Below are 115343 nucleotides of genomic sequence, written 5' to 3' on the forward strand. Positions count from 1 at the left end.
CGCTGAATGCGCCGAACATGTCGATGCTTCCCCGTTGAATGCAGACATCAGTGCAGGTCCTACTATGACCGGCACCGCGGGACTTGCAATGCGCGCAGCTATCGAGAATCAGCAAGAATCTACTATCCGGGAATCTACCGGATTCGGAATTGCGGAACGAGAGGCGGTAACATCGAACGGAAGTTGCTCGGAAATCAGCCGTCCTTCAACGCAGATATGCATTGAGAGCGGATCAGGAACCGGGGCTGAAGAGAGTGGGCCGCGGTCGCGCAAAAGTCTGCCGGCCGCTCTTGAAGCCCATCACGATATCCGGCAGCTCGGCGATGGCGAAGCGGCTGTCCTGGGTATCCAGCACGACGAGATCGGCGGGGTTTCCGACCTTGATGCCGTAATCCCCGAGGTTCATCAGCCGCGCCGGCAGCTCGGTCACGAGATCAAGGCAGGTATCGAAGTCGTTGACCGAGGCATGCGCCACGTTGGCGTAGAAATTCGCCATTCGCAGCAGTGAGGCATCGCCGAACGGCGTGAAGGGATTGAGCACGTTGTTGGTCGCGACCGAGCACAGCACGCCTTCGCCGGCGAGCTTGTGGGCCAGCGTCAGCCCGCGCGGCGCGTTGTGGGTCGCCTCGCGCCCCATCAGATAGAGATCGGTCGCCGGCAGCACGGTGACGGCTACGCCGGCCTTCGCCAGTTGCGCGGTGGCGGCCTTCAGCCGCTCCGGTGGCAGTGCGGAGAGTTTCGTCGCATGGCCGATTGCCACGCGTCCTCCGTAGTTGCGCCGGTCGGTCTGCCGGCAGACCTCGTCGAGGTGCCACCAGGAGGGATCGAGATCGAAATCGAGATGGAGATCGACGTCCACGTCGAACGCCTCGGCGAGGTCGAAGATGCGTGCCAGATGGGCGTTCGGGTCGGTGTCCATATAAGGACAGCCGCCGATAGCTTTGCCGCCGTCGCGCAGCGCCTGGATTAGCAGTTCCTCAGTTCCGGGATCGTTGGTGAGGCCTTCCTGCGGAAAGACGCAGAGCGAGAGGTCGATCGCCCAGGCGTAATCGTACTTCAGCGCTTTCACCGCCTCGAAGCCGCGCAAGCTGATCCGCGGATCTATTTCGACGTGGGTTCGCATGCGCGTGGTGCCGTGGACGATGGCACGTTCGAGCACCCGGGCGCCACGCGCGTAGACGTCCTCGACCGTGAAATCCTTCTTCATCCCGGCGACGGCGCGGATCGCGTCCGAGACGCTGCCGTGATCGTGCCCGCAGCGGCCGAGCAGGCAGGCCTTGTCGAGATGGATGTGGCTGTCGACGAAGCCGGGCAGGGCGAGGCGTCCGCCGACATCGACTTCGACAGCCTCGCAGGCGAGCTTTGGCTCGATCGCAGCAATACGGCCACCCTTCACGCCGATATCGACGGGTGCGGCGGATGATCGCAACAGTGCGTTACGGAAGATCAGGTCGAAGGCGGTTTGGCTGGTCATGGGGTCTGATTCAGGCGGGTAGCCTAGCGGAAGCAGAGGACGTGGGCAGCCCCAGATTGTGTGCAGTTCTGCGATCGAATTGTTCAAAAAATGTGCATGCAATTCGAGGAGTGAATTGTAGAATGTCACGGTCCCGGAGAACCCATCATGTCTGCTTCCGCAACAGCCGAACGTCGGATGACCGACGCCGAGATCGTTGAAGCTTATCTCACGGCCTCGATGATACCCGATCCGGATGCCGCCGCGGCCTATATGAAGCCGGGGACACTTATCACGTTTACAGGCGGGCGCGAGTTCGACCATCCGCGCGGACCGACCGGCTTCAACGCCAAACGCTATCGCTGGGTAAAGAAGAAGATGGACCGGTTCGACGTCTGTCCGGGCGCGGATGAGACCGTCGTCTACAGCGTCGGCACGCTCTATGGCGAGTGGATCGACGGCACGCCGTTCGAGGGCAACCGCTATGTCGATCGCTTCGTCGTCAGGGGCGGGCAGATCGTGAAGATGGACGTCTGGAATGACAGCGCCGAGCGCATTCTGGTCCAGCGCGGGATTGAAGCCTAACCGTGTCGGGCGACTTTGGGCAGCTTGACGACGCGATCACTCGTGACCTCGTCGGCATAGGGCGCGAGGATGTCGAGCAGATCGCGGCCGCGTTGCGGGGCAGGGGCCACCAGCGCGCGATTGGCCACGGAATCGAGGTGATGATGCATCAAGTCCATCACCTTGGCCTCGTCGCCCTTGGCGAGCGCTGCGATGATTGCACGATGCTCGTTGATAGCGCATTCGGTCGAATGGGGCCGGCTGTAGAGTGACAGCGTCAGGCAGCAGCGATAGGCGACCTCGCTGACATAGCGCACCAGGATAGGGCTGCTCGTCATCTGCGCGAGCAGGATGTGGAATTCGGTGGCGAGCCGGATCGAGACGGCATCCGTGCCGCCGCGCGCGCGGTCCTCGGCATCGACATGGGCGTTCAGCTCGGCGATCTGGTTCTTGGTCAGCTTGCCCGCCAGCTGGCGGACGACGAGGCCCTCGAGCTGGATGCGGATGTCGAAGGCATCGCGCGCCTCCTGCCAGCTCGGGGTCGCCACGACGGCGATCCGGTTTCGGCGAAGCTCGACCAGGCCTTCAGCGGCGAGCTGCCCGAGAGCGTGGCGGGCAATGGTGCGGCTGACGCCGAACCTTTCGCCGAGTGAATCCTCCGGCAGCTTGGCGCCGGGCTCCAGCGCCTGCTCGATGATCGCGCGCCGCAGCGCGCGGCAGATCACGCTGACCTTGTCGGACGATTCGGAAGTCTTGTGGGTGGCGCGAGCGGCCATCGGCGAATCCATGGAGCGGGTCGTCGCCTGTCTTTAGCACAGCATTCCGGCAACCCAGCGCTCCAATTGCATGCAGTTTGGCGCTCCGATTGCCTAAATCGAATCCCCGCTCTTTCGCGCATCGTTCGCTACGCCCTTGATTTTGCGGAAGTCGACGACTGGCATGCAGTGTGCATGCACTTTGGGTGTGATGCGCATGCAACCTAATGCCCAGTTTGACGGCCAGCCTGTTCCCGAAGGCTCCGGCCCCACCGCCATCGAGCTGTCCGAGGCGTCCGTGACCTTCGGGCGTGGCGATCGCGCCGTGCCGGCTCTGTCGAAGACCAGCTTGCGGATCGCCGACGGTGAGTTTGTCGCACTGGTCGGCCCATCCGGATGCGGCAAATCGACCATTCTGCGTCTCGTCAGCGGCCTGGTGCAGCCGACCAGCGGCGTCGTCATCGTCGGCGGCCGCGAGGTTACCGCGCGGGCGCTACGTGTGGGCATGGCGTTCCAGAACCCCACCATGCTGCCGTGGATGACGATCGAGCGGAATATCATGCTGCCGCTCAAGATCGTCGAGCCGTTCCGCTCCAATTTTCGCAGACTGCGCAAGACCGAATTCCGCGACAAAGCCAACACGTTGCTGGAGCAGGTCGGCCTCAAGGGCTTCGGCAGCCGTTATCCCTGGCAGCTTTCGGGCGGCATGCTCCAGCGTGCCAATCTCTGCCGCGCGCTGATCCACGAGCCGCGCCTGTTGCTGCTGGACGAGCCGTTCGGTGCGCTCGACCAATTCACCCGCGAGGAGCTGTGGGCGATTCTGCAGAATCTTTGGATGACGCACAAGCCGACGGTGCTGCTCGTCACCCATGACCTGCGCGAGGCCGGCTTCCTGGCCAGCCGCATCTGCGTGATGAGCGCGCGCCCGGGCCGCATTCTCGACGACAGCCGTGTGGAGTTCGTGCGGCCGCGCACCGTCGCCATGACGTTCGAGCCGAATTTCGTCGCGCTGAACCAGAAGCTGCGCGCCTTCATCGAGGATGCGCGCAGCGCTACTGAGCGGGGGACAGGCTGAGATGTCAGGAATTGATATCAGGCAGAAGGCGTGGTCGGCCGGACTGATCGTGCTGTTCTTCGTCGCCTGGGAGCTGTTTTGCCTCGCCACCGGCATGTCGGATCTGGTGCTGCCGCGGCCCTCGCAGGTGTTCGTGACCCTGTACCAGCGCTTTCCCGTGCTGTGGCCGCATATCGTGCAGACGCTCGCCACCACGATGTTCGGCTTCGTTCTGGGCGTCGCACTCGGCGTTGCGCTTGGCGCGATCATCGGCGTTTCCAAGACGGCCTATGACACCTGCTATCCGCTCCTGATCGGCTTCTCCTCGATCCCCAAGGTCGCCGTGGTGCCGATCTTCGTGCTGTGGTTCGGCTCCGGCACGGTGCCGGCGGTGCTGACCGCGCTGTCGATCTGCTTCTTCCCGATCGTCGTCAACATCGCCACGGGCCTTGCGACCACCGAGCCGGAGCTCGAGGACGTGCTCAAGGCGCTCGGCGCCAGCAAGTTCGACATTCTCTGGAATGTCGGTCTGCCCAGGACCATGCCGTTCTTCTTCGCCTCGCTGAAAGTCGCGGTCTCCTACGCCTTCGTCGGCGCGGTGCTCTCGGAGACGGTCGCCTCCAACCGCGGCCTCGGTAACGTCATGATGACCGCTTCGTCCAATTTCAACGTGCCGCTGGTGTTCGCCAGCCTGTTCGTGCTCGCGGCCCTCGGCGTCGTGCTCTACGTCGTGTTCTCGCTGATCGAGGGGCGGGTCACCGGCTGGGCCACGCGCAAGAACGACGTCATCGCCACCTGATCTGAATTTCTGAAACGTCACGCAACGAAGCTTGAGGAGGTCTCGATGTTGAGAAAAGTAACTGCCGCACTGTTGGGATTGGCCCTGTCCACGGGCATCGCCACGGCCGAGGACACCACGATCAAGTTCACGCTGGGCTGGAAGACGCAAGGCAGTGACGCCGCGTTCTTCTACGCCAAGGACAACGGCTTCTTCAAAGAGGAAGGCCTCAACGTCGTGATCGACCAGGGCGAAGGCTCCGGCGCGACCGTCACGCGCGTCATGTCGGGTGCCTATGATGCCGGCTTCGGCGACGTCAACGCCATCATCCAGAACGCCTCGACCAAGCCGCAGGACGCCCCCGTCATGGTCTACATGATGTGGAACCAGCCGCCGTTTGCGATCGTTGCCAAGAACAGCAGCGGCATCAAGACCATCAAGGACTTCGAGGGCCACACGCTCGGCGGCGCGCAGGGCACGCCGACGACGCGGCTGTTGCCGGTGTTCACGCGCAAGAACGGGCTCGACGGCGAGAAGATCAAGATCTCGAACATGGCGCCGAACCTCCAGGAACCGATGCTGATCAAGGGCGACATCGACGCAGCTTTGGTCTTCAACATCACCAGCTACTTCAATCTCGTGCTCAACCGCCAGGATCCGGACAAGGACTTCAAATGGTTTTCGTTCGGTGAGTACGGCCTCGATCTTTATTCCAACGGCGTGATGGTCTCGAAGAAGCTGCTCGCGTCCAACCCGAAGGCGGTTGCCGGCCTCGTGCGCGCAATCAACAAAGGTGCCATCGCGGTCGCCAAGGACCAGAATGCGGGCATGAAGGCCGCGCTGAACTATGACAATCTGATCGACGTCGCCGTGGAAAAGCGCCGGCTGCAATATTCCTTCGACAAGCTGATCGTCTCGCCGGAGATGAAGGAGATCGGCATCGGCGACATCAAGGACGACCGCATGACGCGCGCGATCGGGATTATCGTCGAGGGTTACCAGCTCGCCCGCGCCCCCACGCCTGCGGAAGTGTTTTCCCGCGAGTTCCTGCCGCCGCGCGCGGAGCGGGAGCTGGTATATACGGCCAACTAACTTGGAGTAACGGCGGTCATGGCCACGGAGATTTCGGCAACCAGCCTGTTCTGTGGTCCTGACCGCGCCATCGGCGACGACGTCACGCTGCGCCACGACGGCGGCGTCATCACTGACATCTCCGGAGGAGCGGGGCCCGTCAGCCCTCGCTCCTTCGTCATACCCGCCTTCATCAACGCGCATGATCATGCCCGCGCGACCGCGTCGTCCTTCGGCGCGGTCGGTATGCCCCTGGAAAGCTGGATCCTGCGGACCGCACTGGGCACGCCGGTCGATCCCTACCTGACCGCGACCTCCGCGCTGGCGCGGGCGGCGAAGGCCGGCTGCTCGGCGATGATGGTTCACTACACACGACCGAGCGGAACGATGCCCATCCTCGATGAAGCCAAGGCGATCGCGAGGGCTGCATCCGACGTCGGCATCCGCATCGCCTTCGCGCTGGCCGTGCGCGACCAGAATCCGATCGTCTATGGCGACGCTGAACCGGTTCTCGCCGGACTTTCCAGCGACGACCGTAAGACCATCGAGGATCTCTTTGTCCGCGCGCCGATGCCGCCAAAGGCCTATATCGAATTGACCGACGCCATTGCCGCGGCGATCGCTGGCCCGATGATCGATGTGCAGCTCGGGCCCGCCGGCGTGCAATGGTGCTCGAAGCCGCTGTTGCAAGCAGTGGCGGAAAATTCGGAGCGAACCGGCCGCCGCGTCCACATGCATCTGCTGGAGACCGTGTATCAGCGCGCCTGGGCCGATCAGCATTTTCCGGACATGGTGCGCTGGCTGCGCGACATCGGCTTCCTCTCGGAGCGGCTGACGCTGGCGCATTGCATCCACGCCCGTCCGGACGAGCTCGAGATGATCGCGGCCTCCGGCACGCGCATCGTCACCAATTTCAGCTCGAACATGCATTTGCGCTCGGGTCTGGCGCCCATCGCGGCCGCGCACAAATGCGGCTGTGCCATCGCTGTCGGTGTCGACGGGCTGGCGCTGGACGAGGACGACGACATCCTGCGCGAGATGCGGCTTGTGCAGATGGTCCATGGCGGCCTCGGCTTCAAGGCGACGTGGGCGCCCGCCGAGATGTTCGCGCTCGCGATCCGCAACGGCCGTCGGGCCACGGGTGCGCCCGGCACGGGCGACCTTGTGCCCGGCAATCCCGCGGACTTCGTTGCGATCGATCTCGACCGGCTCGATCGCGACCGGATCATGCCCGTCGATCCCATGGCGCTGCTGTTCGCGCGGGGCAATGCGTCCTTGGTGAAGGAGGTCGTGGTTGCGGGCAAGACGATCGTGAGGGACGGGGTCTGCGCAGGCGTCGACCTTCCGGCTATCGAGCAGGAACTGCGTGCGATCTACCGCGCCAACGTCGGCAGGCTGTCGAATTTCCAGCGGATGTGGCCACCATTGTCTGAGCGACTATCCGGTTGGTTCGAGCAGCAACTCACCTGCGAATAGGGGGGAGCCATGATGCCCCTTTCTTGGTTGATATAAAACCGCGATAGCTGATAGTCGGAACCTCGTCTGGTGATTGGTCCGGCCCTGGGCTACACCGTGCGCGGCCGCGCGCCGGCGCGGCCCATAATTCCCTTGAGGAGTCCCCGATGCGTCTTCCCACCGTTCTTTTGGCCCTCACATGCCTTGCAACGGCCGCCTCCGCCGAAGACCTGTCGGGCACGCTCCAGAAGGTCAAAGAGACCAAGAAGATCACGCTGGGCTATCAGGAGGCCTCGGTCCCATTCAGCTATCTCGACGGCAACCAGAAACCGGTCGGCTTTGCCATGGATATCTGCCTCAGAATCGTGGATGCCGTGAAGAAACAGCTCGGCATGCCCGACATCGCCGTCGACTATCTGGCTGTGACGTCGTCAAACCGGATTCCGTTGATGGTCAACGGGACGCTCGATCTGCATTGCTCTGCGACCACCAACAACGCCGACCGCCAGAAGCAGGTCGCCTTCACCAACACGCACTTCCTCAGCGCGACCCGGTTTGCGGCCAAGAAGGCCGCAAAGATCAACACCATCGACGATCTCAAAGGCAAAGCGGTGACGGCGGTGGCCGGCTCGGTCAACCTGACCCAGCTCGCCAAGGTCAACACGGAGCGCAACCTCGGCATCAACGTGATGCCGGCCAAGGACCAGGCCGAAGCCTTCCTGTTATTGGAAACCGACCGCGCGCAGGCCTACGCGCTCGACGACGTGCAGCTCGCGGTCGCGATCGCGCGCTCGAAGGAACCACAGCTCTTCATGATCAGCGAGGAGACGTTCTCGAAGCCTGAGCCCTACGGGATCATGCTGCGGCGGGAGGATGCGCCGTTCAAGGCGCTGGCCGATCGCGCCACGGCAGAGCTCTATGCGAGCCCGGAGATCGAGGTCCTCTACAAGAGGTGGCTGGAATCGCCGACGCCGCCGAACGGCCTCAATTACAACGTCCCGATGTCGGGCGCCTTGCGCAACGCCTTCAAGAAGCCGAGCTCCAGCTTCGATCCAGATGTCTACGCGGTGAACTGAGCGAGCCCTGACGCATTCGCGGCGCAAAGGGACACGCTCCGCATTGTTGCGCCCTCTCCCCTTGCGGGAGAGGGCAGCTCCGCTGGTGGATGCAGACTCGCTCGGGTGAGTGGTTTGTCTCCGCGGAAGCAGACCCCTCATCCGGCGCTTCGCGCCACCTTCTCCCGCAAGGGGATGGCACTGTCTTCGTCGGCGAGCGTGCGACGCTAGGCGTTCGAATATTTCTTCAGCTCGAACCGCGCGATCTGGTTCCTGTGGACCTCGTCCGGGCCGTCGGCGAGACGTAGCAAACGCGCGGTCGCATAGGCCTGCGTCAAGCCGAAATCGTTCGACGTGCCGCCGCCGCCGTGGGCCTGGATCGCCCAGTCGATGATCTGGCAGGCCATGTTGGGCACGGCGACCTTGATCATCGCGATCTCGGCTTTTGCCACCTTGTTGCCGACGGTGTCCATCGCGTAAGCGGCGTTGAGCGTCAGCAGCCGGGCCTGCTCGATCATGATGCGGGCTTCTGCGATGCGCTCCTGCGTCACCGTCTGCTCGGAAACCGGCTTGCCGAAGGCGACGCGGCTGCGCACCCGGCGGCACATCTTCTCCAGCGTGCGTTCGGAGAGCCCGATCAGCCGCATGCAATGGTGGATACGGCCGGGGCCAAGGCGTCCCTGCGCGATCTCGAAACCGCGTCCCTCGCCGAGCAGCATGTTCTCCTTGGGGACCCGCACGTTGGTGAAGACGACTTCGGAGGCGCGATCGGGCACGCCGTAGAAGCCGAATACTGGCAGGGCGCGCTTGACCTCGACGCCCGCTGTGTCCATCGGCACCAGGATCATGGATTGCTGCTTGTGGCGGTTCGCATTGTCAGGATCGGTCTTGCCCATGAAGATGCAGATCTTGCAGCGCGGGTCGGTCGCGTTGGTCGTGTACCATTTGCGACCGTTGATGACGTAATGGTCGCCGTCGCGGACGATCGAGCTTTCGATGTTAGTCGCGTCGGACGAGGCGACGGCAGGCTCGGTCATGGCGAAGCAGGAGCGGATTTCGCCTGCGAGCAGCGGCTTCAGCCAGCGCTCCTTGTCCTTCTCCGTGCCATAGCGCTCCAGCACCTCCATGTTGCCGGTATCGGGCGCCGAACAGTTGAACACTTCGGGCGCAAGATGCGAGCGGCCCATGACCTCGCAGAGCGGGGCATATTCGAGATTGGTCAGGCCTGCACCATGGCTGGATTCCGGCAGGAACAGGTTCCAGAGGCCTTCGCCGCGCGCCAGCGGCTTCAGCTCCTCGACGACCGGATAGACCTTCCAGGGCCCCAGCTCCTCCGCTTCGCGATAGAAGCGTTCTTCGTTCGGATAGATGTGCCGTTCCATGAAACTCTCGAGCCTGCGCTTGAGCTCGACGACTTTGGGTGACATCGGGTAGAGCATCTTTGTCTCCTTGATCGATGGACAGGCCGGGCGCGATCGGCTCACGCGACGCGATACTCTCTGAATTTCTCGCGCAACGCCGATTTGAGCACCTTGCCCGTGCCGGTCATCGGGAATTCGTCCAGAAATTCGACGGCGTCGGGCATCCACCAGCTCGCGATCTTCGGGCGCATGTGGTCGAGCAGCGTCTTGCCGTCGACGGTCGCGCCCTTCTTGCGGACGACGAGGAGCAGAGGCCGCTCCTGCCATTTCTCATGGTTGATCGCGACCACGGCCGCTTGCAGCACATCGGGGTGCGACAAGGCGACGTCCTCGAGCTGAATCGAGGATATCCATTCGCCGCCGGACTTGATCACGTCCTTGGAGCGGTCGGTCAGCGTGACGTGGCCGTGTGGGTCGATCACGGCCATGTCACCGGTGATCAGCCAGCCGTCGCGGTCGAGGCCTTCGTCGAGCTTCATGTAGCCGGACGCAACCCACGGTCCCCGCGCGCGCAGATGGCCGACGCTCTTGCCGTCGCGCGGCAGCTCGTTGCCGCCGTCGTCGACGATGCGCAAGGCGGTGCCGAAACAGGCGCGGCCGGACACCTGGCGGCGGTCGAACTTCTCCTTGTCGTCGAGATGCTCGGAGCCCGGCCGCAAGCCCGGCATCGAGCAGCCCAAGGCTTCGGTCATGCCCCAGGCCTGGATGTAGTCGATGTCATACTCGCGCTTGAGCTTCTCGACCATCGCGCGCGGCGGCGCGGAGCCTGACGACAGGGTTGCACGAAGCGTCGAGAACCTGTTGCCGGTGCGTCCGAGCCAGTCGAGCAGGATCAGCCAGAAGCTCGGCACGCCCGCCGACAGCGTCACCTGTTCGCCTTCGAGCAGCTCGTAGAGCTTGTCGGGCTCGTAATTGCGGCCGGGCAACACCAGCTTCGAGCCGGTATAGGGCGCGGTGAACGCCATGTTCCAGCCGTTGCCGTGGAACAGCGGCGCCATCGGCATCATCACTTCGCGCACGCCTTCCAGGTGCCCGGGCAGGAAGTCGAAATTGCAGGACACCATGGTCTGCAGGATCGCGGCGCGGTGCGAATAGATCACGCCCTTCGGATTGCCCGTGGTGCCCGAGGTGTAGCAGATGGTGGACGCCGATTTTTCGTCGAACTCCGGCCAGGCGAAGCCGGCGTCGTTCTCGTTCTCCAGCAGCTCCTCGTAGCAATGCACGTTGGCAAGCTTCGTTTCCGGCATCCGCTCGCGCGAGCACATCACGACATAGGCTTCGATCGATTTGAGCTGCGGCGCGATCGCCTCCACGATCGGCAGCGTGGCGCGGTCGATGAACAGCAGCCGGTCCTCGGCGTGATTGATGATGTAGCCGAGCTGCTCGGGGAACAGTCGCGGGTTGATGGTGTGCAGCACATAGCCCATGCCCGGCGCGGCGTAGAACATCTCGAAATGCCGATGCGTATTCCACGCCAGCGTACCGACGCGGTCGCCGGGCATCATGCCGAGCCTCTTGAGCGCCAATGCCATGCGCTTGATGCGCGGATGGGCGTCCGCATAGGTGTAGCGATGGATGTCGCCCTCGATCTCGCGGGCGACGATTTCGGCTTCGCCATGATAATCGGCGGCATACTGGATCAGGCCGCTGATCAGGAGCGGCATGTCCATCATCAATCCCTGCATCGTTTCCTCCGGAACGCCATGTCGTTGCATGACGTACGCCTTGATTTGCGCTTGAGGTTAGCGGAACGCCACACGACGTTCACGCAAAAAAGAGAGACTTGATTGCATGCGTCGGTTTTTCAGGGCTAAGTGATGCGAGCTGCCGGCGAAGCAGTGTCCGCCGGGGAGGAAACGGATGACAGCGCAAAGACACAAGACCGGTGCAGCCGGCGAATCTACAATCGACATTGCCGCACTCCGTGCGCGCTATCGCGACGAGCGCGATCGCCGCCTGCGCACCGAAGGCAAGGCGCAATATGTCGAGGTGACCGGCGAGTTCGGCCGCTATCTCGACGATCCCTGGGCCAATTCCGGATTTGCGCGCGAGGCTGTCAGCGAACAGACCGAGGTGCTCGTCGTCGGCGGCGGCTTCGGCGGCCTTCTGTGCGGCGCGCGACTGCGCGAAGCCGGCATCGATGATTTCCGCGTTGTGGAAAAGGCCGCCGATTTCGGCGGCACCTGGTACTGGAATCGTTACCCTGGTGCGGCCTGCGATACCGAGAGCTACATCTACCTGCCGTTGCTGGAAGAGACCGGCTACATGCCGGTGCGCAAATATGCGCGGGCACCCGAGATCTACGAACATTCGCGCCGCATCGGCCGTCACTTCGGTCTCTATGAGCGCGCGCTGTTTCAGACCGTCATCACGCGTATGGAGTGGCGGGAGCAGGAGGCACGTTGGCTGGTCGAGACCGATCGCGGTGATTGCATCCGTGCGCGCTTCGTCATCCCTGCTGGAGGCCCGCTGAGCCGTCCGAAGCTGCCGGGCATTCCCGGTATCGAAAGCTTCAAGGGACACAGCTTCCATACCAGCCGCTGGGATTACGCCTACACCGGAGGGACGGCCGAAGGTGGGCTGACTGGTCTTGCCGACAAACGCGTCGGCATCATCGGCACCGGCGCCACCGCCGTGCAATGCGTGCCGCATCTTGGCCGCTCGGCCAAGGAGCTCTACGTCTTCCAGCGTACGCCGTCGGCGATTGGCGTGCGCGACGACCGCCCGACGGATCAGAGCTGGGCGCAGGGGCTCAGGCCTGGCTGGCAGCGCGAGCGCATGGACAATTTCACCGCGGTGATCTCGGGCGAGCCATTCGAGCAGGATCTGGTGCAGGACGGCTGGACCGGCCTGCTCGGCGAGATCCTGCTGGCGCCGCGCCGCCAGAAGCAGCCGGTGACCTCGATCGAGGAGGCGCTCAAGGTCATCGAGCAGGCCGATTATCGCAAGATGGAAGAGATCCGGGCGCGCGTCGATGCCGTGGTGAAGGACGAGGCGGCCGCGGCCGCACTCAAACCCTGGTACAAGGCGTTCTGCAAGCGCCCGTGCTTTCACGACGAATATCTCGACACTTTTAATCGATCCAACGTGCATCTCGTCGACACCAAAGGGCAGGGCGTCGAGCGCATCACCGAGAACGCCGTCGTGGTCGACGGCAATGCCTATGAACTCGACTGTCTGATCTATGCCAGCGGCTTTGAGGTCGGCACCGATTATGCCCGTCGCATGGGCTTTGAGGTCTATGGCCGAGGCGGGGTAAGCCTGTCCGAGCGGTGGCGCGACGGCGTCAAGACGATGCACGGCTTCTACAGCCGCGGCTTCCCGAACTGCTTCCTGATCGTCACGGTGCAGGCCGGCCAGAGCGCCAACTTCCCGCATATCATCGACGAGCAGTCGCAGCATATCGCCTATGTGATCGCCGAGGCGCGCAAGCGCAAAGCCCGGACGCTGGAGCCGACGGTCGAGGCCGAGAACGTCTGGGTCGAGGAGGTCGTCAAAGCCGCGCTCGGCCGCCAGACTTATCTGGCCGAATGCACGCCAGGTTATTACAACAATGAAGGCGTGTTCGATCCGATCGCGGCGAGAAACAGCCAGTATTGGCGCGGGCCGGTGGCATTCCTGCGGCTGCTCGACAAGTGGCGCAGGGAGGGCAATTTGGATGGACTGGAACTGTCGTATGATCACGCCATGGAGTCGGCGCCTTCGTCCGGGTAAGCTCGGGCATTGGATCGCGCCAGAGAGAGGACATCGGACATGATCAGGGGCAGAGCTGTAGCTGGGGCGGTTTTTGGGACGATGACGCTGCTCGGCTGCCTGGCGTCCGCCGCCCACGCCGCGCAATGCGGCAGTTCGTCGGCCGGCTTCGAAACCTGGAAGCGCGAATTCAGCGCGGAGGCGCAGGGCAAGGGCGTCGGCCAGACCGCGCTCTCGGCGCTGATGCAGACCAATTACGCGAGTGCCACCATCGCGGCCGACCGCGGCCAGCGCAGCTTCTCGCTGACGCTCGACCAGTTCCTCGCCAAGCGCGGCGCCACCACCATCGTCGCCAAGGGTCGCCAGCTCAAGCAGTCGCAGGCCGCCTTGTTTGCCTCGATCCAGCAGCGCTATGGCGTCCCGCCGGGGCCGCTGATCGCGATCTGGGGCATGGAGACCGGCTTCGGCAGCCAGCGCGGCAACCAGAACATGCTCTCCTCGATTGCGACGCTCGCTTATGACTGCCGCCGTCCCGAATTCTTCACCGAGCAGCTCTATGCGGCCCTGAAGCTGGTCGATCGCGGCACGCTGTCAGGGGCAACCCGCGGCTCGATGCACGGCGAAGTCGGTCAAACCCAGTTCATGCCCAAGAACATTCTGGCCTACGGCACCGGTAATCTCGAAGTTGCCGCTAATGCGCTCAACTCGACGGCGAATTTCCTCAAGGCCCATGGCTGGCGCGCAGGAGCCGGTTACCAGCCTGGCGAGCCGAATTTCGTCGCCATCGAGGCCTGGAATGCCGCCGGCGTCTATCAGAAGGCGATCGCCCTGATGGGACGGCAGATCGACGAGGGAGGAGGGGCGGCCGCCTTGCGTTGAGCTGGTCAGCAAGGCGTGATGCGCCGACAAGAGAAAGTTGTTGCCATCAGGAACCGACGGCACGAGGTTTGCTTTGATCGGACAGGGCTGGGCATGAGGAGACTCAACATGGCAACCCAGATCGTGATGGACCAGACTGGCGACACGCGCCACGAGTTTGATCCTGGCAATGCCGAAGCGCTGGCACGGGCCGAACGGCGCTTTCGGGAGCTGACCGGAGCGGGCTTCACTGCCGCGCTGCGAACCGGACCCGGCGAAGTCACCCGGATCCGGTCGTTTGACCCGACCGTGCAGGAAACGCTGTTCTATCCCCGCCTGGTCGGCGGTTGATCTGAGCTGCTCATGATCGCGGCAGTCTGGCTCCGCGCGCCAGCGCGTGCGCGTCTGCATGCGCTACGCGAACTCTATCGGCGCTTCTTCGGCGAAAACACGCCGGATGCCCGCGGCCGCCGGCTTCTGGCCGAATGGCTATCACCGGCGCAGCGCGCGCAATTCGAGCAGCAACGGTATTTCGATGTCGTTGGCTGCGACACCGGCAAGACCTATCGCATCCATTATGGCACCGCCGCCAATGTCCATGAGGTCGACGCCGCCGGAAATGCGACGATGGGGTGGTGCTTCGTCCCGTCGGGCTTTCTCGTCCCCGGCGACGTCATGCTCGCGCAGAAGATCGCGCTGGAGACCGACGAAAGGGGAGCACTCGCGCTCGCCAACAGGTTTCCGCCGGCAACGCATTCGGAGCACTTTTACCGGCGGCCGTTCTAGGGCGGCTATCAGTAATGTGTGGTGCGATAGGCATCTACCGCGTGCGCTGCAAAAACGCCGACGCTGCAAAGCGCGAGCAAGGCCGAGATCAGCTCGATCATAGCTCGTCCTCCTGCGGCGGCAGGGCGACGAGGTGCTGACAGCAGGAATAATCCCAGATCAGGTCGAGGAAGAATTGCATGGTGGCCGTCCCTGTATGATTTTGACAACCAGATAACCAACCATCTGTTTCAGGCGTGTTTCGTCGCATCTGGAAACGGGTTTCTTGGGGGACCCCGGGCTGGTTTGTGCACTGCGGAGCCGCTACATCCCGCTCTTGCTTAATCCTGCTAGCCGCGAGGCGGCGCATCACATTGCGAGGCGAAATCATGGCGCAGGTCGAGTGGTTCGACGATCTCACCATTGGAATGCGGTTCAAATCCCCCGAAGTTCATGTCACCGAGGCCGACATCAAGCGGTTCGCGGCCGAGTTCGATCCGCAGCCGATGCATCTCGACCACGAAGCCGCCAAGCAGACCCTGTTCAGGGGTCTCGCTGCCTCGGGATGGCACACCGCCGCGATTGCCATGAGCCTCGCGATCCAGACCCGCCCCTTCGGCCCGCATCCTCTGATCGGCGCCGGCGTCGATGGGCTGCGCTGGACCATTCCGGTACGTCCCGATGACCGCCTGCATCTGGTCGGGGAGGTCATCAGCCTGACGCCGTCGAAGTCGAAGCCGCAGGGCATCGCTCTGGTGAAATGGACGATGTTCAACCAGAACGGCGAGGAGGTTTACACCTTCACCCCGATCGCGATCGTGCCTCGCCGGGAGTAGGGCAGGGTCGGAGCCCTACGCAGCCGACCCTGCCCTTGCGGGCCACCGGCAGAGGTGGTCATCTCAGTCCGGGGAACACGCTGGAGGCTGACATGAAACGATCTCTTTTCGCCGCCGGGTTACTGGCCGGCGCCTTGAGCGCAGTCGCTTTGACCGCAAGACCGGTGCAGGCGCAACAATCCAAGGTCGGCGACTGGACCATCGAGAAGCGCACGCAGGACGCACATTGCAATGCGAGCCGCGGCTACAAGGACAAGGAAGACGAGAACCGGGACTACGTCATCGTCATCACCTATTCCGAGAAGGCCATCGTCATCGTCATGATCTATGACGGCTGGGAGTGGGACAAGGTCGGCGAGATCCTCCGGGCCGATGTCGGCACCGATGACACCGATATCATGAAGAAGGCGAAGTGGGAGGTCATGGACAAGACCACCGTTCGCGGCATCTTCGAATACGATCAGTCCATGATGGACCGGCTGTCCAAGGCCAAGCGTCTCTCGCTCGATTTCGAGGACGATGACGACGACAGCATCGAGATGCAGGTGCCGCGTGCCGGTGAAGCGCTGGCGGCGCTGAAATTCTGCGAGGAGAATCGCAAGTAAGTTGCCGGAACCGGATGCGAAGCCGGCGGGATCGGTGGCGACTGGATGCTGCAGCGGGCGCGACGCCTGATTCACCGCACACGTGACTCATCGCACACAGTCCGCGCGCTGTTCGCATTTATCCTAGTCTTTGGCGAAAACGTCCAAGCCGCATCCTGCGGTTGACGTTACGCAAGGACGATGTTCGATATTCCAGCATTTCGTTGCAACGTTTTCTCCGCGTCGACGGCGGCGATTGACCGGCCCGTCTCCTTCGCCAGTCCCCGGATCGAGATCTCGCGCGCAGGCGCGGGCCACACGCAGATTGCGTCGTCCGGCCGATGACGATCCTCCACGCAAATCGATTCTCGTCCCTCTTGGGCGAGATCTACGACGCGGCGGTCGATCCTGCGCTGCGCAGCAGGGCGCTGGAACAGATTTCGTATTTCGTCGGCGGATGTGCCGCGACCATCCTGTCCAGGGACTCAGCCGGGCTCTCGATCGAGATCCATGAGCATTTCGGCACCGAATCCCGCTTCCGCCAGCTTTATCGCGACCGATATGTGGAGCTCGACCCTCTGCTCGATCGTCATCTCTCGCTCGCGGCGGAACAGACGATCGGCGTCGCCGATATCATGCCTCATGCGGATTTCCTGGCAACAAGCTTCTATCGCGAGTGGGTGGAACCGCAAGGAGCGATAGACCTTGTAACCGTTGCCCTCGAGAAGTCGGACACACGCACCACGATCCTGCAGGTGTTGCGCCACAGGTCGCGCGGAATCGTTGACGAGCCGATGCGTGAGCGCATGCGGCTGCTTGCTCCGCACCTCCAGCGCTCCAGGATCATGGGCCGGCAGATCAGGGCTCGGTCGCATACGGTGGACGACCTTGCCGACGTCCTGGATGGGCTGAGCACGGCGATCTGCCTGCTCGACGCAGATGGCCGCGTCGTGCATGCCAACGCAGCATCCCGCGAGCTGTTCGCCGATGCCAGCCTGCTCGCAATGGTCGGCGACCGGATCGTAGCCCGCAACACCCAGACCGACAAAATATTCCGCGGCCTGTGCGAAATCGATGCAGGCAGCGCAACGCGTTCCGCTGCGCGCCGTCAGATCGAGCTTGCGACATCAGTTGATGGGCAGCACTATCTGCTCCATGCTTTTCCCCTGAAGCGTGATCGTACTCCATCGCGAGATGCCGCAGCCACGGTGCTCTTCGTTCAGAAGGCATCGGCGGCGACATGGCTCGCAGCCGATGCGATCGCTGCGGCCTTCAGGCTGACACCGTCCGAACTGCGCGTATTGATGGCCATTATCGAGATCGGCGGCGTTCCCGATATTGCGGCAAAGCTCGGCATCGCCGAGACGACGGTGAAGACGCATCTCGGCCGCCTGTTCGAGAAGACCGGCGCCGGCAGGCAGGCCGACCTGGTCAAGATCGCCACCGGCTTTGCCGTTCCATTCGCGCGTCGAACGAACGGTGGTGACGACGCCATGTGATCCATTTCACATGGTTCGCCGCTATCTGCCGCAATCTCAATCCATTGTGATGAGCCGAGCTCCCGTGTCCTCCGAATGCACGACGCGAGCCATTTGATACTTTCGTATATCGCATTCCAGAAAAAGTGAAGAGCAGCAAGCGCCGCGAAGAGATGCCGCGACGGCATCGAACGCGAGTGTGAGGAAACGACAGCGCGTGGCCGGACCTGCTCGTCGGTTGGAGGATTGCAGTGAGCCAGTTTGATTTTTCCGTTATCAACGTTTCAACGAGCGAAATTCCCGAAAACGAGCGTATCCCGCTGCTTCGCGATTTCTATTGCCGCGGGGTGTTGAAGGCGGAGGTCGAGGCCAGGGAAGGAAAGCCGGCCGCGGCGAGCTTCACGTCCCACGTCTTGCCGGAAGCCCAATTGCTGATCGGAGGATTGTGCGGAGCGCGGGTCATTCGCACCAAGCACCTGGTTGCCGATGGTGACGACAGCCTGGCCCTGATCGTGAATCGGTCTGGCGTGCTTGGGATATCCGGGCGGGGACACGATCTGAGCCTTCGTGCGGGAGAGGCGGTCCTGACCAGCGCGGAAGACGTCACGACGTTCGAGCGATTTTCGCTGGGTAGCTCCTTCTCGCTGCGCGTGCCGAGACGCGTGCTGGCGCCGATGATCGTGGATGTCGATGACGCCGTGATGCGGGTCATGCCGGAGAGCTCGACGGGACTTCGATTGCTGGTCGATTACGCGGTGACGCTGGTGCGGGAGAAGGCATTCGCGATGCCCAATTTGCGGCAGCTCGGGGTCGGGCATCTGCACGATCTTCTGGCAATCGTCCTCGGTGCCACCAACGAGCCGCGGGAGCTGGCCGGGCGGCGCGGCGTCAAGGCGGCACGGCTGCAGAAGGCCAAAGTCTCCATCGCCAACAATTGCTGGCGGCAGGACCTGTCTGTGGCCACGGTCGCCCAGGAACTCGGCGTGACGCCGCGCTATCTCCAGCGCCTGTTCGAGGCCGACGGCAAGACGTTCTCGTCCTTCCTGATCGAACAACGCCTAAAGCGTGCGCATCGCATGTTGCGCGAACCCGGATACGCCGAGCGGACCGTCAGCTCGATCGCCTACGATGTCGGCTTCGGCGATCTCTCCTATTTCAACCGCTGCTTCCGTCGAACTTATGGCGCCACGCCCAGTGACGTCAGGAGTGGCGAGATTTCGTGACCGCGCGCGACTGAAATTCAACCATCTGCCGATTTCACCAGGAGGGGATTCGACATGATCCTTGATTGCGAAGCCATGACCAAGGCGTTGTGCCGCGGCTTCATCGTTGCGGGCCTGTATGGCTCTTCGGCCCTCGCGGGAATGCCCGACGAGATCAGGGTTCCCGGGGAGATCCCCGGCACTTCTCTCCATGCCGAGGGCGCCCAGATCTACGAATGCCAGGCCGCTGGCGCGAACCAGCTGGCTTGGCAGCCGCGAGAGCCGGCCGCGATCTTGATCGACGGAGGTAACTCGGTCGGCCGCCACTATGCGGCGTTGCATTGGGAGACCGTCGACGCCGGCACGCTCATATGGGAGCACAAGGACGGCAGCCTGGTGAAGGCCAGGATCGTCGCCCGCATCGCCGGTCGCACCACGGACGATCTTCCATGGTTGAAGTTCAAGGTGATCGCGCAGACCGGCAACGGCCTGCTCTACGGCGTCACTCATGTCCAGCGCATCAACACGCAAGGCGGCCTGGTCCGCGGTCCCTGCGAACAGGCCGGCGCCTATCGCAGCGCCCCGTATTCGGCCGACTACGTCTTCTGGCGCGCGGAGTAGAGCATGATGCAGCGTTGCGTGCGGTATCGAAAGTCGAGAGCGATGGATGCACCGGTTCTTCTTTGATCTCCTGGTCGGCAATGTCGTGAAGATCGACCCGGGCGGCATGGTCTTCGAACATACCAAGGCGACATTCGTAGTGGCCGACGAGATGGCGAAGCATCTGTTCGTCTGGCGCGATGATTTGCGCGATCGCGACGCCTGGATTCGCGTGAGGGATGCTGGCGGGCGCGAGATCTATCGTGCCGCGGTCTGGTCGGAGACTGCGGACAAGGAGGGCTGGGACCAGGCGTGAGCGTCCCCGCGACTGTGTCGCAACGCTGCATCAGTGCTGCACGAAACAGCGTCGGTTCGTTCTGAGCCGCGACCCGGTCGCTGCCGTCCAAGTCGGGCGTAACGCGCGGCTCTACTTTAGCGTTCAGCGATTCCGATTTTGCTGCCGGCCTCCTCCAACCGGAGGAGGTCGGTGCCAACGTGCCTGCGCTGATATCGAGCGAAGGGCTTTGACCGAGGACGTAGAGATGAATGTATCGGCCCTGAGCGACATCGCGCGACGACGCCTGGTGCGCCGATCGATACGTGTGCTCGCCCCAGCGCTGCTGGTCGCGCCGCTATTCACGGTCGAGCACGCCGAGGCCGCATGCGCGCCGACAGCGCCGGTCAGCAACGCGACGATTGTCTGCTCGGGCGACGTCGACACGCAGCAGGGCGGCCAAACCGGCTATGGCACGTTTGATGACGACAACAATACTTACAAGATCGAAGCTGGCGCCAACGTTCACGGGTTTTCGTTTGGCATCAAGTCCCGCGACGGCGGCGTGTTTATCAACGCCGGCACGATCGACGGAGCGACTTCGGCCGGGATCGCGTCGGGGAGCGGTGTGACCGTCTCCAATCTTGCCGGCGCCACGATCGTGGGTTTCCACGGCATCACGGGGTTCTCCGGGATCATCGACAATGCAGGTACGATCAAGAGCGAGGCGGGCGGGCGCGGGAGCGGGATCGATGTCAGGAACGCCACCGTGACCAATTCCGGAACGATCGCCGGCGTCGGCCCCGACACCATCGGAATCGAAGCAACCACGCTGAATCTGACCTCGAATACCGGCGTCATCACGGGAGAAGCGGCGGGGATCTCGGTGGAAAGCGAGGCGACCATCGTCAACAGCCGTGGCGGCAGAATATTCGCGACGAATGCGAGCGGCGTAGCCATCTCCTCCAATGCGTCGGGCAGGGTCCAGATCGACAACGCGGGTGAAATTTCAGCCGCGACGATCGGGATTGCTGCTGGCCAGGTCGTTCTGACGAACGTCGCTGGCGGCACTGTGATCGCACATACTAGCGCAGTCCTTGCCGGTACGTCCGCTGTCGTCGACAATGCCGGGATCATCGCCGGCGACGGAAGTACCGGCGTTGGCATCGATGCCGATTCCGGCAGCGCGACCGTTCGCAACAGCGGCACGATCTCCGGAACTGATGCTGGCATCCGCGCAAACCTCACCGCAAATGTGGTCAACAGCGGCAGGATCTCCAGCACGGGAGTCGCGATCTTTGCGGAGACGGTCCACGTAACCAATACGGGACTGATTTCGTCGCCGATCGGTTTCGCCCTGAGTGGCGCCACCGTCAACCTCGACAACGCCGGGACCGTTACCGGCGGCCGCGGGGTCAACGCGAGCCTTGGGAACGTCCATAATTCAGGCACGATCATCGGGATTAGCGCCGCAATCAACGCGAGCACAGCCAACGTGACCAATACGGGCCTTGTCCAAGCCACGGCGAGCAATGGCGCGGGTATTCTGGCATTCAATGCCAACGTCAACAATTCCGGAACAATCGCTGGCAACTTCGGCATTACGTCAGTGGGCGCGGCGGCGATCACGAATTCCGGCACGATCACCGGTACCGGCGGCACGGCGATCAAGCTGTCGAGCGCGGCCGACACGCTGACACTGCTGCCCGGCTCGAAGATCAGCGGTGTGGTCGATTTCGGGTTCGGCAATGACGTTGTGAATGTCAGCCTTTCGCCGATCAACGCCAGGGTCTCCTCGCTGACGACGGTCAATCTGCCGACCTTCATCAATTTCAACGGCACCATCAACACCAATGTCTCGGGCGGCAGCTTCAACGGTCCGTCGGTCGTCTCCGGCACCACGCTCGCAACGCTCGATCCCACCGCGTTGGCGCAGACGGATCGTACGCTGATGGACTTTACGAGCGGCGTGTCCTCGCTGGTGCAAGGCAGGCTGAGCGGCGGCGGGACGACCGGCAGCAACATGATGGCGATGGCCTATTCGCCGGAGATCGCGCAGGCCGGTCCCTTCGCCAAGGCACCACACAGCCTGTGGACCGATCCGGCGCCGATCACGGTCTGGGCCAACAGCTTTGGCGGCCAGCGCATCCAGGATGAGACCGCCTCGACCTTGCGTGCGACCTCGACGGCGTGGGGCGGGGCGATCGGCATCGACCGTAAGGTGCAGCCGAACTGGCTGGTCGGCGCTTTCCTCGGCGGCGGGCAGGGCGGCCTCTCGGTCGCTCTCAACTCGCAGTCGGTCGACACCAACTACGCGTTCGCCGGCGCCTACAGCCGGTTCGAATGGGCCGCACAGTTCTTCGACTTCACGATCCAGGGCGGCAACGCCGACAACAAATCGCGCCGCCTGGTGCTGAACAATGCTGCGGTGGGCGGCATGGAGACGGCGACCGCGAATTACAGCGGCTGGTACATCAGCCCGGAAGCCGCTTATGGCTACAAGCTCAACATCGGCAACGGCTATCTGCTGACGCCGACGGCGCGGCTGCGTTACGTCGCGGGCCGGTTCGACGGCTATAGCGAGACCGGTTCGGCGCAGGGATTGTCGGTCGTCGGTCGCACATTGCAGGACTTTGAGGAGCGCGGCGAGGTCGATCTCTCGCGGATCACCAGCCTCGCCGGCGGCGAACTCAAGGCCAACGTCCACGGCGGCGTGATCGCGCTCCAGCGCGTCGGCGACACCGGCATCAACCCGTGTTGCTCGGGCAGAACCTGTCGTTCGTGACGCCGGGCGGCCGCAGCACCGTCGGCGCCGTCGCCGGCTTCGGCTTCGACTACCGCACCAGCCGCAACGTGTCCGTGTTCGGCGCGGTCGAGGGCATGATGATGTCCGACCAGAGCCGCACCGGGACGGCGAAGGGTGGCGTTCGCGTCGCGTTCTGAGCCGGCATTAGCCCCGGCGGCTTGAGCACGACGCACGCCGGCCGGGCTCCATGTGCCCGGCCGGCGTCCTCCGATCGGAGGATGCCGCACGCTGTGGCTGTGGTATGCTTGGTGATACTGATCACCCAGGCCATTTATAGCCATGCACGGACCACGGAAGCTGCCCGACTTGGTCGAGGCCATCTACGATGCCGGCCTCGATCCCTCGCTGTGGAATAACGTCGTCACCGGCATCCGCGACTTCGTCGGGGGCCAGGCCTGCGGGCTGTTTTCCAAGGACTCGATCAGCAAATTCGGCGTCACGCACTATTATTGCGGGGCGGACCCGCACTACATCCGGCTCTATTCCGAGACGCATTCGAAGTTCGATCCGCTGACGGTCCTGCCGCCGCACGGCCAGATCGTCAGCATTCCGGATCTCGTCAATTTCGATGAATATCGGCGCGGACGCTTTTACCAGGAGTGGATGCGGCCGCAGGGTTGCAGCGATGCGGCCAACGTCGTGCTCGAGAATTCGAATGCGAGCTGCCCCGTGATGATGACGGTGCTGTCGGGCCGCCGGATGGTGGATCCGGTGATGAAGCACCGCCTCTCGCTGGTCGTCCCGCACGCCAGCCGCGCGTTGCTGATCAACCGCGCCATGACCTCGCAACTGACGCTGGCGACGGCGCTGGCGGAGGTTCTGGACAATCTGGTCTGCGGCATCTTCCTGCTCGACGGCTTCTGCCGGGTGGTGCACGCGAATTCCGCGGGGCACGCCTTGCTTGCGGCTGACGATCTGGTTCGGTCCGTTGCGGGGCAATTGGTGACCAGCAGCGCGGAGGCCAATCAGACGCTGCGGGAAGCGTTCGCGACCCGCATTGAAAGTGCCCTGCTTGCCACAAAGAGGCATGCGTTTTCGTTGCTTTCGCCCTCGGGCGAGCGCTACGTCGCCCACATCCTGCCGCTGTCGTCCGTCCTGCGGGGCGGCAGCGAGCGGGTGATCGATGCCGTCGGTGCGCTCCTGCTGCGCAAGGTATCGCCCGGCGGACAGTCCTACGGCGAATTGATCGCGCGGACCTTCGACCTTACGCCGGCCGAACTGCGCGTGTTCCTGTCGATCGTCGAGGTTGGCGGCGTCCCGGAGACGGCGGTCGCGCTCGGGATCGCGGAAACGACGGCGAAGACGCATCTGCATCGCGTGTTCGCCAAGACGGGCGTTTCGCGTCAGGCCGATCTCGTCAAGCTTGCGGCGGGATTCTCCAATCCGCTCGTCAACTAGACTGTTGATTGTGTCTTCACGATTGAACCTTTCGCTCCCGCGAAGGACTCACAAGAGCCGCTAGGCATGATGAACATTTCGCCATCTCCATGTGTCACCATTGGCTCTTCCGATGCCCCGACCTCCAAAACCGTCCGAGTTGATCGAGACAATCTATGACGCGGGTCTCCACCCGGAGTTGTGGAGCGAGGTTGTTATCAAGCTCAATGCCTTCATCGGCAGCCAGGCCTGTGGTCTGATTACGAAGGACCCGGTCAGCAAATCAGGCGCGACGCATTATTACTGCGGGGTCGATCCGCACTACATTCAGCTGTATGCGGAGACCTACTCTCGGTACGACCCACTTGCTCGGCTTCCGCGCTATGGCGAGGTGCGCAACATTCCCGATCTCGTGGATTTCGACGAATATCGCCGCGGCCGCTTTTACCAGGAGTGGCTGCGTCCCCAGGGTTGCGTCGACGTCGCCAACGTGGTGCTGGAGCAATCGAAGTCGCCCTGTCCGATGCTGATGACCGTGATCCCGGGCAGGGAGATGCTCGACGCCGAGCAACGGGCGCGGATGCAGTTCCTGGCTCCGCATGCGAGCCGGGCGTTGCTGATCAACCGGGCGATCGAACGGAAGCAGCAGCGCGCCATCGCGCTCGCCGACGTCGTGGACCGGTTGAATGCCGGCGTCATCCTGCTCGATTCGGCCTGTCATATCATCCACAGCAATCCGGCCGCGGAGACGATCCTGGCCGTCGATGATGTCCTGCGGTCTGTCTCGGGCCGGTTGGTGGCAAGCTCCTCTGCTGCAAATTCGGCGCTGCGCGATATTTTCCGCGACACAAGCGAAGTCGGTTTGGCGGCATCTTCGGGGCGGAAAATTCCGCTGATGTCGCGTGACGGTTCCTACTACGTCGCGCACGTCATCGCGCTGCCATCACTGCTGCGCGAGGGTACTGCCGAGCGCAGTTCGGCCGTCGGAGCCTTGTTCATCTGGAAAGCGGAACTCGACGGCCGCTCGAGTGCCGGTCTCATTGACCGCACCTTCGAACTCACGCCAGCGGAAATGAGAGTCTTGCAGTCGATCGTCGATGTCGGCGGCGTGCCGGAGACGGCGGTTGCGCTCGGTATCGCGGAGACGACGGTGAAGACGCATCTGCATCGCGTGTTCGCCAAGACCGGCGTTTCCCGTCAAGCCGATCTCGTCAAGCTCGCGGCCGGATTCTCCAATCCACTCGTGCACTGAGACGCGTTCAGAACGCAGGCGAGTCGCTGCAGCTCGCAACAGGTTCAATCAGAAGCATCATTAGAAAGTTATCGCGCGTCGTTCGATCGAATGACGCGATTTTCCGCGCTCTATTTTACTGAACATCACACGGTCTGTTGTTCGACGTGTCAGGCATTTGTGTGAAGCAACTCACTGCAGGCGGAAGTGGATCCCGTCAATCTCTCGGACAGGTTGAGAGGAGATTGTCATGCGAACGGTGTCACCGGTGCTGGCAGGCAGGTTCCGCGATATCGTCACCCGCATAAGCGCGGTACTCCGCGCGCAGCGGGAAATCGACGCGCAGCGCGTGTTGCGACGCTATCGCCATCTGCTGGAGCAGCCGTGCGAAACATTGCGTTTGAATGAAATCATTCCGGTCAGCAACGAAAAGGATATTGCAGAAAATGCCCACGGATCTGATGGGTGCGAGCGCGCCGCCGGACACCGCAAATTCGAACGTGCGTAACGTCAACGCCGTCGCGATCGCGCTGACCGCAGCGCTCGTCACGCTCCAACTGGTCGGCCTCACGATGCTGGAGCGATCTCACGCTTACGTAATGCATCCGTCGGTTCCATTCGAACCGGCCGTTTGCACGGAGAGCGCCGAGGTCCCTGTCTCGCAAATTCCCTACGACTGACCCGGAGGGCGGATTGTGCCTGATGTCACGACTCTGATGCTGCTCAGCGTTGCCGTGTTTGCCGGCGCCTTCGTCTCCGGGCTCTCGGGATTTGCCTTCTCGGCGGTGGCGGGGGCCATTCTGCTCCGGGTGTTTCAGCCGCTCGAAGCCGTGCCGCTGATGATGGCGTGCAGCATCGGCGTGCAGGCCACCAATCTGTGGGCGCTTCGGCGCAATATCCGCTGGGAGGGCAGTCTGCTGCTGATCGTCGGTGGCTTGATCGGCGTTCCCATCGCCGTGTCGCTGCTCCAGAGCACCGATACGCATCTGCTCCGGCGCGGCTTCGGCATCATCGTTGCGCTTTATGCGGCCTACATGCTGCTGCGGCCGACGCTGGTGACGGCCGGCGAGGCAGTCGGGCGGCACTGGGTCGCGTTGATCGGGTTCGGGGGAGGGCTGGTCGGCGGGCTGACGGCGATGCCCGGCGCGATCCCGACCATCTGGTGCGACATGCGCGGCATGCCCAAGAGCGAGCAGCGCGGCCTGGTGCAGCCGTTCATCGCCGCGATGCAGCTATTCGCGATCGCGCTGCTGGTCGGACATCAGGATCTGTCGTCAAAAGTCTTCGTCGATCTCGCGGTCAGCCTGCCGGCGCTGTTCGCCGGCTCCGCGCTCGGCGTGATTGCCTTCCACAGGGTCAACGAGACGGTCTTTCGCAAGACCGTGCTCGTTCTGTTGTTGCTGTCGGGGATTTCCCTGGTCTAGTGCCCGACGGTTTGCACCGGCGCCGCGCTGGTGTCGCTGCCGTGATGCGTCAGCGGCTTCATGCCGGTGACGGTCCGCAGCAGCACATAGAACACCGGCGTCAGGAATAGGCCGAATACGGTGACGCCGATCATGCCGGAGAACACGGCGACGCCCATGGCGCGCCGCATCTCCGAGCCGGCGCCGGTGGACAGCACCAGCGGCAAGACGCCCATGATGAACGCCATCGACGTCATCAGGATCGGGCGCAACCGCAGCCGGCTCGCCTCGATCGCGGCCCAGATCGGCGTGCGGCCTGCGAATTCGAGCTCGCGCGCGAATTCGACGATCAGGATCGCGTTCTTGGCCGAGAGTCCCACCAGCACGATCAAGCCAATCTGGGTGAAGACGTTGTTGTCGCCCTGGGAGATCCAGACGCCGAACATCGCGGCCAACAGACCCATCGGCACGATCATGAGGATCGAGAGCGGCAAGGTCAGGCTTTCATAGAGCGCGGCCAGCACCAGGAACACCAGCAGGATCGCCAGCGGGAACACCCAGAGGCCGGAATTGCCGGCGATGAACTCTTGATAGGTCAGGTCGGTCCATTCGAAGGCAAAGCCGGGCGGCAATGTCTCCGCCGCGATCCGCGTCGCCACCTCCTGTGCCTGGCCGGAGGAAAAGCCGGGCGCAGCCGCCGCGTTGATGTCGGAGGACAGGAAGCCGTTGTAGCGGATCGCGCGCTCGGGGCCCGCGCTCTGCCGGATCGTGAGCAACGCCGACAGCGGCACCATGTCTCCGGAGGACGAGCGCACCTTCAACTGTCTGATGTCGTCGGCACGCGCGCGGAACGGCGCATCGGCCTGGACATAGACCGAATAGGTTCGGCCAAATTTGTTGAAGTCGTTGACGTAGTAGGAACCGAGATAGATCTGGAGCGTGTTGAACACCTCGGTCACGGGCACGCCGAGCTGGAGCGCCTTGGTGCGGTCGATGTCGGCAAAGAGCTGGGGCACGTTGACCTGGAAGCTGGAGAACACGCCGGCGATCTCCGGTGCCTTCTGCATCGCCGCCATGAACGCATTCGTCGCCTGGTTCAGCGCCTCATAGCCGAGGCCGGCGCGATCCTCGATCTGCAGCTTGAAGCCGCCGATGGTGCCGAGACCGTTGACCGGCGGCGGCGGGAACATGGCGATGAAGGCCTCCTGAATCCCCGCGTATTTCTTGTTGAGGTCGGCCGCAATGGCATTCCCGCTCAGTGCGGGGCCCTTGCGCTCCTCGAACGGCTTCAGCGTCGAGAATACGATGCCGGCGTTGGAGGAGTTGGTGAAACCCGAGATCGACAGGCCCGGGAATGCAACCGAGCTCTCGACACCGGGCTGGGTCAGCGCGATGTCGCTCATCTTGCGGATCACGTCTTCGGTGCGGTCCAGCGTTGCCCCATCAGGCAGTCGCGAGAACCCGACCAGATATTGCTTGTCCTGACCTGGCACGAAGCCGCTCGGGACCTGCTGGAACAGGAAGGCGGTGAGGCCGACCAGGACCACATAGAGGCCCATGACGGCCGCCTTGCCCGAGATCACCTTGGTGACGGTGCCGCTGTAATTCTCCGACGAGCGTGTGAACACCTTGTTGAAGCCGCGGAAGAACCAGCCGAGGCTCTTTTCCATGATGATCGTCAGCCGGTCCTTCGGCTCGTTGTGTCCCTTGAGCAGCAGGGCCGACAGCGCCGGCGACAGCGTCAGCGAGTTGACGGCCGAGATCACGGTCGAGATCGCGATCGTCAGCGCGAACTGCTTGTAGAACTGCCCGGTGAGGCCGGAGATGAAGGCGAGCGGCACGAACACGGCTATCAGCACCATCGCAATCGCGATGATCGGCCCCGACACCTCCCGCATCGCCTGATAGGTGGCGTCGCGCGGCGACAGCCCGCCTTCGATGTTACGTTCGACGTTCTCGACCACGACGATGGCGTCGTCGACCACGATGCCGATCGCAAGCACCAGGCCGAACAGGCTGAGTGCGTTGATGGAGAAGCCGAAGACGTGCATCACCGCGAAGGTGCCGACGATCGACACCGGCACCGCCAGCAGCGGAATGATCGAGGCGCGCCAGGTCTGGAGGAACAGGATCACCACCAGCACCACCAGCGCGATCGCCTCCAGCAGCGTGTGGATTACAGCCTCGATCGACGAGCGGACGAATTGGGTCGGGTCGTAGACGATCTGGTAGGACACGCCTTCCGGCATGTTCTTCTTGATCTCGGCCATGGTGGCGCGAACGTGGTCGGAAATCTCCAGCGCATTGGAGCCCGGCGCCTGGAAAATCGGGATCGCCACCGCCTGCTTGTTGTCGAGCAGCGAGCGCAGGCCGTATTGGGAGGCGCCGAGCTCGATGCGTGCGACGTCGCGCAGCCGCACCACTTCGCCACGCGTGCCGGTCTTGACCACGATGTCGCCGAACTGCTCCTCGTTCGCAAGCCGTCCCTCGGCGTTGACGGAGAGTTGCAGGTCGATGCCCTTGACGTTCGGGGAGGAGCCGACCACGCCGGCGGCGGCTTCGACGTTCTGCGCCTGGATCGACTTGACGATATCGCTTGCGGTAAGGCCGTGCTCGGCGGCCTTCTGCGGATCGACCCACACCCGCATCGAATAGTCGCCGGCGCCATAGAGTTGGACGTCGCCGACGCCGTCGATCCGCGCCAGCCGGTCCTTGACGTTGAGGACGGCGTAGTTGCGCAAATACGTCATGTCGTAGCGGCTGTTCGGCGACAGCAGATGAACGACCATGGTGAGGTCGGGCGAGGACTTCTTGGTGATGATGCCGAGCTGGCGCACCACGGCGGGCAGGCGCGGCTCGGCCTGCTGCACGCGGTTCTGCACCAGCTGCGTCGCCTTGTCAGGATCGGTGCCGAGCCGGAACGTCACCGTCAGCGTCATCGCGCCGTCGGTGGTCGCCTGGCTCGACATGTACAGCATGTTTTCGACGCCGTTGATCTGCTCCTCGATCGGCGTTGCCACCGTCTCCGCGATCACCTTCGGATTGGCGCCGGGGTAAGTCGCGCGTACCACCACCGAGGGCGGAACGACGTCCGGATATTCCGAGATCGGCATCGCGAACAGCGAGATCAGGCCGGCGAGGAAGATCAGGACCGACAGCACGCCGGCGAAAATCGGACGATCGATGAAGAATTTCGAGAGATTCATGGCCTTGCCCCTGCGCAATATCCTGCGTGTCTCCGGCAACTCGCCCGTCATTCCGGGGCGCACGCCAAGCGCGCGAACCCGGAATCCAGAGGTGATGTGATCGGAGTTTCTAAAGCTCGAGGTTCCCAGGTGCGCAATTGCGCACCTTAGTTCGCGCTACGCTCGCCCCGGAATGACGGCGAACATCAACGCTGCACGACGTCCTGATTGCTGTGGTTGGATGCCTGCTGCGGCCCGCGCGCGCCCATTGCCGCGATCTCCGTCTTGAGCAGGGCACCCGGGCGCACGCGCTGGAGGCCGTTGACGATAATGCGGTCGCCGGTCTTCAGCCCGGCTGTCACGATACGCAACCCGTCCACGGAGCCACCGAGCGTGATCGGCCGGTAGACCGCACGGCTGTCGTCGCCGACCGCCATCACGAACTTCTTGTCCTGGTCGGTGCCGATCGCGCGTTCGTCGATCATGACCAGCGACTGCTGCTTGGGCTGGCCCATGCGCACGCGGGCGAACTGGCCGGGGATGAGACGCCCGTCCTCGTTGTCGAACACCGCGCGGACACGGATGGTGCCACTCTGGCCGTTGACCTGGTTGTCGATGAGCTGGATGTGGCCCTTCGCCGAGAGGCCGCCGGAGGTCGCCATCGCGACCGGGATCTGGTCAAGATTGCCGCGCTTGCCGGAGACCTCGGAAATCGAGTTCAACGCGCGCACCACCAGCTCTTCATCCGCGTCGAATGACGCATAGATCGGGTTGACCGAGACCAGCGAGGTCAGCACGGGGGAGGCGGTGCCGGCGGCGACGAGATTGCCGACCGTGATTTCGATCTTGCCGACGCGGCCATCCACGGGTGCACGCACCTCGGTGTAATCGAGATTGAGCTTTGCGGTCTGGAGCGTCGCCTCGGCCGCCTTCACGTTGGCGATGGCCTCGCGGTTGGCATTGTCGCGCTGGTCGTAGTCGCGCCGGGTGACCACGGCGTTGCCGACGAGCTGCGCGCCGCGCTCGAGCTCACTCTGCGTGAACACGACGCGCGCTTTCGCAGCTTCGAGCTGGGCCGCGGCCTTGTCGACCTCGGCCGCGTAGGGGGCCGGGTCGATCTTGAACAGGATGTCGCCGGCCTTCACCAGGGCGCCTTCGGTGAAGTTGGTCGCGAGGATCGCACCCGCGACGCGCGGACGAAGCTCGACGCGGTTGATGGCTTCCAGCCGGCCGGAGAAGTCGTCCCACAGCACGGTCTGCCGCGGCTCGATCATCGCGACGGTGACTGAGACGGCTTGTTCAGCCGCAGCGGCCGTTGCCGTCGCCTGGGCTGAACGAAAGTAATGGCCGGTCGCAATCGAGCCAGCTACGGCGAGGGCGCCCACGATGGCCACGCCGCCGAGAAGGCGGCGGAAACGGCCGGTGCGGCGAGCATTTTGGGCGGTGTTTTGCGAGGGATGCATTTGCGCGCTCCAGATATGTAGTGTTCACTACAGATGTGGAGCTGGATACCGCAGCGCAAGATACTTATGTAACATTCACTAAGAAAATTGTAGCCCCTTACCGCAAGAGTTAGCAAGCGGAAGAGAAAATAAAGCGAGAACAAATAGATAGGGTCAGGCGTTACGCTGAGGGACGGCGCCGATTTCGAGGAGAACAGGCACATGGGCATGGGACGCCCCCGCGAATTCGACGCCGAAACGGCGCTGGACCAGGCGATGGAAGTGTTTTGGCGCCATGGCTATGAGGGTGCCACAATCGCTCAGTTGACCGAGGCCATGGGCATCAATCCGCCCAGCCTCTATGCCTGTTTCGGCAACAAGGAAGGGCTGCTGAAGGCCGCGCTCGACCGCTATACCAAACTGCGCAACGTCTGGATGGACGAGGTGGTGGCGGCACCCACCGCCCGCGACGTCGCCGAGCGGATGCTGATGGGCATCGCCGACAAGCAGACCGATCCCGCCAACCCGCCCGGTTGCCTGCTCGTGCAGGGCGGCATTGCATGCGGCACAGGTTCAGAAAGCGTCCCCTTCGAGCTCGCCGCCCGCCGCAGCCAGAACGAGGACCAGCTTCGCGACCGTTTCATCCGCGCCAAGGCCGAAGGCGATCTCAAGCCGACCTCGGATCCCGCGGCACTCGCGCGCTACGTCTCGGCCGTCTCGGTCGGCATGGGCGTGATGGCATCTTCGGGCTCCGACCGCGAGGCATTGCAGCAGGTCGCGAGCGTGGCGGTGCAGGCAGTCGAGGCGCAGTCGACTGCAAGAACATGACGACCGTTGGCGTCTTCGCCTCTATCATCTCACCGATTGCGTGGCAGGCAGCGACGGCGGCGGGACGAAGCCGCCGAACTCGCGTTCAATCAGTCCGGCGAGCCCAATCGTAGTGCGGTCCTCGAGATAAGGACCGATGATCTGCACGCCGATCGGCAGGCCCGAAGCTGTGCGCTCGATCGGAACGGCGGTCGCAGGCAGTCCGCAGGTCGAAGCGGGGTCCGCCCAGATGAAGCACGCATCGGAGTAGTTGTGGAGCTGTCCATCGATGTCGAGTTGCCGCGCGTCGAACGGCTCGGACTGGTCTTGTGGAAAGGCTGGCACGGCGGCGGCCGGGAAGATCACTGAATCGAAATCGCGGAACAGCTCCTGCCATCGTTGTTGCAGCTGCAGTCGGGTCGCATCGGTCGCCAGCCATTCACGATGGACCATCGCCCAGCCGCGCGCGCGCTCGGCCTGCAGGCTGCGGTCGTCGGGCGAGAGTGCCGCGGCAACTCCTTGCGCCTCTGCGAGGGCGGCCGGTGTCAGGCGTGGACTTCGCGCCGCGTTCAGCAGCTTCATGTAGAGCCGCGCGGATTCGGCGAGGTCGGGCAGCGACGTGCTTGAGCGCGCAACCCGCGCGCCTGATCGTTCGAGCCGCTGAGCCAATCGTCCAATGGCTGAGCGCACCGCGTCACCTGTCGGCATCAACGGATGCGTATCGATCACGAGGATCCTGAAATCCCTGGGCTGGTCGTGGCGCGGGGCCGGCAATGCAAGACGATAGCCGATCCCGTCGCGCGCCTCGTCGGGGCCGGCGATCACGTCGAGCGCGAGCGCGAGATCCGAGGCAGTACGCGCCATCGGCCCGACGACAGCCAGATCGCCCTGGCCAGGCACGGGCGGCGCCGGCGGCAGGCTGTATCCGCGTAGCGGGACCAGGCCGAGGCTCGGCTTGTGTCCGAACACACCACAGAAATGCGCGGGCACCCGGATCGAGCCGCCGATATCCGAGCCGATCGAGAGCGGACCGAATCCCGCGGCCAGCGCCGCGCCCGATCCGCCTGAGGAGCCGCCGGGCGATCGGCCGAGATCCCACGGATTGTTCGTCGTCCCGTAGATCTCATTGTAGCTCTGAAAATCCCGCAGACCGATCGGGATGTTGGTCTTGCCGATGATGACAGCGCCCGCCGCCTTCAACCGCGAGACGACAAGGGCGTCCTCCGGCGGTTGGAAATCCCTGAAATGCGGAAAGCCCCATGTCGTCGGCAGGCCGGCGACGTTGAACGGTTCTTTCAACGTCACGGGAATGCCGAGCAATGGCTGCCGCTCGCCGCGGCCAAGCGCGGCATCGGCGGCGCGTGCGGTGTCTCTTGCGCGATCGAAATCGCGAACGACGACGGCATTGATCCGCCCGTCCAGCGCCTCGATGCGCGCGATCGTATGCTCGATCAACTCCGACGCAGAAACCTTGCGCGCGTGCAGGGCGCTCAGCAGTGTGCTGATCGAACCGTAGTCCCAGTCAGTGGCATCTGCGGCCAGTCCCGGTTGCATCACGATCTCCATTGTCTCGCCCCGCCGTGTCGATGTCGTTCGGCTGCAAATAGATCCTTGTATCGAACATGCAATTTGATGGATGGAATGAGGAGGCCGCGCAACGGGAACCAGATCTGCCCGCCGGTCAGGACGCCGAAGGCAGGGCTCGGCCGCCGGATCGCGGGATATACGCACGGCTTGACGCGCTCTATGCGGGATCGATGGGCCTGTACGCGCTGGTGCTTGCGTGGCATTTGGGAGCGGTGAAGCCTGGATACTGACGAGCATGTTCGCCCTGACATTCCTTGGGACCTCGGCCAGCGTTCCGTCGGCGGAGCGCAACCATCCGGCTCTCCTGGTAGAGGCGGCGGGCAAGCGTATCCTGGTTGATTGCGGCGAGGGTACGCAGCGCCAGTTGCTGCGCAGCGGTGCGGGGTTTCGGCGGCTTGACCGCATCCTGCTGACGCATGCCCATCTTGATCACGTGCTCGGCGTCCCCGGTCTCTTTTCAACATTGGGGTTGCGCCAGCAATCGGACGCGATGACCTTCCATGGAGGGCAGGGTACGCTCGATATCATCATCCGCATGCTTGCCGGCCTGTGGGGCGCGGGCAGGGCGCCGATCCCTGTGGAGTTCGCGCCGCTGACCGAAGGACGGGTTATCGACGCCGGCGACTTCACCATCGATTGCTTTCCGGTCCGCCACCGTGACACCGACAGCTTTGGTTTTTCCTTCCGGAGCCCCGCACGTCGCCATCTTGAGCGGGAGCGTCTCGCTGAACTCGGTGTTCCCGATGGGCCGCTACGCGGAGAACTGGCCGCGGGACGACCGGTCGTGATCGCAGGCCGCACGATCGATCCGGAAGACGTGCTGGGACCACCGAGCGGCGGCAGGAATCTCGTCGTAATCGGCGACACCGAAACCACCGACGGGCTGTCCAGACATGTCGCCGACGTCGATCTGCTGGTAATCGAGGCGACCTTCCTCGATCGCGACGCCGCGACTGCACGAGACTATGGCCACCTCACCGCACGCGAGGCGGCTTCATTTGCCGCCGCGAACAACGTCGGGCAACTCGTGCTGAATCACATGTCGGGGCGTTATCCGGACGAGGAGATTCTGGCCGAAGCGACAAGGATCTTTCCAAACACGCGGATCGCCGCCGACTTCGATCACATCGTGATTTAGCCGCAGCGACCGCTCTCAGCTCGTCAATCCCGACTTGATCGCGAGGTCCTGCACCTCTCGGGTCGCCTGCATCAGCCTCGGCAGCGCCTGGTCGCGGAAGGTCGGCATGTCCATGCGCATCGCATCGACAGTGACGCTCAATCCCCCGATCACGAGACCCCGGGCGTCGAAGATCGGCGTTGCCAGCGTACGCAGGCCATAGGCGTTCTCGCCGTCGGAGACGGCATGGCCCTTCTTCTTCACCTGATCGAGCCGGGCGAGCAGGGCATCGAGATCGGTCAGCGTTCGCTCCGACAGTTTGACGCGAGGGCGCGCTTCCAGTCGCGCGATCTGCTCGTCCCGCGCCAGATGCGCCAGCATGGCATGGCCGAGCGCGGCGCTGTAGGCGGGAATGCGCGCGCCCGGCCGGCGATCCATCTTGTGGCGGTCGAGGCCCGCGCCGATGCGCGCGAGATAGATCACGTCGCCGCCGTCGAGGATCCCGAGCGAGGCCGCATCGCCGATATCAGGCACGAGATCGCGCAGCAGCGGCTCGACGATCGGCCGCAACGATCCGTGCGACAGCACGGTGTAGCCAAGGTCGAGACAGGCCACCCCGAGGCGGAACCGGCGGCTTTGCGGAACCGCCTGGACATAGCCGAGCTCGACCAAGGTCTGGATCAGCCGGAACGCCGTCCCGCGATCGAGATCGGCGCGTGCGGCAATCTCACTCAGGGTCAACTCGAAGGCCTCGCTGGTGAAGCCCTTGAGCACAGCGAAGGCCTTGCCGACGGAAGCGACATAGTTCTTGGGATTCTTCGGGGGCGTTTCCGGTGCGCGCTTCGTGGCCTTCTTTTCGATCTTGGCCATGCTCTAATGTCTCGCCATGACATGTCGCCCTTGACGTGGCGGCAAGCTGATTTTACGACAGGTCAAGCCAATAACAAATGTTCGCATTCCGAACAATATCGATTTGGCGATCGGAGGAAGTTTGTCGACATCATCGCTGCACCCTCATGGCGTGTTCTCCGCCGCGCTGACGCCGCTCGACGCCGAGTTCGTCCCCGATCATGCGCGCTTCGTCGCGCATTGCCGCTACCTGTTGGACGAAGGTTGCGACGGCATCGCGTTGCTGGGCACGACCGGCGAGGCCAACTCCTTTTCGGCTGCCGAGCGCATCGCACTGCTCGAGGCGGTGGTCGCCGCCGGCATCGCGCCGCAGCGGCTGCTGCCCGGCACGGGCGTTGCCGCGCTCAGTGAGACCATTGCCCTGACGCGCCACGCGCTCTCGGTCGGCGTCGATACCGTCGTGATGTTGCCGCCGTTCTACTACAAGGGCGTCACCGATGACGGCATCTTCGCCTCATACAGCGAAGTCGTGCAGCGCATCGGCGATGCCAGCCTCAAGGTCGTGCTCTATCACATCCCGCAGATGTCGGCGCAGCCGATCTCGCATGCGCTGATCGAACGGCTGCGCGCGGCTTATCCGTCGACCTTCACCGGCATCAAGGATTCCTCCGGCGACTTCGTCAACATGACCGCGATGGTCGACCGCTTCCCGGGCTTTTCAGTCCTGGTCGGGGCTGATCCGCTGCTGTTGCCGCTGCTGCGCAAGGGCGGCGCCGGCTGCATCACGGCGACGTCCAATCTCGTCGCGCGCGATCTCGCCTATGTCTACAAGCATTTTCGCGACAGCGACGACGATGCGGCACTCAAGGCTGCGCAGGCGCGCATCGTGAAAGCGCGCGAATTGGTCTCGCGTTTCCCGCAAATGGCCTCGCTGAAGGCGCTGGTGGCCGAGCGCACCGGCCATGCCGGATGGCAGCGCCTGCGTCCGCCGCTGGAATCCTTGCCGCCGGAGCAGGTCAAACAGCTGCTCGTGAATGCGACGGCAATCGCCGCCTAGCGCGGCGCGCGACGAGGCGATCCGATGTCCGACCCTTTCCGTGATGCTTTGACCGGGCTTGCCGCCATCGTCGGCGACAAGCACGTCATCGCGTCCGGGGCCGATCAGGAGCCCTATGTGGTGGACTGGCGCGGGCGTTATCACGGTCGCGCCGCCGCCGTGGTGAAGCCCGGCTCGACCGCAGAGGTCGCCTCCGTCGTCGAGTTCTGTGCTGCAAGGCAGCTCGCGATCGTACCGCAAGGTGGCAACACCGGCATGTGCGGCGCCGCGACGCCGAACGAGCGTGCGGCCAACGTCGTGATCCGGCTCGACCGCATGCGGGCCGTGCGTGACGTCAGCCCGCTTGCCAACACCATCACGGTCGAGGCCGGATGCATTCTCGCCGAGGTGCAGAATGCGGCCCGGGACGTCGATCGCTATTTCCCCCTGAGCTTAGGTGCCGAGGGCTCCTGCCAGATCGGCGGCAACATCTCGACCAATGCCGGCGGCACGGCCGTGCTGCGCTATGGGCCGACGCGCGATCTCGTGCTCGGGCTAGAGGTCGTGCTGCCCGACGGGAGAATTTTCAACGGCCTGCGTGCGCTTCGCAAGGACAACACGGGTTACGCGCTCAAGCAGCTCTTCATCGGCGCCGAGGGGACGCTCGGCATTGTCACTGCTGCCGTGTTGAAATTGTTCTCGCCACCGCGCAGCTCGGCACTGGCACTGCTCAAATTGCAGGGCGTCGAGCAGGCGCTCGAGATCATGCAACGCCTGCGCGGTGCGGTCGGCGACCGGCTCGGCAGCCTCGAGATCATGTCGCGATCACAGATCGAGGCGATTGCGGAGACCGTGCCGCATGTCACGATCCCGTTCGAGCTGACGACGCCGTGGTATCTGATCGTCGAGCTGACCGACACGCTCGCGGGCGTTGACCTCGATGAGCCGCTCGGCACGGTGCTGGTGGATGCGATGGAGGCGGGGCTCGCCGAGGACGTCATCCTGGCGTCCAACCTGGCGCAGGCGAAGGCGATCTGGGCCGTCAGGCACAGCGTGTCCGAAGGCAACAAGCGCAGCGGCTATGTCGTGTCGCACGACAGCGTGGTGCCGTTGGAGCGTCAGGCTGCCTTCGTCACCAAGGTCGAGGCCCGGATCAACGCCGCCGTGCCGCATGCGCGCGTCGTGATGCACGGCCATATCGGCGACGGCAACATCCATGTGATCGCCCTGATCGATCGCGCGCGTTGTCAGGATCCAAACGCCACGGCCGCGCTTGTCGCGCAGATCAACGAGATCGTCGACGACGAGACGTCGGCGCAGGGCGGGGCGATCAGTGCCGAGCATGGCATCGGGATCACCAATCGCAGCCGGCTCGCCCGCGTCACCGATCCCATCGATATCGAGCTGATGCGCGATATCAAGCATCTGCTCGATCCCAAGGGCCTGATGAATCCGGGCAAGATCTTCAATGTCGGGGGCGAGCGACGATGACGAGCGTCCGGCTGCTTGCCGATGATCTCACCGGTGCGCTCGACACGGCCGCGGAGTTTGTCGGCCTGTGCGGACCGTTCAACGTCACATGGCCGGAAGCGTCTGCGTCGCAGGAATCCGGAAGCCTCGCGATCGACAGCGGCAGCCGCGAGCGGTCGAAGGCGGAGAGCATCGAGATCGTCGGACGGCTGGCGCCGCGGCTTCAGGGTGGGACGATCGCCTACAAGAAGGTCGACAGCCTGCTGCGTGGTGCATGGGCCGCCGAGCTCGGGGCCTGCCTGCGCGGCGGCCATTGGGCATCGTGCGTTGTCGCGCCTGCCTTCGACTATCAGGGGCGCCGCACCGTGGGTGGCCAGCAATTTGCGCGTACGGTGCAAGGCGAGTGGCATCGCGTCGGAGAAAATCTCCTGACCCAGTTGCAGGTGGAGGGCATCGAAGCGCGGCGGGGCCGGGCCGATACGCTCTCGCAAGGCGGCGTTCAGGTCTTCGATGCCGAGAGCGATATCGAGCTCGATCGTGTGGTCGAGATGGGACGGCGCATGCCGGGGCCCGTGCTCTGGTGCGGAAGCGGTGGGCTGGCCGGCGCACTCGCCCGCAGTCATCGCGCCGATGCGCCGGACCGGTTGAAACTGCCGGTGCTGGGGCTGTTCGGCTCCGACCAGGTTGCCACCGCCGCCCAGCTTGCAGCATGCGGTGAGGCGACCATCGCGCTTGCGGAAGCCGAGGGCGCGCCGCGCGTCCAACGCAAGCTGGCCGTCGACGGCGTGGCGCTGGTCAAGTTCTCCCTCGCCGACGGTCTGACCCGCGCCGAGGCGGCACGGCGGATCGCGCGCGAGATGACGACGCTGATCGCGGCACTTGAACCGCCGGGCACACTGATCGTTGCCGGCGGAGAGACTTTGAAGGCCGCATGCGTTGCCCTCGGCGCGCATGCGCTGCATGTGACAGGACGTATCGTGCCGGGATTGCCGCGCTCGATCTTGCAGGGCGGCCGCTGGGCCGGCGTCGATGTGATCTCGAAATCCGGCGCGTTCGGCCCCAGCGAGCTGTGGCGCGATCTGCTTCGGACCAATCATTTGCTCAACACGGAGAGTCCGCCATGACTTCTCGCCATCTTGCCATCACCATGGGCGATCCGGCCGGAATCGGGCCGGAGATCATCGTCAAGGCCTGCGTCGGCCTGAAGGACCGGATCGCGACGGGCGATCTGCGTCTGTTGATCATCGGCAGCGGCGCGGCACTTAATGGTGCGAAAGCCGCGCTCGGTGCGGGCATTACGATCCCTGAGGTTACACCCGACGATCGCGACTGGCCAAACTTGTGCTTCCTCCAGGCCGACGTCGAAGGCGACCCGATCAAGCCCGGCGTGCTCTCGGCCGATGGCGGCCGTTTTGCCTACAAGGCGATCGAGCAGGGCGTCCGCCTGACGCAGGCGGGACGGACCTCGGCCATTGTCACGGCACCGCTCAACAAGGAAGCGCTCAACAAGGCTGGCTATCATTTCCCCGGTCATACCGAGATGCTGGCGCATCTCACCGGTGTGCGCGGCTCGGTGATGCTGCTCGCCCACGGCAACATGCGCGTCAGCCATGTCTCGACCCACGTGGCGCTGGAGGACGTGCCGAAGCGTCTGACGCCGGAGCGCCTGCGCATGGTCATCGACCTCACCAACGATGCGCTGCTCAGGCTCGGCATCGCCAAGCCGAAGATCGCCGTCGCCGCGCTCAATCCGCACGCCGGCGAGGGCGGCCTGTTCGGCCGGCAGGATATCGACGTGTCCGCGCCGACGATTGCGAAAGCGGTCGCCGACGGCCTCGATATCGTCGGCCCCGTGCCCGGCGACACCGTCTTCGTCAAGCTGCGCGCCGGCCAGTACGATGCCGTGGTGGCGATGTATCACGATCAGGGGCACATCCCGGTCAAACTGCTCGGTTTCCAGGTCGATCCCGCGACCGGCCGCTGGCAGGAGCTCTCCGGCGTCAACATCACGCTGGGTCTGCCGATCATCCGCACCTCCGTCGATCACGGCACCGCTTTCGACATCGCCGGCAAGGGCATCGCCAACGAGCACAGCCTGATCGAGGCCATCGACTATGCCGAACGGCTGGCCGCTGGCGCCTCCGCATCCAAATCATGAGATCAAGCGCGACGATGACCAACGCTTTCACACCCATCGAAATCCTTCGTCCGACCGTCCTTGAGTTCGGCTGCGGCACGATCGCCGCAGCGGCGCGCTTCGCCGAGCGCATCGGCGCCAAACGACCGCTCGTGATTTCCGACCCGTTCAACGCGCGCCGTGTCGACACGCTGGCGCTGCCGGGTGCAGTGAAGGTGTTCGGCGAGGTAAAGCCCGAGCCGGACCTGCCAAATCTCGACAAGGCCGTGGCGATGGCGCGCGACGTCAAACCCGATCTCGTCATCGGCTTCGGTGGCGGCAGTGCGATGGATGTCGCCAAGCTGGTCGCGGTGCTGTGTATCTCCGAGGTGGCCTTTGCCGATATCGTCGGTCCCGAGAAGGTGGCCGGCCGCAGCGTGGCGCTGATGCAGATTCCGACCACGTCGGGCACCGGCAGCGAGGCCGGCACCCGCGCGCTCGTCACCGATCCCGTCAGCCAGAACAAGCAGGCGGTGCAGAGCCGTTTCATGCTGGCAGATATCGCCATCGTCGATCCGGACCTGACGATGACCGTGCCGAAGGAGGTCACTGCCGCCACCGGCGTCGATGCTCTGGCGCATTGCGTCGAGGCCTATACCAGCCGCAAGGCGCATCCGGCGATCGACCTCTACGCGCTTGAGGGCGCCCGGTTGGTCGGCCAATATCTCAAGCGCGCGGTTGCCGACGGCGGCGATCGCGAGGCGCGCGCGGGTCTGGCGCTGGCCTCGCTGTACGGCGGCTATTGCCTCGGGCCGGTGAACACGACCGCCGGCCATGCGGTGGCCTATCCGCTCGGCACGCGCCATCATGTGGCGCACGGGCTCGCCTGCGCTGTGATCTTCCCGCATACGCTGGCGTTCAACATGCCGGCGGCAGAGGCGAAGACGGTGGCGGTGCTGGCGGCACTCGGACTGCCGGCGCGGAGCGATGCGAAGCTTGCATTCGAGGCGACGTATGGGTTCTGCAGGAATCTCGGAATCGAGATGCGGCTGTCCGCGCTCGGCGTGCCCCGCGACGACCTCGGCGTGATGGCTGACGAGGCGCACGCCATTCGCCGCCTGCTCGACAACAATCCGCGCGACCTCGGCCGGGATGCGATCCTGAACATGTACGAGGTCGCGTTCTAGCCATCTCCGCGCACGCGCGCGGCAGCCAATCAACAACAGAAAATGCAGAGGGAACTTCGATGAGATCGATGCGGCTTGTTCTTGCCTCGCTCATGCTGCTGGCGACGTCGCCGGCGAACGCCCAGGACGGCTATCCGTCCAAGCAGGTGACGGTGATCGTTCCCTTCGCCGCCGGCGGCACCGCGGACATTTTCGCGCGTATGGTCTCGAACCATCTTCAGATGAAGTTCGGCAAGCCGTTCGTGGTCGAGAATGTCGGCGGCGCCGGTTCGATCCTCGGCGTGACGCGGCTGGCGAAGTCGGCGCCCGACGGCATCACGCTCGGGCTTGCCAGCACGTCCGCGCTCGCAATCAACCCCACTCTCTACGGACCGAAGCTCAGTTACCAACCGGACAAGGATCTGGCGCCGGTTGCCCAGATCAGCGTCGTGCCCAACGTTCTCGTCGTCAACCCCGACAAGATCAAGGCGCGCACCGTGCCGGAACTGATCGCCTATCTCAAGGCGAACCCGGACAAGGTCTCGTTCGGCTCGGCCGGCGTCGGCACTTCGCAGCATCTTGCCGGCGAGTTGTTTCAGCAGATGACCGGCACCAAGATGGTGCACGTGCCCTACAAGGGCTCGAGCCAAATGCTGACGGATCTGCTGAGTGGCCAGATCGATCTCGCCTTCGATAACGTCCCGCTGCTGCTGCCGCAGGTGAAGACCGGCCAGCTCGCGATGCTTGCGACCGCAACGCCCAAGCGCGCCGCCTTCGATCCGGAAATGCCTGCCGTTGCCGAATTCCTGCCCGGCTTCGAGGCCGTGGCCTGGCACGGCTTCTTCGTCCCCGCCGCGACGCCGAAGCCGATCGTCGAAAAGCTCTCGGCCGAGATTCGCGCCTTCATGCAGCAGCCGGAGACGGTGCAGAAGATGGCCGAGCTTGGTGCAGCCGCGGTTGCGGTGGATTCCGAACCGTTCGCGGCCTACATCGCCGCGGAAACGGCGCGCTGGAAGAACGTGATCGAAGCCGCGAACATCAAGCTGGAGTAGAGGCGTTGCGTCGCTGGTCTTTTGACACCCGTGATGGGCCGGATCACGACTTGGCCGCTTCCGCGCGATCCGGCCTGAAACGCGCTACATTCGCTCACATCATGGGATCCTGGAAAGTGCAGGTGACGCCGATCGGGCCGTCTGGAGTCTCCTGCCGCAGCTCCGGACGTGACACAATGACGGTACGCTCGGGATTGGCGAAAGTCTCGCGCATCTCGATCATGAGCGCGTTGTCTTCGAGCGTCATCATGCGGCCTGACCCGATCGCTCCATCCGCAGCCCGGGCCACGCAGTACCTGAACTTCACGGGATCATAGTCCGGAAGCGGGAACAGATCGCGGCTGTCGGGGTCCGTCGGCCGCTCCATCACCCATTCCACTGATGATCCGAGCGGTTCGATCTCGCCAGGCGGCGGTGGGGCGAGAAACGAACGGAACTCACCGGTGCTCTGGTTCTTGATGAAGTACAGAATGTCTCCGCTGACCTGAACCGCGAGACCGGCGAGGATTTTATCGCCTGTCTCGATTGCGAGGTTGTCGATCAACGTGATCGCCTGCGGCTTCGGGAGCGCTGGTGACTTCTTGGTCGCCTCATCCGACGGCGTGTTGTGCCACCAATCCCACCACGCAAAGTGTTTGGGCTTGCGATTGGGCCAGTGGCCGGTACCGATCTGAGGTAAGGAAATATTTGGTAGCGCACCGTTGCGGCCGTCAAGACCCACCCACAACAACGATTTTGGATCGTCAGCGTGCGTGTCCAGGGCCGACGCGGATGGCCGACGCACATCCGGCACGTTCCATCCGGCTGCTGCGAAGACGATCTGCTGAGGCCAGGGTGTGGAAATGAGCGCCCCCGACCAATTCAGCATCGATTGAAGCGCCCCTCCGAGGGACGGTGGATCGATGCTGCCGAACGTCGGCTGCCTTGCCGAAAACGGCCCCGAAACGAGTTCTGTCCAGAACCGGAATAATTCCGGCTCCGTGACGACATCCGGCTTTTGCGGAATGCCGTAGCGATCGAGATCGGCGGGGGACGCCTCGAGCAGGTTGATGTCGGCAGGCACGAGTTCGTAGAGGCCGCACCGATCAATCTCGAACATTTTTCTTTCCTCCGGTTTCCTTCCCCTCGTCGAAGACGCCGGTGTCCCTCCACTCGCCTTTGGCGTTTTCGACGAGCTTTGCGAACTTCGGCAGGTATGTCTTGTCCAGGAGAATTTTTTCGGTGATTGCCGCGCCGAGTTTCACTCCCGCCCTCGTATCGGACGGATAGTGAAGGCCAGCGATTTCGCGGTTCCGCGAAATCCTGTCGGCAAGGGCGACAAGCGTCTTTCCGATCGTTGTTCGACCGGCGGCGCCCGGGGCGGGAGCGGCAACACCGAGCGTTTGCGGCATGACCTCGGTAAGAAGCGCCGCGAAGACATGGGATTGAGTGGCGTGACCGCTCGGGAAAGACGCATGTCCGCCGTGCGGGATCGGCGACATGAATCCGGGAACCACCTGCGTCGGGCGGGGGCGATTGAAATGCGCCTTGTAGTGCATCGAAATCAACGCTGTCAGCGCGTCCGCGACGATCAGCATGCGCGATGTCGCCGGGTGTGTCGTCGCTGTCGCGGACACGAGATGCAGGAATTTGCTGATGAACTCGTCAGCCTCGGTGACGATTTCGTCCATGGCAGTCGCGCGTTCATTGACTGCCATGTTTCTCAATATGCCGATGTCGTTCTCGAGGTCCGCGTCCCATGGGGTCGGACCCTTGCCGAGCAGGGAAAATCCACCGAGCCTTTTGAGCCAATCCGCCTGACTGGCAAGATCGGACATCACGACCCATGCGTACCACCGGGTCGACCAGAGCCTCATGCCAAAGCCGGTGGCATCGAACCTGGCGCCCTTGATATCGCGTTCGCTTACGAACGGGCGATCGACCCGGTCGGCGAACATGGCGCCGCCGGATCCACCGGTGCCGCCGTATCCTCCATACCCGCCATACCCCCCGTATCCACCATACCCTCCGTAGCCGCCATACCCGCCATATCCTCCGTATCCGCCTGCCATATGTGCCTCCTCTGTTGCGATCTATCGGTGCTGCTCTAGGTGTTTCCTTGCCGAATTGCCGATGCCAGCCGCGCGAGCGCTGCTTCGATGCGCGCCAGGGTCGGCTTCGGCCATGGCGAGGTCGCGATCCATTTCAGATCGAGCTGGCCGGCCGTCATGAGTGGTCCCGCAAAAGTCTGCGCGTCGTCGAGACGTTCGCTCTCCACTAGTGCGGCGACGAGAATGCGCAGATTCACCTGGTTGCTGGGCAGCAGGGTCGCGACTCGTGTCGCGTGTTCGATGGCCGAGTTCAGGTCATTCTTTGAAAAGTGTGCCTGAGCTGCGATCATCTCCGCAAACCAGGCGTGCCTGTCTCGTGGCGACAGCCGCAGATTGATCGCCGCATCGGCGAGCGCGTCCTCATGCCGCTCGCAGCGGACATTCACGGCGGCACGATATGCGAATGCGAGCGCCAGGTTCGGCGTGAGCTCGATCGCACGATCGAGCTGCTTGAGGGCGCCGGCATGATCGTGCTTGCACTGCGACAGCGTGTAGCCGCCGACGGCATTGGCGAGCGGGTCGGCCGAGTTGCGCTCCAGCGCCCGTTCGGCGAGCGCCCGCGCGGTGTCGAGCTCGTTCGGCGCGTTCGCGGACCATCCGCGGGCCACGCGCTGCATGTGCCAGATGGCGCTGTACGACAGCGGCGGCGCCCAATCGGGGCTGAGGACATGCGCCCGTTCGAAATTGGTTCGTGCCGTCACGAATGTCGTGTAGTCCGGACTGAACATCTGGTCGTAGCCGACCAGAGCCAACTGATAGGAGTCGAGATCATCGGGTCTCTTTTGCATTGCGCGATGAAGCTCCCGATCACGGACTTGCGGCGCGAGCGAACGTATCACCTCGACAGCGATGCGATCCTGCAGGTCGAAGACGTCGGCTGCGGTTCCGCTTAGACGGTCGACGCGAACCACTTCGACCGTTTCGGCCGCAACGAGTTCGGTGGATATCCGGATCATGTCGCCGACGCGCTGAATGCTTCCATGAAGCAGATATTGCGCATTGAGATCGCGGCCGATCGCGCGCAGATCCGGCGTCTGCGACATCGAGATCATCGTCGATCCCCGGGAGATGACGAACAGCTCTTTCAAGCTCGACAGGGCCTGGACGACGCTGTCGACGATGCCGATCGTGAATTGTGGCTCCAGAGCTGGCGTCAGTGCGCGAAAGGGGAGAACGGCGACCGACGGACGGCTGACGGCGAGCCCGGCCAGACCGACCGCAGGGGCGGCCACAGGGGAGGGAGCTGGCCGTGCGAGGGTCTCGGGCTGCTGCTGTCGCAGGCCGGTGATCAGGTCCTGTGTGAGCTTATGCGGCTCGATATCGTAGGTATCTTCGAGCTGGCGCCAGAGCCGCGCGTAGACCGCGAGTGCCGCTCCGATACTGCCGGCCGTTGTGTGGCTCTTGATAAGGACACGAACGGCCCGCTCGTTCTCGGAATCCAGCCGGAAGATCGCCTTCGCCGCAGCCTCCGCCGTGGCCGTAACGATTGTCTCGGCCTCATCGGGCAACAGCCTCGTCAGCGCGTCGATCAGCCGTTCGTGAATCAGCGGTCGCGTCTCCGCAAGCCATTCCGAAAGTGCGGGATCTACGCCTTCCAGATCGTCGAGGATATCGTCGGTCAGGCGCTCGCGTGAGAGCAGGAGCGGGTGGACAATGCCACGCTCTGCATTCGCGACGATTTCCATCACATCGCACGCCACGTGTTCGATATCCAGCGCCACGTGCATCTGGTCTGCATGGAAATGCGTGCAGCCGCGCGCCTTGAGTTCGCGCTGGATCTGGCTGAGCGATTGACGCAGCGACCCCTTCGCGAGCGGGTCTTCCTTCTCGCTCCAGAGCAGCCCGACCAATTTGGTCCTGGGTAACTGCCGAGCCGAGGAGAGCATCATGTAGCCGAGAAGCGCTTGCGCCTTTCGGCTGAGGCCGATCTCTTGTTCGTCCACCGACGCTGAAAATGCTCCGATGATATTGAGTCTTAGCCGGCCGGTCTCGGCCTCGCCAACCGCCTTGTCGCCGTTGACTCCCGACATCTCGTCCCATCCCCCGTCGACATCGTCGACGACAGTGTAGGAGGGCAGGTCCAGGGAGCCGATGCTTGGTGGAATGCAGATGATCGGTTCGCGTTGGCCGTGAAGCCAATGACACGTGAGCTCAGGAATGCAGCCCGCCGGATCTGTTGCAATTGGTAAATGGTACATCTTGGGTTGCCAGATGGTCAAGGGTTGCGAACTGATCGAAATGCGACCGGACGTTCGAAATGAAAAATGCTCCTCACTTCGACCCGACGGGCGTGAAACGAGCGTGAATGGGCCGGTTTCAGCCGCCTTCGCCCGCACATGAGCCCGCTGCCACCTCGCCGGCAACTCTTGCGCGAGTAGGATTTGACCTGTTCGCGTCCTCCGACATGCCGCGCTCAGCGGCACAAGGTCGGGCACGGCCGGACGATGTCTCCGAGCCAGTATTGCGTGGGCATCACACCCCGGCCGTCGGCACGGCGTCTGGCACGCGCATCGCATTCACGGGCCATTCACGGTCGGCTTCGCTTCGTCGGCCTATGTTGGGTCCGGGACTTAAGATCGCGCCAACTTGGCAGAGGAGAGACGCGTCATGACTGTCCTGCTGAGAGACACCTTCAAGGCCTGGATCGACCGCGCCCCGGGCGCGCCGCCCAAGCTGATCATGACGGGCCACCTGCGGGTACCGACCAATGGCTGGCAGGCCCGGTTGACCAAGCGCTCGCCACAGGGCGTCAACCCGAAGATCCTGATCCTCGACGTGAACACGCAGCCGCAGGGCGGCGAAGCACAGGAAGCGATCACAACGATTCCGCTTCGCTATGAAGAAAGCCCGCCGCAGGACGATTATGGCCAGGTGATGATCGCAAACGGCAAGGGTGAAATCGTCGTCCGCGTCTGCGACTCCCACTGAATGAAGCGTTGACGGTCAATTCACGCTCAACTCACTCGCCAATGAAAATGTAGTCGGTAGTACCCGCTCTTGGGGATCATCTGAAAAGGCGTCGATACGCCAAGAGTCCTGGAAGCGATCGCAAACCTCCAGGAAGCCGATGATTACCGCTGGAGCGCCATTGACCCCGGAAATGACTCCGCCATCGCGGAGCCAAACAAGCATGGTCGGAAACAGGAGTACTCGCCATGATGTTCGATAGCGCTGAAAAATGGATCATCGCGTTCGCTTTCGGCGCTGTGATGGTCGGAATGTACTCCTGGTCTCGCTTCGACGAGCCGAGTTGCGACAGCCAGTCGGAATACTTCTTCCGCTACAAGCCTCGATTCTCCACCTCTTACGGTCGGTATGCCCGCGCCAAGTGGGCCTATGTCGGGGCGATGATGGTCGTGTACATAGCTTTTTCGCTCGTGCCGGGGCTCGTCAATGCGTTCGCCAGCATGCGTGCGAGTGACGATTCGTCAAAGACGATCGACGGGTTTCCGTTGGCGGTTGCCCTGGCGCTGGTCACGCTCCAGAACGTGCCGGGTCTCAAAGAGCTGGAGAAGCGCATTCGTGGATTCCTGCATACTGTCGCGCGCATCCCCGACTGCGTCCGTCGAACCGTGGCGCAGATGCGTAGTTCGCCGTTCAACTTCGAGCCGGGCGTTTATCAATGCCAGACCAAAAAGCTTTTGGCGCAGCCCGGGACGGCGAGCCCGCTGACCGGCGACCTCAGCAAGCTGAGGGACGACGACGAGATCCTCCACACCTGGTATTGCGTCGGGAACGTGCTCGCCGCTCTGTCGGAACGAAGGCGGGACGGCGTTGGGATTGACCCGATCTTCTTTGCCAATTACAGGGACGAACTCGACAGCATCGCCGCAAAACATATTGCGCTTGTCGAGCTCGTGCGCGAGCACGTCGGCGAGTGCTTGAAGGGCAGTAGCCCCACGGATCTCGGAACGCTCAGCGAAGTTCGCGATCTTCGCGATCGGCTGTACACATTTGTCGCTTGCGGCGTTCATTCCACCGTCAGGAACGAGGCTGACAGCCTGGATGTCGTGGCGAGGCTCGGTTTCGTTATCGCCGATGAGCCTGGCCGGGGGCAGGGGCACGCCATTGGTCCGCTCGCCGGCTTGTCATTCATCTCCCTTGCGGTGTTGTCGATCTTTACCGGCTATTCAACCCAGGCGTTCAGCGAGTTTGTCGTGGAGCGGGTCGGCCGTGACTGGCTTCCCGGGCTTGGCATCCCGACGGGTACGCTTGGACTTTTTGCGTGGACGTGGCTCACGGCCGCATTCTATTTCTCCACGATTTTTGGCGCGCTCGCGGTTCGAAACGCGAGAATTGCGCGACGCGAATGGTTCGATCTCAACGATTTGAATCGCGAAAGGCCGTTGCTCCGCTATGTCACGCCGATCATGGTGGGAACCGTGCTCGGCAACATCACGCTGTCGATCATTGCGGTCATCGGCGCCAAGATGTCATCGGCCGAGGCGGGAGCTGCGATCAGCGGGGCGCTTCCGTGGTTTCCGCTCGCAACCGTCATGGCGGCCATCGTCGTCGTGCTAAGCGACGGGCGCCTGATGGAAGACGGATTTTGGCGCAGCACGGCGGCCCGAGCGGCGCTGGGAGCGCTGATCATGGCCTTGATCGGCTTTCTGACGAGCCGACTGAGCATCCCCATGAGCCTCGCGGCGTTTGCGACAGGCAACAAGATAGACCTCACTGACGCGGTCCGTCTGACCGGTACCTACACGAGCGTTTTCATCGCAGCCCAGATCGGCTTGTTTGCATTTGTCTTGTGCTTCATTGCGCAGGTTGCGGAGCGCTACATCACACGTGGCCGGCTGCCTGCGGCTGCCGGAAAGCTCATTGAACTGATCACGCGGCAGGGGCCCGAGTTTTCCGTTGTCCTCGATGACGCGTGCGAAGCGTCGCTGTTTGCTGCGAACAGGACGGAAAAGAACATTACGGCCGCGGGTTGCCGGGGCCGATGGCAACTCTTCCCCGAAGGCATGGCAGTGAAATGGAACGCGGCCTCCGGCGAAGGCTATTGCAAGGTCGGAGAGTTCGGCTTGATCCGCCGGTACGGGGACGCCGTGATCTACGAAGGCTATGTCGGCCAGTTCTCCGCCAAGAAGAAGCCGGTCTTCGACGCCAGGGTCGATGAGCGCAGCAATGACAATCGCATGTCTTCAAAGCGGCGGCGCGAGGCACGGGCGCCCGCAGGTGTGCCGCCGGGTGTGAAGACCCCCGTTGCCGTAGGATCTGTAGTCGAGGAGATGCGGACATGATTCTGCAAGACCGATATTTCGTGCCGGTGTGCCTCTATCCTCACACCAGATATCGCACGGCGGCCGGCGTGACGGCGCTGTTCGACAAATACATCGTGCGGTCTCAAGAGTACCTGATCGTCGTTGCCGACCGACTCCTGGTCCTGGATCGCCTGATCACGGGGCGCTACTTCACCGTCAATTCGGCGACCAACAAGGCTCGAAAGGAGGCAGAGCAGGTCTCCAGTCTCATTGAGCGGATTGCCCGCAAGGCCGGCGCCGGCGCGACCGGTCGCGTTGTCCTTTGGGACGAAGTCGCCGAGACCGCCGAATTCAGAGAATTTGCGCCACGGCTGCGGGAGGCGGTATCGGCGGACGCATTTCTCGCCGAGGCCATCGAGGAGTTCATCGATCGTCGGGTCAAGCGGTTTGGCTCGGGCAGCGAACCCGATCGCGAGCGTGAACACGAGCGCGACTATCTTCTCTCGGAAGTCTGCATGAGTGTTTACAGCACGGAGGTGCTGGGGTTCTGCAACGAGGTGTGGGAGCGTCCTCCGGCACCGGAAATTCCCGATCCACTGAAACTGCTCTATGCGCACCGACCTGAACTGGTCACCCGGGTTACGGGTAGGCCGGTCGTTCGCAAGCTTCATTTCCTCTATCCGGAAGCCGATCGGTCCGCCGATCAGATCGACAACGTGAAGCTTGCGTAAAGCCGGGCACCTTCGATTTGCGCCGAAGATGCCAATCTCCTCCGTTTGGGAGGCCGGCCAAGTCATCGAACTGGAATGATGGATTTCGTGGCTGGGGAACTAGGATTCGAACCTAGACAAACAGAGTCAGAGTCTGTTGTGCTACCGTTACACCATTCCCCAACGGAATAGCCGAACAAATTCAATTACTTGTTGATTTGTCCGGCTGTGGCCGACAGCGCTTATCGCGCAAATCACGGCTCAGGCGTGGAGGGTTTCTACCCGCTCGGCTGTGGGCTGGCAAGCGCTGCGACACAGCGGTGTTTTTGCGGTCCACATGGGACGTGCGGGCCGTGGGATGGTCGGCTCCGGCGGATCGCTGCGGCTCCGCGCGACCGTTTGCCTCATCCGAAAATCACGCTTCCTGGTCGGATCGTCACGCGCCGGATCGTCCTTCGGACACACAACCCAAGGAGATCCGTGATGCCCTATGTCGACGGTTTCGTGCTGGCCGTGCCGAAGGACAACATCGAGGCCTACAAGGCGCTGGCGAAAACGGCCTGCGCGATCTGGATGGAGCACGGTGCGCTCGATTATGTCGAATGCATCGGCGACGACGTGCCCTATGGCAAGCTCACCTCGTTTCCGCGCGCGGTGATGGCGAAGGAGGACGAGATCGTGGTGTTCTCATGGATCGTCTATCGCGACCGGGAGACTCGCGACGCCGTCAACAAGAAGGTGATGGCGGACCCGCGGCTGAAGTTGGACGGCATGCCGTTCGACGGCAAGCGCATGATCTATGGCGGCTTCACGACGCTGCTGAGGGCGAGCGACCCCGTGGAGTGAGGGCGCCGACCCAGCCCACACATCGGTGCTTGCTCATGCAGCATCGTGGCTAGCCGTTTCACTTGCCGGCTACAGCCTTTACGTCAAGGACGGTCATCTCGTGCACGACCTCAACCTCGGCACCTGTCACCAGATCGTCCGCTCGGAGCGCAAGGTGCCGTCGGGCAAGGGTTCGCGCACCGGCGTTACCGACTACCGGCTGCTGATCGACGGCGAGCTGGCGGGGAGCGCTGCAGCCCCGTGTCGCATTACGAGGCGCCGTTCGAATTCACCGGACGGCTCTCGCGCGTCAGCGTGACCATGCACAACGACCAGAAGCCCGACGGCGCCGCCGTCGGCAACGCGTAGATGGCGCGGCAGTGAGAGGGAAGAGGCGTCGCTGCCTCCTCGCCGTCATTGCGAGCGCAGCGAAGCAATCCAGACTGCCCCCGCGGAAAGATTGCTGCATTGCTTCGCTGCGCCCGCAATGACGAGGTGAGAGGCGTGCACTCGAAGAGGAAGCGAGAGCAGCCTTTACTTGATCTTGTCGTAGGCCGCCGCGAAATCGCCCAGCGGCATCGGGATCGCGATCGTTTCCTTGGCCATGTTCTGGAAGGAGACCTTGAGCTGCTTGCCTGACCTTAAAGTGCCCAACAGGTCCGGTGCGATCGGCGTCGAGGCGTAGCAGCCGCGGTTCTCGCAGGTCTGGATTGGGAGATCGACCGTCTTGCCCTCGTCGACCTGGAGCTTGGCGCCGATGGGAAGGTTGAGGCCGAGCGGCAATTGCAGCAGCGCCACCGGTGTGCGGGTGTCGGGCGCGATGCGGATGTTGATCAGGACGATGGTCTGGCCGGTCTTGGTCAGTACCGCGTTCTGCTCCATCGCGCATTCGAGCGGTGCGTCGCGGCTGACGCTGGTGCAGCGCACGACCCAGCCGGGCTGCTGCGCCGCGGCGCCGTCAGCCTGCGGCTGCGTCGGAGCCGGTACGGGCTGTGCCGCCGGGGCAGAGGGAGCCGCGTTCTTCTTGGCGCCTTGCTGAGCATGCGCGGCACCCGCCGACAACAGGACAGCGGCGACAAAGGCGACAAGTCTGGATTGCATGGGCATGGCAAAACCGCGTTGACGTGAACCGAGGGCCTCGCTGTAACGTCGCGAGGCGCGCGGTGCAAGCAGCTACTCGGCAGCTTCCTTAACGGTGCCGTGCTCGACCCTCTCGTCGCCTTCGCCGTCACCCTTACGGCCCCAGCCGGAGAACCAGTTGTTGAGCTCGTCGAGATAGAGATAGACGACCGGGGTGGTGAACAGCGTCAGCGCCTGGCTGACGATCAGACCGCCGACCATGGCGTAGCCGAGCGGCTGGCGAATCTCGGCGCCGGTGCCGTGGCCGAGCATCAGGGGCACGCCGCCGAGCAGGGCAGCCATCGTCGTCATCATGATCGGACGGAAGCGCAACAGTGCTGCCTGCCGGATCGATTCCGCCGGCGTCTTGTGCTCGTCGCGCTCCGCGGCGATGGCGAAGTCCACCATCATGATGCCGTTCTTCTTCACGATGCCGATCAGCAGAATGACTCCGATCAAAGCAATGAGGCTGAACTCGAAGCCGGCCGCCATCAGGATCGCGAGCGCGCCGACGCCGGCCGAGGGCAGGGTCGATAGAATCGTGATCGGATGGATGTAGCTCTCGTAGAGGATGCCGAGGATCAGATAGACCACGACCAGCGCGGCGAGGATGAGGAGCGGCACGGTGCCGAGCGACTGCTGGAACGCCTGTGCCGTGCCTTGGAAGCTCGAATTGAGCGTCGGCGGCGCGCCGAGATCGGCCATCGCCTTCTGCACGGCCTCCGTGGCCTGGCCGAGCGCGACGCCCTGGGCGAGGTTGAAGCTGATTGTGATCGCCGGAAACTGGCCCTGGTGGCTGATCGAGAGCGGGCGAACCGGATCGGTGCTCCAGGTCGCAAATGTCGACAGCGGCACCTGGTCGCCGGTCAGCGGAGATTTCAGGTAGAGCTTGTTCAGGCTCTCGAGGCTGCCCTGCATCTCCGGCAGGATCTCGAGGATCACCTTGTAGGTATTGAGCTGGGTGAAATACTGCGTGACCTGGCGCTGTCCGAAGGCGTCGTACAGCGTGTCGTCGATCAGCTGCGGCTGGATTCCGTAACGCGCTGCGGTATCGCGATTGATCTTGAGCTGAACCGTGGTGCCCTGGGTCTGCTGGTCGGTCGCGACGTCGCGCAGTTGCGGCAACGTCTGCATCTTGGCGAGGATCTTCGGCGCCCAGTCGTTGAGCTCGGCGAGATCGGCGTCCTGCAGGGTGAACTCGAACTGCGTGCGCGTCGGCCGGCCGCCGAGCCGGACGTCCTGGGCCGCCTGCATGTAGAGGCGGGCGCCGGACACCTTCTCGAGCTTGGGACGCAGCCGCGCGATGATCTGCTGCGCCGAGGCATTGCGGACGCTGAGCGGCTTCAACGTGATGAACATGTTGCCGTTGTTGCCGGCGCGGCCGCTGCCGCCGATGTTCATCGCGATCGTTGCGACGTCGGGATCGTCCATCACGATCTTGCCGAGTTCGACCTGGCGGCGCTGCATCTCCGCGAACGAGATGTCCTGGGAGGCTTCCGAGGTCGCGGTGATCAGGCCGACATCCTGCTGCGGGAAGAACCCCTTCGGGATCAGGACGAACAGATAGATCGACAGCGCCAGGGTCGCGAAGAAGATCGTGAGCGTCGTGCGGCGCCAGGCCAGGGCATGGTCGAGCCCCCATTCATAGCCGCGCAGCATCGCATCGAAGCCGCGCTCGCTCCACTGGTAGAACCTGCCGTGGGTCACCTCGCCATGCGCGCGCAGGAAGCGCGAGGCCATCATCGGCGTCAGGGTCAGGGACACGAACATCGAGACGAAGATCGTCATCGCCAGCACGACGGCGAATTCGCGGAACAGGCGCCCGATGATGCCGCCCATCAGCAGCAGCGGAATCAGCACCGCGACCAGCGAGATGCTGATCGACACGATGGTGAAGCCGATTTCCTTCGAGCCCTTGAAGGCGGCCGCCATCGGCGATTCGCCTTCCTCGATGTAGCGGGTGATGTTCTCCAGCATTACGATGGCGTCGTCGACGACGAATCCGACCGCGATGGTGAGGGCCATCAGCGACAGATTGTCGAGCGAATAGCCGACGACCCACATCAAGGCGCACGCGCCCAGCAACGCCAGCGGCACCGTGATGGTGGGAATGACGGTCGCCCAGAAACTGCGCAGGAAGATGAAGATGACCATGACCACCAGCGCAATGGTCAGCAGCAGCGTGAACTGGACGTCCTCGACCGCGGCGCGGATCGTCGTGGTGCGGTCGCTGATGAGCTCGATCTTGATCGCGGGCGGGATCGCGGCGACGAGGCGAGGCAGGGTGGCCTTGATCCGGTCGACGGTCTCGATAACGTTGGCGCCGGGTTGCTTGAATATCACCAGGAACACGCCGCGCTTGCCGTTGGCCCAGGCCGCCTGCTTGGCGTCCTCTGCGCCGCTGACGGCCTGGCCGACATCGCGGATTCGCAAGGGACCGCCATTGCGGTAAGCGATGATGACGTCGTTCCAGTCCTTGGCCTGGGTCAGCTGGTCGTTGGCGTAGATCGTGTAGGCGCGCTTCGGGCCGTCGATGTTGCCCTTGGGGCTGTCGACCGTGGTGATCGCGATCTGGCTGCGCACGTCCTCCATCGACAGGCCCTTGGCGACGAGTTTCGCCGGGTCGATCTGGATGCGGATGGACGGTTTCTGCTGGCCGCCGATGAAGACCTGCGCCACGCCGGAGAGCTGGCTGATCTGCTGGGCGAGCTGGGCGTCGACCGCGTCGCTGACGCTGGTCAGCGGCAATGTCTCGGAGGTCGCCGACAGCAGCAGGATCGGCGCGTCGGCCGGGTTGACCTTGCGGTAAGTCGGCGGCGAGGGCAGGTTCTTCGGCAGCTGACCGCTCGCGGCGTTGATGGCGCCCTGCACGTCGTTGGCGGCGCCGTCGATGCTGCGGTTGAGGTCGAACTGGATGGTGATCGATGCGGTGCCCAGATAACTCGTCGAGGTCATCTGGGCGATGCCCGGGATCTGGGCGAATTGCCGTTCGAGCGGCTGGGCCACCGACGATGCCATCGTCTCGGGGCTGCCGCCCGGCAGATTGGCGGTGATCTGGATGGTCGGGAAGTCTACCTGCGGCAGTGGCGCGACCGGCAGCAGAGGATAGGCGACGAGACCGACGAAGAGAATGCCGGCCATCAGCAGCGAGGTGCCGATGGGATAACGGATGAAAGGTGCCGAAATCCCGCCCGCGTTCATTCCTGTCGAACCTTGTTCTGGGCCGGATCCGTACTCGCCACGGCCGTGGAGACGAGGCTTCCCGGCTGAACCTTGAATTGGCCGCCGGTTATCACCTGCTGCCCGGGCGTCAGCCCTTCGTCGATGACCGAACGCCCGTCGATGCCGTAGCTGACCTTGATCTTGTGCAGTTCGGCCTTGTTGTCCGGATTGACGGTATAGGCGTAGAGGCCGTTGGTGGAGTGCTGGACCGCGTCATCCGGGACAACGGTGGCATCCTTCAGGGTGCGCACCAGAAGGCGTGTCGACACCGACTGCCCGGGCCACAGCGCGTGATCCTTGTTGTCGAACACCGCCTTGAGCCGGATCGTGCCGCTGCTGGTGTCGACCTGGTTGTTGATGACCGCGAGCTTGCCCTCGGCCAGCGTCTTCTTGCCGTCGGTCGTGAAGGCGATCACCCTGAGCGCGCCGGCCCTCTGGCCCTCGCTGATATAGGGCAGCTGGTCTTCCGGCGCGGTGAAGATCACCGAGATCGGCTCGACCTGCGAGATCGTGACGATGCCGGTCTGCGTCGAGGCATTGACGATGTTGCCGATGTCGACCTGGCGCAGGCCCGCGACGCCGGTGATCGGCGCCTTGACCTGGGTGTAGTCGAGCTGGGTCTGCGCGTTAGAGATCGAAGCTTCGTCGGCGGCGATCTGGGCGTTGAGCTGGGCGACCGTCGAGCGCTGGGTATCGACCCGCTGGGCGGTCGCGAATTCGCCGAGCTTCATGGCGCGCTGGAGCTCGAGATTGGCGTTGGCCAGATTTGCCTCGTCCTGCGCCCTCTTGGCCTTGGCCTGGTCGAGCGTGGCCTGATAGGGGCGCGGATCGATCGAGGCGAGAAGCTCGCCTTCCTTGACGATCTGGCCTTCGGTGAAGGCGATCTTGTCGATCTGGCCGTCCACCCTGGTCCGGACTTGGACGGTGTTGAAGCCCGCAACGGTGCCGAGACCGGTCAGGTAAACCGGAAAGTCCACCTTCTGGACCGGCGAAACGCTCACGGGGACGGCGGGCGGGCGCTGCGGCCCCTTCTGTGCGGTCTGGGTTTTTCCGGCGTCGGGCGAGCCGAATTTCTGCCAACCATAGTAACCCGCGGAGGCCACGGCCGCGATGATCAGAATCCAGAGGATCGGCCGGGACTTTTTCATATCGTCTCGTGTCGGCTCTTATGCCCTAAGCTACGAATTGTGAGGCAATCATAGGGTTCCAGCGCGCTTGTATAATACACGCCAAGTTCCAGTGTAAACAGCACTATCGGCTGAGAATCCTAAACAATTGGAAAGCTTTGCACTGCTTAGGCAGCTCCGTGTCACTACGGTGTGCAGTGCTGAATTCTCCCGTCAGGAACGATCAGCGTGCAAAGTCCGTGCAATGCTCGAAAGCGGTGTGCTCTGGACCGAGCGACGCCGCGCATAGGCCGCAAGGCGACGGCTCGCAAGAACGGTTCTAAATCGTGGGGAGGCCGTTTCGGTTGTCAGGGAAACCGGCATCAGTCATATCGGCGCGCCACAACGGGAGCGCAGCATGGACGAACTGAACGGCAAGCTGATCGCGTGTCAGATTTTGATCACGGGACTGATCGCACGCGTCGCCAACGAGCAGCGTGATCCCTTGCGCTTTCTCACCGACTTCCGCGACGAGATCAGAGCCGTCGTCAACGGCGTCAACATCGCTGGCATGGACGACAGCGATCGCGTGCGCGCGGTGGCGCAGAAGACGGTCGATGAATTGTTCTCGCTGATGAAGCCGCCGAGCAGCGATTGAAGATGCGCGCGCGACCGCCGATCTCGCGGTATTTTCGCGCTCTCTTTAGAACGACTCCAATCCTGCTTTAGAACGATTTCAAACTGTAGTTTAGAATCGCTTTGATCTGGACTTATTCAAGCGTTCTCGCGGCTTGCTCGCATTGACCCGGTATTTTGCGGCCGATACCAACACTCCAATCGCTCATCGAAGTGAATGGGCGAACAGGAATATGGGGCGTGGTTGGTAATGGGGCAGGTGGTCGCACCGAAGTCGTTGCGTTCGGTCGCAGCATTCGATGAAAAGTTCACGAGCGTTTCCGGCAAGAAGGTCTCCGCTGTCGCTGGCCTGATCGCAGCAGCATCGGTGTCGAGCGGCGCGGAAGCGCAGCAATCGAACCTGCCGCCGGTGACGGTCGATGCTCCCGTCGCGCGTCCGCGCCCGGTGGCTTCGAAGCCGACGGCGGACCAGGTCCGCGCGCGCAATGCGCTTCGCCGCGCCGCGCAGCGGCAGCAGGCGGCGCAGCAGACCGCTCCAACCGTCCCCGCCGGCGAAGTCGATCGCAATCCGTATTCCGATCCGGCAGCTCCCTACAAGGTCGACCACGTCCAGGCCTCCGGCAAGTTTCCCGAGCCGATGCTGAACACGCCGAAAACCATCACCGTGCTCAGCAAGGAAGTGCTCGAGGACAAGAACGCCACGACGCTGAAGGAGATCGGGCGCTCGACCGCCGGCGTGACGCTGGGGTCGGGGGAGGGCGGCAACGCGTTCGGCGACCGCTTCTTCATCCGCGGCTTTGATGCGCGCAACGACGTCTTCATCGACGGCATCCGCGATCCCGCGGTCTCGATCCGCGAGAACTTCTTCACCGAGCAGATCGAGATTCTGCGCGGCCCGGCCTCGTCCTACGCCGGCCGCGGCACCGCTGGCGGCGCCATCAACATCGTCACCAAGCAGGCCGGCGACGTCAATTTCAAGCGGATGGATACCGAGTTCGGCACCGACAGGACCAAGCGAGTTACGCTCGACGTCAACCAGGTGATCGACCCGACCTTCTCGGTGCGCGTTGGCGGCCTGTTCCAGGACGCCAACGTCGCTGGTCGCAACTACATCACCGACGATCGGTGGGGTTCGTTCATCTCGACCAAGTACACTCCGACCAACGACATCAAGATCACAACGAACTACGTCCACACCGATCTCAGCGGCTACCCGGATTTCGGCGTGCCCTTTTACAGGCAGGGCAATGTCCCAGTGACATCGGCGGGCATTCCGCGCGGAAGCTGGTACGGCTTCCTCAACCGCGACTTCCAGACCGCGCGGCAGGATTTCGGCACCGGCACGATCGAGTACAAGGTCAACGATGCCATTACGCTGACCAGCAAGGTGCGCGGCGAGCACTCGCTGCTCAACTACATCGGTACGCTGCCGCAGAACCCGATCACGACCAGCCCCAATCCGCTGCTCTGGACCACGACGGCCAGTGCGCAGAGCCGCTACCAGAACGTTGACGTGTGGGCCAACCAGAACGAGGCCACGTTCAAGCTTAACACCGGCGGGGTCAAGCACACCGCAGTGTTCGGCGTGGAATATGCCAATGAGAACATCTCGATCGACCGTTACACCGGCCTCTCGTCGGAACTGTTCGGCGGTGGCTCGACCAGCAACGGAGCGGTCACGGGGGTGAATCTCTATTCGCCGCAGTACACCTACATTCCCTTCAGCAACACGCCGTCGCTGGTTGGAAATCCGACGCGCTACGGTGTCAACACCAGCAGCGTCTACGTCATGGATACTGCGAACTGGCAGGACACCATCATTGTAAACGGTGGCGTGCGCTACGACGGCTACAGCCAGAGCTCGTCGACCAACGCGGCCTATCTGAAGCAGAACGCCGATCTCGTGAATTACAACGTCGGCCTGGTTTACAAGCCGATGTCGATCGGCAGCCTCTATGCGGCCTATGCGACCTCGGCCAATCCGTTCGGGTCGGAGCTCGATGCGACCGCGACCGATTACGGTGGTGTTCCGCCCAACACGGCCGTTTTGCTCGGACCCGAGCGTAACAAGGCGATCGAACTCGGCACCAAATGGGAGCTCGCCGACCGTCACCTGTTGGTGACCGGTGCGCTGTTCCAGACCACCAAGGACAACGCGCGCGAAACCGTCAACAACCTGCTGACCTCGGGCGCTGCCTACAGGATCCAGGGCATCGACATCGAGGCCGAGGGCAAGCTCACCGACCGCTGGAGCATTTTTGGCGGTCTGGTGCTGATGCAGTCGAAGGTCACGCAGAGCGGCGTTGCGTCGAATCTTGGTCTGCAGCTCGCCAACATTGCGCACCAGTCGTTCAGCATGTTGACCAAGTACAAGTTCGACGGCGGCTGGGAACTCGGCGGGCAGGCGGTCTACCGCTCGAAGGTCTATGGCGGCACGTTCGCGGCCAACACCAACGAGTTGCCGAGCTATTGGCGTTTCGACGCGTTCCTCGAGAAGAAGATCGACCAGAACTGGACCATGAAGTTCTATGCCCAGAACCTGACGAACAAGCTCTATTACGACTCGTTCTATCGCAGTGCCGTGCCCTTCGTGGCGGTCGCGCCGGGGCGGGCGTTCTACCTCGTGACGACGGCGAAGTTCTGATCATGTTGACGTGCCTGCCTGGCGTTCTGAGCAAGGATGATGTGGCGGATTTCCGCCGCATCATGGACGCCAGCGCATGGGAAGACGGGCGCTCCACCGCGGGCTCGCAGTCGGCGATGGTCAAGCGCAACGAGCAATTGCCGCCGGACAGCGAGGTCGCGCGCAAGCTCGGCAACCGCATCATTTCGGCGCTGACGTCGAACCCCCGCTTCATCGCGGCGGCGATCCCGCTCCAGATATTCCCGCCGCTGTTCAACCGCTATGCGGCCAGCAGCGGCCACCATTTCGGCCTGCACGTCGACAATGCCATCCGCGGCGACCGCCTGACCGGCCTTCGCATCCGCACAGACCTGTCGGTGACGCTGTTCCTGGCCGAGCCGGAGGAGTACGACGGTGGCGAACTTGTGATCGAGGACAGCTACGGTTCGCACGAAGTCAAGTTGCAAGCCGGGGACTGCGTGCTCTATCCCTCGACCAGCCTCCATCTCGTGACGCCGGTAACCAGGGGAACGCGGGTTGCGTCTTTCTTCTGGCTTCAGAGCATGATACGGGACGATCAAGCCCGGAGCATGATCTTTGACCTCGACACCGCGATACAGGCGCTGGTGGAACGGCTCGGGCGTGACGATCCCGAAACGGTCAAATTGACGGGTATCTATCACAACCTCATTCGCTACTGGGCCGAAGTATGAAGATCATGTCCTTCCAAGCAAGCCTTGCCGCAGCTCTGGTGCTGGCGGCCGCCTGGCTTGCATCCCCTGTTTCTGCCCAGACACAAGCCGCGCCCGCCGCACCGGTCCAGTCGACGGCTCAGCCATCCGCGGTCAGCCCGGCCCCGGTTGCCGCTCCGCCTGCGGCTGCAAAGTCCGATACGGCGGCCGGCATCGCGCCCGCCATGAAGGAATTGTCGCCCTGGGTGATGTTCCAGTCGGCGGACATCATCGTGAAGGCGGTGATGATCGGGCTCGCCTTTGCATCGCTGATGACCTGGACGGTGCTGATCGCCAAGTCGATCGAATTGTCGATCGCCGCAACCAAGCTCCGTTCGGCGCTGAAGAAGATCACAGAGGCGCGCTCGCTCGCGGAAGCGCAGATGGCGCTCGGCGCCAAGGAGGGCATCCTGCCGTCGTTCCTGGCGGCGGCGCTGCGCGAGGCGCGGATGTCGGCCGGCCTGTCGAGCGATACCGGAATCAAGGAGCGGGCGGCTTCGAGCTTCTCCGAGATCATGCGCGCGGAGGCGCGGCGCATCCGCGTCGGCATGGGCGTGCTCGCGACCATCGGCTCGACCTCGCCCTTCGTGGGCCTGTTCGGCACGGTGTGGGGCATCATGAACAGCTTCATCGGCATCTCGAAGTCGCAGACCACGAACCTCGCCGTCGTCGCGCCCGGTATCGCCGAGGCGCTGCTCGCCACCGCGATCGGTCTGGTCGCCGCCATTCCCGCCGTCATCATCTACAACTACTTCTCGCGCGTGACGAAGAGCTATCTCGAGCTCGTCAGCCGTGCCTCGGGCGCGGCGGGGCGGTTGCTCTCGCGCGATCTCGACCGCAGCCACGGCAGCGTGCATTCGCGCGCGGCGGAGTGAACCATGGGCGTTTCGCTCGCAGACAATGATGACGACGATGATTTCGGCGAAACGCATGAAATCAACGTCACGCCGTTCATCGACGTCATCCTGGTGCTGCTGATCATCTTCATGGTCGCAGCGCCGCTCTCGACCGTCGACCTGCCGATCGATCTGCCGACGTCGAGTGCGACGCCGCAGAAGAAGCCGGACAAGCCGACCTATCTCAGCATCAAGCCCGATTTGACGCTTGCCATCGGAGAGAACCCGGTCCACCGCGCCGAGTTGATCGGCACCCTCGACGGCCTGTCCGACATGAGCAAGGACAAGTATGTCTTCCTGCGCGCCGATCGCTCGGTGCCGTATGGCGAGTTGATGGGGGTCATGGAGCTGTTGCGCTCAGGCGGCTATTCGCGGGTGAAGCTGGTTGCGCTGGAAGGTGCTCCGGGGGCGCCTGCGGCAGGCGCCGCTCAGCCTTAGAGGCCCGCGATGTCGGACGAGTCCAGACCAGCCCGGACGCTTTGGATTTTGGCAGCGGTGGCGGCGCTTGCGCTCCATCTGGGTGGTGCCGCGCTCGCGTTGGCGCACCTGCGGGCCGATGACGGCGACGACGGCCTCGGCGCGGCTGGCGCGGAGTTCGCCGTCGAGATGGCCTCGCCGAAGGCGCCAGACACCGACCTTCCGCCGGGACCGGATAGCGAAGCGATGCAGGAGCAGCAGGCGCTTCCCGAGCAAAAGGCCGAGACCAAGGAAACCGAGCTTCCAAAGGATCAGTCGCAACAAGTCGACGATCCCGATCGGGTCGTCACCGAGAACATCTCGAAGAAGCCGCAGGACGAGGACCCGAAGATTGCGGCGGTCGAAACGCCCGCTGCGGAGGCCTCGCCGAAGTCCGTTGCGACGGCGCGGCAGACGCTCGATGAGGACGCGCGCGAGGCCGAGAAGGCGCTGGCGCCCGTGCTTGGCATCGGCAAGGACATTCTGAAGCTCACGGCCGACTGGAATCGCAAGATCAGCGCGCATCTCACGGCCCACAAGGTCAACCCGGAGGGCAAGGAGCCCAACAATCAGAAGGTCAAGGTCTCCTTCGCGATCAACCGACGCGGCAACGTGCTTTCAGTCGACGTTGTCGAGTCGTCCGGGGATGCCGCTTACGATGCGGCCGCGATCTCGATTGTCCGCAAGTCCGATCCCATCCCGCAGCCGCCTGCCAGCCTGACCGACGACCGGTTCGAGCGCACCGTCGACATCATCTTCACGCCGCCGGACGCAAAGAAAAAGAAGAAGACCGCTCAGCGCCAGTAGAGCCTGATCCCGACATAGACCACGACCAGGCAGGCGAAGATCAGCGCCACCGGGAGCGGTCGCTTCTGGGTTGCGCCCGCGGTCGCTGCCCCGAAGAAATTGGCCTTCTTTGGCTTCGGTTCCGGGCGGCGGAAAGCGGTAACATTGTCCGCCGCCGGTTCGGACGCCCGGGGGCGGACATCAGGCGGGGTTCCCGCGCCGCCCATCTCGGCATAGTAGGCCCTGTAGATGGCGCCGATGGTGGCCTCGGTAGCCTCACCCTCGTTCATCTGCGCCTGCATGTTCTTGTAGCTCACGAGGAATTCCTGCGCCCCCGGAGGCAGCGCGGACGACCCGTTGAGCTTGGCCATCATCTTCCAGGTGGCGAAATCGGCGCGGGCGCGGGTATCGGCGCGTCGCGCGATCAGCATATCGGCAGCTTTGACCAAGTCGGCCTCTGGCCCTTCGGCTTGTGTTCGGGTGTCGCCATTCAACTAAGCATTGCCGGTCAGGAAGAGAACAGCCTGAATCACATAACCGGTCAACGTTCGCAGTATTGCTGAAATAACATCAAGATTTAGACCGAACTGGGAGCCCGCCAGCGGTAGCAGGATCAGCAGACCGATCAGGATCAGCATCCCGAACGGCTCGAGTCGGGCCAGCGGCAAGGCGAGCGCGCGAGGCAACAGCCCGACCGCGACGCGGCCGCCGTCGAGCGGCGGGATCGGCATCATGTTGAACACCGCCAGCACCGCGTTGATCAGCAGTGCGTTCTTGAGATTGTCGAAGATCCATTGCGCCGAGTTGGCCGGAGCCCAGCGCAGGGCGTGCAGGGCAAGAGCTGCGGCCAACGCCAGCAGGATGTTGGTGGCCGGCCCGGCCAGCGCCACCCACACCATGTCGAGCCTGGGGTTGTTGAGCTTGCGGAAATTCACCGGCACAGGCTTGGCATAGCCGAACAGGAACGGCGAATGCGCGAACAGCAGCATCGCGGGCAGGATGATGGTGCCGAACGGGTCGATATGACGGAGCGGGTTGAAGCTGACACGGCCGAGCTGCGAGGCGGTGTCGTCACCGAGACGGTATGCGACAAAGGCGTGCGCGGCCTCGTGGAGGGTGATGGCGAGCAGCAGCGGCAGCACCCACACCGAGAGGTCATACAAAGAGATGTTCACGGCTCGTCCGTCCCGGTTTGCCTGCGGTCATGCAGCCGACCCAGCCAACCGGTGGTGCAGCAACGCTTCACCTCAACATAGGGTGGCCGGTTCCGAAATGCCACGCCGCAAATGATCCGCCAGCAGTGCCGCCGGGCGCGGCAGATGGCGCGCACGATGCAGGCGGATATCCGCCGCCGGCAGCGGCGGCAGGCCGTCGCGCTCCGACAGCACGCGCAGGCGAGGGGGCATGGTGCCGGCTTTCACGACCGTGATCGCGAGGCCCTCCGCCGCGATCGCCTCCACCGCGGCAAGCGTGCGGCTGACAAAGGCGAGCCGCCAGGGTCGGCCGGCGGCATCCAGGGCTTCCGTGGCCCATTGCCGGAACAGGCAGCCCGGCGGGTAGAGCGCGACGGTCAGCGTGTCCTGTGTCGGTGCCGGACACGATCTGGCCGCTGCCCACACCGCCTGCTCGCGTCGCAGCAGTTCGCCATCGCCGCGTCCTTCGGGATGCATGGCGATGACGAGGTCATAGGCGTCTCCGAGTTGCGCCGGCATCGTCGCGGTCAGCCCGGTCTCGATCTCGACCCGGATCTCCGGATGGCATTTGGCAAAGTGCGCCAGCAGGGGCGGAATGACGATCGTGCCGTAATCGTCCATCACGCCGAGGCGAACCACGGCTTCGCGCTTGCCCGCGCGAAGCGCATCGACGGCCTCGGCATTGAGGTCGAGAAGCCGCTTCGCATAGACGAGCAGCTCGTGACCGGCCGAGCTCATTGCTACGCCCGACCTCGTGCGTTGAAACAGCCGGACGCCGAGCCGCTCTTCGAGGCGCCTGATCTGGACACTCACCGCCGACTGGGTGCGGTTGAGCACATGGGCTGCGCGCGTGAACGAGCGATGCTCGGCCACGGCAAGAAAAGCGTTCAGCAGATCAGGATCGAGCACGGGTTTGGTCATGACGAAAACTTATCCCAGCATGACGGAAATTCCATTCCCTGTTTCGGCGCGCCTCCTATGCTGATCCTGGAGCTCATCGAGGAGGAAGCGTGGGCGAGACTTTCGGCGTATTCGCGGCCATCCTGTCGAGTGCACTTGGTGGCACCTCGATCGGCGCCACGCGCTATCTCGTCAGCGCGATCGATCCGCTGGCGATCGGCTCGTTCCGGTTCGGGATCGGCTTTCTCCTGCTGTTGCCCCTGACGCTGCTGCGCAGCGACCGCTGGCCGGGGCGAGGGGACTGGGCCGTCGCGGTCGGGCTCGGCCTTCTGTTCTTTGCCCTGTTCCCAATCCTGTTCAATGCATCCCTGATCTTCACGACCGCCGCGCGCGGCGCGCTTGCTTTGTCGACGCTGCCCCTGTTGTCGCTCGTGATCGGGGCTGCGCTTGGCGCCGAGGCTCTGACCTGGCGCAAATCGATCGGCGTCGTGATTGCGACGCTTGGCGTTGCCGTAGCGCTCCTCTTCGACCTGACCTCGGCGCCGGCTGGCGCCTGGCGCGGCGACCTCCTGATGATGGCGGCGGCGCTGTGCATGGCACTCTACGGCATCTGGTCGAAGCCGCTGATCCGGCGCTCCAGCCCGCTTGCCTTCACGACCATGAGCATGGCGGCGGGCGCGGCCTGCCTCATCCTGCTCTCGTATCTCCGCGGCAGCTTTGCGCCTGTCGCCGGCTTCGGCGTGCCGCAATGGCTGGCCGCTTTCTATCTCGGCGCCTTCGGCGCCGCGCTGACCTTCTACCTCTGGGCTTTCGCGCTGGAGCGGACGACGCCGACGCGTGTTGCGATCTCGGTGACTGTCAATCCGATTACCGCGTCGCTGGTCGGCGCCTGGTTGCTGAACGAGCCGTTGCGCTGGAATCTGGCGGCGGGCATCGTCGCGGTGTTCGCCGGGATCTGGATCGCGACGACAACGGGCAGGCGTGCTCAGCCGGCGAGCGCGTCTGCGTCAGGCCAGACCTGACATCACGCCGGAATTGTCCCCGGATATTGCGTCAGCCCGTCGTCGAGCTTCAGCCAGGCGAGCTTCTCCGAGACCCAGATGTGCTCGGTCGGCGCGAAGGCGTTGCGATCGTCGAACGTCGTCAGTGCGACGCCAGCCAGCGTGCCGTTGCGCCGCCAGGAGAACAGCCGCGTGCCGCAGCGCTTGCAGAACACGCGGTCGATGTTCTCGGACGACGCATAGCGGGCGGCGTCGCCCTCGACGGTCAGTGCGCGCTGGTCGAACTGCGCGCGGACGAAGTAGGGCGAGCCCATTGCCTTCTGGCACATGCGGCAATGGCAGATGCGAACGTTGAGCGGCTCACCTTCCGCCTTGAATCGCACCGCGCCGCACAGACATCCGCCTTCTCTGATCATGACGCCCTCAGTAAGTTGCGCGCCCGCCGGAGATGTCGAACACGGCGCCCGTCGAAAACCCGCAGTCCTCGGATGCGAGCCAGCTCACCATCGCGGCCAGCTCTTCCACCTGCACGAAGCGCGCTTTCGGAATCTTCGACAGCATGAAGTCGATATGCTGCTGCGTCATCTGGTCGAAGATCGCGGTCTTCGCAGCCGCGGGCGTCACCGCATTGACGAGGATGTCATGTGCCGCCAATTCCTTGCCGAGCGACTTCGTCAGCGCGATCAGGCCGGCCTTGGACGCCGAATAGTGCGAGGCGTTCGGATTGCCTTCCTTGCCGGCGATCGAGGCGATGTTGACGATGCGTCCGTATTTCTGCTTGAGCATCGCGGGCACGACCGCCTTGCAGACGATGAAAGGGCCGTCCAGGTTGATGCGCAGAACTTTCCGCCATTCCTCGAGGTCGGTCTCCCAGACCGGCTTGTTGACCCCGGCAATGCCGGCATTGTTGACGAGGATGTCGATCTTGCCGAAGGCGGCAAGCGTCGCGTCACGGGCCTGCTCGACGGCCGCGGTGTCGGTGACGTCGACCTTGAAGACGCGGGCGTTGTCGCCGATTTCCTTCGCCGTCTTCTCGGCCAGCGCGGCGTCGAAATCCCAGATCGCGACCTTGGCGCCGGAGGCGACGAAGCGCTGAACGATGGCGCGGCCAAAGCCCTGCGCGCCGCCGGTGACGATGGCGACACGGCCGTTGAGATCAATCTTGTTCATGCTGGATGCCTTCTGGATGCCTTGGCGTCAGAGCATGTAGCCGCCGTCGACGACGAGGTCGACGCCGGTGGTGAAGGCGCTCTCGTCACTGCCGAGATAGACCGCCATGGACGCGATCTCGTCGGCGGTGCCGAGCCGGCCCATCTTCTGACGGGAGACGAACATCTCCTTGCCTTGTGGCCCTTGCGCTGCGGCGCGGTCGAGCATCGAAGGCGTCTCGACGGTGCCCGGGCAGATGCTGTTGCAGCGGATGCCCTTGGTGATGAAGTCGAGCGCGACCGCGCGCGTCAGCAGCGACACCGCGGCCTTCGAGGCGCTGTAGACGTAGCGGTTGGCCGGCGGCCGCAGCGCCGCGCAGGAAGAGATGTTGACGATGCTGCCGCCGCCGCCCGCGAGCATGTCCGGCAGGAAGGCCCTGATGGTCCGGTGCATCGACTTGACGTTGAGGTCGAACGAGAAATCAAAATCCTCTTCCGAACACTCCAGGATTGTGCCGTGATGCACGAAGCCCGCCGCATTGAGCAGGATGTCGACCTTGCCGACGCGCTTGGCGAAGGCGTTGACGTCGGCGGTGTTGCGAACGTCGAGCTTCGCCGTCTCGGCGATGCCTTCCTTGGTCAGGCCTGCGATGCCGCTCTCGTTGATGTCGGTGGCGATCACGGTCGCGCCTTCACGCGCGAATGCGATGGCGCATGCGCGTCCGATGCCTGCCGCTGCAGCCGTGACGACGGCGCGCTTTCCCTTGAGGCGGTCTGCCATTTGTGTTTCTCCTCGATTTGCTCAGTGCCGTAGCCCGGATGAGCGCGCGAGCGCGATATCCGGGAGCGGAGTCCCGGGTGTCGCTTCGCTCACCCGGGCTACGTGTTCCTAACTCAGTGATTATCCCGCGCCACGCCAAACGTGCCGGCGACGTTCTGGTAGCGCGTGGCGAGCTCCATGCAGGCACCGGTCGACTGCTGGCCGACGGTGTTGCGATAAAGCTCCTGCCACGGCGTCTGGTTCGGCGGATGCTTGAAGCCACCATTGGCCGCCAGTTCGGCGTGGCGCTTCTTCACCTCCTCGTCGGAGATGAGAATGTTGGCGCTGCCCTTGTTCAGGTCGATGCGCACCTTGTCGCCGTTCCTGAGGATCGCCAGCCCGCCATTGGCGGCGGCTTCCGGCGAGGCGTTGAGGATCGAAGGCGAGCCCGATGTGCCGGACTGGCGGCCGTCGCCGATGCAGGGCAAAGCGAGGATGCCGCGTTTGATCAGCGCCGCGGGCGGTTGCATGTTTACGACCTCGGCGCCGCCGGGATAGCCGATTGGACCGGTGCCGCGGATGAACAGCACGCAATGCTCGTCGATGTCGAGCGAGGCATCGTCGATCCGCTCGTGATAGTCCTCCGGCCCCTCGAACACGATGGCGCGGCCCTCGAAAGCGTTGAGGTCCTTGGGGTTGCTGAGATAGCGGTCGCGAAACTCCTTGGAGATCACGCTGGTCTTCATGATAGCGGAATCGAACAGATTGCCGCGCAGCACCAGGAACCCGGCGTCCTTCACCAGCGGCTTGTCGTAAGCCCAGATCACGTCGTTGTCGGGTTTTGGCGCATTGGCGCAGTTCTCGCCGATGCCGCGGCCGTTCACGGTGACCGCGTTCTCGTGGATCCGCTTGTGCTTCATCAATTCGCGCACCACCGCCGGCACGCCGCCGGCGCGGTGGAATTCCTCGCCGAGATAGAAGCCGGCCGGCTGCATGTTGACCAGCAGGGGCACGTCGTGGCCGACCTTCTGCCAGTCGTCGATGGAGAGCTCCACGCCGATGTGGCGCGCCAGCGCGTTGATGTGGATCGGCGCGTTGGTCGAGCCGCCGATTGCCGAGTTGATCACGATGCAGTTCTCGAACGCCTCGCGGGTGAGGATGTCCGAGGGCTTCAGATCCTCCCAGACCATCTCGACGGCGCGCTTGCCCGTCTCATAGGCCATCTGGCCGCGCTCGCGATAGGGAGCGGGGATCGCCGCACAGCCCGGCAGCGAAAAGCCGAGCGCTTCAGCAAGCCCGTTCATGGTCGAGGCGGTGCCCATGGTGTTGCAATGGCCGACCGAGGGCGCCGACGACGCCACGATCTCCATGAATTCTTCATAGTCGATCTCGCCGGCGGCGAGCCGCTCGCGCGATTTCCAGACGATGGTGCCGGAGCCGGTGCGCTCGCCATTGTGCCAGCCGTTCAGCATCGGCCCGCCCGACAGCACGATCGCGGGCAGGTTGACGGTCGCCGCCGCCATCATGCAGGCCGGCGTGGTCTTGTCGCAGCCGGTGGTCAGCACCACGCCGTCGAGGGGGTAGCCGTAGAGGATCTCGACCAGGCCGAGATAAGCGAGGTTGCGGTCGAGCGCCGCGGTCGGGCGCTTGCCGGTCTCCTGGATCGGATGGGTCGGGAATTCCATCGCAATGCCGCCGGCCTCGCGAATGCCTTCGCGGACGCGATGGGCAAGCTCGATGTGGTGGCGGTTGCAGGGGGAGAGGTCGTTGCCGGTCTGAGCGATGCCGATGATCGGCTTGCCGGACTGAAGCTCGGCGCGGGTGAGACCGTAGTTCAAATAGCGCTCCAGATAGAGCGCGGTCATGCCCGGATTATGCGGATTGTTGAACCATTCCTGCGAGCGAAGGTGGCGGCGAGCGCCGTTGCCGGCGGGGGCATGCCCATTGGTTGGTTTTTTTGTCATTGGTTTCTCCTGCAATGCAAACGCACTGGCGTCCGTTTTATGGTGTCGGCTTGTGCGATGCCCAACGGCGCAAGCAATGACTTGCCTGCCCGCTGGCGGGGCGTTTCTTCACAAATCCGATACTAATCATGACCACTTGGTAACGCTACCATTTTGTTCGCGGCACCCGCGCCTGAAACGGCTGGGCGATTGTCCGCACGCCGCGGCGACGAGCTTTGCCGCTCGATCACCTTGAAGCCGAGATCGAGCACCGGATGCTCCGGGCGGCGTCCGTCGATCGCGTCGATCAGCATGGTGGCAGCGGTGTTGCCCATCTCGTAGCGGTTGGTGCGCACGCTCGTGAGAGTCGGGACGGCGGAGGCCATGAATTCGAGATCGTTGAAGCCGACGATCGCGATCTGTTCGGGGATCGCGATCTCGCGGCGCCTGCATTCGAACAGCACACCCAGCGCGAGGTCGTCATTGGCGCAGAACACCGCGTCCATGCCGGGCTCCCGCGCCAGGAGATCGGTGAACAGGGCGCCTCCGAGCGTCACCGACGTCGGTGTTGCCGTCGTGACGACGAGGCGTTGCTCGAACAGTCCCGCGTCCTTCATGGCCGAAACGTACCCGTCGAGCCGCCGCTGCACCCGCGGATCCATCCGCGCGCCGACGAAGCCGATCTTGCGGTGACCTTGCGCGAACAGATGCGCAATCGCCGCACGGGCTGCTTCATAGTGCGAAAAGCCGATCATCATGTCGACCGGGTTGGGTCCGATCTCCATGATTTGCACGATCGGGCAGTCGGCGGCATCGAGCATCGCGCGCGATTCCGTGGTCTGGTCGATGCCGGTGACGATCAGCCCGGCCGGCTTCTGCGCAAGAAACAGGCGCAGCAGCTTCTCCTCCTGGAGAACACTGTAGCGTGTGTTGGACAACTGGATCGAGTAACGGCTGTTTTCGGAGGCGTCGTAGATGCCGCGCAGCACGTCGGAGAACACATTATTGGTCAGTGACGGAATCAAGACACCGATCACCTCGGTGCGCTGCGAGGCCAACGCGCGCGCCGCCAGGTTCGGCACATAGCCGAGCTCCCTGGCCGCGCTCTCGACCCGGGTCCGCTTGGCGACCGACAGCGCCTCGGGATTGCGGAAGAAGCGGGACGCCGTGATCGGGCTTACGCCGGCAAGCTCGGCGACTTCCGCCAGCCGGATTTTGCCTGACTTGGTGCGGTTTCGACCCATTTGCTGCTCATAACACACTCACTGTCGCAAACAAAGGAACGTTGACAGCGCTACCAGCACAGACTAACCAAAGACAAATTGCCAAAACCGCACAAACTGCCGACAATGTCGCCCGCTAAGGTTGGGCTTCGGTCGGTGAAGTCTGAAAAAACAAGACGGTCGCGGCGCGAGAGGCGTCGTGGACTTTCGAGGAGGGAGCTAGATGTCGTCTGTGCAAATCCGCGACGTGCGGAAATCGTTCGGCAATTTTGAAGTCCTGCACGGCGTTTCGATTCCGATCGAGGACGGCCAGTTCGTCGTCCTGGTTGGTCCCTCCGGCTGCGGCAAGTCGACGCTTCTGCGCATGCTCGCTGGTCTTGAGAACATCACCTCAGGCACGATCTCGATCGGCGACCGCGTCGTCAACAATGTCCAGCCCAAGGAGCGGGACATTGCGATGGTGTTTCAGAACTACGCGCTCTATCCGCACATGACGGTCGGCGAGAACATGGGCTTCTCGATGAAGCTGCGGGGCGAGAGCACCGAAGAGATCAACAAGCGCGTCAAGCGCGCCGCCGAGATCCTGGCGCTGTCGCCTTTGCTCGAACGCTATCCGCGCCAGCTCTCCGGCGGCCAGCGCCAGCGCGTCGCGATGGGCCGCGCCATCGTGCGTGATCCGCAGGTGTTCCTGTTCGACGAGCCGTTGTCGAACCTCGACGCCAAGCTGCGCGTCGCGATGCGCACCGAGATCAAGGAGCTGCACCAGCGGCTGAAGACCACGACCGTCTACGTCACCCACGATCAGATCGAGGCCATGACCATGGCCGACAAGATCGTCGTCATGCATGACGGCATCGTCGAGCAGATGGGTACGCCGCTCGAGCTCTACGACAAGCCCGACAACCAGTTCGTCGCCGGCTTCATCGGCTCGCCATCCATGAACTTCCTGAAGGGTCATGTGCGCGTCAACGGCGTTGCGACCTTCGAGGGGCCGAACGGCGTCAAGCTGCCGCTCAAAAATGCACCGGCGGCGTCCGACGGCCGTCCTGTCGTTTACGGCGTGCGTCCCGAGCATTTCACCATCGCTGACGACGGGGCCGATGCCGAGATCGTCGTGGTCGAGCCGACCGGTTCGGAAACGCAGGTGTTTGCGAAGCTAGGTGGTGAGCAGGTCGTCGCGGTCTTCCGCGAACGTCACCAGTTCAATCCGGGTGACAAGGTCAAGCTGAAGCCCGATCCGTCCGTGATTCATCTGTTCGACGAGGCGACGGGCAAACGCGTGTAGCGACGCCGAGGAACTGCCCAAGCAGAACTGCCCAATACAAGACGACCCAATACAAATATAAAATTTAGGGAGAGAACGATGAGCGATTTCGACAGGCGAAGTGTGCTTAAAGTCGGTCTGGGCGGCGCTGCGCTGCTGGCCGGCCCGGGCATCGTCCCGGTGCGCGCGGCGGAATGGACCAACACGCCCGAGCCGAACGCTTCCATCCGCGTGCTGCGCTGGAAGCAGTTCATTCAGGCCGAGTTCGACAAATTCGCCGAGCAGACCAAGGCGTTCTCCGAGAAGACCGGCGTCAAGGTCAAGCTCGAGGCCGAGAGCTGGGAAGACATCCGCCCGAAAGCCGCGGTCGCCGCCAATGTCGGCGCCGGTCCCGACCTGATCATCGGCACGCTCGATGATCCCCATAAATTCCCGGAAAAGCTGATCGACATGACGGACGTCGCCGACTATCTCGGCGCCCAGTATGGCGGCTGGTATCCGGTCGCCGAACGCTACGGCAAGAAGGGCAACAGCTGGATCGCCATTCCGCAGGGCGCGACCGGCGGCTGCCTGAACTACCGCGTCAGCCACGTGAAGGCCGCCGGCTTCGATGAATTTCCCAAGGATACCGCCGGCTTCCTCAAGCTCTGCCAGGCGCTGAAGAAGAACAACACGCCGGCCGGCTTCGCGCTCGGCCACGCCACGGGCGACGCCAACGGCTGGTGCCAGTGGGCGCTCTGGGCCTTCGGCGGCAAGGTCGTCAACGACAAGAACGAGGTCGTGATCGACTCGCCGGAGACGATCGCCGCGCTCGAATACGTCAAGCAGCTCTACGAGACCTTCATCCCCGGCGTGCTGTCGTGGAACGACTCGAACAACAACAAGGCTTTCCTCAACGGCGAGCTCAGCCTGACGCTGAACGGCATCTCGATCTGGACCGTCGGAAAGAACTCGACCGATCCGAAGCAGCAGGAGATCGCCAAGGACATGAACCACGCGCCGATGCCGATCGGGCCGGTCGGCGTGTCGACCGAGCAGCAGAACGTGCTTGTCTATTACGGCTACAAGCACTCGAAGTATCCGAAGGCGGTCAAGGAATACATCAAGTTCATGATGGACAAGGCGAACTACGACGCCTGGGAGGTCTCCTCCAACGGCTACGTGTCGCCGCCGCTGCCGGCCTACAACGACAACCCGGTGTGGACCTCCGATCCCAAGATCACCCCGTATCGCGACTGCCTGAAGCGCTGCCGCGACAACGGCTTTGCCGGCGATCTCGGCTATGCCTCCGCCGCCGTGATGGGCGACTTCGTCGTCGTCGACATGTTTGCCGAGGCGGCGTCGGGCTCCGTGACGCCGAAGGCGGCAGCCGCACGCGCGGCCGAGCGCGCCAAGCGCTACTACCAGGTCTGATCAGCTCCAATCTACGCGGCGTCCGGTTCGCCGGACGCCGCGACTCTTCGTCGAGGGGAATCCGACATGGCAGTTATGGCCGAGCCCGTTGCCGCGCAGGTCAAGCGCAGCAGCTTGTGGACCAGAGCATTCGAGAGCCGGCATTTCCTCGGCGCGATGTTCATGGTGCCGGCAATCGCCATCCTCATCCTGTTTCTGGCTTATCCGCTAGCGCTGGGCTTCTGGCTCGGCATGACCGATACCAAGATCGGCGGAGCCGGGCGCTACATCGGCTTCCAGAACTTCGTCTCGCTCTCGAAAGACTCGGTGTTCTGGCTTTCGGTATTCAACACCATCTTCTACACGGTCGCCGCCAGCGCGGTGAAATTCGCCATCGGCCTTTATCTGGCGCTTCTGCTCAACGAGCGGCTGCCGATGAAGTCGATGATCCGGGCCATCGTGCTATTGCCCTTCGTCGTGCCGACGGTGCTCTCTGCGATCGCGTTCTGGTGGATCTATGACAGCCAGTTCTCGATCATCTCCTGGGTGTTGATCAAGGCCGGCCTGATCACACGCTACATCGATTTCCTTGGCGATCCCTGGAATGCGCGCTGGTCGGTCGTCGCCGCCAATATCTGGCGCGGCGTGCCTTTCGTGGCGATCACGCTGCTGGCGGGACTTCAGACCATCTCGCCCTCGCTCTATGAGGCCGCCAATCTCGACGGCGCCACCAATCTGCAGCGCTTCCGCCACATCACGCTGCCTATGCTGTCGCCGATCATCGCGGTCGTGATGACGTTCTCGGTGCTGATGACCTTCACCGACTTCCAGCTCATCTACACCATCACGCGGGGTGGGCCGATCAACTCCACCCATCTGATGGCGACGCTGTCGTTCCAGCGCGCCATCACCGGCGGCAATCTGGGCGAGGGCGCGGCGATCTCGAACGCGATGATTCCGTTCCTGGTCGCGGCGATCCTGCTCAGCTTCTTTGGGCTTCAGCGTTCCCGCTGGCAGCAGGGCGGGAGGGACTGACCATGACCACGGCAGACGACCAAAGCGTCGGAATGGACTACCTCGAGAGCTTCCCGCGGAAGTTTTTTCGGGTCTACCTTCCGCTCGGCCTGATCATCTTCTTCCTGCTGTTCCCGTTCTACTGGATGGCGGTCGCGACGTTCAAGCCGGACGCGGAAATGTACGACTACGAAAAGTACAATCCGTTCTGGATCGTGCATCCGACGCTGGAGCACATCAAGAAGCTGTTCTTCGACACCGACTATCCGCTCTGGATGTGGAACACCGTGATCGTCTCGGTGTCCTCGACCTTCATCTCGCTGTTCGCCAGCGTCTGCGCCGCCTATGCGATCGAGCGCCTGCGCTACAAGGGCTCGCGCTATGTTGGCCTTGCGATCTTCCTCGGCTATCTGGTGCCGCCCTCGATCCTGTTCATTCCGCTGGCGGCGATCGTGTTTCAGCTCGGCCTGTTCGACGGCAATCTGGCGCTGATCCTGACCTATCCGACCTTCCTGATCCCGTTCTGCACCTGGCTCCTGATGGGCTATTTCCGCACCATCCCCTATGAGCTGGAGGAGTGTGCGCTGATCGACGGAGCGACGCGGCTGCAGATTTTGATGAAGATCACGCTGCCGCTTTCGCTGCCGGGCGTGATCTCGGCGGGCATCTTCGCCTTCACGTTGTCCTGGAACGAGTTCATCTACGCGCTGACCTTCATCTCCTCGTCCGAGAACAAGACGATCCCCGTCGGCGCGATCACCGAGCTCGTCAATGGCGACGTCTATCATTGGGGTGCGCTGATGGCGGCGGCTCTGACCGGCTCGGTTCCCGTAGTTATCCTTTATTCCTTCTTCGTGGAGTATTATGTGTCGGCGATGACCGGCGCCGTGAAGGAATGATCGCGGGGCCTGCCTTGAGGGCGCGCCAGGATGAATCGCCAAGGGCGGCGCGTTCCGGCCAATAAGAAGGAGTAGGCTCTTGCACATTCTGGTTCTGGGCGCCGCCGGCATGGTTGGCCGCAAATTGTGTGAACGGCTGTTGCGCGACGGCCGGCTCGGCAAGAGCGACATCACCAAGCTGACCATGCATGACGTGGTCGAGCCGAAGACGCCGGAGAAGGCCGGTTTTGCCGTCGAGACCGTGTCGAGCGATTTCGCCGTCCCGGGTGCGGCCGAAAAGCTGATCGCCGGCCGTCCGGACGTGATCTTTCATCTCGCGGCGATCGTCTCGGGCGAAGCCGAGCTCGATTTCGACAAGGGCTACCGCATCAATCTCGACGGCACGCGGATGCTGCTCGATGCCGTCAGGCTCGCGGGCGGCGGTTACAAGCCGCGCGTGGTCTTCACCTCCTCGATCGCGGTGTTCGGCGCGCCGTTCCCCGATGCGATCGGCGACGAGTTCTTCCACACGCCGCTTCTGAGCTACGGCACGCAGAAGGCGATCGGTGAATTGCTGCTGGCCGACTATTCCCGCCGCGGCTTTCTCGACGGCATCGGCATCCGCCTGCCGACCATCTGCATCAGGCCAGGCCTGCCCAACAAGGCAGCATCGGGCTTCTTCTCCAACATCCTGCGCGAGCCGCTTGCCGGCAAGGAGGTGGTCCTGCCGGTCTCCGAGGACGTCCGCCACTGGCATGCCACGCCGCGCTCCGCCGTCGGCTTCCTGCTGCATGCCGGCACCATGGACCTCGCCGCGGTGGGGCCGCGCCGCAACCTGACCATGCCGGGCCTCTCGGCGACGGTCGGCGAGCAGATCGCTGCGCTGAAGCGCGTGGCGGGCGACAAGGTCGCCGCCCGCATCAAGCGGGAGCCCGATCCCTTCATCGTCGGCATCGTCGGCGGCTGGCCGCGCAACTTCAATGCAAAGCGGTCGCTCGAACTCGGCTTCACCACCGCCGAGAAGACTTTCGACGACATCATCCGCATTCACATCGAAGACGAGCTCGGCGGCAATTTCGTCGCCTGATCTCTGACTGAGCGGGTAAAGTGATGGCGAGCGTTGCTTGCATCGGCGAATGCATGGTCGAGCTCCGGCAGGCCCAGGGTGGACAATCCGCCGGACATTCCAGCGGGCAGGGCGGGGGTCTCTACTCGCGTGGATTTGGCGGCGACACCCTCAATACGGCCGTGTACCTCGCGCGGCTCGAGGTCAAGGTCGATTATCTCACGGCGCTTGGCGACGATGCCCTGAGCGATGAGATGATCGCGGCCTGGGCTGCGGAGGGCGTCGGCACGAGGCGCGTCGCGCGGCTGCCGGGCAAGCTGCCCGGCCTCTACATGATCCAGGTGGATGCGAAGGGCGAGCGCCAGTTCTTCCACTGGCGCGACAGTGCGGCGGCGCGCCAGCTGATGAATCTGCCGGAGACGGACGATCTCCTCAACTCCCTGATGAGCTACGACATCGTCTATCTCTCTGCGATCACGCTCTCGATCTACGACGCGGCCGGGCGCGAGCGCCTGTTCGCGGCGATCAAGCGCGCGCGCCTGCTCGGCACTCGATTCGTGTTCGACACCAATTTTCGCGCGCGGGGGTGGCCGGATCGCGATGTCGCGCGTGAGGTGTTTGCAGCGGCCTTCGCGGCTGCCGACATCGTGCTGACCTCGACCGAAGATCTGCTCGCCCTTTATCCCGGCGAGAGCCGCGAGCAGCTGATGGCGCGCATCCCGAGCCCTGAGCTGGTGTTCCGGCTCGCCGAGCCGGTCAGCCTGCTGCGTTTTCCCGGGGGGCCCTACGAGGTCCGCGCCGAGCCCATGACCAAACCCGTGGTCGACACCACCGCGGCCGGCGACAGCTTTGCGGCGGCCTATATCGCGGCGCGGCTCGCCGGTTCCGACCCGGTCGAGGCTGCCCAGGCTGGGCACCGCCTCGCCAGCCTCGTGATCTGCTATTCCGGCGCCATCATTCCGGGTTATGCCATGCCGCCGAAGAAACGGCACCGGCCGGCGACGACGCGTCAAGCGACCAAGTGAAACGAAAGCCAAGATGACCACCACTGCCCAGCAGAACCACCTCGTCGCGTTGTTCAAGGCCGCGACCGTCATTCCCGTCCTCACCATCGAGCGGATCCAGGATGCGGTGCCTCTGGCGCGTGCGCTGGTTGCCGGCGGCATCCGCACGCTGGAGGTGACCATGCGCACCCCCGTTGCGATCGAGGCGGCGAGGGCGATGATGGCCGAGGTGCCCGAGGCGGTGGTCGGCATCGGCACGATTCTCAATCCGGCAGACTTCACCCGCGTCGAGAAGCTCGGTGTCGCGTTCGGCATCAGCCCGGGTATGACCCCCGACCTGCTGAAGGCCGCCACCCACAGCTCCTTGCCGTTTGCGCCGGGTATCGCCACGGCGTCCGAGCTGATGATGGCGCTGTCCTACGGCTTCGACGTCGCAAAATTTTTTCCGGCCGAGCAGGCCGGCGGCATCAAGGGGCTGCGCTCGCTGGGTGGGCCGTTCCCGAACGTGCGGTTCTGCCCCACTGGCGGCGTCGGCGAGGCCAATGCGGCGACCTGGCTCGCCGAGCCCAATGTGGTCGCGGTCGGCGGTTCCTGGTTGTGTCCGACGGCGGAGATCAGGGCCGGGAACTGGGCCGGCATAACTGCCATCTGCCAGCGCACCCTCCAGGCCCTTAAACCCGCGTGAAGTCTTGCCATCCGTGAGCTAAGACTTAGCTCAGCAAGAGAGCGCCAGGGAGAAAGACCATGACCGCCAGCATCGTCGGATGGGCGCATACGCCGTTCGGCAAGTTCGACACCGAGACCGTGGAAAGCCTTGTGGTGAAGGTCGCCAATGAGGCGCTGGCGGATGCCGGCATTTCGGCCGGCGATGTCGACGAGATCGTGCTCGGCCATTTCAACGCCGGCTTCTCGCCCCAGGATTTTACCGCCTCGCTGGTGCTTCAGGCCGACCCGAAGCTGCGCTTCAAGCCGGCGACCCGGGTCGAGAACGCCTGCGCCACCGGCTCCGCCGCCGTCCATCAGGGCGTGCGTGCGATCGCGGCCGGCGCGGCCAGGATTGTCCTCGTTGTCGGCGTCGAGCAGATGACGCGCACGCCGGGGCCGGAGATCGGCAAGAATCTGCTCAAGGCGTCCTATCTGCCTGAGGACGGCGACACCGTCGGCGGCTTCGCTGGCGTGTTCGGCAAGATCGCCAGCTCCTATTTCCAGAAATACGGCGACCAGTCCGACGCACTGGCGCTGATCGCGGCCAAGAACCACAAGAACGGTGTCGCCAATCCCTTCGCCCAGATGCGCAAGGACTTTGGCTTCGAGTTCTGCCGCGCCGAGAGCGAGAAGAACCCCTATGTTGCCGGCCCCCTGAAGCGCACCGACTGCTCGCTGGTCTCGGACGGTGCCGCTGCCCTGGTGCTGGCCGACGCGGAAACCGCCAAGGGCATGAGCAAGTCGATCGGCTTCCGCGCCACCGCGCACGCCCAGGATTTCCTGCCGATGTCCAAGCGTGACATCCTCCAGTTTGAGGGCTGCACGGTCGCCTGGCAGCGCGCGCTGGAGAAGGCGGGTGTTGCGCTCACCGATCTCTCTTTCGTCGAGACCCATGACTGCTTCACCGTCGCCGAGCTGATCGAGTACGAAGCGATGGGCCTGACGCCGAGGGGGCAGGGTGCCCGCGCCATCAAGGAAGGCTGGACGCTCAAGGACGGCAAGCTGCCGGTCAATCCGTCCGGTGGCCTGAAGGCCAAGGGCCATCCGATCGGCGCCACCGGCGTCTCCATGCACGTGATGACTGCGATGCAGCTCGCCGGCCAAGCGCCTGAGGGCATGCAGCTCAAAAATGCAAAACTCGGCGGCATCTTCAACATGGGCGGCGCCGCGGTCGCCAACTACGTCTCCGTGCTGGAGCCGCTGAAGTAAGGGCTGCAGGGTGGGCAAAGCGCGAAGCGCCGTGCCCACCTTCTTCTTGCGCTAGATCATGGTGGGCCCGCCCGGGGCCCTTAAAGCTCATGATCGATTTCCAGGGGATGCATCATGAGCAATGACTACGAAGATTCGCTGTCGATGGACGCACTCAACGATCGCATCGCGATTCTCCAGGACAATATCCGCCAGCTCATCGAGCAGGCCGCGGCCGCCTCGGGTGAGCAGAACGAGTCGCGGATCGCGGACCGCATCAACCAGCAGAATGAGGAGCTCGACCGTCTCCTCAAGGTTCGCGAATCCCGTCAGAAGAAATAGCGGCCCTTTCGCCGCCGGCGCATGCGGCCATACGCCGGCCGCCCTTGCGTACGCGCCGCCGCTGCCGTTAGCTGGACCGAAATCGCAGGGCTTACTTGAGCCCGTGCAATCGGGAGCGAACGATGGGGCCGCTGAAGGGTATCAAGGTCGTCGACATGACCACCGTGCTGATGGGCCCCTATGCGACCCAGATGCTCGGCGACTACGGCGCAGACGTCATCAAAGTGGAGTCTCTGGACGGCGACGTCACCCGCCTGATCGGTCCGATGCGGCACGCCGGCATGGGCCCGGTGTTCCTCAACACCAACCGCAGCAAGCGCTCGATCTGCCTCGACCTGAAGAAGCCCGCCGGCCGCGAGGCGGTGCTGCGCTTGCTGAAAGACGCCGACGTTCTCGTCTACAACGTCCGCCCGCAGGCGATGGCGCGGCTTCAACTGGGCTATGACGTTGTTTCCAAGATCAATCCGCGTCTGGTCTATGCCGGCGTGTTCGGCTTCGGTCAGGACGGGCCGTATGCTGCAAAACCCGCCTATGACGATCTGATCCAGGGCGCCACCGCGCTGCCGGCCTTGATGGCGCAGACCGGTGACGGCGTGCCGCGCTACGTGCCGAACGCACTGGTCGATCGCATCGTAGGCTTGACCGCCGTGGGCGCGATCTGCGCCAGCCTCGTGCACCGCGACCGCACCGGACGCGGCCAGCGCGTCGACATCCCGATGTTCGAGACCATGGCCGGCTTCGTCATGGGCGACCACATGGGCGGGCTCACCTACGAGCCTCCGCTCGACAAGGGCGGTTACGCTCGCCACCTCTCGCGCGACCGCCGGCCCTATAAGACAGCCGACGGCTATCTCAGCGTCATCGTCTACAACGACAAGCAGTGGGAAAACTTCTTCGAGGCGACGGGACGCGACGACCTGCGCGCCGATCCCCGGTTCGCGAGCTTCGCCGGCCGCGCCGCCAACATCGACGTCGTCTATGCCGAGCTCGCGCGCATCTTCGAGACGCGCGCCACGGCGGAATGGATCGACCTGCTGACCCAGGCGGACGTGCCGGTGATGCCGATGCACGACCTCGCGTCGATGCTGCACGATGAACATTTGGAGGCGACCAACTTTTTCCCGGTGGTGAACCATCCAACTGAAGGGCCGATCCGGAGCATGAGAGTGACGGCGACCTGGTCCGAGACCGAGGCCGAACCGGTGCGGCTCGCGCCACAGCTCAACGAGCACGGCGCGGAAATCCTGCGTGAGGCCGGCTATTCCGCGGACGAGATCGACGCCATGGTCCGCGATGGCGTCACCCGTTCGCCGCCCCGGAATGACGATGCACAGGTACGCCCATGAGCTTCATCACCGGCGTCGGCCTCACATCTTTCGGCAAGCACGAAGGCTCGTCCTCGCTCGACCTGATGAGCAAGGCCGCGCAGGCCGCGCTCGACGATGCCGGGCTTAAGCGCACCGAGATCGACGGCATCCTCTGCGGCTACTCCACCGTCTCGCCGCACATCATGCTGGCGACCGTCTTTGCCGAGCATTTCGGCATTCGTCCCAGTTACGCCCACGCGGTCCAGGTCGGCGGCGCGACCGGGCTCGCGATGACCATGCTCGCCCATCATCTCGTCGACGCAGGCGTCGCTCGCAATGTGCTCGTCGTGGCCGGCGAGAACCGCCTCACCGGGCAGAGCCGCGATGCCTCGATCCAGGCGCTGGCGCAGGTCGGCCATCCCGACTACGAGGTGCCGCTCGGCCCGACCATTCCTGCTTATTACGGTCTGGTCGCCACCCGCTACATGCACGAATACGGCGTCACGGAGGAAGACCTCGCCGAGTTCGCGGTGCTGATGCGCGCCCACGCCTGCACCCATCCCGGTGCGCAATTCCACGATCCCATCGGGGTTACTGATGTCATGGCCTCGAAGCCGGTGGCAATGCCGCTGAAGCTGCTCGATTGCTGCCCGGTGTCCGATGGCGGCGCCGCCTTCGTCATCAGCCGCGAGCGCACCGGAGAAGCCGGCGTGCGCATTCGCGGCTGTGCCCAGGCTCATACCCATCAGCACGTCACAGCGGCGCCCGCCTTGAGCGAACTCGGCGCCGAGATCTCCGTCGCCCGCGCCAAGGAGGCCACCGGCCTGGCGATCTCCGACGTGCGCTACGCCGCGATCTACGACAGCTTTACGATCACGCTCGCGATGCTGCTGGAAGACCTCGGCCTCGCCGGTCGGGGCGAGGCAGCCGCGCGCGTGCGCGCCGGCCATTTCAGCCGCGACGGCGCCATGCCGCTGAACACCCATGGCGGCCTGCTCAGCTACGGTCATTGCGGCGTCGGCGGCGCCATGGCGCATCTGGTCGAGGCCCATCTGCAGATGACGGGACGGGCGGCGAATCGCCAGGTCCGCGATGCCTCGATCGCGCTGCTGCACGGCGATGGCGGCGTGCTGTCGTCCCACGTGACCATGTTCCTGGAGCGGTTGCGATGAACGAGCGAATCGCGGATTGGACCCAAGGTGAGCAGGTCATCACCTTTCAGACCTGCACCGCATGCGGCCATGTGCAGTATTTTCGTCGCGCCTTCTGCGCGGTCTGCGGCGCGTCCGATCCGCGCGAGCAGCGCGCAAGCGGCAAGGGCAGGGTCTACGCGACGTCGCTGGTTTGCCGGGCCGCGACGCCTGAGACGCGCGCACACGTGCCCTACAACATCCTGCTGGTCGATTGCGCCGAGGGTTTTCGCATGATGGCGCATGGTGAGAAGGATCTTGCCATCGGCGACGAGGTCAATGTGAGCTTCAAACCGTTCGCCGGAAAACTGGTGCCGTTCTTCGCCAAAGCCAAATAGTGGGATTGGGACGCTGTAGCCCGGATGGAGCGCAGCGAAATCCGGGGTTCTCACCTCGTGGATAGACTTTCCCGGATTGCGCTTCGCTCCATCCGGGCTACTGCCAAGAGCGACTAGTGGGATTCGTCATTCGGGAGCGGTCCAAAGGACCGAGCCTGGAACGGGAATTCTGGGCCTGGCCTGTGCGAGGGCCACCCCGGAATGACGAAAGCTCTCACTCGACTCTTTAACTAACGCCCGTAGAACAGGATGCTGGCGATGACGAGCATCGCCATCACCGCCAGCATATGCGCGAGCGCCTCCGAGGCCGCCCCCTTGGTGGCTTCCTTCATGCCATTTTCTCCCTAGACTTGGGCGTGACTCATCGTTGCGCGACTAGCGCACCCGACGGCCAATTGTTTTCTACTCGGAACACCCCTTGCGAGTATTCGCTGCGATCAAGTCCCCACGCAGCGAATATCGACTGTGCCAAGGTCGATCAGCAATGCGGCGGCATTTTGACTCGATGTTGTTGCTCCTGCGGACGCGCAAGAATACAGTTTCGTGGAACTTTCGCCGCGAACGACAAAAAGAATCAAGGCTTAGGGAAAAACTTCAGGAAAATCATGGCCCGCATCAACTACAGCGACCCGTCCAAGGCATCCGACCGCACCCGCGAAATCCTCGACAAGAATCGCAATGCCAACATCTTCCGGATGATGTCGCATTCGCCGAGCTATTTTGAGCAGTACTGTCGGCTCGGCGGCGCCATCCGTCACAAGGGCGAGCTCGATCCGATCGTGCGCGAGCTCGCGATCACCCGAACCGGCATCCTGTGCGAGGCGCCGTATGAGATCGTCGCACACAAGCGTATCGGCAAGAATGTCGGCGTCACCGACGAGCAGAACGAGGCGCTCGAGAACTGGCAGGCCGCGACCTGTTTCGACGAGACCCAGCGCGCCGCGCTCGCCTTCACCGACGAGATCGTGAAATTGAACAAGCCGACGGGTGCGACCTTCAAGGCGATCGCGTCAAAACTGACGCCGGCCGCGCTGGTCGAGCTGCAGCTCTCGGTCGGCTTCTACATCATGACCTCGAAATTCCTCGAGACGTTCGAGATTGATCTCCAGCCCGTCACGGAAGTGGTGGGCTGATCCAAAAACCGCGGCGAGGTTTGCCGATGACGATCGATGAATACGCGGCCTGGGCCGCGAGCATTGCGAAAGTCGATGAGCATCCGTCCAACGAACGGCTGTCCTATCTGGGCCTCGGTCTCGCCGGCGAATCCGGCGAGGTCGCCGAGCACATCAAGAAGCTGCTGCGCGATGACTGGCTCGACCAGGCAGGCCTCGTCGAAGAGCTCGGGGACGTCATCTATTACTGGGCCTGCCTGTGTGCGGCGACCGGTCAGCAGCCGTCCGAATTGCTCAAGGCGAGTGCGGCCAAGATCAATCGGCGGATCAGCGAGGCGGCGGGCCGCTAGAGGGACGATTTTCCCTGCGGCCATCCTTCGGGACGCCTGCCGCAGGCGGGCCCCTCAGAATGAGGACCGAGCGCGCGGTTTCAACGCGTGCCGATGCCGCTTAGCCTCATCCTGAGGAGACCGCGAAGCGGTCGTCTCGAAGGACGAGGCGCGCTCAGGTGGACGTCAGAATATCGACCTTGGCGTTGGCGACAATCAGGCGGTCGGCCAGGAGCTTTGCCAGATTGCGCATGATGCGCTCGCTTGCCCGCGGGTGCTGCTCGCGGAAACGCTCGAAATCCTTCAGCGGTACTTCGAAGGCGGTCGCCGCCATATCGGCGAAGACGTCGGCCGAGCGGGTCTGCTCCAGTAGCGCCATCTCGCCGAACGCCATGCCGGCGGTGAGCGTCGCCAGCCGGATGCCGTCGGGCAGCGTCACGTGGACCGCGCCGCTGCGCAGGAAGAACAGGGAATTGGCGGGATCGCCTGTGGTGAGGATCTTTGCGCCGGATTGGTACGTCCTGATGGTGCAGGTCGCGCCGAGTTCGGTCAGCTCTTTCTCGTTAAGGCCTTCGAGCAGCGGCTGCTCGGCAAGCTCCGTGGTCTCATGAAAATCGATCGAGCCGCCGTAGCGGTAGACGATCTGGTCTTCGGCCCATTCGATCGCGGTGTCGAGCAAATAGAAGTCGCGGACGTTCTTGAGCTCGGCGGTCCATTCTCGCAGGCTGTCCCATTCCTTGGTGGCGCGCCTGACGCCTGACAGGACGACGGTCACATTCAGCGCCGCCAGCTCCTCGAACGCTTCTGCCACGAGCCGCGCTCCGGCGCGGGTGGTGGAGGTGACGCGGTGCAGATCGAAGATCACGAATTGCGGCCGCGGCCGGCCGCCAAGCCGGCGCGAGACATAATCGACCGCCGACAGCGACAGCGTGCCGACCAGCTCGATGACCCGCACTTCCTGCTCGTGGGCCGCGAGAATATCGCGCTCCTGCGGGCGGCGCACGCGCCGCGACGGGCTCTTGCCGATGTCGTAGTCGGCGATGACGGCGTTGCGTGCATCGTCGCTGCGGTTGAGCATATGCAAATCGTAATGCGAGGACAGCGCCTCGCACACCTTGATGCCGCGCACGCTGTTGCCGTGCTTGTCGAGCCTTGGCGAATAGCTGCCGAGCCCGAGGCGGGCGGGGAGAGCGGCGAGAATTCCGCCGCCGACGCCACTCTTCGCAGGGATGCCGATCCGGTAGATCCATTCGCCGGCATAGTCGTACATGCCCGACGACGTCATCACCGACAGCGTGCGCGAGATCGCGTAAGGCGTCAGCACCTGCTCGCCAGTGACCGGGTTGACGCCGCGGTTGGCGAGCGTTGCCGCCATCACCGCGATGTCGCGCGCGGTGACCAGCACCGCGCATTGCCGGAAATAGACGTCGAGCACGGCAGCGACATTGTCCGAGATCACCGCATTGGTCTTGAGGAGATAGCCGATGGCGCGGTTGCGGTCGCCGGTCTGGCTTTCGGAAGCGTAGACGGCCTCGTCGACGGCGAGGTCGCGGCCGGCAAAACGACTGAGCGCGAGGCGAATTTGCTCGAAGGCGTCCGGACCCTTGCTGTCGTGGATCAGCCCGGTGCAGGCGATCGCGCCGGCATTGACCATCGGGTTGAACGGATGGTTCTCCGAATTGAGCCGGATCGAGTTGAAGGGATCGCCTGAAGGTTCGACGCCGATCGCGCCCTCGACCCTGGTTGCGCCGAGCAGGTCCAGCGCCAGTGCGAACACGAACGGCTTTGACATCGACTGGATGGTGAAGGGCGCCCTGGAGTCGCCAACCTCGTAGACGTGACCGTCCAGGGTCGCGAGGCTGATGCCAAAACAGGCAGGATCGGCCTTGCTCAGCTCGGGAATGTAGTCGGCGACCGCACCCGAGGTCTCCGCCGAGAATTCGTTGAGGCAATTGTCCAGAAACCGCAGCAAAGGCGGCTTCGAACGGGTCCAGGCGGTGGCGAGGGGCGAAAGCGGTTTCATCGCCTCTCTTTGTGCAACGCAATCAGGGCACGCGCAACCCGTCCGGCACCATGGTCTGCCGCCGGACCAGCAGCAGGGCGAGCAAAACCGTGGGGACGAGGATGGCGAGGCCGAGCGCCGTCACCTGCAGCTGGGACAGCGGCATGATGCCGCCGCCGGGGGTGGCCACCACGAACCCGCCGATCACCAGCAGCACGCGGATCGGCCATTCCAGCGCACCGGCGCCGCGGAGATCGCCGACGAAGGGCTGGTAGCCCTGGATGCCGCCGCAGATGAACAGCGTGCCGAACGCTGCAAGCGCCATCAAGCCGAGGCCGGCGAAATAGGGGCTCGGCCCCTGCAGCACCAGCGCCGGATTGAGCACGAAGAAGAACGGGATGAAATAGATGATGCTGCCGACCCACATCGATTCCCAGCCCGTCTTCATCGCAGGAGAGCCGGCAATGCCTGCGGCTGCGAATGAAGCAATCGCGACCGGCGGGGTGATCGACGACAGCATGCCCCAGTAGAAGATGAACATGTGCACGGCCATCTTGTTCAGCCCGAGCTTCTCCAGCGCGGGCGCGACCAGGATGGCGAGGAAGATGTAGCAGGCCGTCGTGGTCAGCCCGAGCCCGAGGATCAGGCTGGTGAGGGCGCACATGCCGAGCAGCAGGAACGGATTGTCGCCGGCGATGCGCAGCAGGTCGTTGGCGAGGCTCGACACCACGCCGGTCATGGAGAAGGCGCCGATCAGCAGGCCGCAGCCGGCGAGGATGCCGACGAGCTCGACGAAGGTGCGGCCGTTGACCTCGAGGAATTTGCCGATGGTCGCGACAGTCCAGCGCGTGTCCTTCGAGAACAGCTGGTTGAGGACCAGAAGCAGTGCGGTGGCGTAGAATGGCGCATGGCTCTCGCGCTTGAAGTGGAGCAGCATCACGATCAGGAGCGCGATCACGAAGACGTAGTACCAGCCATCCTTGATCGTATCCATGACCCGCGGCAGCTCCGCACGCGGAATGCCCTTCAGCCCGTGTCGTGCGGCATAGGAATCGACCTGCATGAACAGGCCGATATAATAGAGCGCGGCGGGAATGATGGCCGCGATCGCGACATCGGCGTAGCTGACATTGAGGAACTGCGCGATCACGAAGGCGGTCGCGCCCATCACCGGCGGCGCCAGCACGGCGCCGGTCGAGGCGCAGGCCTCGATGGCGCCGGCATAGGAGGCGCGAAAGCCGCTCTTCTTCATGACGGGAATGGTCATGGTGCCGGCGGTGAGCACGTTGGAGATGATCGAGCCCGACATCATCCCGAGCAGGCCGCTGGCGAAGATGCAGACCTTCGCCGCGCCGCCGCGGAACGTGCCACACAGCGCGAAGGCGAGGTTGATGAAGAACTTTCCGGCGCCGGTCATCATCAGCGCGGTGCCGAACACCAGGAAGCCGATCACGGTGTCGGCAAAGGCCTGGATGGGAATGCCGAGCAGGCTCTCGCCCGATAGCACATGATAGGCGGTCGCCTGCTCCAGCGTCGACTGGGTACCGCGGAACGGCCCGAGCCAGCTGGATTCCGCGAACAGCGGATAGACGGTGAAGGGGAGCACGCTCAGGAGCAGGCTCCAGCCGCCGGTTCGGCGCAGCGCCTCCATCAGCATCACCCACATCACGAGACCCGCGGCGATCACGTTGTTCGGCGCGCCGCCGAATTCCCAGCCGGCCTCCGCGGCCTTGCGCACGTTCGACATCAACAGCAATGCCGCCGCGAAAGTAGCGACGAAGAGGACGAGGTCGTACCACGGAATGCGGTCGAGCGGCGCGCGCTCGGTGCCCGGGAAGATCAAAAAGGTGAAGGGCAGCATCAGCGCGATCAGAAGATAAAAGTATTCCGTGTTGAGCTGGGTGTAGCCGATGAAGAAGCGCAGCGAGAATTGCTGGTTGATGCAGAGCAGAATGGTCGCCCCGGTCGCGGCGACGAGCGTCCAGCGCCAGGCGCCTCGCAGCGTGCGGACGCGCGTGACCTCCGCTTCCTGCATGTTGGCGGCGGCGCCATGCGGATCGTCGAATACGATCCGCTTGGCCTCGTCCTGCGGGGCGGTGGGGCTGGAAGAAGACATCATCGATCCCGCGTGGGCTGCTAACCGCTACTAAAACGAATGGCTGTTGGTTGAATCGAACGCGGCGGCAAGCTCCCCCTCTCCCGCAAGCGGGAGAGGGGGCGAACTGCCTTCCTGGCAACCATCGATATCATCGCAAAATCAATCCTCGAACCCGTTCGGCATGTCGGCCTTCGCAAGCGCTGCCGCACGCGCCTTCATCCAGCCATCGAGGAATGTCTTGTCATCCGCAGGCGGATTGGATTTGCCGTACTCGGTCCACGCTGCGCCAAGCACCTCCTGGCGCTTGATCAGCTTGTTGTTGTGGGTGTCCTGCGCGTCGCTCCATTGCGCGGCTTCCTTAAGTGCCTTCACCGCGCCGGGATGCACCGGCACCACCCAATTCTTGGTCTGGCGATCGGCCGCAAGCCCACCGGCGCCGGGCGCGGAGTCCTTGTAGGAATCGTAATTTGCGATCATCGCCTTGGTGATCGCGTAAACTTGGTCAGCCGGTTGCGAGGCGTAGGCGACGAAGATCGGGTAGGGATAGTTGCCGAGCTCGATCGGCTTGTCCGGCGAGATGCCGGCGCCGCAGGTCGCGGTCTGCGGGAAAAAGAACGAGCCGACCTTCTGCATCCGCGCCCAGCCTTCCTTGTCCTTGGCGGGCAGCGGCGGCCAGATCAGGCCGCGCGGCGAGGTCTCGGCTTCCTTGGCGGGGCCGGTGATGGTGGTGCCGAAGGCTGCGTCGGTGTCGTTGTTGATCAGGCCCTTCCACATCGCGCCGTAGCTTGCGAACTCGACGACCTTGACGTCTTTCTGCGTCAGGCCGGCGAAGGCGAGCACCGCGAGCGAGTTCTGGTTCAGCGCCGGCGAGCCGACGACGAATCCGACACGTTTGCCCTTGAGATCCTTCAGCTCCTTCACGCCCGTATCCGCGGCCACGCCGAGCGTGCCGCAATTGCAGTCGACGGATGAGAGCAGGATCTGGAGCGGTTGCGGGCCCCATTCCCTGGAGCCGAACTCGAACACGCCTTCCTGCGCGAAATAGGTCCCCGATCCCATCGCCGCGGAGACCGCACGCTTGGCGCGCAGCGGCGCCAGGCGCGCGACGTCGTTGCCTGCGGGGAGCACGCGAACGTCGGTCGCGTATTTGTCCTTCATCATCTTGCCGACGCCGACCGCGATGTTGAAGCCGGCGGTACCGGTGTCATAGGCGGTGAACGTCAATGTCGCCGGCAGCTTGATGTCTTCGGCGGCTGCATAGCGTGTAGACGCAAAAGAAAGGCCCGCCACTAAGGCAGGCGCGAGCATGATCAGCCCACGAAGCATGTTTCCCTCCAATGATCCTCGCGTTTGCCGCGACGATTTTCTTTCTTTGTTTGAAACAGGTTTTGTTTGAAACAGATCATGTCATCGCGATCAGGCGATGGCAACGCCGTACCGCGAACGCAGCAATGAGGCTGACAGATTGTCGCGGAAACGACGGAGAATGCAGTCAGTTCGCGACGATCGCGATCGCCTGTCCCTCGGCAACGACGTCGTCGAGCTTCACCAGGATAGATGTGATCTCGCCGCTCACAGGAGAAAGCACAGGTATCTCCATCTTCATCGCTTCGACCAGCACAATCTCATCACCATCCGCAACGGTTCCTCCAACTTGCACGGGAGTTGAGCAGATGCGACCCGCGATCTCCGTAACGATCTTAATCTCTGGCATGCCATCGCCTTCTTCTTGTGGTCGCAAAATGCCTGAGGTAGTTTCTTCTGCAAGCGGAATTTAATTCCGCACAGCGGAACAAGCGGTAGGGATCATGGGACGACGTTCGGAGCGGTTGAGTAGGCAAGGTGCGCTCGCCGGCGATGCCGGTGAGGGTGATGTCATCCAGGTGGTGTCGCGCGCGTTCGACGTGTTGCGATGCTTCGAGGGCCACGATAGCAGGCTCGGCAATCTCGAAATTTCAAATCGCTGTGGCCTGCCGCGCTCGACGGTGTCGCGGCTCACGCACACGCTGACGCGGATGGGGCAATTGGTCTATCTGCCGCGCGATCAGAAATATCGCATCGGGCCGAGCGCGGTGGCGATGAGCGCCTCGATGATGAAGGGCGCGCAACTGCGCTCCATGATCCGCCAGCGGCTGCAGGAAGTCGCCGAGCAACTGCCGGGCACCGTCGGCTTCGTGGTCCCCGATCGCTTCCATCTCGTCTATCTCCAGTTCGCGCGTTCGGCTTCTGCGCTCGGCCTGCACGAGGGCACCGGCAGCCGTATCTCGATGGCCTCGACCGCTGCGGGCGCTGCCTACACCGCGGCATTGGCGCCCGAGATCGGCGATGCCTTCATCGCGGACATGGAGCGGGAAGCTCCCGAGGCTGCAAAAATCCTGCGGCCCCGCATCGAGGCCAACCGGCAGTCGCTGCATGAGCGTGGGTATGTCGTGGCGTGCGGCCTGTGGAGCCCGCATATCAACGGGCTCGCGGTGCCGATCTGGTCGCCGCAGTACCAGACCTTCGTCGTCATCACGATCGGTCTTCTGTCGGCGATGTACGACGAGGAGCGCCTGCATGCCGAGGTCGCGCCGCTGATGCTCGCGCTCGGCCGGTCGCTCGGCAGCCTGATGGAGGGCGCGGAAGGCGACGTTTTCAACGCCCGCATCCCGCGTAAACCGGTCGCCATGGCCGTGCACAACAATAACAAGCCGATCAATTCGGAGGGAGTGAATGAACTGGAAGCCGGAACTCGACGAGCTCGCCCGGCGCGAAGCCTTCGCGCGGGAGATGGGCGGCGTTGACAAGGTCAAGCGTCAGCATGACCAGGGCCGACTGACTGTTCGGGAACGTATCGACAGACTGACCGACAAAGGCAGCTTTCACGAGATCGGTGCCGTCTCCGGCGTCGGCGAGTACGATTCCAGCGGCGAGTTGCAGAAACTGACGCCGGCGAACTGCGTGTTCGGCCGCGCGCGCGTCGAAGGCCGCACCGTCGTCGTGGTCGGCGACGATTTCACCGTGCGCGGCGGCTCGGCGGACGCGTCCATCTCCGCAAAACCGCTGATGGCGGAGGAGATGGCGCATGATTTCCGCCTGCCCATCGTTCGCATCATCGAAGGCTCCGGCGGCGGCGGCTCGGTCAAGACCATTGAGACCAAGGGCGCGGCCAACTTGCCGGGCGGCATCGGCGGCACACGCTGGTATCGCTTCACGACGGAGAATTTGTCGCGCGTGCCCGTGGTCGCGCTCGGCCTCGGCTCGGTCGCAGGGCTCGGTGCGGCGCGTCTCGCCGCCAGCCACTATTCCATCATGACCCGGAAGTCCGCGATGTTCGTCGCTGGTCCGCCGGTGGTGAAGGCGCTGGGGCAGGACCTCTCGAAGGAAGAGCTCGGAGGTGCCGACATCCAGACCCGCGCCGGCGCGGTCGATCATGCCGTCGACACCGAGGAGGAGGCCTTCGCCTGCGCGCGGCGATTCCTGTCCTATCTGCCGTCGTCGGTTGACGGGCTGCCGCCGACCTTGCCCTGCACCGACAATCCGGAGCGCGCCGAAGAGGCGCTAATGAGCGCGGTGCCACGCAACCGCAAGCAGGTCTACAAGATACGGCCGATCGTCGAACAGGTCGTGGACAAGGGCTCGTTCTTCGAGGTCGCCAAGAATTTCGGCAAGCCGATCATGGTCGGCCTGGCGCGGCTCGAGGGCAGGGCGGTGATGGTGCTCGCCAGCGACAGCTTTCACTATGGCGGCTCCTGGACGGCTGATGCCTGCCAGAAGGTGGTGCGCTGGGTCGACTTCGCCGAGACCTTCCATTTGCCGATCGTCTATCTCATGGACTGCCCCGGCTTCATGATCGGCCTCGATGCGGAGAAGGCGGGCACCATCCGCCATGGCGTTCGCGCCATGGCGGCGGTCAATCAGACCACGGTGCCCTGGTGCACGGTGATCCTGCGCAACGCCTTCGGCGTCGCAGGCGTGGTGCATCAGCCCGCCGACCGCTTCTCGATTCGCTACGCCTGGCCTTCGGCCTATTGGGGCTCGCTCCCGCTCGAAGGCGGCATCGAAGCCGCTTACCGCGCCGACATCGATGCGGCCGAGGACAAGGCGGCCAAGCTGGAGGAGATACAGGACCGCCTCAACAAGCTGCGCTCGCCGTTCCGCTCCGCCGAAAAGTTCTGGGTGGAGGAGATCATCGATCCCAGGAAGACGCGGTCGCTGCTGTGCGAGTTTGCGCGGCTGGCGGAGCCATTGCGAAAGCCGGGGCCGCCGGGGAATTTTTCGATCAGGCCGTAGCTTCAGCCGTCACTGCGAGCCGCTGATGCCGACCTCCGCCGAATGCCAGTTGGGCAAAATTGATCTATCGCAACGCCACGCGTCCGATTGTCTGCAAGCGTCTCGTTTGAAACGAGGGAGAGACGTCATGACAAATGCGGGTAACGCGCTGCTTTGGACGGGCATATTTTTCTGTCTGTCGTTCGCTTCAATTTTTGTAGTCTGGTTTGCCGAACGGTTGCGTGCGGGCTTCGTGAGGAAGCCGTAAAGCTTCCCAGGTTGGGTAGCTCGTCAGTTGCAGCCTGGCGGTTGGTGCCTGCCGATAGGGCGCCTTCGAGGTTGCCGGCGTCTGTGCTCCGCTTTGCCGCGGCAGCGATGACGTGACGTCAAAACAATAACGCGCTACGCTTCTTGGGCAAGAACAAGAGGAAGCGCCAATCGTGTACGACTTCATTATCGTGGGCGGCGGCTCGGCGGGGTCCGTGCTGGCCCACCGGCTCTCCGCGAAGAGCGCCAACAAGGTCCTGCTCTGCGAGGCCGGACAGGACACACCACCCGGAGACGAGCCGGCCGAGATCAGGGACAGCTATCCGGGGACGGCCTATTTCGATCCGCGCTTCCACTGGACCGAGCTCAAGGTCACGACCCAGATCGTCAGCCACAACAATCCGGACGTAGGGCGTCCGCCCTTGCGCAAATACGAGCAGGCACGCGTGCTTGGCGGCGGCTCCTCGATCAACGGCCAGATGGCCAACCGCGGCGCGCCGACCGACTACGACGAATGGGAATCGCGCGGCGCTGCGGGGTGGAGCTGGAGCGATGTGCTGCCCTTCTTCAAGAAGGTCGAGCGCGACCTCGATTTCGACGGCCCGTACCACGGCAAGGACGGCCGGATCCCGGTTCGCCGAATCCCGAGGGAGCACTGGACGCGGCATTCGCAGGCGTTCGCGCAAGCCTTCCAACAGGCCGGACATCAGTTCCTGCCGGACCAGAATGGCGAGTTCGTCGACGGGTTTTTCCCGGTGACGCATTCGAACCAGGCCGAGCAACGCGTCTCGGCTGCCATGGGCTATCTCGATCGCGACACGCGCAAGCGCGCCAACCTCACGATCTCCACCAACACGCAAGTCAGGGAGTTGCTGTTCGAAGGCACGCGGTGCGTCGGCGTGAAAGCTGTGGTCGACGGGCGGGAGCAGGAATTCCGCGGCCGCGAGATCATTCTCTCCAGCGGCGCCATCCATTCGCCGGCGCATCTGCTGCGCGCCGGCATCGGCCCGGTCGGTCACCTCAAGGATATGGGCATTCCCGTGCTGATGGGGCTGCAGGGCGTCGGCCAGCGCCTGATGGATCATCCCTCGATCTCGCTGTCGTCCTTTGTCCGCCGCGGCGCGCGGATGAACGAGCACACCAGGCGCCACATGCAGCTCGGCCTGCGTTACTCGTCCGGGCTCGAAGGCGTACCCAAAGGCGACATGTTCGTCGTCCTGCTCAGCAAATCGGCCTGGCACGCCGTCGGCGAGCAGATCGGATCGCTGCTGACATTCGTCAACAAGACCTATTCCGAGACCGGACAGGTCAAGCTTGCCTCGCGCGATCCGGCGGCCGAGCCGATAGTCGAGTTCAATTTGTTGTCCGATCGGCGCGACCTCGATCGCCTGATGAGCGGTTTCCGCAAGATGGCGGCTGTGCAGATGAGCGACGTCGTCAGGGCCGTAACGGACAAGCCGTTCCCGGCCTCCTATACCGACCGCGTGCGCAAGATCGGCGTGGTCAATACCAAAAACAGGATTCTCACCAAGATCGCCGCGGCCCTGATGGACGGGCCGGCAGCGCTGCGCCACTACATGATCGACAATTTCGTGGTCGAGGGTTTCAGCTTCGACGACGTCATCAACGATGACGAGGCGCTGGAAGCCTTCGTGCGCAAGGCGACCATTGGCGTGTGGCACGCCTCCTGCTCTTGCCGCATGGGCCGGGACGACGATCCGATGGCGGTGGTCGATCCAGAAGGGCGCGTCAAGGGCGTGCAGGGCCTGCGCGTCGTCGATGCCTCGATCTTCCCGGTGGTGCCCTGCGCCAACACCAATTTTCCGGTCCTGATGTCGGCGGAGAAGATCGCGGCCGCGATCATGCAGTGAGCTGGCGCGGCTTTTTCGGGTCGGGGAACTGCCTTGTCGTCGCTGACCATTCGGGATCCTTGGTCAGACCGTAAAGCTAAAATGGGGCGACAAGAACGGTTCCGCTTCAGACGGTCTGGCGGACATGCGCCGGAGACGGGAACTTGGAACCCGCCTTGGGCGTTCTTTGCCAGATTTCGCCTTACGGCTGCGACTTGGCCGCTGACCGCGCGGCCCGTCTCGGGGCTGGAGCGCATTTTTCGGCGATGGAGCTTCACGGGGGGTCCCAATGATCAATTCATCGAGCCGGGCGCAAACCAGCGACCCCGGAGAGTTGCCCAGGATTTCGACCGGCAGTGACGGCCTCGACGATATCCTCTACGGCGGGCTCGACCCCAATCGCATGTACCTCTACGAGGGTCGGCCCGGCTCGGGCAAGACCACGATGGCGCTGCAATTCCTTCTCGAGGGCGCCCGCTGCGGTGAACGCGTGCTCTATATCTCCTTGTCGGAAACCAAGCGTGAGCTGACGCTGGTTGCGCAGCGGCACGGCTGGTCGCTGCAAGGCGTCGACATCTTCGAACTGGTGCCGCCGGAAACGACGCTCGACCCGGAGCGCGAGCTCACCGTCTTCCACCCCGCCGAAATGGAGCTGAGCGAAACCACGGGCCTGATATTCAAGGAGGTCGAACGGATCAATCCCGCGCGCGTGGTGCTGGACAGCCTGTCCGAGCTGCGTCTCCTTGCGCAGAACCCGCTCCGGTACCGGCGACAGGTTCTGGCCCTGAAGCACTTTTTCACCAACCGCAATTGCACGGTCATCCTCCTCGACGATCTCTCGTCCTCCCAGGACGATCTGCAACTCCATTCGATCGCGCATGGCGTCGTGATGCTCGAACAGCTCGCCATTGATTATGGCGCGGAGCGCCGGCGGCTTCGCGTGATCAAGATGCGCGGCATTCGATTTCGCGGCGGCTTCCACGATTTCATGATCGAGGCGGGAGGGGTGCGGATATTCCCCCGTCTGGTGGCGGCGGAACATCACACCTCGTTTATCGGTGAGTTGACGCCGAGCGGCAATGCGGAGCTCGACCAGCTCCTCGGAGGAGGGCTCGAGCGTGGCACCAGTGCGCTGCTTTTGGGCGCCGCCGGTGTCGGCAAGTCTTCTCTCGCGCTGACCTATGCGATCGCGGCGGCGGATCGCGGTGAGCATACGGTGTTCTTTGCCTTCGATGAAGGTCGCGGTACGGTGGAAGCGCGAGCTCGTACGCTTGGCCTGCCTCTTGAAAACCATCTGCAATCGGGACTCATCCGATTTAAACAGATCGATCCCGCCGAGATGTCCCCCGGCGAATTCGCCGCCAATGTGCGCGAGAGCGTCGAAAAGGATAACGCCCGTATTGTTATCATCGACAGTCTGAACGGCTACCTCAACGCAATGCCGGATGAGCGATTTCTCATCCTCCAGATGCATGAGCTGCTGAGCTATCTCGGACAGAAAGGCGTGCTGACCGTCCTGATCCTCGCTCAGCATGGGCTGGTCGGTCCGATGGAAACGGCTCTCGATATCAGCTATTTGAGCGATGCCGTGCTCATGCTGCGCTATTTCGAAGTCGGCGGAACGGTGCGGCGTGCGCTCTCGGTCGTGAAGAAACGCAGCGGCAATCATGAAAATTCCATCCGCGAGTTTCGTCTTGGCCGTGCCGGCATTACGGTCGGTCCTCCGCTGACCGGGTTCAGCGGCATCTTTTCCGGGAATCCGCGTTACTCGGGCACGGAGATGCCGGAAGGGCTGTCGGAATGAGCGCCGATCGCGATCATTGCGTCCTCGTGTTTGCTCCGATCGGCCGCGATGGACCGGCATCGGTCGAGCTTTTCCGCAATTCGAATCTCGTCGCAATCAATTGTCGAGGTCTGCCTGAACTGGTCACCGAGATGTCGGCGGGCGTGGGCGCGGTCCTTCTCGCCGAGGAGGGCTTGTTCGGGAAGGATACCCAGCCGCTGGCACATTGGATCGAGAGGCAACCGCCCTGGTCCGACCTGCCCTTTGTCATTCTCACCAGCCACCGAGAACAGCCGGCGGTGGTTGCCTGGCGCCGCAGCATCGTCGAGACACTCCGCAACGTTTCGCTGCTCGAGCGCCCGGTTCAGCCGATCACGCTGACGAGCGCAATTCAATCCGCAATGCGGGCCCGCCGGCGGCAATATGAAATTCGGACCTTGCTGCAGGCGCGCGAGCGGACGGCCCAGGAGCTCGAGAAGCTCGTGGTCGAGCGCACCCGTGCCCTCGAGGAGGCCAACAAGCATCTGCGGGCCGAAATGGAAGAGCGCGCCCGCGTCGAGGAGACCCTTCGTCAGGCCCAGAAGATCGAAGCCATCGGACAATTGACCGGCGGAGTAGCTCACGACTTCAATAATCTGCTGATGGTCATCTCCGGTGGATTGGACATGCTCGACCGGCAGACCGATCCTGATCGGCGGCGTCGTCTGTTGGAAGGAATGGTTCAGGCGGCGCAGCGTGGTGCCGGCCTGACCCGGCAGCTTCTGGCTTTTTCACGGCGGCAGAAGCTCCGGCCCGAGGCCGTCGACATCCCAGCGCAGATCGGCGGCATGCGCGAATTGCTCGATCGGAGCCTGAGAGGCGACGTTCACGTCGAGTTCGATTTTCCGGAGGGGCTTTGGCCGGTGGAGGTCGATCCGGGAGAGCTCGAACTGGTCGTTCTCAACCTGGCGGTCAACGCCCGCGATGCGATGCCGAACGGTGGCACGATCGTTGTCCGTGGCGAGAACCTGGCCGGCCTGAACGAGAACGAGATCGCGGGGGACTACGTTCGTCTGTCCGTGGTGGACGGGGGCGTCGGTATGAGCCCCGAGATCCTGGCGCGGGTCTTCGAACCGTTCTTCACGACCAAGGATGTCGGGAAAGGCTCGGGCCTGGGGCTTGCTCAGGTCCACGGATTTGCGACGCAATCACGCGGGATGGTTCGAATAAAATCCATCGTCGACGAGGGCACCAGCATCGAGCTCTATTTGCCGCGATCCAGGAATATCCCATCGGGTGAACGGCATCTCATCGACCTGAACAGGGCTCGACCCAAGAAGGCCAATCATGGCCGAATTCTCCTCGTCGAAGACGACGACGAGGTCGCCGCGCTGGTCAGCGAGATGCTTGCGCAGCTCGGTTACCAGGTCACGCGCGCGGCCAGCGCTGCGGCGGCTCTCGGTGCCTTGGCCGACGGCCGCTCCGTCGATCTGGTGTTTTCCGATATCATGATGCCGGGCGGCATGAACGGTGTCGAACTCGCGCGCGAGATTCAGAGACGGCGAAGCGACATCCCGGTCCTGCTGACGAGCGGATACGCCGAAGCCGCGGTTCACGACGCCGCAATGGCTGGAATCCGGATCCTGTCGAAACCCTACCACATCGACGAGCTCGCCGCCGCGCTTGGCGCCGCAAAGTCGGACTTTCGAATCGGCGCGGAAACTAAGCGCTCGGGGGCGTCGTGATCGGGGCTCTGGCACCGCCTCGACAAGCCGCGCTCTATCGGGCGCTGCCGACTTAGCTAGTGAATGATCTGGTTTAAAAATGCCTTCGCCCGTTCCGTGCGAGGATCTCGAAAGAATGTTTCCGGTTCTGCTTCCTCGATGATGTTACCGCGATCCATGAAGACCACCCGGTCGGCGACCTCCCGGGCGAATCCCATCTCGTGCGTCACGCACACCATCGTCATTCCCTCTTTCGCCAGCTCGACCATGGTTTCCAGTACCTCCTTGACCATCTCGGGGTCGAGAGCCGATGTCGGTTCGTCGAACAGCATGATCTTGGGCTGCATGCACAGCGCTCGCGCGATGGCGACACGTTGCTGCTGACCGCCCGACAATTGCGCAGGATACTTGTCGGCCTGATCCTGAATGCGGACCTTCCGCAGCAGGTCGAGTGCGCGATCGCGCGCCTCAGACTGCGAAATCCCGCGAACCTTAATCGGAGCCAGCATGCAGTTCTCCGCGACGGTGAGGTGCGGAAAAAGGTTGAAGCTCTGAAATACCATCCCGACTTCACAACGTACGCTGTTGATGTCGGCGATGCGGTTGGTCAGCTCGACACCATCGACGATAATCCTGCCTGCATCGTGCTTCTCGATATGGTTGATGCACCGGATGAGGGTAGACTTACCGGAGCCTGATGGTCCGCAGAGCACGATCTTCTCGCCCCTGTCGACCTTGAGGGTGACGTCGTTCAGCGCAGTGAATGCGCCAAACCGCTTCATCACGTTCTCGACGACGACGATCTCGGCGGGCCGTGTGGCATTGCTGACAGTCGCTTGCGGCATGTTCGTCTCCCAAATGCGAGGCGGTTCGGTACCCCGATGGTCAGCGGGCCGCGGCAGCAGCATATCGCTTGCGAAGGGTGGCGACGCACTGGGACGCCGCAGAACTGATGACGAGATAGGCTACTGCTATGACGAGATACATTTCGACGAGGCGGCCGTTGAGCTGCGCGAGCTTGGAGGCGGCACCGAGAAGATCCGTCAACGACAGGACATAGACGAGAGAAGTGTCCTGAAACAGGATGATCGTCTGGCTCAGGATAATCGGGCTTGCCACCCGCAGGACCTGCGGGAGGACAATGTGGCGGTAGGTGTCGTAGGTGGACAGCGCGAGGGCTTGGCAGGCCTCAAACTGGCCCTTGTTCACGGCACGCAGTCCAACGCGGATGATCTCGGAATAGTAGGCCGCCTCGAACAAGCCGAAAGTGATGAAGGCGGTATAGGTGGCGCCGATCGGGATGGGGCGGCCGTTGCCGCTAAGGTGCCCGAGCACGATCGGTACCAAGAAGAAAAACCAGAACAGAACGAGGATCAGCGGGATCGACCGGATGATCGCCACGTAGCCGCGGATGATCTGGGCGACCAAGGGAATCTCGAAGTGCTGCGCCAACGCAAGGCAGGTTCCGAGAATCATGCCGATGGCGAACGCGGCGGCTGTGAGCGACAGTGAGAACAGCAGGCCCGACCAGAGATAGGGCCATGATTGCGCGACGATCGAGAAATCGAGGGCGTTCATTTCGCGGCCTCCATGGCGCCGGGCAAGGCGCCTTGCTGCACTTCGCCAGAGAGATCCTGGTCAGCCGGGAGCGTGGCGGGCGCGCTACCCGGAATCCGGACGGCTCTGTCGATCAGCGCCATGGCTTGATAGGCAATCAGTGCCAGACAGAGATAGACGATGGTCGCCGCGCCAAAGGCAGTGAATGTCTGGAACGTTGCTTCACTGATCTGGCGTGCCTGGGCAGTCAGTTCCATCAAGCCGATCGTGAGTGCGACGGAGGTGTTCTTGTAGATGCCCATCACCTCGCTGGTGAGGCTCGGCACGATGAGGCGCAAGGCCTGCGGCACGATGACGTGTCGATAGGTGAGGTAACCGCTGAGGCCGAGGGCGTTGGCGGCTTCGAGCTGTCCCTTTGGGAGCGCCTCGATGCCGGCCCGGACCTGCTCGGCTATGCGGGAAGCCGTGTAGAGCCCGAGGCAAAGAAGTGCCGGGAAGAACGATGCCCATGGCGGCGGGATCTGCTTGATTGCATCTCCGATTGCGCTCGGCACCACCTCCGGGAAAACAAAATACCAGAGGAACATCTGCACCAAGACAGGGATGTTTCGGAATATCTCGACATAGAGCCGGGCCGGGAGCGCGAAGAAGCGATTCTGGACCGTGCGGCCTACGCCGACGACGATTCCGATGCCAAAGGCTATCCACCAGCCGAAGAAGGCCAGGGCCAGGGTCCAGCCGAGACCCGACAGCAGCCAGTCGATATAGCGCTGGCCATCCGCCGCCTGTTCAAAAAGCACTCCGAACATCGCGAGTCCTCCGGTTACAGGTGCGAACGAGGATCACCTTGCGAGACGATCAGCTCCGTCAACTAGTCGACGGCATCGCTGGGATGCGCGATCCGCTGCGTCAACTCGTCGGTGAGCGGAAATGCGAGGTTCTCACCCTTGGGCGGGATCGGCTTGGTGAACCATTTTGCGTAGGTCTTCTCGAATTGGCCTGATGCCATTTGCTTGGAGAGAACGTCGTCGACGAGTGCCTTGAAGCCGGCATCGCCCTTCGTGAACATCAGCCCGTAGTAGATCTTCGCGTAACCTTCGGGAAGAAACAGGAGTGCGTCCGGATTCGGCGCCGCAGCCTTGAGCCCGGCGAGGAGAATATCGTCCTCCATGAAGGCGGCCGCACGGCCGGTGTTCAACATGAGGAAGGATTCCGCATGGTCCTTGGCTTGGACGATGTTGAGGCCGAGCTGTTCCTTGGCGTTGACGCCCTGCGCGAAGCCGACCGCGTTGGAGCCTTGGGTGACGACGATCGTCTTGCCTTTCAGGTCGCCGGCGGTCTTGACGCCACTGGCGGCCTTGACCAGCCACCGCGGCTGGCTGACGAACGTGGCGACCGAAAACGAGACCTGTTCCTGCCGCTTCTTGTCATTCGCGGTGCCGCCGCATTCGATGTCGACGGTCCCGCTCTGGATCAGCGGTATCCGGTTCGACGAGTTCACCGGGGTGAAGCTGACCTTGAGATTGGGCAATCTCAGCTCCTCCTTGACGCGATCGACGATCGCCGCGCAGAGATCGAGCGAGAAACCGACGGGCTTCTGGTCGGGCCCGAGGTACGAGAACGGTATTGAGGCCTCACGGTGGCCGATCGTAATCGAACCGCTGGATTTGATCTTGTCCAGCGTCGGGCTATCCGCCGCCGCGGAGGGGCTTGCGTTGATAGCTAAGAGCGCCGGGAGAAGTCCCAATACCTGAACGAGCTGCTTCATGGTTTTTGCCATCCCATCGTTTGTCGAATTCAAGCTGCAGCCGAGGAGCGTCCGAGCCCTCGCCGGCGAATGACGTCGATCAGGCGATCGATATCCGCCGCGGTGTTGAACATGCCGAGCGAGACGCGGATGCCGTCACGTTCGGGCGAAACGCGCACGCCGTTCTCCTCGAAATGCCCGAGCCAGTCCGCTGCGGGCAGGGCGATGACGTAGATGTGCGGAGCGCGGTGCTTTCGATCGCGCGGGCCAACCAGGCGGACGTCCAGTTCGTCCAGGCGCGCGATCAGGTGATCGCCGAGGTCGAAGCAGTGGTTCTGGATGTTCTGCACCCCGATCTGCTCGATCATGTCGAGGGAAGCACCCAGAGCATGGATCGCGGGCAGATTGAAGTTGCCAAGTTCGAAGCGCCTGGCGGTCGGTGAGGGAGCCATTTTGTCGGGACGCGCGATGAGGTCGTTCGGGATATCGGCGAGGCTCGCGGCCGCCATATAGGTCGGTTCCAGCTCTCCAAGGGATTTGTCCCAATAGAGAAGCCCAAGCCCTTGCGGAACGAGCAATCCCTTATGGCTGCCGGAGCCGATGAAGCTGGCGCCGATCGCCTTCGCGTCAACAGGTACGACGCCGATCGCCTGCATCACGTCGACGACGAAGTAGAGCTTCTTCCTGGCGCACATCGCGCCGACGCTCTCGATGTCAAAGCGGTGACCGGCATGGAAGGTCACATGCGACATCGAGATCGCACGCGTCTTGTCGTCAATGAAGGCAGCAAAGCTGTCGCCATCGACGATATCCGTCATCGGAACGAAGCGGATTTCCACGCCCTTCCGCTGCAGATTGAGGAACGCGTAGGCGTTGTTCGGATGATCGCCGTGGATCATCAGAACATTGTCCCCGGCCTGGAGCGGCAGTGCGTTTGCCGCGATGTTCATGCTTTCCGACGTGTTTTTCGTGAAGGCGATCTGGTCCGGTGTCACGCCGAGAAAGCGAGCGACCTTGGCGCGGGTCTGCTCCACCCGGTCGAGCCAGACGCTCTTCGGGCCAGCCGTCTCGAAGCTCTCGCGAAGGAAGAGCTCGATCGCGGCTTTCACCGGGCGCGCAAGCGGCGTTTGAAATCCCGAGTCCAGATAAACCATCCGTTCAACGGCAGGGAATTCCTTCCTCACGGCGTCCACGTCGTAGTGACGAGACATGCACATCTCCTGTTGAGCGCGCCGTCGGGACTTGGCAGCCGGCCAAGCGACGGAGCGACATTTCGAAACGGCGAGACTACGTTGCACAAATTTTAGTCAATCGCCGGCAGCGCCAAGAATATGAGCTTTACGGATTTGGACAAATGAAATTGTCGAATATCAATAGATTTAATTCCGAAAAATGATAATTAGTTGCGCTGCCAATTCCAGCCGGTAGGGAAATGACGAAGCAAGTTGAGAGGGATGGACCCTTGGACCGCGCCCTCGCGATCGTTCGGCATGTTGCTGACCAACGTAAAGCCGTCTCAGCGGCAGAGATCGCGAAGGCTCTCTCGCTGCCTCTTCCAACGGCGCACAGGTTGATCGGAAATCTTGAAGGCCGCGGACTGCTTCAGAAGGCGTTGGGGACCAAGCGTTACGTTGTGGGCAATCAACTCGTCACACTGTCCGCGACTGTGATCGGAGCGGCCTTCCGCACCGCGCGGCGGCACGCGGTGCTTCGAGGGGTCGCGGCAGAAATCGGCGAACAATGCGAAATCGGCGTCGTGCGCGATAATTCCGTCGCCTATGTGGACAGCGTTCGCGTTTCGGAGCCGCAAGGTCTTCAGTTCAATCCGGGAGAAGCGGCGCCGCTACATTGCACGTCCACCGGAAAGATCTACATGAGCGGATTGCCCGAGCGGACCCGGGCGAAGCTGTGCCGCGCACTCGCTCTGACCAAATTCACTGAAACGACGATTGTCGATGTCCAGGCGCTGATGAAGGTGCTCGAAGAGACGCGGCAGCGCGGCTGGGCCAAAACGAACGAAGAGTACGTGAAAGGCGTGGTGGGGTGTGCCGTGCCCATCCTGTCCCCGGATCGAGAACTCATCGCTTGCCTGGGTGTCTCCGTACCCGCGGCTCGCGTGAGCTTCGCTGAACTGGATCGATTTATCGGCCCGCTGCAAAAGGCTGCGGCTCTGCTGTCGGAGACCATTTTGCAGGTTGAAGGAGATGACGACGCAGATGCCCAACGATGACAGCCTGCTCCTGTTTTGCCCGACGAGTCAAATCGATTTCGGTAAAGCGTAAGTCATTGATCCACCACGCCCCGGCTACTGTGCATGGGGTTGTTTTCGCATTTTTTGTTTGAGCCCGCCCCGCGGGGCGCGTTGCTCACGCGCTTTCCGTCTCCCGATGCACGTCGTGCACCACCAGCCCCATGCCTTCGTCGGGCATCTTGATCCAGTCGCGGCGCTTCAGGGTGCGCTTGGTGTCTTCGTAGCCGGAGGTCCAGTGCTCGCGCATCGAGGTGCCCGAGAATTCGTGGTCCTTGGCGTCGCCCTCATACGCCTTCTGCTGATAGATCAGATGCAGGATCGCGATCTCCGGCATGTGGCGCAGGCTCGACTTGAGTTTGCGCTCCTCCTCGGAGAGCTGCTCGTCGGGCAGCTTCGCCAAGGCCTTGTAGAGCAGGACCTTGAGGTTGTGGGTGCGGCGGTAGACATCGGTGTTGTGGCGGGTGCGCGAGGAATACATGATGTCCTTTTGGCGGGCCATCACGTCCTGGATCGAGCGCGGCAGCACGCCCCGCGCGCTGAAGAGATCGACCTGGAACACCAGCGAATTGAGCGCGTCCTCCTGGTCGAGCAGGTGCTGGAGCGGCGTGTTGGAGACGATGCCGCCGTCCCAGAAATGATCGGTGCCGATCCGTACCATCGGCAGGGCCGGCGGCAGAGCGCCGGAAGCCATGATGTGCTCCGGCTCGATCTCGTCATGGGAATTGTCGAAATAAATGAAATTGCCAGAGAGCACGTTCACGGCGCCGACCGCGAAGCGAACCTTCTTCTCGTTGATGAGGTCGAAGTCGACGAGTTCGAGCAGGCTCTCCTTCAGCGGCATCGTGTCGTAATAGCTGGTGGCGGTCCGGGCGCCGACCGGGCTGAGCCAGGGATTGACCTGATGCGGGCTGAAGAAGCCCGGCTGGCCCATCGCCGACGTCATCCATGCGCTGGTGAGATTGCGCCACTGCCGGAAGATGTCTCCGTCAGGCGTGTAGTGCCAGATCTTGCGGTTGGTGATGCGCTCCCAGAAGATGCGCAGCGCCTCGAGCCGCTTCTCCGGCTTGTTGCCGGCGATGATGGCGGAGTTGATCGCGCCGATCGAGACGCCGCAGACCCAGTCGGGCTCGATGCCGGCCTCGTGCAGTGCCTGGTAGACGCCGGCCTGGTAGGCGCCGAGCGCGCCGCCACCTTGCAGCACTAGCGCGACGCGGTCGCAGCGCTCGGGCCGCCAGCCTCGTGAGGGAGACTGATGTGTCTGATGAAGCGGTTGCGATGTGCGAGCGTCCATGGTGATGCCTCCTGCTTCTTCAAACGATTGCGTCAGGCGGTGACGGCGTGATGACAATTCTGGCGCCGGTGCATCGCTTGCATGCGCCATGATCGTCTTGGGAATGGCTACGGTCGTGCGGCTGACGGAAATCCTTCACATCGCAGTCAATGACGGCGGCTAGCAATCTGCATCGACGCCTGACGCTGCCGGGCGGGCATCACATGAGCACCACGAGAGGAGACCAGCGATGCGCAGGGAAGATTTGCTGAGGCTTCCGTCGATGCCGGCGGCTGGGCCGAGCTATCCGGCCGGGCCCTATCGCTTCGTCAACCGCGAATTTCTCGTCATCACCTACGAGACCGATCCGGACCTGATCCGCGCCGGCCTGCCTGAGCCGCTGGAGCCGATCGACCAGCCGATCGTGCATTACGAATGGATCCGGATGCCAGACTCGTCCGGCTTCGGCAGCTACACCGAGTCCGGCCTCGTCATCCCCGCGCGCCTGCACGGCGAGGAGGTCAACTTCGTCTCGCAGATGTATCTGGACGATGATCCGCCGATCGCCGCCGGCCGCGAGATCTGGGGTTTTCCCAAGAAATACGCCCATCCCAAGCTCGAGATCGTCAAGGACACGCTGACGGGCACGCTGGAATATGCCGGCCAGCTCGTCGCCATGGGCACGATGGGTTACAAGCACGAGAGCATGGCCGGCAACGGCGATCTGACCCGGGCGACGCTGTCGAAAACGCAGATCAATCTGAAGATGATCCCCGGCGTCGACGGCCGCCTCGAGATCTGCCAGCTCGTTGCGATCAACCTCATCGACATCGTGCCGAAGGGATCCTGGATGGGGCCGGGCCGGCTGCATCTGGTGCCGCATGTCAACGCGCCCGTCGCTGACTTCCCGGTCCGCCGCTGCCTCGGCGCGCATCATTACATCGCTGACCTGACGCTGCCGTTCGGCCGCGTCGTGCACGACTACATCAGGGAAGCCGAGGCGGCGGCCTCGACCGCGCTGGCGGCCGAGTAGGGCATCATCATCAAACTGTAACAATGCCGTAATTGAGTACCCGCGAGGGTCCGGACGATGCCGTCAGCCATCTTCCGGAGCGGGGCGTTCGTTGACGGTTGGGGTTGGTCATGGCTGAGCCGGCGAAGCTTGTCAGCGCGATATCGGATTCCGTGCCTGGCATTCCCGGCCTGGTGTGGGCATTCCGGCTCCACAGCGACGGCGGCGCCGAGGCGCTGCCGATCGAGCATCCGATCGAGTTCAGTCACGACGGCCGGCTCTGGCTGCATTTCAACCTCACGGACACGCGTTCACGGCCGTGGATCGTCGCGTCACAGCTGCCGCCGCTCGCGCGCGAGCTCTTGCTGTCCAACGACACCTTCCAGCAGCTTCACGTCATCGACAACTGCGTCTACGGCGTGTTCTCCGACCTCGTGCGCGACATCGACAGCGCGACGGAGGAGACCGCGTTCCTGCGCTTCGCGATGACCGAGCGGCTCCTGATCAGCGGCCGCCATCAGGCGCTGTGCTCGGCGGATGCGACGCGCCGGGTGCTCGAAGGCGGCTACCGCGTCGACAACGTCGCCCATCTGCTCGAAAAGATCGTCGACGAGGTCGCAGACACGCTGGACCGGATGGCCGACAAGCTCGGCCAGGAGATCGACGAGATCGAGGAGCGGATTTTGGCCGACGACGCCAAGCCGGAGATGCGCCGCAATCTCGGCCGGCTGCGCCGGACCTGCGTCAGGCTGCATCGCCAGCTCACCGGCCTGCGTACGCTGTTCCATCGCCTCGACCAGAAGAACACCGACCACCTGTCGCCGGACTTGCGTATCCAGGCCGGCAAGCTGGCGCAGCGGCTCGACGGCCTCGACCACGATATCGTCGAGCTGCGCGAACGCAGCCGCCTGCTCGAGGAGGAGCTGCGTTTCAAGAACGAGGAGGAAAGCAACAACCACCTCCACACGCTCTCGATCGTGACCTCGCTGTTGCTGCCGCCGACGCTGATCACCGGCATTTTTGGTATGAACACCAAGGGCCTGCCGCTGACCGATGTCGAGAGCGGATTTCTCGTGGCGGCGCTGCTGATGGCCTCGTCGGTCGGTGCCGCCTATCTCTTCATGCGGCGCACGGGCATCTTCAAGAAATAGCGTATCGATCGTGAGTTCGCGTGGTGCTCAATCTCCATTGCGACGGGCGGCTGCGATCGCACTGGCTTCGGCAATGGCGAGCACCGGCGCGCTCGCCGGTGCCAAGGACGAGAGCGCGGCGGAGTGGCTGGCTCCAAAATGGTTCAACGCGTGGCATGACGGCCTCGCCAACAAGGGTCTGAATTTCGGCGCCACCTACATCGCCGACAATATCGGCAACGTTTCGGGCGGCGTTAAGCGCGGCGCCATCCATTTCGGCAGGCTCGACCTGTCGGTCGATGCCGATCTCGACAAGCTGGTCGGCTGGACCGGTGGCCGATTCTACGCCAATGCCTTCGTAATCTACGGGCGAGGCCTAAGCCGCAACTACGTCATGAATCTCGCGACCATCAGCGAGATCGAGGCGTTGCCGGACCAGCGGCTCTACAATGCCTATTTCGAGCAGAGCTTCTTCAACGACAGGCTGAACATCAGGGCCGGCCAGCAGGCCGCCGATGTCGAGTTCTTCGACAGCCAGACCGACGACCTCTTCATCAACGGCACGTTCGGCTGGCCGGCGATCAAGGCGTCCAACCTTCCGGCCGGCGGCCCGGCGCCGCCGATCGCGGTCCCCGGCATTCGCATCAAGGCCGCGCTGACGGATCAGATCACGGCGTTCGGTGCTGTCTTCAACGGCGATCCGTCAGGACCTGGCGATGCAGATCCGCAGCTTCGCGACCATCATGGTCTCGCCTTTCGCGTCAACGATCCGCCGTGGGTGATCGGGCAAGTTCGCTTCAACTACGCCATCGATATCGGCGGCCGCCCGCTCGCCGGCAATGTCACGCCGGGTGCCTGGAAGCATTATGGCTCCTTCGACAGCCAGCGCTTTACGGCGGAGGGGCAGTCGATCGCCGATCCCGGCGGCAGCGGCATTCCGGCGAAGCTTCGCGGAAATTACGGAATCTTCGCGGTCATCGAACAGGTGCTCTACCGCCCGCCGGAGGTCAAGGACAACAGCACGTCGGCCTCGCTCCCGGGTGTCACCGCGTTCGGCCGCATCGCCTACAGCCCGCCGGACCGCAACCTGATCGATCTCTATCTCGACGGCGGCATCGGCTTTGTTGGCTTCGTACCCGGTCGTCCGCTCGATCGCTTCGGCGTGGCGGCGGCCTACATGCGCATCTCGAACACTGCGCGCAACCTCGATCTCGACACGCAATCCTTCACGGGCGTCCAAAGTCCCGTGCGCAGCAACGAGACGCTGATCGAGATGATCTACGAGGCGCATATCAAGCCGGGCTGGCTGATCGCGCCTTATTTCCAATACGTGTTCCGCGCCTCGGGCGGCATCCCCAACCCGAACGACCCGAGCGGTGTCGCGCGGATCGGTGACGCCGCAGTCTTCGGCGTCACCACCACGATCAGGTACTAAGCCATCGCGGCTTGCGGCTTTGGCTTCGGTTGTCGCGAGAGCGTCAGCACGATCAGTGAGGCGAACACGCAGAGCGCGCCGGCGATGAAGAAGGCGGGCAGGTAGCTCTGATAGACCGTCCGCGAGAAACCGGCGCCGAAGGCGGCGGTGCCCGCGCCGAGCTGGTGGCCCGCAAAGATCCAGCCGAACACCAGATTGGCGCGCTCGGGTCCGAATTTCTGCGCGGTGAGCCGCACCGTGGGCGGCACGGTTGCGATCCAGTCGAGCCCGTAGAACATCGCAAAGATCGAGAGCCCATAGAACGAGAAATCGCTGAAGGGGAGGAAGATCAGCGAGAGCCCGCGCAGGCCGTAATACCAGAACAGCAAATAGCGGTTGTCGTAGCGGTCCGACAGCCAGCCCGACATGATGGTGCCGAAGAAGTCGAAGATGCCCATCGCAGCCAGCAGGCCCGCGGCCTGCACCTGCGGGATGCCGAAATCGAGGCACATCGGGATCAGATGCACCTGCACGAGGCCATTGGTGGATGCGCCGCAGACGAAGAACGTCGCAAACAGGACCCAGAATGCGCTGCTCTTCGAGGCGTCGCGCAGCGTGCCGAGCGCGACGCCGGTGATCGAGCCATGGCTGACGGGCGGGGCGGGCAGGGGTGTGGTGCCTTCGTCGCCGAACGGGCGCAGGCCCAAATCGCTGGGACGGTCGCGCATCGCGAGCAGCACCGCGAGGGCGGAAACACCGAGCGCGATGCAGACGAAGCCGAGCGCAAGCCGCCAGCCGAAGCGTTCGGTGAGGCTTGCCAGCAGCGGCAGGAACACGAGCTGACCGGTCGCGACGCTCGCGGTCATGATGCCGACGACCAGGCCGCGCCGCGCCGCGAACCAGCGCGTCGCGATGGTGGCGCCGAGCACCAGCGCGGTCATGCCGGTGCCGATCCCGATCACCACGCCCCACAACGCGACGAGCTGCCAGACCTCTGTCATGCCGAGCGAGAGCACCAGCGCCGAGACGACGATGAGCTGCGCGGTGAGCGTGACGTTGCGCAGGCCGTAGCGGTTGAGCAGGGCTGCCGCGAACGGCGCCATCAGCCCGAACAGGATGAAGCGGATCGACAGCGCGGAGGAGATCTCCGCCGTGCTCCAGCCGAACTCCTTCTGAAGCGGAATGATGAACACGCCGGGCGCGCCGACCGTTCCGGCGCTAATCAGCGCGGTGAGGAAGGTCACGCCGACCATCACCCAGCCGTAGTGGATATTGCGGCGGCCGAGCGTTGCCGCGAGCCAGTTCGAGATCATTGGGCCTCAATCTTGATGGGCAGGCGAGAGACCTGCGCAAGTTTGCAGAATGGCACGGGACTCGTTTGTCGGAAATGACGGAGTCCCCTCATTTCCGGACTTTCTCATGTCAGTGCGTCAAGCGCTCCACCGCGATCGCGGTGGCTTCGCCGCCGCCGATGCAGAGCGCCGCCACGCCGCGCTTGAGGTTTTGCGCCTCGAGCGCATGCAGCAGCGTCACGATCAGCCGTGCGCCGGTGGCGCCGATGGGATGGCCGAGCGCGCAGGCACCGCCGTTGATGTTGAGCTTCTCGCGCGGAATGCCGAGGTCGCGCTGCGCCGCCATCGCCACCACGGCAAAGGCTTCGTTGATCTCGAACAGATCGACATCGTCGGCGCTCCAGCCGACCTTGTCGAGCAGCTTGCGGATCGCCGGGATCGGCGCCGTGGTGAACCATTGCGGCTCCTGGCTGTGGGTGGCGTGGCCCTTGATCTCGGCCAGCGCAGGCAGCCCATTGCGATCGGCGAGCGAGCGCTTCGTCAGCACCAGCGCAGCAGCGCCGTCGGCGTTGGCGGAGGAGGCCGCGGGCGTGATGGTGCCGTTGGCGCGGAAGGCCGGCTTCAACCCGGGGATCTTTGCGGGATCGACCTTCAGCGGATGCTCGTCATTGGCGACGATGCGGGGGCCTGCCTTCTCGCTCAGCGTGATCGGCGCGATTTCGGCCTTGAACGCGCCGCCCTCGACGGCTTTACGTGCGCGGCTCAACGTTTCCATCGCATAGGCGTCCTGGTCCTTGCGGGTGAACTGATAGGCTTCGGCGGTGGCCTCGCCGAAATCGCCCATGGAGCGGCCGGTCTCGTAGGCGTCTTCGAGCCCGTCCATCATCATGTGGTCGATGATGCGGTCGTGGCCGGCGCGATAGCCGCCGCGCGCCTTGGCGAGCAGATACGGCGCGTTGCTCATGCTTTCCATGCCGCCGGAGACGACGATCTCGGCCGAGCCGGCGCGAATGATGTCGTGCGCCAACATGGTCGCTTTCATGCCGGAGCCGCAGACCTTGTTGACGGTGGTGGCACCGGTGGCATCGGGCAGGCCGGCGGCACGCGCAGCCTGGCGCGCCGGGGCCTGGCCCTGGCCGGCGGGAAGCACGCAGCCCATGAAAACCTCATCGACCTTCTCCGGCGCAAGCTTGGCACGCTCCAGTGCCGCGCCGATCACATGCGATCCGAGCTTGTGTGCGGGGAGGGGCGACAGCTCGCCCATGAAGCGGCCGAGCGGGCTACGAACGGCGGAGACGATGACGACGGGATCGGAGGCTTCGGCCATCGGGGAGGCTCCCTAAGATGTCGGATATGTAAGATTATGATCATCATATGATGCGGCGCAAAAAATGCAACTGCGTCGGGCATGAGAAATTGTCGTGGGTCGGATGAGATTTGCTTGTTCGACCGGGGGACGCTGTGTGACGGGGTGTCCATCCCACACAATGGTGTCATCGCCCCTTGATCGGGCGATCCAGTGTTCCACAGGCGGCGCGCGGATACGGAGAGGCCGCGGCGTACTGGATGCCCCGCTTTCGCGGAGCATGACACCGTCTTTGTGGTGCCTACCGCTTCCGATTCACGAAGGCGCCCATCAGCCGCGTCGGCTCGTCCGTCAGGAACGACTCGCCGAACACTTTCACGCTCAAATCCACCGACTCCGTCAGCGGCAGTTCCTCCCACTGGCGCAGCAAGGCCTTCTGCGACCGCAGTGCCTCGGGGCCGCATTCGAGCAGGGCGTTCACGAGGTGCTCGACCTCGGCATCGAGCCCGCCCTCCGGCGCGACCTTGTCGACCAATCCCCATGCCAGCGCCGTCGGCGCGTCGATGTTCTCCGCGGTCATCACCAGCCAGCGCGCGCGGGCCCACCCGATCAGGCGCGGAAGCAGCGCGGCATGGATCACCGAGGGAATGCCGACGCGCACCTCCGGCATGCCGAAATGCGCATCATGGGCGGCGATCCGGAAATCGCAGGCTGCCGCAACTTCGAGCCCGCCGCCGAGGCACCAGCCGGGCATGCGCGCGATCATCGGGGCCGGGAAGGCGCGCACGGCCTCGCAGAGGTCGCGCAGGCGGCTGATGAAGGCCTCGGCGGACTTTTGGTCGAGCTTGGCCATCTCCTTGATGTCGGCGCCGCCGATCATGCTTTTCTCGCTCTGGCCGCGCAGCACCGCAACCCGGATGCTGCGGTCGGAGGAGAGCTGCTGCAAGCCTTCGCGGACCGCGTCGGTGACGGGGGAGCCCAAAATGTTCAGCGAGCCGGCGTTGCAGATGGCGACGTGAACGACGCCGCGCGCATCGCGCGTCACGCCGCAGTGGTGGTTGAGCATTTCCATGAGGGGATCTCTGAGTTTCGTGGACGTTGGAATGCCTGTCGGGATCACTTCCGGGCCGAAACGCATTGCTTGTCAAGCGGGCGGGAGGGAGTTGCCAGGGCGAAGCCCGCAGCATAGTATGATGGAAATCATACAAAGAGGCCGCGATGACCAACGTCGATCAACCCGACCTGCTTTCCCCCGCGCAGCGGCGCGAGCGGGTGGTGGAGTGGCAGGTGCCTGCGCCGGTTGCGAAAGTGGCGATGGGCTTGTCAGGCATGGACGCGATGCTGGGCATCCGCGACGGACGTTTGCCGCCGCCACCTTTTGCCAAGCTGATCGGCTTCGTCATGGCCGTGGTCGAGCCGGGTCGGATCGTCATGGAACTCGAGCCGCGCGAGGATCTCGAGAACACCATCGGCCTCCTGCACGGAGCCACAGCCGCCGCGCTGATCGACACCGCCATGGGGTGTGCGATCTCGACCAGGCTGGAGTCCGGGCAGGGCTCCGTCACCCTCGATCTCAAAATGACCTTTCTGCGTCCGCTCTCGGTCCGGTCCGGGCTGATCTCCGCCGAGGGCAAAGTGATCAAGCTGGGACGCCAGACCAGCTATACCGAGGGCTTCGTCCGCGACGGTAAGGGGGCACTTGCGGTGCACGCAACGGCGACCTTTTCCATGATCGGCAACAATTTTACAGGGAATTAATGCGCCGTCCGGCCGATATCCATGTTATTAGATGACCTCCGACATTCAATGAGACTCGCATGCGCTATTCCCGGGAACACAAGCAGGAAACCCACGACCGCATCGTGAAGAAGGCCTCCGTGCGGCTGCGCGAAAAGGGCGCCCACGGCATCGGCGTCGCCGACCTCATGAAGGAAGCGGGCCTGACCCATGGCGGCTTCTACGCCCATTTCGATTCCCGCGAGGCGCTGGTGATCGAGGCGTTCGACTACGCCATGGACCGCTCGATGGAGCACTGGCGCAAGCAATCGGATCAGGTCGCGCCGGAGAAGCAGCTCCCCCAGATCGTCGAGACCTATCTCTCGACGGTGCATCGCGACAACCCCGGTCACGGCTGCTCGATCCCCGCGCTCGGCGCCGAGATCGCCCGCGAGAGCCCGAAGACGCGAAAGGCCTTTGCCGGCAAGCTCGACGAGATGATCGAGATGATGACCGATTTCATCCCAAATCTGCCGCGCAAGGCCGCGCGCAAGCAGGCGATCGCGACGCTGGCGACCATGGCCGGCACCATGCTGCTCGCGCGCATCGCCGGCTCGAGCGAGCTGTCGGACGAGGTGTTGAAGACGGGCAAGGACAGCGCGCTCGATGGCGCGAAGCGTGAGCCAAAGGTAACGGCGGCGAAGAAGCCGAAGCAGAGCTAGGCTTCACGGCCCCGCAAACAACGCCCGCTCGCGCTCCACAATCTCGGAAATATAATCCGCCACCGCACGGATCCTCGCGAGATCCTTGCTGTCGGCGTGCATCAGCATCCAGAAGGTGCGGGTGATCGAGACCTCTTCCGCCAGCACCGCAATCAGCTGCGGATAGTCGGCCGCCATGAAGTGCGGCAGCACGGCGATACCGAAGCCGGCGAGCGTGGCGTTGAGTTGTGCGATCAGGTTGGCGCTGCGCAAGCGTGCGGAGATCTTCGGCGACACCTGCGGCAGATAGTCGAGCTCGGGCGTGAACAAGAGCTCCTCGATATAGCCGACGAATCGATGCTGCGGCAGGACCTCGCGCGAGGTGATTTTCGGGAAGCGGTCGAGATAGGCGGGCGCGGCATAGAGTCCGAGCCGGTAATCGAGCAGCTTGCGGCCGACGATGCGGCCTTCCTTGGGCATGGTCAGGCTGATGGCGATATCGGCCTCGCGCTTGGAGAGGCTGAACAGCCGCGCGGTGGCCACGAGTTGCAAATCGAGATCGGGATACCGGTCGGCGAACTGAGCGAGCCGCGGCGCCAGGAACGCGGTCCCAAAACCGTCGGGGGCCCCGATCCGCACCGTGCCGGTCAGCCGCGCCACCGACCCGCCGACCTGCTCCTGGTTGGCGACGATGGTCGATTCCAAGGCTTCCGCGCTGTCGGCGACGCGCTGGCCGGCCTCCGTCAGCAGGTAGCCGGTCTTGCGCCGGTCAAACAGCTTGGCCGAGAGGTGCTTCTCCAGCCGGTCGACGCGGCGGATGACGGTGGCATGGTCGACGCCGAGCTGTTTTGCCGCAGCCGAAACCGAGCCGCCCCGCACGATGGCCAGCACGAAGCGGAAGTCGTCCCAGTCGATAGCGCCTTGATCCAGCATTTTCGCACATCTATGGTGCATTATCTCAGACTTGAATCCTATAAAATGCAGGTCGATAGGATTTGTCAAAGCGTTCAAGCTCGCCTCAAGGAGACCATTCCATGCGTTCAGTCGGACATTTCATTGGTGGCAAGGAGGTCAAGGGCACCTCGGGCCGTACCGCCGACGTTTTCGAGCCGATGACCGGTGACGTCCAGGCCAAGGTGGCGCTGGCGTCCAAGGCCGAGGTCCGCGCCGCCGTGGAAAACGCCCGCGCCGCGCAGCCGGAATGGGCCGCGACCAATCCGCAGCGCCGCGCCCGCGTCATGATGAAGTTCGTCGAGCTGGTGCAGCGCGACTACGACAAGCTGGCCGAACTGCTCGCTCGCGAGCATGGCAAGACGGTTCCCGACGCCAAGGGTGACATCCAGCGCGGCCTGGAAGTCGCGGAATTTGCCTGCGGCATCCCGCATCTGATGAAGGGCGAATACACCGAAGGTGCCGGCCCCGGCATCGACATCTACTCCATGCGCCAGGCGCTCGGCGTCGTCGCCGGCATCACGCCGTTCAATTTCCCGGCGATGATCCCGATGTGGAAGTTCGCCCCCGCGATCGCCTGCGGCAACGCCTTCATTCTGAAGCCGTCGGAGCGCGATCCCGGCGTGCCGATGATGCTCGCGGAACTGATGATCGAGGCGGGCCTGCCGGCCGGCATCCTCAATGTCGTCAACGGCGACAAGGAAGCGGTCGACGCCATCCTCGACGATCCCGACATCAAGGCCGTCGGCTTCGTCGGCTCCACGCCGATCGCGCAATACATCTACGAGCGCGCCGCCC

Annotated in this window: 104 protein-coding genes and 1 tRNA gene (2 of these 105 running past the window's edge); 67 read left to right on the forward strand and 38 right to left on the reverse strand. The window is 63.6% G+C overall.

Annotated features, from left to right (window positions below):
• A protein-coding gene (locus C7G41_RS13705; RefSeq protein ID WP_199198360.1) for a hypothetical protein crosses the window boundary here: on the reverse strand, positions 1-19 show its start. The gene continues 293 nt to the left of window position 1, outside the view; 19 of the gene's 312 nt are visible here — the first part of the coding sequence; the start codon lies at positions 17-19; its stop codon lies off the left edge, out of view.
• A gap of 213 nt (positions 20-232) precedes the next feature.
• Positions 233-1474: an amidohydrolase family protein gene (locus tag C7G41_RS13710; RefSeq protein ID WP_106943087.1), complete on the reverse strand. Its 1242-nt coding sequence runs from the start codon at positions 1472-1474 to the stop codon at positions 233-235.
• A gap of 147 nt (positions 1475-1621) precedes the next feature.
• Between C7G41_RS13710 and C7G41_RS13715 the strand changes: the two genes are divergently transcribed.
• On the forward strand, positions 1622-2038 hold the full coding sequence (locus tag C7G41_RS13715) for a hypothetical protein (RefSeq protein ID WP_106943088.1): 417 nt from the start codon (positions 1622-1624) through the stop codon (positions 2036-2038).
• Here C7G41_RS13715 and C7G41_RS13720 read toward each other — a convergent pair.
• The gene (locus C7G41_RS13720; protein WP_106943645.1) at positions 2035-2793 is read right to left on the reverse strand and encodes a GntR family transcriptional regulator; all 759 of its coding nucleotides are present in this window, start codon (positions 2791-2793) and stop codon (positions 2035-2037) included. The genes C7G41_RS13715 and C7G41_RS13720 overlap by 4 nt on opposite strands.
• 196 nt (positions 2794-2989) lie before the next feature.
• Between C7G41_RS13720 and C7G41_RS13725 the strand changes: the two genes are divergently transcribed.
• The 5 genes from C7G41_RS13725 to C7G41_RS13745 all read left to right on the forward strand — a co-directional run bounded on the left by C7G41_RS13725 (position 2990) and on the right by C7G41_RS13745 (position 8206).
• The gene (locus C7G41_RS13725; RefSeq protein WP_199198361.1) at positions 2990-3847 is read left to right on the forward strand and encodes an ABC transporter ATP-binding protein; all 858 of its coding nucleotides are present in this window, start codon (positions 2990-2992) and stop codon (positions 3845-3847) included.
• A 1-nt stretch (position 3848) separates the two neighbouring features.
• Entirely contained in the window at positions 3849-4625 is a 777-nt protein-coding gene (locus C7G41_RS13730) for an ABC transporter permease (RefSeq protein ID WP_106943090.1), read from the forward strand.
• A gap of 45 nt (positions 4626-4670) precedes the next feature.
• Positions 4671-5696, forward strand: a complete 1026-nt coding sequence (locus C7G41_RS13735; protein ID WP_106943091.1) for an ABC transporter substrate-binding protein — start codon at positions 4671-4673, stop codon at positions 5694-5696.
• A gap of 18 nt (positions 5697-5714) precedes the next feature.
• The gene (locus C7G41_RS13740) at positions 5715-7151 is read left to right on the forward strand and encodes an amidohydrolase family protein (protein ID WP_106943092.1); all 1437 of its coding nucleotides are present in this window, start codon (positions 5715-5717) and stop codon (positions 7149-7151) included.
• Positions 7152-7297: 146 nt separating this feature from the next.
• The gene (locus tag C7G41_RS13745; RefSeq protein ID WP_106943093.1) at positions 7298-8206 is read left to right on the forward strand and encodes an amino acid ABC transporter substrate-binding protein; all 909 of its coding nucleotides are present in this window, start codon (positions 7298-7300) and stop codon (positions 8204-8206) included.
• 206 nt (positions 8207-8412) lie between these two features.
• Here the strand turns inward: C7G41_RS13745 and C7G41_RS13750 are convergent, their stop codons facing one another.
• Together C7G41_RS13750 and C7G41_RS13755 are read right to left on the reverse strand one after the other, a co-directional pair.
• Positions 8413-9624 carry an acyl-CoA dehydrogenase family protein gene (locus C7G41_RS13750; protein WP_106943646.1) on the reverse strand — a complete coding sequence of 404 codons (1212 nt, stop codon included), beginning with the start codon at positions 9622-9624 and terminating at the stop codon, positions 8413-8415.
• A gap of 41 nt (positions 9625-9665) precedes the next feature.
• Entirely contained in the window at positions 9666-11291 is a 1626-nt protein-coding gene (locus C7G41_RS13755; RefSeq protein ID WP_106943094.1) for a long-chain fatty acid--CoA ligase, read from the reverse strand.
• A 175-nt stretch (positions 11292-11466) separates the two neighbouring features.
• Here C7G41_RS13755 and C7G41_RS13760 point away from each other — a divergent pair, with 175 nt between their 5' ends.
• The 16 genes from C7G41_RS13760 to C7G41_RS13835 all read left to right on the forward strand — a co-directional run bounded on the left by C7G41_RS13760 (position 11467) and on the right by C7G41_RS13835 (position 26734).
• Positions 11467-13320, forward strand: coding sequence for an NAD(P)/FAD-dependent oxidoreductase (locus tag C7G41_RS13760; protein WP_106943095.1), 1854 nt, complete (start codon positions 11467-11469; stop codon positions 13318-13320).
• Between the two features lie 39 nt (positions 13321-13359).
• Complete coding sequence (locus tag C7G41_RS13765; protein ID WP_106943096.1) at positions 13360-14178, forward strand: lytic transglycosylase domain-containing protein; 819 nt, start codon at positions 13360-13362, stop codon at positions 14176-14178.
• Positions 14179-14286: 108 nt separating this feature from the next.
• The gene (locus C7G41_RS13770; RefSeq protein ID WP_106943097.1) at positions 14287-14508 is read left to right on the forward strand and encodes a hypothetical protein; all 222 of its coding nucleotides are present in this window, start codon (positions 14287-14289) and stop codon (positions 14506-14508) included.
• Positions 14509-14520: 12 nt separating this feature from the next.
• Positions 14521-14943 carry a hypothetical protein gene (locus tag C7G41_RS13775; protein ID WP_106943098.1) on the forward strand — a complete coding sequence of 141 codons (423 nt, stop codon included), beginning with the start codon at positions 14521-14523 and terminating at the stop codon, positions 14941-14943.
• A gap of 368 nt (positions 14944-15311) precedes the next feature.
• Positions 15312-15758, forward strand: coding sequence for a MaoC family dehydratase (locus C7G41_RS13780; RefSeq protein ID WP_106943099.1), 447 nt, complete (start codon positions 15312-15314; stop codon positions 15756-15758).
• A gap of 92 nt (positions 15759-15850) precedes the next feature.
• A complete protein-coding gene (locus C7G41_RS13785; protein ID WP_106943100.1) occupies positions 15851-16363 on the forward strand; it encodes a hypothetical protein in 513 nt (170 codons plus the stop codon).
• Positions 16364-16683: 320 nt separating this feature from the next.
• Positions 16684-17841, forward strand: coding sequence for a PAS and helix-turn-helix domain-containing protein (locus tag C7G41_RS13790; protein ID WP_106943101.1), 1158 nt, complete (start codon positions 16684-16686; stop codon positions 17839-17841).
• A 230-nt stretch (positions 17842-18071) separates the two neighbouring features.
• Positions 18072-19043: an AraC family transcriptional regulator gene (locus tag C7G41_RS13795; protein ID WP_106943102.1), complete on the forward strand. Its 972-nt coding sequence runs from the start codon at positions 18072-18074 to the stop codon at positions 19041-19043.
• A 54-nt stretch (positions 19044-19097) separates the two neighbouring features.
• Positions 19098-19643 carry a DUF3455 domain-containing protein gene (locus C7G41_RS13800; RefSeq protein ID WP_106943103.1) on the forward strand — a complete coding sequence of 182 codons (546 nt, stop codon included), beginning with the start codon at positions 19098-19100 and terminating at the stop codon, positions 19641-19643.
• Between the two features lie 46 nt (positions 19644-19689).
• The gene (locus C7G41_RS13805) at positions 19690-19938 is read left to right on the forward strand and encodes a hypothetical protein (RefSeq protein WP_106943104.1); all 249 of its coding nucleotides are present in this window, start codon (positions 19690-19692) and stop codon (positions 19936-19938) included.
• Between the two features lie 226 nt (positions 19939-20164).
• Entirely contained in the window at positions 20165-22681 is a 2517-nt protein-coding gene (locus C7G41_RS37350) for an autotransporter domain-containing protein (RefSeq protein ID WP_158268004.1), read from the forward strand.
• Positions 22651-22839: a hypothetical protein gene (locus C7G41_RS37355; RefSeq protein ID WP_158268005.1), complete on the forward strand. Its 189-nt coding sequence runs from the start codon at positions 22651-22653 to the stop codon at positions 22837-22839. Before C7G41_RS37350 ends, C7G41_RS37355 begins: the two co-directional genes overlap by 31 nt.
• Positions 22840-22981: 142 nt before the next feature.
• A complete protein-coding gene (locus C7G41_RS13815) occupies positions 22982-24100 on the forward strand; it encodes a helix-turn-helix transcriptional regulator (RefSeq protein ID WP_106943105.1) in 1119 nt (372 codons plus the stop codon).
• A gap of 112 nt (positions 24101-24212) precedes the next feature.
• Positions 24213-25331, forward strand: a complete 1119-nt coding sequence (locus tag C7G41_RS13820; protein WP_106943106.1) for a helix-turn-helix transcriptional regulator — start codon at positions 24213-24215, stop codon at positions 25329-25331.
• 229 nt (positions 25332-25560) lie between these two features.
• Complete coding sequence (locus C7G41_RS13825) at positions 25561-25818, forward strand: hypothetical protein (RefSeq protein WP_106943107.1); 258 nt, start codon at positions 25561-25563, stop codon at positions 25816-25818.
• 187 nt (positions 25819-26005) lie between these two features.
• A complete protein-coding gene (locus tag C7G41_RS13835) occupies positions 26006-26734 on the forward strand; it encodes a sulfite exporter TauE/SafE family protein (protein WP_106943109.1) in 729 nt (242 codons plus the stop codon).
• Here C7G41_RS13835 and C7G41_RS13840 read toward each other — a convergent pair.
• Together C7G41_RS13840 and C7G41_RS13845 are read right to left on the reverse strand one after the other, a co-directional pair.
• Entirely contained in the window at positions 26731-29919 is a 3189-nt protein-coding gene (locus tag C7G41_RS13840; RefSeq protein WP_106943647.1) for an efflux RND transporter permease subunit, read from the reverse strand. The genes C7G41_RS13835 and C7G41_RS13840 overlap by 4 nt on opposite strands.
• A 185-nt stretch (positions 29920-30104) precedes the next feature.
• On the reverse strand, positions 30105-31361 hold the full coding sequence (locus tag C7G41_RS13845) for an efflux RND transporter periplasmic adaptor subunit (RefSeq protein ID WP_106943110.1): 1257 nt from the start codon (positions 31359-31361) through the stop codon (positions 30105-30107).
• A gap of 201 nt (positions 31362-31562) precedes the next feature.
• Here C7G41_RS13845 and C7G41_RS13850 point away from each other — a divergent pair, with 201 nt between their 5' ends.
• Positions 31563-32168, forward strand: coding sequence for a TetR/AcrR family transcriptional regulator (locus C7G41_RS13850; RefSeq protein ID WP_106943111.1), 606 nt, complete (start codon positions 31563-31565; stop codon positions 32166-32168).
• 24 nt (positions 32169-32192) lie between these two features.
• Here the strand turns inward: C7G41_RS13850 and C7G41_RS13855 are convergent, their stop codons facing one another.
• A complete protein-coding gene (locus C7G41_RS13855) occupies positions 32193-33701 on the reverse strand; it encodes an amidase (protein WP_245446533.1) in 1509 nt (502 codons plus the stop codon).
• Between the two features lie 268 nt (positions 33702-33969).
• Between C7G41_RS13855 and rnz the strand changes: the two genes are divergently transcribed.
• The gene (gene rnz / locus C7G41_RS13860) at positions 33970-34872 is read left to right on the forward strand and encodes a ribonuclease Z (protein ID WP_106943113.1); all 903 of its coding nucleotides are present in this window, start codon (positions 33970-33972) and stop codon (positions 34870-34872) included.
• Between the two features lie 15 nt (positions 34873-34887).
• Here the strand turns inward: rnz and C7G41_RS13865 are convergent, their stop codons facing one another.
• On the reverse strand, positions 34888-35721 hold the full coding sequence (locus C7G41_RS13865) for an IclR family transcriptional regulator (protein WP_106943114.1): 834 nt from the start codon (positions 35719-35721) through the stop codon (positions 34888-34890).
• A 121-nt stretch (positions 35722-35842) separates the two neighbouring features.
• On the opposite strand from C7G41_RS13865, the gene C7G41_RS13870 reads away from it, so the two are divergent.
• The 6 genes from C7G41_RS13870 (at position 35843) to C7G41_RS13895 (ending at position 42540) form a co-directional block, all read left to right on the forward strand.
• Positions 35843-36757, forward strand: coding sequence for a dihydrodipicolinate synthase family protein (locus C7G41_RS13870; protein WP_199198362.1), 915 nt, complete (start codon positions 35843-35845; stop codon positions 36755-36757).
• A 24-nt stretch (positions 36758-36781) separates the two neighbouring features.
• Positions 36782-38227: an FAD-binding oxidoreductase gene (locus C7G41_RS13875; protein ID WP_106943116.1), complete on the forward strand. Its 1446-nt coding sequence runs from the start codon at positions 36782-36784 to the stop codon at positions 38225-38227.
• Positions 38224-39330 (forward strand): four-carbon acid sugar kinase family protein, encoded by a 1107-nt coding sequence (locus C7G41_RS13880; RefSeq protein ID WP_106943117.1) that lies wholly within the window; start codon positions 38224-38226, stop codon positions 39328-39330. The genes C7G41_RS13875 and C7G41_RS13880 overlap by 4 nt, the downstream gene beginning before the upstream one ends.
• Entirely contained in the window at positions 39327-40364 is a 1038-nt protein-coding gene (gene pdxA / locus C7G41_RS13885; RefSeq protein ID WP_106943118.1) for a 4-hydroxythreonine-4-phosphate dehydrogenase PdxA, read from the forward strand. Before C7G41_RS13880 ends, pdxA begins: the two co-directional genes overlap by 4 nt.
• Positions 40365-40378: 14 nt before the next feature.
• Positions 40379-41509, forward strand: a complete 1131-nt coding sequence (locus tag C7G41_RS13890) for an iron-containing alcohol dehydrogenase (RefSeq protein ID WP_106943119.1) — start codon at positions 40379-40381, stop codon at positions 41507-41509.
• A gap of 68 nt (positions 41510-41577) precedes the next feature.
• A complete protein-coding gene (locus C7G41_RS13895; RefSeq protein ID WP_199198363.1) occupies positions 41578-42540 on the forward strand; it encodes a tripartite tricarboxylate transporter substrate binding protein in 963 nt (320 codons plus the stop codon).
• Between the two features lie 94 nt (positions 42541-42634).
• On the opposite strand, the gene C7G41_RS13900 is transcribed toward C7G41_RS13895, so the two are convergent.
• The 3 genes from C7G41_RS13900 to C7G41_RS13910 are packed head-to-tail and all read right to left on the reverse strand — an operon-like array spanning position 42635 to position 46966.
• Positions 42635-43639, reverse strand: coding sequence for a G1 family glutamic endopeptidase (locus C7G41_RS13900; RefSeq protein ID WP_106943121.1), 1005 nt, complete (start codon positions 43637-43639; stop codon positions 42635-42637).
• Positions 43626-44591 carry a phosphatase PAP2 family protein gene (locus C7G41_RS37770; protein WP_199198364.1) on the reverse strand — a complete coding sequence of 322 codons (966 nt, stop codon included), beginning with the start codon at positions 44589-44591 and terminating at the stop codon, positions 43626-43628. The genes C7G41_RS13900 and C7G41_RS37770 overlap by 14 nt, the downstream gene beginning before the upstream one ends.
• 35 nt (positions 44592-44626) lie before the next feature.
• Positions 44627-46966, reverse strand: a complete 2340-nt coding sequence (locus C7G41_RS13910) for a BTAD domain-containing putative transcriptional regulator (RefSeq protein ID WP_158268006.1) — start codon at positions 46964-46966, stop codon at positions 44627-44629.
• A gap of 271 nt (positions 46967-47237) precedes the next feature.
• On the opposite strand from C7G41_RS13910, the gene C7G41_RS13915 reads away from it, so the two are divergent.
• The 3 genes from C7G41_RS13915 to C7G41_RS13925 all read left to right on the forward strand — a co-directional run bounded on the left by C7G41_RS13915 (position 47238) and on the right by C7G41_RS13925 (position 50568).
• A complete protein-coding gene (locus C7G41_RS13915) occupies positions 47238-47558 on the forward strand; it encodes a hypothetical protein (protein WP_106943123.1) in 321 nt (106 codons plus the stop codon).
• Between the two features lie 227 nt (positions 47559-47785).
• The gene (locus tag C7G41_RS13920) at positions 47786-49876 is read left to right on the forward strand and encodes a hypothetical protein (protein WP_106943124.1); all 2091 of its coding nucleotides are present in this window, start codon (positions 47786-47788) and stop codon (positions 49874-49876) included.
• On the forward strand, positions 49873-50568 hold the full coding sequence (locus C7G41_RS13925) for a tRNA-dependent cyclodipeptide synthase (RefSeq protein WP_106943125.1): 696 nt from the start codon (positions 49873-49875) through the stop codon (positions 50566-50568). The genes C7G41_RS13920 and C7G41_RS13925 overlap by 4 nt, the downstream gene beginning before the upstream one ends.
• 88 nt (positions 50569-50656) lie before the next feature.
• Here C7G41_RS13925 and C7G41_RS13930 read toward each other — a convergent pair.
• Positions 50657-50730: transfer RNA gene (locus C7G41_RS13930), tRNA-Gln, on the reverse strand.
• Positions 50731-51030: 300 nt separating this feature from the next.
• Here C7G41_RS13930 and C7G41_RS13935 point away from each other — a divergent pair.
• Entirely contained in the window at positions 51031-51393 is a 363-nt protein-coding gene (locus C7G41_RS13935) for a DUF1428 family protein (RefSeq protein ID WP_199198365.1), read from the forward strand.
• A 513-nt stretch (positions 51394-51906) separates the two neighbouring features.
• Here C7G41_RS13935 and C7G41_RS13945 read toward each other — a convergent pair.
• From C7G41_RS13945 to C7G41_RS13955, 3 genes are all read right to left on the reverse strand, one after another.
• A complete protein-coding gene (locus tag C7G41_RS13945; RefSeq protein WP_199198366.1) occupies positions 51907-52479 on the reverse strand; it encodes an invasion associated locus B family protein in 573 nt (190 codons plus the stop codon).
• Between the two features lie 66 nt (positions 52480-52545).
• Positions 52546-55692 (reverse strand): efflux RND transporter permease subunit, encoded by a 3147-nt coding sequence (locus C7G41_RS13950; protein WP_106943128.1) that lies wholly within the window; start codon positions 55690-55692, stop codon positions 52546-52548.
• Entirely contained in the window at positions 55689-56861 is a 1173-nt protein-coding gene (locus C7G41_RS13955; protein ID WP_106943129.1) for an efflux RND transporter periplasmic adaptor subunit, read from the reverse strand. The genes C7G41_RS13950 and C7G41_RS13955 overlap by 4 nt, the downstream gene beginning before the upstream one ends.
• A gap of 376 nt (positions 56862-57237) precedes the next feature.
• Between C7G41_RS13955 and C7G41_RS13960 the strand changes: the two genes are divergently transcribed.
• From C7G41_RS13960 to C7G41_RS13985, 6 genes are all read left to right on the forward strand, one after another.
• Positions 57238-57477 carry a hypothetical protein gene (locus C7G41_RS13960; protein WP_106943130.1) on the forward strand — a complete coding sequence of 80 codons (240 nt, stop codon included), beginning with the start codon at positions 57238-57240 and terminating at the stop codon, positions 57475-57477.
• A gap of 228 nt (positions 57478-57705) precedes the next feature.
• A complete protein-coding gene (locus C7G41_RS13965; protein ID WP_106943131.1) occupies positions 57706-60099 on the forward strand; it encodes a TonB-dependent siderophore receptor in 2394 nt (797 codons plus the stop codon).
• A 2-nt stretch (positions 60100-60101) separates the two neighbouring features.
• A complete protein-coding gene (locus C7G41_RS13970; protein WP_106943132.1) occupies positions 60102-60791 on the forward strand; it encodes a Fe2+-dependent dioxygenase in 690 nt (229 codons plus the stop codon).
• Positions 60788-61684 (forward strand): tonB-system energizer ExbB, encoded by an 897-nt coding sequence (gene exbB, locus C7G41_RS13975; RefSeq protein WP_106943133.1) that lies wholly within the window; start codon positions 60788-60790, stop codon positions 61682-61684. Before C7G41_RS13970 ends, exbB begins: the two co-directional genes overlap by 4 nt.
• A gap of 3 nt (positions 61685-61687) precedes the next feature.
• Positions 61688-62143 (forward strand): TonB system transport protein ExbD, encoded by a 456-nt coding sequence (gene exbD / locus C7G41_RS13980; RefSeq protein ID WP_018459254.1) that lies wholly within the window; start codon positions 61688-61690, stop codon positions 62141-62143.
• Between the two features lie 9 nt (positions 62144-62152).
• Complete coding sequence (locus tag C7G41_RS13985) at positions 62153-62968, forward strand: energy transducer TonB (protein WP_106943134.1); 816 nt, start codon at positions 62153-62155, stop codon at positions 62966-62968.
• Here C7G41_RS13985 and C7G41_RS13990 read toward each other — a convergent pair.
• From C7G41_RS13990 to C7G41_RS14000, 3 genes are all read right to left on the reverse strand, one after another.
• Positions 62956-63378, reverse strand: coding sequence for a hypothetical protein (locus C7G41_RS13990; protein WP_106943648.1), 423 nt, complete (start codon positions 63376-63378; stop codon positions 62956-62958). The genes C7G41_RS13985 and C7G41_RS13990 overlap by 13 nt on opposite strands.
• Before the next feature lie 63 nt (positions 63379-63441).
• Positions 63442-64122: a site-2 protease family protein gene (locus C7G41_RS13995; protein WP_106943135.1), complete on the reverse strand. Its 681-nt coding sequence runs from the start codon at positions 64120-64122 to the stop codon at positions 63442-63444.
• A gap of 72 nt (positions 64123-64194) precedes the next feature.
• The gene (locus C7G41_RS14000) at positions 64195-65061 is read right to left on the reverse strand and encodes a LysR family transcriptional regulator (RefSeq protein ID WP_106943136.1); all 867 of its coding nucleotides are present in this window, start codon (positions 65059-65061) and stop codon (positions 64195-64197) included.
• A gap of 89 nt (positions 65062-65150) precedes the next feature.
• Here C7G41_RS14000 and C7G41_RS14005 point away from each other — a divergent pair, with 89 nt between their 5' ends.
• Positions 65151-66062: a DMT family transporter gene (locus C7G41_RS14005; protein WP_106943137.1), complete on the forward strand. Its 912-nt coding sequence runs from the start codon at positions 65151-65153 to the stop codon at positions 66060-66062.
• Between the two features lie 2 nt (positions 66063-66064).
• Here the strand turns inward: C7G41_RS14005 and C7G41_RS14010 are convergent, their stop codons facing one another.
• From C7G41_RS14010 to C7G41_RS14030, 5 genes are all read right to left on the reverse strand, one after another.
• Positions 66065-66457: a GFA family protein gene (locus tag C7G41_RS14010; protein WP_106943138.1), complete on the reverse strand. Its 393-nt coding sequence runs from the start codon at positions 66455-66457 to the stop codon at positions 66065-66067.
• Positions 66458-66464: 7 nt separating this feature from the next.
• Entirely contained in the window at positions 66465-67211 is a 747-nt protein-coding gene (locus C7G41_RS14015; RefSeq protein WP_106943139.1) for an SDR family NAD(P)-dependent oxidoreductase, read from the reverse strand.
• Positions 67212-67238: 27 nt separating this feature from the next.
• Positions 67239-67970, reverse strand: a complete 732-nt coding sequence (locus C7G41_RS14020; protein WP_106943140.1) for an SDR family oxidoreductase — start codon at positions 67968-67970, stop codon at positions 67239-67241.
• A gap of 113 nt (positions 67971-68083) precedes the next feature.
• A complete protein-coding gene (locus C7G41_RS14025; RefSeq protein ID WP_106943141.1) occupies positions 68084-69913 on the reverse strand; it encodes an IlvD/Edd family dehydratase in 1830 nt (609 codons plus the stop codon).
• Between the two features lie 122 nt (positions 69914-70035).
• Positions 70036-71136, reverse strand: a complete 1101-nt coding sequence (locus tag C7G41_RS14030) for a LacI family DNA-binding transcriptional regulator (protein ID WP_106943142.1) — start codon at positions 71134-71136, stop codon at positions 70036-70038.
• A 202-nt stretch (positions 71137-71338) separates the two neighbouring features.
• Here C7G41_RS14030 and C7G41_RS14035 point away from each other — a divergent pair, with 202 nt between their 5' ends.
• The 14 genes from C7G41_RS14035 (at position 71339) to C7G41_RS14100 (ending at position 84265) form a co-directional block, all read left to right on the forward strand.
• Positions 71339-72400 (forward strand): ABC transporter ATP-binding protein, encoded by a 1062-nt coding sequence (locus tag C7G41_RS14035; RefSeq protein ID WP_106943143.1) that lies wholly within the window; start codon positions 71339-71341, stop codon positions 72398-72400.
• A gap of 78 nt (positions 72401-72478) precedes the next feature.
• Positions 72479-73792, forward strand: a complete 1314-nt coding sequence (locus tag C7G41_RS14040) for an ABC transporter substrate-binding protein (RefSeq protein ID WP_106943144.1) — start codon at positions 72479-72481, stop codon at positions 73790-73792.
• A 66-nt stretch (positions 73793-73858) separates the two neighbouring features.
• Positions 73859-74806 (forward strand): carbohydrate ABC transporter permease, encoded by a 948-nt coding sequence (locus tag C7G41_RS14045; protein ID WP_106943145.1) that lies wholly within the window; start codon positions 73859-73861, stop codon positions 74804-74806.
• Between the two features lie 2 nt (positions 74807-74808).
• Entirely contained in the window at positions 74809-75684 is an 876-nt protein-coding gene (locus tag C7G41_RS14050; RefSeq protein ID WP_007592322.1) for a carbohydrate ABC transporter permease, read from the forward strand.
• A 79-nt stretch (positions 75685-75763) separates the two neighbouring features.
• Positions 75764-76750, forward strand: a complete 987-nt coding sequence (gene denD, locus C7G41_RS14055; RefSeq protein WP_106943146.1) for a D-erythronate dehydrogenase — start codon at positions 75764-75766, stop codon at positions 76748-76750.
• 23 nt (positions 76751-76773) lie between these two features.
• Positions 76774-77754, forward strand: coding sequence for a sugar kinase (locus C7G41_RS14060; protein ID WP_106943147.1), 981 nt, complete (start codon positions 76774-76776; stop codon positions 77752-77754).
• Between the two features lie 13 nt (positions 77755-77767).
• Positions 77768-78418 (forward strand): bifunctional 4-hydroxy-2-oxoglutarate aldolase/2-dehydro-3-deoxy-phosphogluconate aldolase, encoded by a 651-nt coding sequence (eda, locus tag C7G41_RS14065; protein WP_199198367.1) that lies wholly within the window; start codon positions 77768-77770, stop codon positions 78416-78418.
• 59 nt (positions 78419-78477) lie between these two features.
• Positions 78478-79647 carry an acetyl-CoA acetyltransferase gene (locus tag C7G41_RS14070; RefSeq protein WP_106943149.1) on the forward strand — a complete coding sequence of 390 codons (1170 nt, stop codon included), beginning with the start codon at positions 78478-78480 and terminating at the stop codon, positions 79645-79647.
• Between the two features lie 114 nt (positions 79648-79761).
• On the forward strand, positions 79762-79968 hold the full coding sequence (locus C7G41_RS14075; RefSeq protein ID WP_106943150.1) for a hypothetical protein: 207 nt from the start codon (positions 79762-79764) through the stop codon (positions 79966-79968).
• A 122-nt stretch (positions 79969-80090) separates the two neighbouring features.
• Entirely contained in the window at positions 80091-81314 is a 1224-nt protein-coding gene (locus C7G41_RS14080) for a CaiB/BaiF CoA-transferase family protein (RefSeq protein ID WP_106943151.1), read from the forward strand.
• Positions 81311-82447 (forward strand): thiolase family protein, encoded by a 1137-nt coding sequence (locus C7G41_RS14085; RefSeq protein WP_106943152.1) that lies wholly within the window; start codon positions 81311-81313, stop codon positions 82445-82447. Before C7G41_RS14080 ends, C7G41_RS14085 begins: the two co-directional genes overlap by 4 nt.
• Positions 82444-82803, forward strand: a complete 360-nt coding sequence (locus C7G41_RS14090; RefSeq protein ID WP_106943153.1) for a Zn-ribbon domain-containing OB-fold protein — start codon at positions 82444-82446, stop codon at positions 82801-82803. The genes C7G41_RS14085 and C7G41_RS14090 overlap by 4 nt, the downstream gene beginning before the upstream one ends.
• Positions 82804-83408: 605 nt before the next feature.
• A complete protein-coding gene (locus tag C7G41_RS14095) occupies positions 83409-83936 on the forward strand; it encodes a carboxymuconolactone decarboxylase family protein (protein ID WP_106943154.1) in 528 nt (175 codons plus the stop codon).
• 26 nt (positions 83937-83962) lie between these two features.
• Complete coding sequence (locus C7G41_RS14100) at positions 83963-84265, forward strand: nucleoside triphosphate pyrophosphohydrolase family protein (RefSeq protein WP_199198368.1); 303 nt, start codon at positions 83963-83965, stop codon at positions 84263-84265.
• Between the two features lie 154 nt (positions 84266-84419).
• Here C7G41_RS14100 and glsA read toward each other — a convergent pair whose 3' ends face one another.
• From glsA to C7G41_RS14120, 4 genes are all read right to left on the reverse strand, one after another.
• On the reverse strand, positions 84420-86267 hold the full coding sequence (gene glsA, locus C7G41_RS14105; protein WP_106943156.1) for a glutaminase A: 1848 nt from the start codon (positions 86265-86267) through the stop codon (positions 84420-84422).
• A 22-nt stretch (positions 86268-86289) separates the two neighbouring features.
• Positions 86290-88365, reverse strand: coding sequence for a TRAP transporter permease (locus C7G41_RS14110; RefSeq protein ID WP_106943157.1), 2076 nt, complete (start codon positions 88363-88365; stop codon positions 86290-86292).
• 138 nt (positions 88366-88503) lie between these two features.
• On the reverse strand, positions 88504-89670 hold the full coding sequence (locus C7G41_RS14115; protein ID WP_106943158.1) for a TAXI family TRAP transporter solute-binding subunit: 1167 nt from the start codon (positions 89668-89670) through the stop codon (positions 88504-88506).
• A 166-nt stretch (positions 89671-89836) separates the two neighbouring features.
• Positions 89837-90058 carry an acetyl-CoA carboxylase biotin carboxyl carrier protein subunit gene (locus C7G41_RS14120; RefSeq protein ID WP_106943159.1) on the reverse strand — a complete coding sequence of 74 codons (222 nt, stop codon included), beginning with the start codon at positions 90056-90058 and terminating at the stop codon, positions 89837-89839.
• Between the two features lie 94 nt (positions 90059-90152).
• Between C7G41_RS14120 and C7G41_RS14125 the strand changes: the two genes are divergently transcribed.
• From C7G41_RS14125 to C7G41_RS14145, 5 genes are all read left to right on the forward strand, one after another.
• Positions 90153-91127 (forward strand): IclR family transcriptional regulator, encoded by a 975-nt coding sequence (locus C7G41_RS14125; protein ID WP_106943160.1) that lies wholly within the window; start codon positions 90153-90155, stop codon positions 91125-91127.
• On the forward strand, positions 91057-92616 hold the full coding sequence (locus C7G41_RS14130; RefSeq protein ID WP_106943161.1) for an acyl-CoA carboxylase subunit beta: 1560 nt from the start codon (positions 91057-91059) through the stop codon (positions 92614-92616). The genes C7G41_RS14125 and C7G41_RS14130 overlap by 71 nt, the downstream gene beginning before the upstream one ends.
• Positions 92617-93035: 419 nt before the next feature.
• Positions 93036-94733: a GMC family oxidoreductase gene (locus C7G41_RS14135; RefSeq protein WP_106943162.1), complete on the forward strand. Its 1698-nt coding sequence runs from the start codon at positions 93036-93038 to the stop codon at positions 94731-94733.
• A gap of 268 nt (positions 94734-95001) precedes the next feature.
• Positions 95002-96516 carry an ATPase domain-containing protein gene (locus C7G41_RS14140; RefSeq protein WP_106943163.1) on the forward strand — a complete coding sequence of 505 codons (1515 nt, stop codon included), beginning with the start codon at positions 95002-95004 and terminating at the stop codon, positions 96514-96516.
• Positions 96513-98219: a response regulator gene (locus C7G41_RS14145; protein WP_106943164.1), complete on the forward strand. Its 1707-nt coding sequence runs from the start codon at positions 96513-96515 to the stop codon at positions 98217-98219. Before C7G41_RS14140 ends, C7G41_RS14145 begins: the two co-directional genes overlap by 4 nt.
• A gap of 56 nt (positions 98220-98275) precedes the next feature.
• Here C7G41_RS14145 and C7G41_RS14150 read toward each other — a convergent pair whose 3' ends face one another.
• The 5 genes from C7G41_RS14150 to C7G41_RS14170 form a co-directional block, all read right to left on the reverse strand.
• The gene (locus tag C7G41_RS14150; RefSeq protein ID WP_106943649.1) at positions 98276-99043 is read right to left on the reverse strand and encodes an amino acid ABC transporter ATP-binding protein; all 768 of its coding nucleotides are present in this window, start codon (positions 99041-99043) and stop codon (positions 98276-98278) included.
• A 40-nt stretch (positions 99044-99083) separates the two neighbouring features.
• Positions 99084-99776 (reverse strand): amino acid ABC transporter permease, encoded by a 693-nt coding sequence (locus C7G41_RS14155; RefSeq protein WP_106943165.1) that lies wholly within the window; start codon positions 99774-99776, stop codon positions 99084-99086.
• On the reverse strand, positions 99773-100564 hold the full coding sequence (locus C7G41_RS14160) for an amino acid ABC transporter permease (RefSeq protein WP_106943166.1): 792 nt from the start codon (positions 100562-100564) through the stop codon (positions 99773-99775). Before C7G41_RS14160 ends, C7G41_RS14155 begins: the two co-directional genes overlap by 4 nt.
• Positions 100565-100626: 62 nt before the next feature.
• A complete protein-coding gene (locus tag C7G41_RS14165; RefSeq protein ID WP_106943167.1) occupies positions 100627-101523 on the reverse strand; it encodes an amino acid ABC transporter substrate-binding protein in 897 nt (298 codons plus the stop codon).
• Positions 101524-101552: 29 nt separating this feature from the next.
• Positions 101553-102713 (reverse strand): aminotransferase class V-fold PLP-dependent enzyme, encoded by a 1161-nt coding sequence (locus tag C7G41_RS14170; RefSeq protein WP_199198369.1) that lies wholly within the window; start codon positions 102711-102713, stop codon positions 101553-101555.
• Between the two features lie 221 nt (positions 102714-102934).
• Between C7G41_RS14170 and C7G41_RS14175 the strand changes: the two genes are divergently transcribed.
• Positions 102935-103732 (forward strand): IclR family transcriptional regulator, encoded by a 798-nt coding sequence (locus C7G41_RS14175; protein ID WP_106943169.1) that lies wholly within the window; start codon positions 102935-102937, stop codon positions 103730-103732.
• Positions 103733-103868: 136 nt separating this feature from the next.
• On the opposite strand, the gene C7G41_RS14180 is transcribed toward C7G41_RS14175, so the two are convergent.
• Complete coding sequence (locus tag C7G41_RS14180) at positions 103869-105044, reverse strand: patatin-like phospholipase family protein (protein WP_106943170.1); 1176 nt, start codon at positions 105042-105044, stop codon at positions 103869-103871.
• Between the two features lie 229 nt (positions 105045-105273).
• Here C7G41_RS14180 and C7G41_RS14185 point away from each other — a divergent pair, with 229 nt between their 5' ends.
• From C7G41_RS14185 to C7G41_RS14195, 3 genes are all read left to right on the forward strand, one after another.
• Positions 105274-106056: an acetoacetate decarboxylase gene (locus tag C7G41_RS14185; protein ID WP_106943171.1), complete on the forward strand. Its 783-nt coding sequence runs from the start codon at positions 105274-105276 to the stop codon at positions 106054-106056.
• Between the two features lie 110 nt (positions 106057-106166).
• Positions 106167-107186: a transporter gene (locus tag C7G41_RS14190; RefSeq protein ID WP_106943650.1), complete on the forward strand. Its 1020-nt coding sequence runs from the start codon at positions 106167-106169 to the stop codon at positions 107184-107186.
• 73 nt (positions 107187-107259) lie between these two features.
• A complete protein-coding gene (locus C7G41_RS14195) occupies positions 107260-108600 on the forward strand; it encodes a carbohydrate porin (RefSeq protein ID WP_245446535.1) in 1341 nt (446 codons plus the stop codon).
• Here the strand turns inward: C7G41_RS14195 and C7G41_RS14200 are convergent.
• The 3 genes from C7G41_RS14200 to C7G41_RS14210 form a co-directional block, all read right to left on the reverse strand.
• Positions 108597-109892: an MFS transporter gene (locus tag C7G41_RS14200; protein ID WP_106943173.1), complete on the reverse strand. Its 1296-nt coding sequence runs from the start codon at positions 109890-109892 to the stop codon at positions 108597-108599. The genes C7G41_RS14195 and C7G41_RS14200 overlap by 4 nt on opposite strands.
• Before the next feature lie 109 nt (positions 109893-110001).
• Positions 110002-111198, reverse strand: a complete 1197-nt coding sequence (locus C7G41_RS14205; RefSeq protein WP_106943174.1) for an acetyl-CoA C-acyltransferase — start codon at positions 111196-111198, stop codon at positions 110002-110004.
• 280 nt (positions 111199-111478) lie between these two features.
• Positions 111479-112249, reverse strand: a complete 771-nt coding sequence (locus C7G41_RS14210; protein WP_106943175.1) for an enoyl-CoA hydratase — start codon at positions 112247-112249, stop codon at positions 111479-111481.
• Between the two features lie 146 nt (positions 112250-112395).
• Between C7G41_RS14210 and C7G41_RS14215 the strand changes: the two genes are divergently transcribed.
• Both C7G41_RS14215 and C7G41_RS14220 read left to right on the forward strand, forming a co-directional pair.
• Positions 112396-112935 carry a PaaI family thioesterase gene (locus tag C7G41_RS14215; protein ID WP_106943176.1) on the forward strand — a complete coding sequence of 180 codons (540 nt, stop codon included), beginning with the start codon at positions 112396-112398 and terminating at the stop codon, positions 112933-112935.
• A gap of 59 nt (positions 112936-112994) precedes the next feature.
• A complete protein-coding gene (locus C7G41_RS14220) occupies positions 112995-113615 on the forward strand; it encodes a TetR/AcrR family transcriptional regulator (protein WP_106943177.1) in 621 nt (206 codons plus the stop codon).
• A 3-nt stretch (positions 113616-113618) separates the two neighbouring features.
• On the opposite strand, the gene C7G41_RS14225 is transcribed toward C7G41_RS14220, so the two are convergent.
• Positions 113619-114527, reverse strand: coding sequence for a LysR family transcriptional regulator (locus C7G41_RS14225; protein ID WP_106943178.1), 909 nt, complete (start codon positions 114525-114527; stop codon positions 113619-113621).
• Between the two features lie 101 nt (positions 114528-114628).
• On the opposite strand from C7G41_RS14225, the gene C7G41_RS14230 reads away from it, so the two are divergent.
• Positions 114629-115343, forward strand: partial view of a CoA-acylating methylmalonate-semialdehyde dehydrogenase gene (locus tag C7G41_RS14230; protein ID WP_094896561.1) — the start only. The gene runs 782 nt beyond the window's last position; only the first 715 of its 1497 coding nucleotides appear in the window; the start codon lies at positions 114629-114631; its stop codon lies beyond the right edge, outside the window.

It is taken from the genome of Bradyrhizobium sp. MOS002, assembly GCF_003020115.1.
Lineage (GTDB): Bacteria > Pseudomonadota > Alphaproteobacteria > Rhizobiales > Xanthobacteraceae > Bradyrhizobium.

Bases quoted from the DNA above. Each gene is read 5' to 3' on its own strand.
- C7G41_RS13710 (WP_106943087.1), bottom strand. From the start codon at position 1,474: ATGACCAGCCAAACCGCCTTCGACCTGATCTTCCGTAACGCACTGTTG.
- C7G41_RS13715 (WP_106943088.1), top strand. From the start codon at position 1,622: ATGTCTGCTTCCGCAACAGCCGAACGTCGGATGACCGACGCCGAGATC.
- C7G41_RS13720 (WP_106943645.1), bottom strand. From the start codon at position 2,793: ATGGCCGCTCGCGCCACCCACAAGACTTCCGAATCGTCCGACAAGGTC.
- C7G41_RS13725 (WP_199198361.1), top strand. From the start codon at position 2,990: ATGCAACCTAATGCCCAGTTTGACGGCCAGCCTGTTCCCGAAGGCTCC.
- C7G41_RS13730 (WP_106943090.1), top strand. From the start codon at position 3,849: ATGTCAGGAATTGATATCAGGCAGAAGGCGTGGTCGGCCGGACTGATC.
- C7G41_RS13735 (WP_106943091.1), top strand. From the start codon at position 4,671: ATGTTGAGAAAAGTAACTGCCGCACTGTTGGGATTGGCCCTGTCCACG.
- C7G41_RS13740 (WP_106943092.1), top strand. From the start codon at position 5,715: ATGGCCACGGAGATTTCGGCAACCAGCCTGTTCTGTGGTCCTGACCGC.
- C7G41_RS13745 (WP_106943093.1), top strand. From the start codon at position 7,298: ATGCGTCTTCCCACCGTTCTTTTGGCCCTCACATGCCTTGCAACGGCC.
- C7G41_RS13750 (WP_106943646.1), bottom strand. From the start codon at position 9,624: ATGCTCTACCCGATGTCACCCAAAGTCGTCGAGCTCAAGCGCAGGCTC.
- C7G41_RS13755 (WP_106943094.1), bottom strand. From the start codon at position 11,291: ATGCAGGGATTGATGATGGACATGCCGCTCCTGATCAGCGGCCTGATC.
- C7G41_RS13760 (WP_106943095.1), top strand. From the start codon at position 11,467: ATGACAGCGCAAAGACACAAGACCGGTGCAGCCGGCGAATCTACAATC.
- C7G41_RS13765 (WP_106943096.1), top strand. From the start codon at position 13,360: ATGATCAGGGGCAGAGCTGTAGCTGGGGCGGTTTTTGGGACGATGACG.
- C7G41_RS13770 (WP_106943097.1), top strand. From the start codon at position 14,287: ATGGCAACCCAGATCGTGATGGACCAGACTGGCGACACGCGCCACGAG.
- C7G41_RS13775 (WP_106943098.1), top strand. From the start codon at position 14,521: ATGATCGCGGCAGTCTGGCTCCGCGCGCCAGCGCGTGCGCGTCTGCAT.
- C7G41_RS13780 (WP_106943099.1), top strand. From the start codon at position 15,312: ATGGCGCAGGTCGAGTGGTTCGACGATCTCACCATTGGAATGCGGTTC.
- C7G41_RS13785 (WP_106943100.1), top strand. From the start codon at position 15,851: ATGAAACGATCTCTTTTCGCCGCCGGGTTACTGGCCGGCGCCTTGAGC.
- C7G41_RS13790 (WP_106943101.1), top strand. From the start codon at position 16,684: ATGACGATCCTCCACGCAAATCGATTCTCGTCCCTCTTGGGCGAGATC.
- C7G41_RS13800 (WP_106943103.1), top strand. From the start codon at position 19,098: ATGATCCTTGATTGCGAAGCCATGACCAAGGCGTTGTGCCGCGGCTTC.
- C7G41_RS13805 (WP_106943104.1), top strand. From the start codon at position 19,690: ATGCACCGGTTCTTCTTTGATCTCCTGGTCGGCAATGTCGTGAAGATC.
- C7G41_RS37350 (WP_158268004.1), top strand. From the start codon at position 20,165: ATGAATGTATCGGCCCTGAGCGACATCGCGCGACGACGCCTGGTGCGC.
- C7G41_RS13815 (WP_106943105.1), top strand. From the start codon at position 22,982: ATGCACGGACCACGGAAGCTGCCCGACTTGGTCGAGGCCATCTACGAT.
- C7G41_RS13820 (WP_106943106.1), top strand. From the start codon at position 24,213: ATGCCCCGACCTCCAAAACCGTCCGAGTTGATCGAGACAATCTATGAC.
- C7G41_RS13825 (WP_106943107.1), top strand. From the start codon at position 25,561: ATGCGAACGGTGTCACCGGTGCTGGCAGGCAGGTTCCGCGATATCGTC.
- C7G41_RS13840 (WP_106943647.1), bottom strand. From the start codon at position 29,919: ATGAATCTCTCGAAATTCTTCATCGATCGTCCGATTTTCGCCGGCGTG.
- C7G41_RS13845 (WP_106943110.1), bottom strand. From the start codon at position 31,361: ATGCATCCCTCGCAAAACACCGCCCAAAATGCTCGCCGCACCGGCCGT.
- C7G41_RS13850 (WP_106943111.1), top strand. From the start codon at position 31,563: ATGGGCATGGGACGCCCCCGCGAATTCGACGCCGAAACGGCGCTGGAC.
- C7G41_RS13855 (WP_245446533.1), bottom strand. From the start codon at position 33,701: ATGCAACCGGGACTGGCCGCAGATGCCACTGACTGGGACTACGGTTCG.
- rnz (WP_106943113.1), top strand. From the start codon at position 33,970: ATGTTCGCCCTGACATTCCTTGGGACCTCGGCCAGCGTTCCGTCGGCG.
- C7G41_RS13865 (WP_106943114.1), bottom strand. From the start codon at position 35,721: ATGGCCAAGATCGAAAAGAAGGCCACGAAGCGCGCACCGGAAACGCCC.
- C7G41_RS13875 (WP_106943116.1), top strand. From the start codon at position 36,782: ATGTCCGACCCTTTCCGTGATGCTTTGACCGGGCTTGCCGCCATCGTC.
- C7G41_RS13880 (WP_106943117.1), top strand. From the start codon at position 38,224: ATGACGAGCGTCCGGCTGCTTGCCGATGATCTCACCGGTGCGCTCGAC.
- pdxA (WP_106943118.1), top strand. From the start codon at position 39,327: ATGACTTCTCGCCATCTTGCCATCACCATGGGCGATCCGGCCGGAATC.
- C7G41_RS13890 (WP_106943119.1), top strand. From the start codon at position 40,379: ATGACCAACGCTTTCACACCCATCGAAATCCTTCGTCCGACCGTCCTT.
- C7G41_RS13895 (WP_199198363.1), top strand. From the start codon at position 41,578: ATGCGGCTTGTTCTTGCCTCGCTCATGCTGCTGGCGACGTCGCCGGCG.
- C7G41_RS13900 (WP_106943121.1), bottom strand. From the start codon at position 43,639: ATGTTCGAGATTGATCGGTGCGGCCTCTACGAACTCGTGCCTGCCGAC.
- C7G41_RS37770 (WP_199198364.1), bottom strand. From the start codon at position 44,591: ATGGCAGGCGGATACGGAGGATATGGCGGGTATGGCGGCTACGGAGGG.
- C7G41_RS13915 (WP_106943123.1), top strand. From the start codon at position 47,238: ATGACTGTCCTGCTGAGAGACACCTTCAAGGCCTGGATCGACCGCGCC.
- C7G41_RS13920 (WP_106943124.1), top strand. From the start codon at position 47,786: ATGATGTTCGATAGCGCTGAAAAATGGATCATCGCGTTCGCTTTCGGC.
- C7G41_RS13925 (WP_106943125.1), top strand. From the start codon at position 49,873: ATGATTCTGCAAGACCGATATTTCGTGCCGGTGTGCCTCTATCCTCAC.
- C7G41_RS13935 (WP_199198365.1), top strand. From the start codon at position 51,031: ATGCCCTATGTCGACGGTTTCGTGCTGGCCGTGCCGAAGGACAACATC.
- C7G41_RS13945 (WP_199198366.1), bottom strand. From the start codon at position 52,479: ATGCCCATGCAATCCAGACTTGTCGCCTTTGTCGCCGCTGTCCTGTTG.
- C7G41_RS13950 (WP_106943128.1), bottom strand. From the start codon at position 55,692: ATGAACGCGGGCGGGATTTCGGCACCTTTCATCCGTTATCCCATCGGC.
- C7G41_RS13955 (WP_106943129.1), bottom strand. From the start codon at position 56,861: ATGAAAAAGTCCCGGCCGATCCTCTGGATTCTGATCATCGCGGCCGTG.
- C7G41_RS13960 (WP_106943130.1), top strand. From the start codon at position 57,238: ATGGACGAACTGAACGGCAAGCTGATCGCGTGTCAGATTTTGATCACG.
- C7G41_RS13965 (WP_106943131.1), top strand. From the start codon at position 57,706: ATGGGGCAGGTGGTCGCACCGAAGTCGTTGCGTTCGGTCGCAGCATTC.
- C7G41_RS13970 (WP_106943132.1), top strand. From the start codon at position 60,102: ATGTTGACGTGCCTGCCTGGCGTTCTGAGCAAGGATGATGTGGCGGAT.
- exbB (WP_106943133.1), top strand. From the start codon at position 60,788: ATGAAGATCATGTCCTTCCAAGCAAGCCTTGCCGCAGCTCTGGTGCTG.
- exbD (WP_018459254.1), top strand. From the start codon at position 61,688: ATGGGCGTTTCGCTCGCAGACAATGATGACGACGATGATTTCGGCGAA.
- C7G41_RS13985 (WP_106943134.1), top strand. From the start codon at position 62,153: ATGTCGGACGAGTCCAGACCAGCCCGGACGCTTTGGATTTTGGCAGCG.
- C7G41_RS13990 (WP_106943648.1), bottom strand. From the start codon at position 63,378: ATGCTGATCGCGCGACGCGCCGATACCCGCGCCCGCGCCGATTTCGCC.
- C7G41_RS14000 (WP_106943136.1), bottom strand. From the start codon at position 65,061: ATGACCAAACCCGTGCTCGATCCTGATCTGCTGAACGCTTTTCTTGCC.
- C7G41_RS14010 (WP_106943138.1), bottom strand. From the start codon at position 66,457: ATGATCAGAGAAGGCGGATGTCTGTGCGGCGCGGTGCGATTCAAGGCG.
- C7G41_RS14015 (WP_106943139.1), bottom strand. From the start codon at position 67,211: ATGAACAAGATTGATCTCAACGGCCGTGTCGCCATCGTCACCGGCGGC.
- C7G41_RS14020 (WP_106943140.1), bottom strand. From the start codon at position 67,970: ATGGCAGACCGCCTCAAGGGAAAGCGCGCCGTCGTCACGGCTGCAGCG.
- C7G41_RS14025 (WP_106943141.1), bottom strand. From the start codon at position 69,913: ATGACAAAAAAACCAACCAATGGGCATGCCCCCGCCGGCAACGGCGCT.
- C7G41_RS14030 (WP_106943142.1), bottom strand. From the start codon at position 71,136: ATGGGTCGAAACCGCACCAAGTCAGGCAAAATCCGGCTGGCGGAAGTC.
- C7G41_RS14035 (WP_106943143.1), top strand. From the start codon at position 71,339: ATGTCGTCTGTGCAAATCCGCGACGTGCGGAAATCGTTCGGCAATTTT.
- C7G41_RS14040 (WP_106943144.1), top strand. From the start codon at position 72,479: ATGAGCGATTTCGACAGGCGAAGTGTGCTTAAAGTCGGTCTGGGCGGC.
- C7G41_RS14045 (WP_106943145.1), top strand. From the start codon at position 73,859: ATGGCAGTTATGGCCGAGCCCGTTGCCGCGCAGGTCAAGCGCAGCAGC.
- C7G41_RS14050 (WP_007592322.1), top strand. From the start codon at position 74,809: ATGACCACGGCAGACGACCAAAGCGTCGGAATGGACTACCTCGAGAGC.
- C7G41_RS14060 (WP_106943147.1), top strand. From the start codon at position 76,774: ATGGCGAGCGTTGCTTGCATCGGCGAATGCATGGTCGAGCTCCGGCAG.
- eda (WP_199198367.1), top strand. From the start codon at position 77,768: ATGACCACCACTGCCCAGCAGAACCACCTCGTCGCGTTGTTCAAGGCC.
- C7G41_RS14070 (WP_106943149.1), top strand. From the start codon at position 78,478: ATGACCGCCAGCATCGTCGGATGGGCGCATACGCCGTTCGGCAAGTTC.
- C7G41_RS14075 (WP_106943150.1), top strand. From the start codon at position 79,762: ATGAGCAATGACTACGAAGATTCGCTGTCGATGGACGCACTCAACGAT.
- C7G41_RS14080 (WP_106943151.1), top strand. From the start codon at position 80,091: ATGGGGCCGCTGAAGGGTATCAAGGTCGTCGACATGACCACCGTGCTG.
- C7G41_RS14085 (WP_106943152.1), top strand. From the start codon at position 81,311: ATGAGCTTCATCACCGGCGTCGGCCTCACATCTTTCGGCAAGCACGAA.
- C7G41_RS14090 (WP_106943153.1), top strand. From the start codon at position 82,444: ATGAACGAGCGAATCGCGGATTGGACCCAAGGTGAGCAGGTCATCACC.
- C7G41_RS14095 (WP_106943154.1), top strand. From the start codon at position 83,409: ATGGCCCGCATCAACTACAGCGACCCGTCCAAGGCATCCGACCGCACC.
- C7G41_RS14100 (WP_199198368.1), top strand. From the start codon at position 83,963: ATGACGATCGATGAATACGCGGCCTGGGCCGCGAGCATTGCGAAAGTC.
- glsA (WP_106943156.1), bottom strand. From the start codon at position 86,267: ATGAAACCGCTTTCGCCCCTCGCCACCGCCTGGACCCGTTCGAAGCCG.
- C7G41_RS14110 (WP_106943157.1), bottom strand. From the start codon at position 88,365: ATGATGTCTTCTTCCAGCCCCACCGCCCCGCAGGACGAGGCCAAGCGG.
- C7G41_RS14115 (WP_106943158.1), bottom strand. From the start codon at position 89,670: ATGCTTCGTGGGCTGATCATGCTCGCGCCTGCCTTAGTGGCGGGCCTT.
- C7G41_RS14120 (WP_106943159.1), bottom strand. From the start codon at position 90,058: ATGCCAGAGATTAAGATCGTTACGGAGATCGCGGGTCGCATCTGCTCA.
- C7G41_RS14125 (WP_106943160.1), top strand. From the start codon at position 90,153: ATGGGACGACGTTCGGAGCGGTTGAGTAGGCAAGGTGCGCTCGCCGGC.
- C7G41_RS14130 (WP_106943161.1), top strand. From the start codon at position 91,057: ATGAACTGGAAGCCGGAACTCGACGAGCTCGCCCGGCGCGAAGCCTTC.
- C7G41_RS14140 (WP_106943163.1), top strand. From the start codon at position 95,002: ATGATCAATTCATCGAGCCGGGCGCAAACCAGCGACCCCGGAGAGTTG.
- C7G41_RS14145 (WP_106943164.1), top strand. From the start codon at position 96,513: ATGAGCGCCGATCGCGATCATTGCGTCCTCGTGTTTGCTCCGATCGGC.
- C7G41_RS14150 (WP_106943649.1), bottom strand. From the start codon at position 99,043: ATGCCGCAAGCGACTGTCAGCAATGCCACACGGCCCGCCGAGATCGTC.
- C7G41_RS14155 (WP_106943165.1), bottom strand. From the start codon at position 99,776: ATGAACGCCCTCGATTTCTCGATCGTCGCGCAATCATGGCCCTATCTC.
- C7G41_RS14160 (WP_106943166.1), bottom strand. From the start codon at position 100,564: ATGTTCGGAGTGCTTTTTGAACAGGCGGCGGATGGCCAGCGCTATATC.
- C7G41_RS14165 (WP_106943167.1), bottom strand. From the start codon at position 101,523: ATGAAGCAGCTCGTTCAGGTATTGGGACTTCTCCCGGCGCTCTTAGCT.
- C7G41_RS14170 (WP_199198369.1), bottom strand. From the start codon at position 102,713: ATGTCTCGTCACTACGACGTGGACGCCGTGAGGAAGGAATTCCCTGCC.
- C7G41_RS14175 (WP_106943169.1), top strand. From the start codon at position 102,935: ATGACGAAGCAAGTTGAGAGGGATGGACCCTTGGACCGCGCCCTCGCG.
- C7G41_RS14180 (WP_106943170.1), bottom strand. From the start codon at position 105,044: ATGGACGCTCGCACATCGCAACCGCTTCATCAGACACATCAGTCTCCC.
- C7G41_RS14185 (WP_106943171.1), top strand. From the start codon at position 105,274: ATGCGCAGGGAAGATTTGCTGAGGCTTCCGTCGATGCCGGCGGCTGGG.
- C7G41_RS14190 (WP_106943650.1), top strand. From the start codon at position 106,167: ATGGCTGAGCCGGCGAAGCTTGTCAGCGCGATATCGGATTCCGTGCCT.
- C7G41_RS14195 (WP_245446535.1), top strand. From the start codon at position 107,260: ATGGCGAGCACCGGCGCGCTCGCCGGTGCCAAGGACGAGAGCGCGGCG.
- C7G41_RS14200 (WP_106943173.1), bottom strand. From the start codon at position 109,892: ATGATCTCGAACTGGCTCGCGGCAACGCTCGGCCGCCGCAATATCCAC.
- C7G41_RS14205 (WP_106943174.1), bottom strand. From the start codon at position 111,198: ATGGCCGAAGCCTCCGATCCCGTCGTCATCGTCTCCGCCGTTCGTAGC.
- C7G41_RS14210 (WP_106943175.1), bottom strand. From the start codon at position 112,249: ATGGAAATGCTCAACCACCACTGCGGCGTGACGCGCGATGCGCGCGGC.
- C7G41_RS14215 (WP_106943176.1), top strand. From the start codon at position 112,396: ATGACCAACGTCGATCAACCCGACCTGCTTTCCCCCGCGCAGCGGCGC.
- C7G41_RS14220 (WP_106943177.1), top strand. From the start codon at position 112,995: ATGCGCTATTCCCGGGAACACAAGCAGGAAACCCACGACCGCATCGTG.
- C7G41_RS14225 (WP_106943178.1), bottom strand. From the start codon at position 114,527: ATGCTGGATCAAGGCGCTATCGACTGGGACGACTTCCGCTTCGTGCTG.